The organism is Pedobacter ginsengisoli, assembly GCF_030244015.1.
Classification (GTDB): domain Bacteria; phylum Bacteroidota; class Bacteroidia; order Sphingobacteriales; family Sphingobacteriaceae; genus Pedobacter; species Pedobacter ginsengisoli.
On record NZ_JASSYX010000003.1, the window covers coordinates 1 to 115,343 of the forward strand.

The 115,343-nt window shown below is 43.0% G+C and carries 87 protein-coding genes (1 of these 87 running past the window's edge); 25 read left to right on the forward strand and 62 right to left on the reverse strand.

The annotated features are described in order from the left end of the window. Positions 1 to 844: 844 nt before the first annotated feature. The 8 genes from QEP08_RS12170 to QEP08_RS12205 all read left to right on the forward strand — a co-directional run bounded on the left by QEP08_RS12170 (position 845) and on the right by QEP08_RS12205 (position 9,253). On the forward strand, positions 845 to 1,777 hold the full coding sequence (locus tag QEP08_RS12170; protein WP_285058375.1) for an outer membrane protein assembly factor BamD: 933 nt from the start codon (positions 845 to 847) through the stop codon (positions 1,775 to 1,777). Further along, positions 1,777 to 2,103 (forward strand): DNA-directed RNA polymerase subunit omega, encoded by a 327-nt coding sequence (locus tag QEP08_RS12175; protein WP_285058376.1) that lies wholly within the window; start codon positions 1,777 to 1,779, stop codon positions 2,101 to 2,103. Before QEP08_RS12170 ends, QEP08_RS12175 begins: the two co-directional genes overlap by 1 nt. A 43-nt stretch (positions 2,104 to 2,146) precedes the next feature. After that, entirely contained in the window at positions 2,147 to 3,346 is a 1,200-nt protein-coding gene (gene coaBC / locus QEP08_RS12180) for a bifunctional phosphopantothenoylcysteine decarboxylase/phosphopantothenate--cysteine ligase CoaBC (protein WP_285058377.1), read from the forward strand. Continuing rightward, positions 3,343 to 4,317, forward strand: coding sequence for a type IX secretion system protein PorD (porD, locus tag QEP08_RS12185; protein ID WP_285058378.1), 975 nt, complete (start codon positions 3,343 to 3,345; stop codon positions 4,315 to 4,317). Before coaBC ends, porD begins: the two co-directional genes overlap by 4 nt. An 83-nt stretch (positions 4,318 to 4,400) precedes the next feature. Next, the gene (locus QEP08_RS12190) at positions 4,401 to 4,781 is read left to right on the forward strand and encodes a BlaI/MecI/CopY family transcriptional regulator (RefSeq protein ID WP_349019035.1); all 381 of its coding nucleotides are present in this window, start codon (positions 4,401 to 4,403) and stop codon (positions 4,779 to 4,781) included. A 4-nt stretch (positions 4,782 to 4,785) separates the two neighbouring features. Further along, on the forward strand, positions 4,786 to 6,612 hold the full coding sequence (locus tag QEP08_RS12195) for a M56 family metallopeptidase (protein WP_285058379.1): 1,827 nt from the start codon (positions 4,786 to 4,788) through the stop codon (positions 6,610 to 6,612). 107 nt (positions 6,613 to 6,719) lie between these two features. Continuing rightward, entirely contained in the window at positions 6,720 to 8,378 is a 1,659-nt protein-coding gene (gene recN, locus QEP08_RS12200) for a DNA repair protein RecN (RefSeq protein WP_285058380.1), read from the forward strand. Positions 8,379 to 8,437: 59 nt separating this feature from the next. Further along, entirely contained in the window at positions 8,438 to 9,253 is an 816-nt protein-coding gene (locus tag QEP08_RS12205) for an enoyl-ACP reductase FabI (protein ID WP_285058381.1), read from the forward strand. Positions 9,254 to 9,263: 10 nt separating this feature from the next. Here the strand turns inward: QEP08_RS12205 and QEP08_RS12210 are convergent, their stop codons facing one another. The 5 genes from QEP08_RS12210 to QEP08_RS12230 form a co-directional block, all read right to left on the reverse strand. Continuing rightward, the gene (locus QEP08_RS12210) at positions 9,264 to 10,781 is read right to left on the reverse strand and encodes a fibronectin type III domain-containing protein (protein ID WP_285058383.1); all 1,518 of its coding nucleotides are present in this window, start codon (positions 10,779 to 10,781) and stop codon (positions 9,264 to 9,266) included. 17 nt (positions 10,782 to 10,798) lie between these two features. Beyond that, positions 10,799 to 17,293 carry a hypothetical protein gene (locus QEP08_RS12215; RefSeq protein WP_285058384.1) on the reverse strand — a complete coding sequence of 2,165 codons (6,495 nt, stop codon included), beginning with the start codon at positions 17,291 to 17,293 and terminating at the stop codon, positions 10,799 to 10,801. A gap of 18 nt (positions 17,294 to 17,311) precedes the next feature. Continuing rightward, positions 17,312 to 18,994, reverse strand: coding sequence for a hypothetical protein (locus QEP08_RS12220; protein ID WP_285058385.1), 1,683 nt, complete (start codon positions 18,992 to 18,994; stop codon positions 17,312 to 17,314). Positions 18,995 to 19,000: 6 nt separating this feature from the next. Next, positions 19,001 to 20,758 (reverse strand): collagen-like domain-containing protein, encoded by a 1,758-nt coding sequence (locus tag QEP08_RS12225; protein WP_285058386.1) that lies wholly within the window; start codon positions 20,756 to 20,758, stop codon positions 19,001 to 19,003. A 110-nt stretch (positions 20,759 to 20,868) separates the two neighbouring features. Next, a complete protein-coding gene (locus QEP08_RS12230; protein ID WP_285058388.1) occupies positions 20,869 to 21,681 on the reverse strand; it encodes a helix-turn-helix domain-containing protein in 813 nt (270 codons plus the stop codon). A gap of 167 nt (positions 21,682 to 21,848) precedes the next feature. Between QEP08_RS12230 and QEP08_RS12235 the strand changes: the two genes are divergently transcribed. Beyond that, positions 21,849 to 22,922, forward strand: a complete 1,074-nt coding sequence (locus QEP08_RS12235) for a PA0069 family radical SAM protein (protein WP_285058389.1) — start codon at positions 21,849 to 21,851, stop codon at positions 22,920 to 22,922. A 26-nt stretch (positions 22,923 to 22,948) separates the two neighbouring features. On the opposite strand, the gene QEP08_RS12240 is transcribed toward QEP08_RS12235, so the two are convergent. The 7 genes from QEP08_RS12240 to QEP08_RS12270 all read right to left on the reverse strand — a co-directional run bounded on the left by QEP08_RS12240 (position 22,949) and on the right by QEP08_RS12270 (position 32,481). Continuing rightward, positions 22,949 to 23,878 carry a hydroxypyruvate isomerase family protein gene (locus tag QEP08_RS12240; RefSeq protein ID WP_285058390.1) on the reverse strand — a complete coding sequence of 310 codons (930 nt, stop codon included), beginning with the start codon at positions 23,876 to 23,878 and terminating at the stop codon, positions 22,949 to 22,951. Between the two features lie 42 nt (positions 23,879 to 23,920). After that, positions 23,921 to 24,943 carry an FAD:protein FMN transferase gene (locus QEP08_RS12245; protein WP_285058392.1) on the reverse strand — a complete coding sequence of 341 codons (1,023 nt, stop codon included), beginning with the start codon at positions 24,941 to 24,943 and terminating at the stop codon, positions 23,921 to 23,923. A gap of 3 nt (positions 24,944 to 24,946) precedes the next feature. Next, positions 24,947 to 26,272: a Gfo/Idh/MocA family protein gene (locus QEP08_RS12250; RefSeq protein WP_285058393.1), complete on the reverse strand. Its 1,326-nt coding sequence runs from the start codon at positions 26,270 to 26,272 to the stop codon at positions 24,947 to 24,949. 45 nt (positions 26,273 to 26,317) lie between these two features. Next, positions 26,318 to 27,277, reverse strand: a complete 960-nt coding sequence (locus QEP08_RS12255) for a formylglycine-generating enzyme family protein (protein ID WP_285058395.1) — start codon at positions 27,275 to 27,277, stop codon at positions 26,318 to 26,320. 287 nt (positions 27,278 to 27,564) lie between these two features. Then, positions 27,565 to 28,983: a chloride channel protein gene (locus QEP08_RS12260; RefSeq protein ID WP_285058397.1), complete on the reverse strand. Its 1,419-nt coding sequence runs from the start codon at positions 28,981 to 28,983 to the stop codon at positions 27,565 to 27,567. Positions 28,984 to 29,120: 137 nt separating this feature from the next. Then, entirely contained in the window at positions 29,121 to 29,876 is a 756-nt protein-coding gene (locus QEP08_RS12265; protein ID WP_285058398.1) for a 4-hydroxy-tetrahydrodipicolinate reductase, read from the reverse strand. 382 nt (positions 29,877 to 30,258) lie between these two features. Further along, on the reverse strand, positions 30,259 to 32,481 hold the full coding sequence (locus tag QEP08_RS12270) for a bifunctional alpha,alpha-trehalose-phosphate synthase (UDP-forming)/trehalose-phosphatase (RefSeq protein WP_285058399.1): 2,223 nt from the start codon (positions 32,479 to 32,481) through the stop codon (positions 30,259 to 30,261). A 243-nt stretch (positions 32,482 to 32,724) separates the two neighbouring features. On the opposite strand from QEP08_RS12270, the gene QEP08_RS12275 reads away from it, so the two are divergent. After that, positions 32,725 to 34,044, forward strand: coding sequence for a TIGR00341 family protein (locus tag QEP08_RS12275; protein WP_285058400.1), 1,320 nt, complete (start codon positions 32,725 to 32,727; stop codon positions 34,042 to 34,044). 121 nt (positions 34,045 to 34,165) lie between these two features. Here QEP08_RS12275 and QEP08_RS12280 read toward each other — a convergent pair whose 3' ends face one another. Both QEP08_RS12280 and infC read right to left on the reverse strand, forming a co-directional pair. Beyond that, a complete protein-coding gene (locus QEP08_RS12280; protein ID WP_285058402.1) occupies positions 34,166 to 35,239 on the reverse strand; it encodes a mechanosensitive ion channel family protein in 1,074 nt (357 codons plus the stop codon). A 57-nt stretch (positions 35,240 to 35,296) separates the two neighbouring features. After that, a complete protein-coding gene (infC, locus tag QEP08_RS12285; protein ID WP_285058404.1) occupies positions 35,297 to 35,866 on the reverse strand; it encodes a translation initiation factor IF-3 in 570 nt (189 codons plus the stop codon). A gap of 151 nt (positions 35,867 to 36,017) precedes the next feature. Here infC and nhaA point away from each other — a divergent pair, with 151 nt between their 5' ends. Beyond that, positions 36,018 to 37,331 (forward strand): Na+/H+ antiporter NhaA, encoded by a 1,314-nt coding sequence (nhaA, locus tag QEP08_RS12290; RefSeq protein ID WP_285058405.1) that lies wholly within the window; start codon positions 36,018 to 36,020, stop codon positions 37,329 to 37,331. A gap of 109 nt (positions 37,332 to 37,440) precedes the next feature. On the opposite strand, the gene QEP08_RS12295 is transcribed toward nhaA, so the two are convergent. From QEP08_RS12295 to QEP08_RS12305, 3 genes are all read right to left on the reverse strand, one after another. Next, the gene (locus QEP08_RS12295) at positions 37,441 to 37,611 is read right to left on the reverse strand and encodes a cation:proton antiporter domain-containing protein (protein ID WP_285058406.1); all 171 of its coding nucleotides are present in this window, start codon (positions 37,609 to 37,611) and stop codon (positions 37,441 to 37,443) included. A 105-nt stretch (positions 37,612 to 37,716) separates the two neighbouring features. Then, positions 37,717 to 39,639 carry an SPFH domain-containing protein gene (locus QEP08_RS12300; protein ID WP_285058407.1) on the reverse strand — a complete coding sequence of 641 codons (1,923 nt, stop codon included), beginning with the start codon at positions 39,637 to 39,639 and terminating at the stop codon, positions 37,717 to 37,719. Positions 39,640 to 39,973: 334 nt separating this feature from the next. Beyond that, positions 39,974 to 42,514, reverse strand: a complete 2,541-nt coding sequence (locus tag QEP08_RS12305) for an ATP-dependent Clp protease ATP-binding subunit (protein ID WP_285058408.1) — start codon at positions 42,512 to 42,514, stop codon at positions 39,974 to 39,976. A gap of 430 nt (positions 42,515 to 42,944) precedes the next feature. On the opposite strand from QEP08_RS12305, the gene ettA reads away from it, so the two are divergent. Beyond that, positions 42,945 to 44,621, forward strand: coding sequence for an energy-dependent translational throttle protein EttA (gene ettA, locus QEP08_RS12310; protein WP_285058409.1), 1,677 nt, complete (start codon positions 42,945 to 42,947; stop codon positions 44,619 to 44,621). Positions 44,622 to 44,720: 99 nt separating this feature from the next. Here the strand turns inward: ettA and QEP08_RS12315 are convergent, their stop codons facing one another. From QEP08_RS12315 to QEP08_RS12335, 5 genes are all read right to left on the reverse strand, one after another. Further along, a complete protein-coding gene (locus QEP08_RS12315) occupies positions 44,721 to 45,641 on the reverse strand; it encodes a TIM barrel protein (RefSeq protein WP_285058411.1) in 921 nt (306 codons plus the stop codon). Positions 45,642 to 45,744: 103 nt separating this feature from the next. Then, positions 45,745 to 46,386 carry a DUF6266 family protein gene (locus QEP08_RS12320; RefSeq protein WP_285058413.1) on the reverse strand — a complete coding sequence of 214 codons (642 nt, stop codon included), beginning with the start codon at positions 46,384 to 46,386 and terminating at the stop codon, positions 45,745 to 45,747. Positions 46,387 to 47,107: 721 nt separating this feature from the next. Next, positions 47,108 to 47,494, reverse strand: coding sequence for a hypothetical protein (locus QEP08_RS12325; protein WP_285058415.1), 387 nt, complete (start codon positions 47,492 to 47,494; stop codon positions 47,108 to 47,110). 255 nt (positions 47,495 to 47,749) lie between these two features. Further along, a complete protein-coding gene (locus tag QEP08_RS12330; protein ID WP_285058416.1) occupies positions 47,750 to 48,400 on the reverse strand; it encodes a DUF6266 family protein in 651 nt (216 codons plus the stop codon). 102 nt (positions 48,401 to 48,502) lie between these two features. Then, positions 48,503 to 48,892 carry a hypothetical protein gene (locus QEP08_RS12335; protein ID WP_285058417.1) on the reverse strand — a complete coding sequence of 130 codons (390 nt, stop codon included), beginning with the start codon at positions 48,890 to 48,892 and terminating at the stop codon, positions 48,503 to 48,505. A 401-nt stretch (positions 48,893 to 49,293) separates the two neighbouring features. On the opposite strand from QEP08_RS12335, the gene istA reads away from it, so the two are divergent. From istA to QEP08_RS12350, 3 genes are all read left to right on the forward strand, one after another. Continuing rightward, positions 49,294 to 50,823 (forward strand): IS21 family transposase, encoded by a 1,530-nt coding sequence (istA, locus tag QEP08_RS12340; RefSeq protein WP_285058419.1) that lies wholly within the window; start codon positions 49,294 to 49,296, stop codon positions 50,821 to 50,823. A gap of 5 nt (positions 50,824 to 50,828) precedes the next feature. After that, positions 50,829 to 51,614: an IS21-like element helper ATPase IstB gene (istB, locus tag QEP08_RS12345; protein WP_285058420.1), complete on the forward strand. Its 786-nt coding sequence runs from the start codon at positions 50,829 to 50,831 to the stop codon at positions 51,612 to 51,614. Positions 51,615 to 51,704: 90 nt separating this feature from the next. Continuing rightward, on the forward strand, positions 51,705 to 51,947 hold the full coding sequence (locus tag QEP08_RS12350) for a hypothetical protein (protein WP_285058422.1): 243 nt from the start codon (positions 51,705 to 51,707) through the stop codon (positions 51,945 to 51,947). Between the two features lie 11 nt (positions 51,948 to 51,958). Here the strand turns inward: QEP08_RS12350 and QEP08_RS12355 are convergent, their stop codons facing one another. From QEP08_RS12355 to QEP08_RS12410, 12 genes are all read right to left on the reverse strand, one after another. Then, the gene (locus QEP08_RS12355) at positions 51,959 to 52,573 is read right to left on the reverse strand and encodes a Crp/Fnr family transcriptional regulator (protein ID WP_285058423.1); all 615 of its coding nucleotides are present in this window, start codon (positions 52,571 to 52,573) and stop codon (positions 51,959 to 51,961) included. 149 nt (positions 52,574 to 52,722) lie between these two features. After that, positions 52,723 to 53,118 (reverse strand): hypothetical protein, encoded by a 396-nt coding sequence (locus QEP08_RS12360; protein ID WP_285058424.1) that lies wholly within the window; start codon positions 53,116 to 53,118, stop codon positions 52,723 to 52,725. A gap of 171 nt (positions 53,119 to 53,289) precedes the next feature. Beyond that, positions 53,290 to 53,613 carry an IS66 family insertion sequence element accessory protein TnpB gene (gene tnpB / locus QEP08_RS20880; RefSeq protein ID WP_349019036.1) on the reverse strand — a complete coding sequence of 108 codons (324 nt, stop codon included), beginning with the start codon at positions 53,611 to 53,613 and terminating at the stop codon, positions 53,290 to 53,292. A 12-nt stretch (positions 53,614 to 53,625) separates the two neighbouring features. Beyond that, on the reverse strand, positions 53,626 to 54,594 hold the full coding sequence (locus QEP08_RS12370) for a hypothetical protein (RefSeq protein WP_285058427.1): 969 nt from the start codon (positions 54,592 to 54,594) through the stop codon (positions 53,626 to 53,628). Positions 54,595 to 54,682: 88 nt separating this feature from the next. Further along, positions 54,683 to 55,120: a hypothetical protein gene (locus tag QEP08_RS12375; RefSeq protein WP_285058429.1), complete on the reverse strand. Its 438-nt coding sequence runs from the start codon at positions 55,118 to 55,120 to the stop codon at positions 54,683 to 54,685. A gap of 45 nt (positions 55,121 to 55,165) precedes the next feature. Further along, on the reverse strand, positions 55,166 to 55,615 hold the full coding sequence (locus QEP08_RS12380; protein ID WP_285058431.1) for a MauE/DoxX family redox-associated membrane protein: 450 nt from the start codon (positions 55,613 to 55,615) through the stop codon (positions 55,166 to 55,168). 12 nt (positions 55,616 to 55,627) lie between these two features. Then, positions 55,628 to 56,716, reverse strand: a complete 1,089-nt coding sequence (locus QEP08_RS12385; RefSeq protein ID WP_285058433.1) for a TlpA disulfide reductase family protein — start codon at positions 56,714 to 56,716, stop codon at positions 55,628 to 55,630. Positions 56,717 to 56,727: 11 nt separating this feature from the next. Further along, a complete protein-coding gene (locus QEP08_RS12390) occupies positions 56,728 to 58,017 on the reverse strand; it encodes a TlpA family protein disulfide reductase (protein WP_285058434.1) in 1,290 nt (429 codons plus the stop codon). Between the two features lie 182 nt (positions 58,018 to 58,199). After that, entirely contained in the window at positions 58,200 to 59,597 is a 1,398-nt protein-coding gene (locus QEP08_RS12395) for a RagB/SusD family nutrient uptake outer membrane protein (RefSeq protein WP_285058435.1), read from the reverse strand. A 4-nt stretch (positions 59,598 to 59,601) separates the two neighbouring features. Further along, entirely contained in the window at positions 59,602 to 63,189 is a 3,588-nt protein-coding gene (locus QEP08_RS12400) for a SusC/RagA family TonB-linked outer membrane protein (protein WP_285058437.1), read from the reverse strand. Positions 63,190 to 63,466: 277 nt separating this feature from the next. Beyond that, entirely contained in the window at positions 63,467 to 64,861 is a 1,395-nt protein-coding gene (locus QEP08_RS12405) for a FecR family protein (RefSeq protein ID WP_285058439.1), read from the reverse strand. 194 nt (positions 64,862 to 65,055) lie between these two features. Next, complete coding sequence (locus tag QEP08_RS12410; RefSeq protein WP_285058440.1) at positions 65,056 to 65,352, reverse strand: GIY-YIG nuclease family protein; 297 nt, start codon at positions 65,350 to 65,352, stop codon at positions 65,056 to 65,058. A 286-nt stretch (positions 65,353 to 65,638) separates the two neighbouring features. Here QEP08_RS12410 and QEP08_RS12415 point away from each other — a divergent pair, with 286 nt between their 5' ends. Continuing rightward, positions 65,639 to 66,646, forward strand: coding sequence for a PDDEXK nuclease domain-containing protein (locus QEP08_RS12415; RefSeq protein WP_285058441.1), 1,008 nt, complete (start codon positions 65,639 to 65,641; stop codon positions 66,644 to 66,646). Between the two features lie 325 nt (positions 66,647 to 66,971). Next, the gene (locus tag QEP08_RS12420) at positions 66,972 to 68,381 is read left to right on the forward strand and encodes a carboxylesterase family protein (RefSeq protein ID WP_285058442.1); all 1,410 of its coding nucleotides are present in this window, start codon (positions 66,972 to 66,974) and stop codon (positions 68,379 to 68,381) included. Positions 68,382 to 68,720: 339 nt separating this feature from the next. Here QEP08_RS12420 and QEP08_RS12425 read toward each other — a convergent pair whose 3' ends face one another. The 6 genes from QEP08_RS12425 to QEP08_RS12450 all read right to left on the reverse strand — a co-directional run bounded on the left by QEP08_RS12425 (position 68,721) and on the right by QEP08_RS12450 (position 75,248). Then, a complete protein-coding gene (locus QEP08_RS12425) occupies positions 68,721 to 69,290 on the reverse strand; it encodes an RNA polymerase sigma factor (RefSeq protein WP_285058443.1) in 570 nt (189 codons plus the stop codon). 206 nt (positions 69,291 to 69,496) lie between these two features. After that, positions 69,497 to 71,107 (reverse strand): MFS transporter, encoded by a 1,611-nt coding sequence (locus tag QEP08_RS12430; RefSeq protein ID WP_285058444.1) that lies wholly within the window; start codon positions 71,105 to 71,107, stop codon positions 69,497 to 69,499. A 1-nt stretch (position 71,108) separates the two neighbouring features. Then, positions 71,109 to 72,152, reverse strand: coding sequence for an HlyD family secretion protein (locus QEP08_RS12435; protein WP_285058446.1), 1,044 nt, complete (start codon positions 72,150 to 72,152; stop codon positions 71,109 to 71,111). A gap of 16 nt (positions 72,153 to 72,168) precedes the next feature. Continuing rightward, positions 72,169 to 73,488: a TolC family protein gene (locus tag QEP08_RS12440; protein WP_285058447.1), complete on the reverse strand. Its 1,320-nt coding sequence runs from the start codon at positions 73,486 to 73,488 to the stop codon at positions 72,169 to 72,171. 92 nt (positions 73,489 to 73,580) lie between these two features. After that, a complete protein-coding gene (locus tag QEP08_RS12445) occupies positions 73,581 to 74,261 on the reverse strand; it encodes a pirin family protein (protein WP_285058449.1) in 681 nt (226 codons plus the stop codon). A 114-nt stretch (positions 74,262 to 74,375) separates the two neighbouring features. Next, complete coding sequence (locus QEP08_RS12450) at positions 74,376 to 75,248, reverse strand: helix-turn-helix domain-containing protein (protein ID WP_285058451.1); 873 nt, start codon at positions 75,246 to 75,248, stop codon at positions 74,376 to 74,378. 296 nt (positions 75,249 to 75,544) lie between these two features. Between QEP08_RS12450 and QEP08_RS12455 the strand changes: the two genes are divergently transcribed. Continuing rightward, positions 75,545 to 76,540: a hypothetical protein gene (locus tag QEP08_RS12455; RefSeq protein WP_285058452.1), complete on the forward strand. Its 996-nt coding sequence runs from the start codon at positions 75,545 to 75,547 to the stop codon at positions 76,538 to 76,540. Between the two features lie 53 nt (positions 76,541 to 76,593). Continuing rightward, positions 76,594 to 77,748 carry a serine hydrolase domain-containing protein gene (locus QEP08_RS12460; RefSeq protein WP_285058453.1) on the forward strand — a complete coding sequence of 385 codons (1,155 nt, stop codon included), beginning with the start codon at positions 76,594 to 76,596 and terminating at the stop codon, positions 77,746 to 77,748. Positions 77,749 to 77,812: 64 nt separating this feature from the next. On the opposite strand, the gene QEP08_RS12465 is transcribed toward QEP08_RS12460, so the two are convergent. Then, complete coding sequence (locus tag QEP08_RS12465; protein ID WP_285058455.1) at positions 77,813 to 78,541, reverse strand: alpha/beta hydrolase family protein; 729 nt, start codon at positions 78,539 to 78,541, stop codon at positions 77,813 to 77,815. A gap of 99 nt (positions 78,542 to 78,640) precedes the next feature. Further along, on the reverse strand, positions 78,641 to 79,024 hold the full coding sequence (locus tag QEP08_RS12470; protein ID WP_285058456.1) for a winged helix-turn-helix transcriptional regulator: 384 nt from the start codon (positions 79,022 to 79,024) through the stop codon (positions 78,641 to 78,643). A gap of 128 nt (positions 79,025 to 79,152) precedes the next feature. Here QEP08_RS12470 and QEP08_RS12475 point away from each other — a divergent pair, with 128 nt between their 5' ends. After that, complete coding sequence (locus QEP08_RS12475; protein WP_285058458.1) at positions 79,153 to 79,944, forward strand: SDR family oxidoreductase; 792 nt, start codon at positions 79,153 to 79,155, stop codon at positions 79,942 to 79,944. A 73-nt stretch (positions 79,945 to 80,017) separates the two neighbouring features. Here QEP08_RS12475 and QEP08_RS12480 read toward each other — a convergent pair whose 3' ends face one another. Both QEP08_RS12480 and QEP08_RS12485 read right to left on the reverse strand, forming a co-directional pair. Then, entirely contained in the window at positions 80,018 to 80,194 is a 177-nt protein-coding gene (locus QEP08_RS12480) for a hypothetical protein (RefSeq protein ID WP_285058460.1), read from the reverse strand. Positions 80,195 to 80,224: 30 nt separating this feature from the next. After that, entirely contained in the window at positions 80,225 to 80,554 is a 330-nt protein-coding gene (locus QEP08_RS12485; RefSeq protein ID WP_285058462.1) for an ArsR/SmtB family transcription factor, read from the reverse strand. 66 nt (positions 80,555 to 80,620) lie between these two features. Between QEP08_RS12485 and QEP08_RS20920 the strand changes: the two genes are divergently transcribed. From QEP08_RS20920 to QEP08_RS12495, 3 genes are all read left to right on the forward strand, one after another. After that, positions 80,621 to 80,782, forward strand: coding sequence for a JAB domain-containing protein (locus QEP08_RS20920; RefSeq protein ID WP_431844616.1), 162 nt, complete (start codon positions 80,621 to 80,623; stop codon positions 80,780 to 80,782). Between the two features lie 205 nt (positions 80,783 to 80,987). Next, positions 80,988 to 81,752 carry a helix-turn-helix domain-containing protein gene (locus QEP08_RS12490; protein ID WP_285058464.1) on the forward strand — a complete coding sequence of 255 codons (765 nt, stop codon included), beginning with the start codon at positions 80,988 to 80,990 and terminating at the stop codon, positions 81,750 to 81,752. A gap of 63 nt (positions 81,753 to 81,815) precedes the next feature. Further along, complete coding sequence (locus QEP08_RS12495) at positions 81,816 to 82,214, forward strand: DUF1398 domain-containing protein (protein WP_285058465.1); 399 nt, start codon at positions 81,816 to 81,818, stop codon at positions 82,212 to 82,214. 113 nt (positions 82,215 to 82,327) lie between these two features. Here QEP08_RS12495 and QEP08_RS12500 read toward each other — a convergent pair whose 3' ends face one another. Next, the gene (locus QEP08_RS12500; RefSeq protein WP_285058467.1) at positions 82,328 to 83,548 is read right to left on the reverse strand and encodes a thioredoxin family protein; all 1,221 of its coding nucleotides are present in this window, start codon (positions 83,546 to 83,548) and stop codon (positions 82,328 to 82,330) included. A gap of 259 nt (positions 83,549 to 83,807) precedes the next feature. On the opposite strand from QEP08_RS12500, the gene QEP08_RS12505 reads away from it, so the two are divergent. Next, positions 83,808 to 86,315: an alpha-L-rhamnosidase C-terminal domain-containing protein gene (locus QEP08_RS12505; protein WP_285058468.1), complete on the forward strand. Its 2,508-nt coding sequence runs from the start codon at positions 83,808 to 83,810 to the stop codon at positions 86,313 to 86,315. An 88-nt stretch (positions 86,316 to 86,403) separates the two neighbouring features. On the opposite strand, the gene QEP08_RS12510 is transcribed toward QEP08_RS12505, so the two are convergent. The 16 genes from QEP08_RS12510 to QEP08_RS12585 form a co-directional block, all read right to left on the reverse strand. Then, entirely contained in the window at positions 86,404 to 88,722 is a 2,319-nt protein-coding gene (locus QEP08_RS12510) for an alpha-L-rhamnosidase-related protein (RefSeq protein ID WP_285058470.1), read from the reverse strand. Positions 88,723 to 88,816: 94 nt separating this feature from the next. Further along, positions 88,817 to 91,264, reverse strand: coding sequence for an alpha-L-rhamnosidase-related protein (locus QEP08_RS12515; protein WP_285058472.1), 2,448 nt, complete (start codon positions 91,262 to 91,264; stop codon positions 88,817 to 88,819). Beyond that, a complete protein-coding gene (locus tag QEP08_RS12520) occupies positions 91,257 to 92,096 on the reverse strand; it encodes a phytanoyl-CoA dioxygenase family protein (RefSeq protein ID WP_285058473.1) in 840 nt (279 codons plus the stop codon). The genes QEP08_RS12515 and QEP08_RS12520 overlap by 8 nt, the downstream gene beginning before the upstream one ends. Before the next feature lie 154 nt (positions 92,097 to 92,250). After that, the gene (locus QEP08_RS12525) at positions 92,251 to 93,162 is read right to left on the reverse strand and encodes a helix-turn-helix transcriptional regulator (RefSeq protein WP_285058474.1); all 912 of its coding nucleotides are present in this window, start codon (positions 93,160 to 93,162) and stop codon (positions 92,251 to 92,253) included. An 83-nt stretch (positions 93,163 to 93,245) separates the two neighbouring features. Continuing rightward, on the reverse strand, positions 93,246 to 94,061 hold the full coding sequence (locus QEP08_RS12530; protein ID WP_285058475.1) for a sugar phosphate isomerase/epimerase family protein: 816 nt from the start codon (positions 94,059 to 94,061) through the stop codon (positions 93,246 to 93,248). Between the two features lie 7 nt (positions 94,062 to 94,068). Then, positions 94,069 to 95,613 carry a RagB/SusD family nutrient uptake outer membrane protein gene (locus QEP08_RS12535; RefSeq protein ID WP_285058477.1) on the reverse strand — a complete coding sequence of 515 codons (1,545 nt, stop codon included), beginning with the start codon at positions 95,611 to 95,613 and terminating at the stop codon, positions 94,069 to 94,071. 18 nt (positions 95,614 to 95,631) lie between these two features. Continuing rightward, positions 95,632 to 98,715 carry a SusC/RagA family TonB-linked outer membrane protein gene (locus tag QEP08_RS12540; RefSeq protein WP_285058478.1) on the reverse strand — a complete coding sequence of 1,028 codons (3,084 nt, stop codon included), beginning with the start codon at positions 98,713 to 98,715 and terminating at the stop codon, positions 95,632 to 95,634. A 460-nt stretch (positions 98,716 to 99,175) separates the two neighbouring features. Next, positions 99,176 to 101,866: an alpha-L-rhamnosidase C-terminal domain-containing protein gene (locus tag QEP08_RS12545; protein WP_285058479.1), complete on the reverse strand. Its 2,691-nt coding sequence runs from the start codon at positions 101,864 to 101,866 to the stop codon at positions 99,176 to 99,178. A gap of 291 nt (positions 101,867 to 102,157) precedes the next feature. Continuing rightward, entirely contained in the window at positions 102,158 to 104,536 is a 2,379-nt protein-coding gene (locus tag QEP08_RS12550; RefSeq protein ID WP_285058481.1) for a family 78 glycoside hydrolase catalytic domain, read from the reverse strand. A gap of 194 nt (positions 104,537 to 104,730) precedes the next feature. Beyond that, positions 104,731 to 105,861: a DUF4998 domain-containing protein gene (locus QEP08_RS12555; protein WP_285058483.1), complete on the reverse strand. Its 1,131-nt coding sequence runs from the start codon at positions 105,859 to 105,861 to the stop codon at positions 104,731 to 104,733. A gap of 31 nt (positions 105,862 to 105,892) precedes the next feature. Continuing rightward, entirely contained in the window at positions 105,893 to 107,077 is a 1,185-nt protein-coding gene (locus QEP08_RS12560; protein ID WP_285058485.1) for a DUF5000 domain-containing lipoprotein, read from the reverse strand. Between the two features lie 38 nt (positions 107,078 to 107,115). Next, positions 107,116 to 109,002: a RagB/SusD family nutrient uptake outer membrane protein gene (locus tag QEP08_RS12565; protein ID WP_285058487.1), complete on the reverse strand. Its 1,887-nt coding sequence runs from the start codon at positions 109,000 to 109,002 to the stop codon at positions 107,116 to 107,118. A 48-nt stretch (positions 109,003 to 109,050) separates the two neighbouring features. Then, positions 109,051 to 112,227 (reverse strand): SusC/RagA family TonB-linked outer membrane protein, encoded by a 3,177-nt coding sequence (locus tag QEP08_RS12570; protein ID WP_285058489.1) that lies wholly within the window; start codon positions 112,225 to 112,227, stop codon positions 109,051 to 109,053. A gap of 861 nt (positions 112,228 to 113,088) precedes the next feature. Beyond that, complete coding sequence (locus QEP08_RS12575) at positions 113,089 to 114,138, reverse strand: glycoside hydrolase family 130 protein (protein ID WP_285058490.1); 1,050 nt, start codon at positions 114,136 to 114,138, stop codon at positions 113,089 to 113,091. Between the two features lie 146 nt (positions 114,139 to 114,284). Continuing rightward, positions 114,285 to 114,569 (reverse strand): hypothetical protein, encoded by a 285-nt coding sequence (locus tag QEP08_RS12580; RefSeq protein WP_285058491.1) that lies wholly within the window; start codon positions 114,567 to 114,569, stop codon positions 114,285 to 114,287. 12 nt (positions 114,570 to 114,581) lie between these two features. Then, complete coding sequence (locus tag QEP08_RS12585) at positions 114,582 to 115,046, reverse strand: ferritin-like domain-containing protein (protein WP_285058492.1); 465 nt, start codon at positions 115,044 to 115,046, stop codon at positions 114,582 to 114,584. 128 nt (positions 115,047 to 115,174) lie between these two features. Here QEP08_RS12585 and QEP08_RS12590 point away from each other — a divergent pair, with 128 nt between their 5' ends. After that, complete coding sequence (locus QEP08_RS12590; RefSeq protein WP_285058493.1) at positions 115,175 to 115,318, forward strand: hypothetical protein; 144 nt, start codon at positions 115,175 to 115,177, stop codon at positions 115,316 to 115,318. On the opposite strand, the gene QEP08_RS12595 is transcribed toward QEP08_RS12590, so the two are convergent. Then, on the reverse strand, positions 115,307 to 115,343 hold the 3' end of the coding sequence (locus QEP08_RS12595) for an NADPH-dependent FMN reductase (RefSeq protein WP_285058495.1). 518 nt of this gene lie beyond the right edge of the window; only the last 37 of its 555 coding nucleotides appear in the window; the start codon falls outside the window, past its right edge — the gene reads right to left on this strand; its stop codon occupies positions 115,307 to 115,309. The two genes, QEP08_RS12590 and QEP08_RS12595, sit on opposite strands and share 12 nt — an antisense overlap.

Consider the following 115,343-nt stretch of genomic DNA (forward strand, 5'->3'; position numbering starts at 1 on the left):
CTCTTCTTTATATCTCTTCGCTTCACATCCTCTGTTTTTTCCTGGTCTTATTCGTCCTGGTTTCAGTTTCAGATACTCTGCGTCTCAATCTTTTTTATTCAGCCCCGAACTCCGTTCGTGAACTCCCGTTCTGTTTGGGATTGCAAAGGTAGAAATCTTTTTGTATTTGTCAAGCCTTTTTAAAAACTTTTTTTTTCTTCTCTTTCTCTGCTAACATCATGCGCCCAAAGACACCCTGACACCTAAACCCAAAAGACAAATCAAATCCCTACAACCACTCAATCAACGCCCCTCCTATATCCAAAACCCTTTTCCCTTCCTCCGAACCGGGTTGCAAAAGTAGAAAAAAAATCCCACCATCCAAACAATCCATAACTATTACCCAAACAACCAACCCAAACACACTGATACACAAGTAGAAAATTTTAAAAATAACTATATCCCCTTCAGCAGACAATCCATACTATATATAGATAGATGTACACATATACAATACACAACGGGGATCTGATACGGGTTTTGCTGTACAGTTACAGGCCGACAAGACCCAACATCCAATACGCCAAGGGGATTGTCATACTTATTAAAACATGATTGTGCCACCTGTTAAGTGTTGAATACGATAAGATACTGAGATAAACCTCTACCATATAGATTAACTTATATAGTTACAAGCAGGCTGACAGCACCAGTACAAGATTAGACAAATCAACATCCTTAGTACACAACGGAAGCCACATTTGTTAAAATATGTTAACAGCTTGTCCTTACGATTGCCTTTACATAGCTTAGCGTCCTATTATTTTTAATTGACGGAATCGTATTATTACCTTATCTTTGCAGAATGTTTAAAATTAAACACGCTTTATTATTAAGTTTTACCATTGTTACCCTTACCATTGCAGGTTGCAAAAGCCAGTTTGAAAAGATCAGGTTAAGCAATGACGTTGCTAAAAAGTATCAGGAAGCACTAAGGTTATACAACAAGAAAAACTATTCCAAAGCGTTGATCTTATTTGAAGATCTTTCTCAAAAATACAGAGGCCGCGCCGAAGCAGAGGAACTCAACTACTACTACGCCTTAACTCTTTATAAAATAAGGGATTACACTACGGCCAGGTACCAGTTTAAAACTTTTGCAGACACCTACCCAACCAGCAAATACGCAGAAGAATGCCGATATATGAGCGCTTATTGCTATTATCTGGATTCTCCAAGACCGAGCCTTGACCAGGAAAATACAGTGAAAGCTATAGATGCGTTACAACTTTTCATCAATTTTTACCCTAAAAGTGAACGTGCTGTAGAGGCCAGTAAATACATTGGTATTCTGCGCACCAAGCTAGAGGACAAGGCTTATGCAAATGCAAAACTATATTATGATCTTGGAGGAGTGGGCGCTAACGCTACCAATTATCGTGCAGCAGTTATTGCATTGAAAAATGCACAGATTGACTTTCCGGATATTAAATATGCAGAGGAGATGGATCTCCTGATCATCAAATCTCAATTGGCTTATGCTAAGAACAGTATAGAGGAGCGTCAGGAAGACAGGTTCAATGAAGCGATTACCTATGCTGACGAGTTTGTTGAGGCACATCCTCAAAGTAAATTTCTGGAAGAAGCTAAAGAACTGAGGAAAGAGAGTGAATCAGGAATAGAAAATGCAAAAAGGATATTGGCCATTAAAATGGCTGACTACGAAAAATATAAAGCTCAATTGGAGAAAGATGCCAAAAGAGACAGTTCTGCTACAATTAAAACACCGATCAAATAATGAATACTAATAAACCCGCAATACCGAACACTACGGTTACCAGAAATGTTAATGATCTGGATCAGAAAACTGAAAACATTTATGAGTCTTTAGTAATTATTTCAAAAAGGGCTAATCAGATTTCAAATAATATGAAAGAAGAACTTCATGGCAAATTGGCTGAGTTTGCTTCTTCGAATGACAACCTGGAAGAGATCTTCGAAAACAGGGAACAAATTGAGATCAGCAAGCACTATGAGCGTTTACCAAAACCTTCCCTTATTGCTATTGACGAGTTCCTGAATGACAAAATTTATTACAGAAATCCTGCTAAGGAGCAACAATAATATCAGGCATAGGTATTAAATTGCATCCTTGCATTAATAAACCATGCTAAAAGATAAAAACATTATTCTTGGCGTTTGCGGTAGCATAGCAGCATATAAATCTGCCATCCTGGTCAGGTTACTGATCAAAGCTGGCGCAAACGTAAAGGTAATTCTTACGGCCGATGCGGCAAATTTCATTACTCCGCTCACCCTGGCAACCTTATCAAAAAATCCTGTTTACACGCAATATTTCGAAGAAGAAACCGGTGTCTGGAGCAATCATGTAGAACTGGGTCTTTGGGCAGATTATATGGTCATAGCCCCACTAAGCGCCAACACACTGGCAAAAATGGCGGGCGGGCTTTGCGACAATCTGCTTAGCGCAGTCTATCTGTCGGCTAAATGCCCCGTCTTCGTTGCTCCTGCTATGGATCTTGACATGTGGAGACATGAAAGTACCCAGCAAAATACCGACAAGATAAAATCTTATGGAAATGTAGTAATTGCGCCTAATAACGGCGAATTGGCCAGCGGCTTGTACGGTGCCGGCCGTATGGCCGAGCCTGAAGAAATCGTTGACTTTCTAAATACCGCCATTCAAAAAGATCTGCCATTTCTTGGGAAAAAAGTCCTCGTAACTGCCGGCCCTACTTATGAAGCCATAGACCCTGTTCGTTTTATCGGCAATCACTCGTCCGGAAAAATGGGTTTTGCGATTGCTGATCAATTTGCAAAACTGGGTGCAGAGGTGACTCTAATTACCGGCCCTACCGAGCAAAAAAGCCAGCATAAGCTCAAAAGAATAGATGTGGTAAGTGCAGCGCAAATGCTTGAAGCCTGTGAACAGGAATTTGGCGATGCAGATGTAATGGTAATGAGTGCCGCAGTGGCTGATTATACGCCGGTAACTATCGCCGGTCAAAAGATCAAAAAAACCGACGAATCGCTCAGCATCGAGCTGACGAAGACAAAGGACATCCTTGCTGCACTTGGCAGGTCAAAAACCACTGCGCAGATCCTGGTAGGATTTGCACTGGAGACTGAAAAAGAAGAAGACCATGCCAAAGAAAAACTAATGAAAAAAAACCTGGACCTGATCGTACTTAATTCTTTGAATGATAAAGGTGCAGGCTTCAAAACAGATACTAATAAAATTACTATCTTTAATAAGGCATTTGAAAAAACAGTTTTTGACATCAAATCAAAAACAGAAGTCGCCAAAGACATTTGCCTGGAAATATTAAAACTCATCCCAGCATGAAACGCAGTCTCCTGATTATTCTGGCTTTATTTTCCTTTCAGTATTCCATGCTGGCGCAGGAACTAAATGCAAGAGTGTCCATTCAGGCCCCTTCAGTTCCTAATATTGACAGACGGAATATAGAAGTGCTTCAAAAGGTCGTTACAGAATTCCTGAACAACAACAAGTGGACTACGGAAACTTATGCACCTCAGGAACGCATTGAATGCAATTTTGTGATCACCATAACAGATTGGGACGGAAGCAATGCTTACAAAGCGGAAGCCCAGCTGCAGTCCAGCAGACCGGTATACGGCTCAGCCTACAACAGCACACTACTTAACTTAAGTGACAAGGATTTTGATTTTGGATACACTGAAGGTCAGTCAGTAGACTTTTCCGATCAAAACTTTATTTCCAACCTGAGCTCTTTGCTGAGTTTCTATGCCTATACCATCATTGGTTTGGACAAAGACAGCTTTAGCAGAATGGGTGGCACACCGTTGTTTAAAAAAGCACAGAATATCCTGAATAACGCGCAAAACAGCGGCACAAAGGGTTGGAAAGCATTTGACGGGTTACGAAACCGGTATTGGCTGAACGAAAACCTGCTCAACAAGAGTTTTGAAGACCTGAGAGCCTTTATATATGATTACCATTTTAATGGCCTGGACCGGCTGCAGGACAATTTAGGCAGAGGTGTAAAAAAAATGATTACACTGCTAAGCGGACTGAAGCAAATGGATAAACAAAAGCTCGGCTCTATTTTTCCTAATTTTTACTTTGCAACCAAAGCCGATGAGGTGGTCAATGTGTTCTCGATCCCTACCGGAGACCCTTCAGACCGGATCAAGGCCTACAATCTTTTGGTAGAAATAGACCCGGCAAATATCAATAAATACGAAGTACTCAATCAAGCTGGCAACCCGCTGCAACCAGGAATCAACAACGGACAACCTGTCCCGAATGGCCAACAGGGCATTCGCAATTAAATAGTTAAAAATTGTTAAAATTATTTTTTTTATACGAATACATTCGTACATTTGAATACGAAACAATTCGTATATATAATATTATGATGGCAGCAAACCTTAAACCTACCGAAAGTGAACTGGAGATCTTACAGATATTGTGGGAGAAAGGCAATTGCACAGTAAGAGATGTGCACGAGATCTTGGAGAAGAACAAAGATGCAGGATATACCACTACCCTCAAATTGATGCAGATCATGCATGAGAAGGGCCTGGTGACAAGAGACACTTCAGCAAAGACGCACATCTACCACGCATTGGTCAATCAGGAAAAGACCCAGCAGCACCTGGTCGATAAAATGATTGACAATGTGTTCAACGGATCAGCAGCGAGATTGGTCATGCAGGCACTGGGCAACCATACTGCGAGTAAGGATGAGATTGATTCAATAAAAAAATATTTGGATGAATTAAGCAACAAATAAAACTATGGAAGCAATTGTAAACAACCTGATCAAGGCTACCGGCTGGAGCATATTCCACTCTTTGTGGCAGGGAGCTATTATCTATGCCATCTTAATGCTCGTCGTAGCAGCGGTACCGAAAATGAATGCGAAGGTTAAACACAACCTGGCTTACTCAGCTATGTGCTTGATGTTTATGGGCTTTTGTATTACCTTTTTTTCCATTTTTAACATTCCAGACCAGGCAGAACTCATTCAGCCGGGCCAGGTTACCTCGACTGAACCTGTCAATTACCTGCTCAGTCTGCCACAGGAGATCAACAGCCAGACTGAACATATATTTCCTTACCTGGTAAGTGTATATGCACTTGGTCTCCTATTTCAATTACTAATCCTCGGGGTGGGCTATAAAAGAATGCTTAAATTAAAACAGGCTGAACGAACCATGGTGCCTCAGGAATGGCAAGCGGCCTTTATTGCGCTTACTTCAAAACTAAACCTGCACAGAAAGATCAGTTTTTACCTTTCTGCCAATGTGAATGTGCCATTGGTAATCGGTTATTTTAAGCCTGTAGTCCTGTTTCCTATTGCATTGACCACTCAGCTTGATATGAACCAGGTTGAAGCCATCCTGATCCACGAGCTGTCCCACATTCGTAGAAACGATTATTTGCTCAACCTCATCAAGACAGGAATAGAAACCGTATTGTTCTTCAATCCCTTTATCTGGCTTAGCGGCAGGTACATCAATATTGAACGTGAACATGCCTGCGATGATCTCGTACTGAAATTTACAGGAACACCGGTTACCTATGCCCATGCACTTTTAAAGCTTGAAATCCTTAAAGACAAAACCACTCCAGCCCTTTCCATGGCCGCAACCGGAAGCAACCAGCATTTGTACCAGCGTATAAAAAGAATCACAGATATGAAAACTAATTACATGAATGCAAAGCAGCAGCTCTTTGCGATTACATTAACCGTTGCCACCGTAATTTCTCTGGCATGGGTTAGTCCTGCTAAAACCGCTTCTGACAGCAAAAGCAGTGCCCCGCTTAAAAAAGGAATAGATGCCGGAACACAAAGCATTAAATTCAAAGTACTCGATTTGGCTAAAGAAAAAGCAGTATCAGCAGCCAATTGTAAATTGAATGAGGATACCACCAAAAAGAAAAAAAAGTTTAAGATTGTTACTGTCGATGCCAAGGGAGAAAAAAAAGAATACAACTCTGTAAAGGAAATGCCGGACAGTTTGAGACAGGAAGTGATGAACGACACTTTTCTGAACAGCGACGATTTTCATTTCGACTTCAGGATAGATTCATCGATAAATGCAAGTATGGCTTACCTGAAATCAGATGATTTCAAAAGACACATGAAGGACGCACAAATAATGGCAATGACAATGTCCAAGAAATTCCAGTCACCGGAATGGAAAAAGCAGCAGATGGAAATCAGAAAACAAGCGATGGAAATGCGCAAAAAATTTAATTCTCCTGAATTTAAAAAACAGATGAAGGATGTACAGCTGCAATCTGCGACAATGATGAAAAAATTTAATTCGCCGGAATGGAAGAAACAACAGAACGACATCAAAAAACAAGCCGAAGAAATACGTAAGAAATTTGATTCACCCGAGTTCAGAAAACAAATTGAAGAGATGAAGAAGCTTCAGGATTCTCCGGAATACAAAGAACTGAAAGAGAAATTCGAAAAAGATATCCAAAAGCTGAAAAATGAGAAAGGGATAAAGTCTGATATAAAATCGTTTAATATTATGCCTTCCGATCATATTATTGTGGAGCCGGGCGAGGTAGCGGAAGACGATATAAAAGTGATCAAAGCCGATTAGTACAAACACACATATATTTAGATGGGGGCAGAAGTTAAACTTCTGCCCTTTTTTGTTAATAAGTATAAACATCCAATGGCTAAGTTTTCATAATTTAGCAAAGTAATATGCTACAGAAACTTTCTATTCGTAACTATGCTTTGATAGACAGTGTTGAGCTTGAACTTGATAAAGGTTTAAACATCATCACTGGTGAAACCGGCGCAGGCAAGTCCATTATGCTGGGTGCCCTTTCTCTGATCCTTGGGCAAAGGGCAGAAACAAAATATTTCTTTAACCAGGAAAAGAAATGCATTATTGAAGGACAGTTCCTGCTTGAAGGTCAGTCGCTTCAACCTTTGTTTGAAGAAAATGACATTGACTTTTATACGGAATGCATCCTGCGAAGAGAAATCTCTACAGATGGCAAATCAAGGGCATTTATAAACGATACGCCCGTTTCACTAGGTATAATGAAACAAATCGGCGAACAGCTGATCGATATTCACTCCCAGCATGCGACACTGGAAGTCAATGATCCTGCTTTTCAGCTATTGGTTGTAGACACACTTTCCAATCATCAGCCGCTGCTTGAAGAGTACAGGAGGCAATACAAAGCATGTAGAAAAATCCAGCAGCAGCTAAAGACATTAAAGGATACAGCAGCCGATGCCCGCAGCAGACAGGATTACGAACAGTTTTTATTTAATGAACTGGAAACAGCAGACCTGAAAGCTGACGAACAGGAAAAACTGGAAACAGAACTCCAGGTGCTGAACAATGCGGAAGCAATTAAACGCAGCCTGGTCAATTCTTACAACTTACTGAGTGAACAGGAAACCGCAGTTTTACCGGTTTTAAAGGAAGCAATTTTACAGATTCAGGGTATAGAAAAGTTCAATGGTGATTACCTGGTTCTGAATGAGCGCCTGCGTTCTTCACTGATAGAGCTTAAAGACATTGCGCAGGAAGTTGCCTCGCTAGATGAAGCGGTGGTTTTTAATCCTTCAAAAATAGAAGAGATCAGTGCAAGACTGGATATTATCTACAGTTTACAACAAAAACACAAAGTAAGTACAGTCGGTGACCTGCTGGCAATCCAAGAGCAATTGTCTGCCAATTTAAGTAAACTGCTGAGCGGAGACGAAGAAATAGACCGGTTGGAAAAAGAAATAACCGCTATGCTTAGTGATCTTGAACAAAAAGCAGAAAGCCTGTCTGTCAACCGCAGCAAGTCGATACACCTTATCGAAGGCCTTGTTGCCAAAGTGTTGGTTAAAGTCGGGATGCCGCATGCAAAAATCAAGATAGAACAAAGTCGGCTGCCGGAACTCAATAGAGACGGCCGGGACAGTATTGCATTGCTATTTTCTGCAAATAGCGGTCAGCCTCCTGCCCCGGTTGGAAAAATTGCATCAGGCGGAGAGTTGTCCAGGCTGATGCTCGCCATCAAATCAATCATGGCCAGGCATACTGCATTGCCAACACTGATCTTTGACGAGATCGATACCGGCATCTCTGGAGAAACCGCCGTTCAGGTAGGAAACGTCATCGGTGAACTGGAAGAAAATATGCAGGTGATCTGCATTACACATCTTCCTCAAATCGCAGCCAAGGGTGATGCACATTATTTCGTTTATAAAAATGAAGCAACAGAACGTACTACAACCGGCATTAAAAAACTAATGCCTGCCGAGCGTGTAAAGGTTATCGCCGAAATGCTCAGTGGTAAAGACCCAGGGGCGTCAGCCTTAAAAAATGCTCAGGAACTATTGGGCACCAGGTAAATGTCTTTCATATTTTTCTTACTTTCGGTTATTAAAAACGAGAATAAAAAATAACCGATATGTACAACTTGTTAAAAGGTAAGCGCGGCATCATCACCGGTGCACTAGATCAAAATTCCATTGCCTGGAAAGTAGCGGAGAAAGCACATGAAGAGGGTGCAACATTTGTTCTGACAAATGCCCCTATTGCAATGAGGATGGGCGAGATCAATGCTTTAGCAGAGAAAACAAATTCTAAGATCGTACCTGCCGATGCAACTAATGTCGAGGAACTGACCAACCTGTTCACTCAATCGCAGGAAATACTGGGTGGCAAAATAGACTTCGTACTGCATTCTATAGGCATGAGCGTGAACATCCGGAAAAAAATCCCTTATGCCGAGTCAAACTACGACTACTTTATGAAAGGGATCGATGTATCTGCAATGTCTTTTCATAAGATGCTGGCCGTAGCTAAAAAACTGGATGCCATAAGTGAAGGCGGAAGTGTAGTGGCCTTGACCTATATGGCTGCCCAGCGCACTTATCCGTTCTATACAGATATGGCTGATATCAAGGCTATGCTCGAGTCTATCGCCCGCAGCTTCGGTTATCATTACGGCCTGGAAAAAAAGGTACGTATCAATACAGTATCACAATCACCGACAAAGACAACCGCAGGAACCGGAATCAAAGGCTTTGGCGATTTCTTTGATTATGCAAATGCTATTGCGCCTTTGGGCAACGCCGATGCAGAGTCATGTGCGGATTACTGCATCACCCTATTTTCTGACCTCACCCGCATGGTGACCATGCAGAACCTTTTCCACGATGGCGGTTACTCTTCTACCGGCGTGAGTGATGTGGTGATGCAAAAAATGGGACTGGAAGGATAACCAAGCAGACTCAGTTGACCTGCAGTACCTCTGTCCCCCTGCTTTCCTCATTGTTCATATTGATCGCCGTCAGCTTATATAAATTAAGCTGACCGGCGACATATTTTTTGGTAAGCACATGGTCCTGAGAAGAAAGAATCGTCTCGATCAGTGCGAAGGATTTACCCGTCCATTTATACAGGCGGTAAGCTTTCAACTTTAAATCCTCGTCTTTCAGCCATTTTACATAGAGCGACTTTTCGATAGCCGCTGCTTTCAGATACCTAGGACCAAATTCTTTGTCGAAAGCATTGCGATAGGTAAACGATTCGCTAAATCGGCTCAACAGGGAACCATTTATTGCCTGAACTTTAAAGGTGTCTCCGTCTTTCGGTTTCAGGATTTCGACATAGTTCATCCCATTACCAGGCAGCACATTACTCATGGGAACAAATTCGGCATCGGATTTTCGCTTCCTTAGTATTTTAAATCCAGCTACTTCGCCCTGTCTTAAACTATCAATTGTCCACACCAAACGGTAGGTGGTGTCATTGGCAGTCAGTACCCTCAAATCCTGTGGTGCAGGCAAGACGGCCTCTTTATTAACATAAGCGATCGTTACCGTATCTGAAGGCACACTTTGATCAAAGGAATTGCTTTCGGCCACCACATAATACTGATACATCTCCCCCGGCACCAGTGAACTGACTGTATCTGTCCATTCATATTTATTTAGCCTGCTTTTTGTGAGCGCTGAAGAAGCTGTCACAAATGCACCGGTATTGTGCGTTCTTTTCTTCACATAAAATGCCCTGGCATATTTGTCCGCATTTTCCCAGCTTAAGATGACAGCATTTTTCCTCTGTTCGGCATGAATGCTTACAGGACTCAGTGGCTGGATTTTAAACTGGGGAATGACATAAATAGAAGCAGAAGAAAGTACTGGTCCATTCCCATAGGTCGACAAGTCAAGACGGTAGAAAAAAGGCTCATTGGCATCGTTCACCCTGTCCACATATAAACTATCAGTGCCGCTTAGTGTAGTTACCGGTACAAAATCCATATCTTTCTTCCTGCTTCGCAGAAGAGTAATGCTCCTGAGCAAGAAACTGTTCTCCATTTTCCAGCTCAGAGCTACGGCATTGGAACCCTCGAGTCCAATACCCGAAAACTTACCCACGACCGGCCTCGCATCCTCCGGATAGGCCAGCGCCCAAACGCGATCACGTAATAACAACGCAGTATCCCTGCGCAGCTCTACCTGGTATTCATAGATTCCGGGCTTTTGGCGAATGGTCGTATCGGCAAACTGCGTCACCTTGAAAGCAGCGATCTTTTTATGCTTTCTGATAAGCCGTCTTCCATCCAGGCCATTCCGGTATACATCAATAAAGACACTATCCGTACCAGTCAAACCGGTTGGCATATAACTCAGGACGATATCGCCACCATCATACTTTGCTGTTAAATTGGCTGTTGTTGTTACTTTTTGCTGTCCGGAACCGCGAATCGCCAGGACAGACAGGCACAATAAGATTAAATATTTCATAACTTTTGTTCTGCTTATTATCTAAGTGAAGGTTTAAATTTGAAGCTGTCACTAGTTCTTTCTAATAAAAGGTCCAATCCAACCCCGGTACTGCCTACACAATAAATGATGTTGGCGTTTACCCCAAATTTCAGGAAACCAGTCAAACTGCCACCAGTATAGTGCAGATCAAACTGTCCGTCTGCACCACCTGAAAGACCTATACTGCACATCTCCAGATCGTATAAACAAGAAGCGTGAGCGAAGGCCTTTCCGCCAATATTGGTTTCTGCACCGTCGGCGACGTTCAACAATACATATAAATCAATTCCTGCTGAAAAATCAAATACCGGCACAAAAGATCCAACAATCGGAATACTTTTTAAATTGGGCCCGGGTAATTGAGGAAGATCATTTTTCCCCAGCGATTTCATTACATTAACATAGAAACCTTTCAAACCTGTATTGAAGGAAGATGGCAGCTGGCTATATAGTGTGACACCCAGCAATTTATTCCGCATGTATGCTGGCAGCGCAGTACCGTAATAACCAATCGCTATCCCGCTTTTGAAGTTCCCGAGCAATGCTGATGGCAAAGGTGCGGTGATCTGGGCATTGGTAATTGCCCCTACCAAAACAAATCCGTTTTCGTCCATTTGCACATCAATGGTACCATCCTGGACGGTAACAGGCCCCATGACGATATTAGCATTCGATAGCGTTAATGCACCCTGGAAAATTTTCCGGTCAAAATCAAAAGTTAATCCAAGATTTCCGAAAGGACTACTGATGTCACTAAGTCTAATGGCTTTTCCAGATGACCCGTCGGTAGACAGCGCACCATTGACTACAAAATCAATCAGGTTGCCACCCGGCAGTAACATATCCTTTGTGGTATTCGTCGCCTTATCATAAGAAGTATAATTTTGCGGCTGACCCGTGAAACGCAGCAGATCCCACTGGTAATTATTCACTTTATTACCACCTACCGTCAGCAACAGGGACTTTGACCCCATTACGATCTTCTGATCCGGCTTAAGATCCATTTTGATGTCCCCCGGAACCTTAGTAAGTGTACCTCTGATCCCTTTTATGGCGTCATCAGGAGTATTTTTGTAGATCAGCACGTTTCCATCCACAGTCAGTTTATTAGGCGAAAGCTCATAGCTGTATCCTTCAAATTTCACCTTACCGGCCATTTCCACGTCAATTTGCAACTTTTCAACGCCCAACACCACGTTATTGTTATCCCGTTTTGGATCGGTGGGATCTTTATAAAATTTAAACCGGCCTGTCACACTTCCATTCGATCCCGGTATCTGCAGATCAGTATTGCCTACCAGGGTGAAAAAGTTATCGGCCACTTCAATCCCGCTGATATGCTGCCCGATCACATTGTAGTAACTTACATCGGTTTCCTTTATCATGATCGTTTTATGCTTTCCGTCGCTATAAGTGCTGAGCATGTCGATGTCAATTCTCGAACCCATCATACCCGGCAGATTGCCGATATAAGCAACAGGCTGCTGCCCGTTGGCCAGGTTTAGCCGGTAATGAGGCTTTTGGTCAAAAGGTGCCGCTTCATCATAATTCAGGGTGAGTTTTGCACCACTGAATAAATTCAGCGGTGTCACATTAGCCAGTGAAAGTGATTCATTGCCTGTCATTTTACTCGCACCCAGGTCTATGGACTTAGGCATGATCATCAGGTCATTCAGCGCAACCGAAGGTAAATTAGTTTTTAAGCTCCCTCCCACTACCTTGAAACCACCCTGGTTCACATCATACATCAGACCCTTGCCCCTGATGGACCAGCTCTCCAGTGGAAGGTTGATATCACCCACATATTGGTTCCAGGCAATCTCCTTTGGAGCCACTTTCAACTGCCCTGCCGGTAAGGTACTTGCACCCACCAGTGGGATCTGTACATTAACATCGGCATTGAGATAAAATGCACTCTGGTTAAAATACCCGGAACTGAATTTCGCACTGAAATTGTGAATATTAAAATTGTTCCTGCCATATAATGCAGACAATGCATAAGTCGATCCAGGCTGGAAGCTAGTATTCGCTGAGAAAACCGTAATGAAAGATTTCGATATCTCAAACGGAATAGCCACACTGTTCAACAGGAACTTGCCTGAATAGTCATAGCTAAAATTAAAGGAAGCCAGTTCAGAAGTCACATATCCGCTCAGTTTACCCAGACCGTTGTTCTTCTCGACAAACAATTTTCTTGAAAATGCACCATTGTCAGAAGCCAGCACTTCACAGGCATACTGGTTAAAGGCAGTAACTTTTAGCGCATTGGTCTCTAAGGTGATCCTGTCCGCTTCCGGCACCATCGTCCCCAGAGCTACTGCACCTGGTTTCACCTTCCCACCCAATCCGCCAAAGGCATCATCGGGTTTCTTGAAACTAACCGTCACATTATTAAATGGCAAGGCAGCACTTCCAATCCCGGTAAAGGTGGTGTTGAGCGGCATGCCTTTAAACACCCCTGAAATTTTTGTCACATTGTGTACTGAGGTCACCGTATTGATCTCCACCGGAATACCCCAGATCTCACTTTTCGCCCCAAAAGAGGTCAGCCCAAAGTTGGCAATACTTAACCCCGGCACATTAGGAATGCCAATAGCATTAAGTTCCTGCCGGATATACGGCGTCCCCGTCGACTTCACGGCATAGATCTTCACCGGCAATTGCGGAAATATTGGGGGAAGATTGAACTTGGCGTTTAAATTTTCTGCACCATACAGGGTATATCTGCCCTGAGCGTCCGTAGTGGTCTCGTTTTGTAGTTCCCCATCTGCGTTGACACCGCTAACGGTATAGACCCGTGCCCCCTCAATCGGGCTACCCGTTTTTGCATCTACTACCACACCGATTATTTTTTGCGCAGGAACCAGCCGTATCGTTACCACCTTTGGCTCTTTGAGCAGCGGAATCAGTAGATAATCATCATAAGTTACATAACCTGGGGCCGTTACCCGAACCTTAAATTCGTTTGCCGGACTGGCAATAGCCACGATGTCGGAAGAATTATAGGCAAAATAATCTGTAATGCCGTTCCTGATGCGGGTTTCACTGCCACCGATCAGATTGTTGTTCTGGTCAACAATCTGAAAGCGGGCACGGTGCAATTTCTCTTTCAGCACGATCCTCCCGTTTGCCTGACCCGCGGCATTGGTAACCACCGTCCAGTCTCCGTTTGCCTGAATGATCGGCGCCAGCGATTCTGAAAAATAGTTGTCCACCGTAGGGACAATCTCCACAGTTTTCCAGCCCGCAGGTACATTTTCAATCTGGAAATATCCATTGGTATTTTTAATGAAAGGACCGCTTGCTACACGGATGTTGCAGGAAACCGGCTGACCCGCTTCATTAACAATATATCCTGCGATTTTCCCGGCAGCCTGCATAGGTTGCTCCACCTGTGCAGGATAACGTTCACCCAGGACAATGTCATGCCTGATCGGCAAACCGTTTTTTACGGTAACTATCTTATCTGCAAAACCTGTTCTGCGGATCACAATCGTACGGAACAAATTCTCTTTCAGACCGGACAACTGAAGATATCCGTTCTCATCCGTATAATGGTTCACACTCTCTAGAGGCGTATAAGCATTCAGGCTTGCATACGTCGTTACGGTAACGATAGCACCCTGAATACCCTTTGGAACGTTATTTTGAATGGTCACCGCCCTCAGGTATATTTCAGGTTGTTTAGGTCGGACGGTGACCTCTGCACGAAAGGTTTCCGGCTTAAAGTCGCTGTTGAAAATCCCCTCTGTCGAATTGTTTACCATACCAGCCTTAATCAGAGGGCCGTACTGTGGCTTATAATTGAAATTTCCTTCAAAAGGATTCACTGCGACAAAGGGTATATGGGTATGAATTGCAAGTAGGTTTTTGAAATGCGCGACTCCAAACTCATCAGTTTTGACGATGTCTACAATTGGCAGATTCTCCTTGTTGGCGGATTCGGCGTTAACCATATTTTGCCCGGTATAACTTTCCGCATTTGCTTCGGCAGGTATGGTCAGTGGATTATCTTCCGGATCTTTGTCAATATTGACTTTGTTATCACCGTCATTCTGTTTGCCAAAATAGACATGTTGATCCAGCAGCTGTACCGGATAATTGGCTAGTACCTTTCCCGCGTCAACCGCCTGCTTCTTAATCGTCTTATCGGTCACAATGGCCACATCCGTGTTATAAGATTTCACGAAGACCAGCTCATCCGGCAGGATGGTTGTTTTGCCCGGTTTTGGTACCAGGCAGATGTCCGAACTCGTAAAATAACGGCTGTCGTCTTCGATCATCGGACGGATAAAGCCAAAATAGCTCAAACCTTTATCCGTACCAATATATCCCAGTTTATAATCATTGATAAAAGAAACACTGAATGAGCCGTCCGTTGCCAGCGTCGCTGCTGCCACCTTCAGGTTATATTTAATTTTTTCGCCATTATAGTTCAGGTAAGCACCGGAAATGTAATCTGAGGTAATGAAGGAGATTGGCTTTAGCTCAGTAAAGCTCTTAGGGTTCTTATTGCTGCTCTGCAGGATTACATATTTGAAACTGAGCTTCACATTTTTCAACGGCTTCGCATTGTCTTTTGCAGGAAAACGGCCATTGCCAATAAAATCGGGGAACTTGTCATTATCAAACATTTCCACATTCTTCATAGTCGGACCACCCATGGCATTTTTGCCGGCGTCTTTATCTACTACCAGTTGATTGCTGACAGGTGGCAAACTGATCGCATATGCTAGTGGCTGCTCATTTGCATCTTTAAAGCGGTACAAAAAGCGCCCCGCTATCCTGCTGCTTACCGGAGGAGGAGGAGTCTGTGCAGCCAGTTTGGACTGATCATAATAGATAAACTGCACCACCTGGCTTTTACCAAAGTTTGCCAGCCTTAAGGTATCCCCGGCCGGGCTTTTGCTAATGGCACGCACCTGAATGGCATAGCTGGCGCTATCCTCCAAAACAGCCGAAGACTGTGATTTCATCCCATTGACATTGGCGTTTCCATCCAGATAAACCTGAGTGCTGCTCTGTTTGCGGCTAAAAATAACGGGACCGGCACCTTCGATTGCAACAGCCGGATCAATACCTGGTGGAACTTTAACCATTTTAATTTCATAAACAGGAGGATAAGCCAGATTTCCCGTCTTCCATTCAATTTTTACTATGGGCTGCGGCGCGTTTTCCAGACGGGTAAAAACCGCATACTGTTTCGGTGCAGTAATCTCAGGCGCCAATGGCAAGACTTCGGCATCCTTCAGCTCCCCAAACTCAAATGTTCCGTTTTCACTCATGCCATTGTTTTTAAACACGGCTTTACCCAAAATATCATAAGCCCTGACCCTCCAGACGTAGCGCTTGCCCATCACAAAAGCAGGATCGGCAGCAGATTTCAGATAAAAGGTATCGACCAGTGTCCTGTTGATCAAAAAAGTTCCGGCATTAAAATTCTGATTGGGATTTTTGCTATTCACAGGTATTTCCGCTACCTGGAAACTATACCGTATTCCCGCGGCAGCAGATTTTTTCCAGTTAAAAAATAAGCTCTGGGCAGCGACGACCGGGAGCTTAGCAGCCGCGGCCGGACTGATCAGTAGCGGAGCATCCAATGGTTTGGAATAAATGAATACATTAGCCGCACTCACCCCATTATTTTTAAAGGTGACTTTTCCTGAGGGATCAAATGCCCTCACGCGCCAGGCATACCGCGCATTCTCGTGCAACGGAGGATCTGAAGGAGAAAGAACATAACTTAAGCCATTTATGTTCTTATTAACCAGCGGAAAAGAAACGGAGTTTAACAACTGGTTGGGATCAACCCGAACGCCGGCAGGCATTTCAGCAATTTGCAGAACGTACTGGGTACCCAACGGTACAAACCCCGCATTCATCCAATTGAAAATCAGGCTTTGAGGAACGGTGCTCGGCATACTGCTATTGTTACCCGGATATACCAGTACAGGCGCCTCCGGGTAAGCAATTGTGATATTGGTGCAACCTAAAGGAGCATTGGCAGAAAGCATTTGATTACTGGCATAATCCAGCGCCTGAACACAAAAATTATAGTTCCCTTCCGGAAGCCGTGATGTCTGCAGGAGCCTGGCCTTATCGACACCGTAAACATTGAGTGTATTCAGGTCAAAAATATCTTTTAGTGCCGGGCCGCTCAATTTTTTCACTTCGTTTGGACCCAAAATGATCGGTTGTAAAGGTACATAATTGGATTTGGTGGTCAGCCGGATACCGTTGTCACCAGTTAGCTGACCCGCCAGTTTAATGCTCCTTTGAGTATTGGACAGATTTTGAACGATCAGCAGGACTTTCCCTGCATTTATTCCGGCATAATCTGAATAATAGGGAGAGTAAGGCGGCGTAATGCTCACGGTGATGTTGACACTGTTCACAGCCTGTCCCATGGCCTTGTTGCCGGCCAGACCGCAAAACAGCGTCAAAAATAGCGCTATTGCTTTACCGCAAGTCATCAGGTATAACTTTTTCATGGGCGATGTTTTTATAGATTAGAAGGAATGAGTTAAATTCAGGCTGCTCCGCAGTTCATTAAAACCCGGAAGCGTGATGTCCCTGGAATTACTTTTGAGGTAGCTAAAGGAAATCGAAACAGCATTTCTTTTGGACATTAGGTAAGAACCGTTGACATTCCCATTCCACAGATTTCCCGCATCTTTCTTATTGTTCTGCTGCTGCTGATAACTGACCGAAGCATTCAAACCATACTTTCCCTTCGCAAACTGCTTGTCCAATCCCAGAGAAGGCCCATAAAAAACAGTTCTTCCAAAGGAAATATCTGCTACCGTATAGTTGACATTAGCATTCAAGCCTAGTGAACGGGGTACAAAACTGAGCTGATAAGAAAAGTTGACCGTCTTACTGTTTGATGTATTCTGACCAGAGGTAAAATTATTGAGGTCAACCAGCGACTGTATATTGCCGACCAGCACAAACCCCTGTGCCAGCAAATCTCCGTTAATATTATACCGCAGCATCGCATTGATATTGTGATTGGTGCGTGCCACTCGCAAAGTATCCACAATCGGGTTCAAGCCCCTGTCCTGGGTGATTCCATAATTTGAATACCTGAGGTCAATACCATAATCCTGGGTATTATAGGAAGCGCTCAAAGCCCCGATCTTGCGGTTAGACCTGTAGGCTTTATCATGCAGGATGTTGTCATTTTGCAAACCAAGGCTCCCATTTAGCTGCATCTGACCTTTAAGTAATCTCCAACCACCTTCAACGGTATAATTCTGCACATCTGTTTCAAAATAATATGCGCCCATAGACTTATAATCTGGATCCACACGCCTGTACCTGACCAGCACATTATAATTATTACCCTGATACCCCAGGCTACCTTGTCCCGCAGCCAGCAATTGCGTAGAGGTATTGAGTGTCACCAGCTTTCTGATCAGTGCCACTTTCCGCAGTTGGTTACTACCAATCGTATCGGACAACTTGTTGTTCGTATAAATACTGCCCGAGAGGTCGAAATCGAAAAGCACATGCTTAAAAAAAGTAAACCGTGCCGAGGTACCCAGCACCAGGTTCTCCGCAGGGTTGATACCACTAAACGTCACCGGATTTTTGAGTGACCCGGGTTCATCCCTCGCATTCAATACGACAATGTCAAAATGATTCTGTTCGGTGCCGTAGCCAAGCTTTACACTGTACCCCATTCTCCGGTAAGCCGGAGTCTGGGCAAAAGCAGAAACCTGGTTTGGGTCCTCCTCAATGGCTTTGTTAAAACGGCCATATACGAAACCCAGCCTCAGTTTACCAGGGTTCAGTTCTAAACCGCCTCCCAAAAAGGTATGGCCCGCCAGGGTAAAAGGAGAAAACTCCAGGCTTTGCCAGCCCGCATGAACGGTGACCCATTTGTACCTTGGGCTAATCCCATACTGGTTAAAAGGCTGACGGAAGCCGCGCTGCTGATCGCCTACCACCACACTGAAAGGAAAAGACACGCCATAAACAGACACTGTCGGTGCACCGCTCAGGAGATAAGAAAAAGCCCTTTGCCGTGCGGGAATACCATTTGAATTGTAAGTCCCGACACCCAGGCCCAGAGTACCATTGATGACAAGTGGTTTTTGGTTTGTCATTTGTTCAATATCCTGGCCCTTGCTTTGAATGCTCAGCACCATTATGGTAATGTAAAACCACAACCTTAAAGTACATTTCATTTCTGCCTACTTTAAGCTGATGAAATCTTTTTCCGATAAACCAAGTTTCTGCATCGTGCCGGTCATCGGCTGGTCCTTGCTCCTGATAGCACTCAACACGCCGGTAGTGCTGGCTGGAGTAATAATTATCCGGACTTTATCAACAGTCAATGGAGTATAGTCAGGAAGTACGTTATGTAAGATTCTAACCTTGGCGTCTGTGGGGTTGATCCTCAAAAAGTACCTGTAGAAAGCGTTGGCCCCCATATTTACATCGGTAAAATTCAATTGCTTCCAACTATAGCTTCCTGAACCAGCATCTGCACGGATATACACCAGCACTACTCCATTTTTTGCAGCGTTAAAATTAGCTGCCGGTATGTTAAATACGGAACTGGTATCATTGAATGATACGCCCTGCTTTTTCAGGACACGGTTATTAAATTCATATGACCAGCTGAAAGTTACATTATCCGGTGTTTCCAGGGCAATCACATTTGCATTGCCGTCGGCACCATTTTGTCCTTTTAAAGATGTTCCATAGGGGCTCCATATGCCGGCAGCCTTCGGCCCATATATGACGTAGGCTGAAATGTCAATGTAAAAATCTCCATTATTGCCCAGCGTATTGGCAGGTAGTCCTACCCCGTTTAAAACAGAACTGCCGTTGGCACCATTAGTCCCATTGGTTCCATTTGTGCCATTTGTCCCTTTCAGACTGACCCCAGGTCCCCAGCCTAAATTTGACTTTGGGCCATACATAATCATGGTAACTCTGGCAAAATAAAAGTCTCCCAGCTTACCCAAAGCATCATCCGGCTCGGTTTCGCCGCTATAAATTACAGTGCCATCCTTACCCGCCGGGCCAACAGGACCTTGTGCGCCATTGGCGCCACGCAGTAATAGCGCCACTCCCCATCCGGCTGCTGACTTCGGACCGTATAACAGGTAATTGGTTTTATCCAGATAGTAATCCCCGATCGCTCCTAAAGCCACTGCCGGTGTGCCATTACCACTGAGTGTTCTACTGCCGTTAGTACCATTTGTACCGTTCGTCCCATTCACTCCGTCAGTACCGTCCTCACCATTCGTGCCATTAGTCCCATTAGTTCCCCGGAGGATTATGGGGGTACCCCATCCCGTTGCCGTTCTCGGACCATATAAATTTCCTGTATTTTTATCCAGATAATAGTCGCCATCTGTTCCAATTATAGCAGCCGGAATCCCCGAACCACTATAAATAATGCTACCATCCTGTCCCGCCGCCCCTGCAGGTCCCTGCGGACCAGCAGCTCCTCGTAGCAAAATAGCGATCCCCCAGCCCGAAGCCCTCTTCGGACCGTATAGCAGGTAGTTTGTTTTATCCAGATAATAATCGCCAATTACACCTAAATCCGCCGGCGGCGCACCAGATCCGCTCAAGGTAGTGCTGCCATTAACTCCGTTAGTACCGTTGGCTCCATTAGTGCCATTTGTTCCATTTGTCCCATTGGCGCCCATCAGTGTAAGTGGTATACCCCAGCCCCCTGCAACTTTAGGCCCATAAAGGTTACCTGTCGAGCGATCCAGATAATAGTCTCCGGCATTACCTGCAGTTGGTTCTGGTATTCCGTTCCCACTGTACATGATACTGCCATCTTTTCCCGAAGCGCCAACAGCACCTGCATTTCCGGTAGCCCCTTGGGGGCCGGCAGGTCCCTCTGGCCCAATTAAACCTTGTTCTGAGCAGGAACTAAACAGAAACGGAACGACCATTAGCAGGATTATTAAGTAATTGTTTTTCATAGGTAGGTAGTTTGACTTTAAACACGAAGCCAGGAAGAAAATAGCTACACAAAACTTCGCAATGAAGGTAGCGGTCTCCATTACTCACGCATAGTAAAAATCGACGGATTTTAAATTTGTTGGTTCTGGCGGGAATGCCACTGGGAAGGAGTACAACCGTAAAAGTGTTTGAATTCCTTAATGAAATGATTCTGATCAAAGAAGCCAAAAGTATAAACCAGCTCCTGCCAGTTAACCGAATGGTTCTCGCTAATGAAATTATTAATGTTGTTAAAACGAACAATACGACTGAAAGTCTTGGGAGAAAAACCAACCTTTTCCCTGAATTGCTCACCCAGGGTAGTGGTAGACATGCCTACTTTTCGGCAAAGTTCCTCAATCCTAACCAATCCACCTTCTCTTTGAATTTCTGCACAGGCAAGAGCTATCGCATTCACATCTATCTTTGCCGAAGCAATAAGCCGCTTCAAAAGCCAGTTCTCAAGTAAAGAAATAACTTCAGCAGGTGAATCCGACACATCCCGCAATTGTTCTTTTAAACTTACTGTTTCCGGAAACAAGAGCTGCACATCTGTCCCCTGATTGCTAAGATACCTTTGTGGAATGCCCAAAAGCTTAAAAGCACCGTAGGGCTTAAACAATATCTGAACAACTCTTTTAGGAAAAAGATCAAAACTTCTGCCCTGATCGAGCAAGCCAACAAAGCAAAGCGGGTAGCTATCAACCTTGTTCGTCCCGGATTCACGAAACTCATGGTATTCATCCAAAACAAACGACAGCTGTGCATATTCCACAGGATACATATCCAGAGCCGACATTTGGTCTGCACCTTCACCAAGGCAAAAATAACAGTAATTCTGTACATATTCCTGCAACGCCTGATGCGGCGCAAATACATGAATAGAGGCATTACTTTTAATCATTCACACTAGCGTTTGAGTCTTTAGACAATATGAAAATAGGTAAAAAGAATTACATAAAAATTATTCTTTTCATTCAAAGATTTAAGGACTATGCAGCACTCATAAAAAGGATTTATATTTTTTAAAAATCAAACTTAAATTACTAATAATATTAGTAATTTTAGCTAATGAATTTAGGCGACAACAAATCTGAAAACTATTTCAAAGGAAGAGGAGCCCAGTTCAATCCGCATAACCGGTTTGAAAAAAAAGACTATGTAAAAGAGCACGATGAAGGAATAGACGAATGGGAAGAAGAAGACCATAAAACCTCCTTCATATTCGGAAAATCAAAGTCTATTGTCAATAAAGTCGACAGTCCCGATGTCGGTATGGCCTACTCCCTAAATCCATATCAGGGATGCGAACACGGCTGCACCTATTGTTATGCGCGAAATGCACATGAGTACTGGGGCTTCAGCGCCGGCCTCGACTTCGAGCGCAAGATCATTGTAAAAACAGACGCGCCTGCGCTTTTTAAAAAATTCCTGGAAAAAAAATCCTGGGACGCTTCTACCATATCCCTGTCAGGAAATACAGATTGCTACCAGCCTGCCGAAAGGAAATTCAGAATTACCCGGCAACTGCTGGAGATTGCCCTTGAGTACAGACAACCGATTGGTATGATTACCAAAAATGCACTGATCCTCAGAGACAGTGACATCCTTACCGAAATGGCAAAATTAAATCTGTGTATGGTTTACGTATCTATCAACAGCCTCAATGAAAAGTTGCGCCAGAAAATGGAACCGAGAACTACTACCGCAAAACAGCGTCTGAAAATCGTAGAGGACCTTAGCAAGGCAGGCATCCCCATGGGGGTAATGGTCGCTCCCCTGGTACCCGGTCTAAGCGATCATGAAATTCCGGCAATCTTAAAAACAATCGCCAGTTGCGGGGCAACCGCTGCAGGATATACCATCGTAAGACTCAATGGAGCTATTGGCGGGATATTCGAAGATTGGCTGCGTAAAAATTATCCCGACCGCTTTGAAAAAGTATGGCATATGATTCAATCCTGCCATGGCGGTAACGTTAACGACAGCAGATTCGGCGAAAGGATGCGCGGAGATGGCAATATTGCCCAAATGATCAGAGATAACTTTAAACTGCATTGCCGTCTGAACCATTTGAATGAAAAAAGAACAGAGCTGGACTCAAGTCTGTTTAAGGTCCCTCAAGCCCAGCTCCGCCTGTTTTAAATCCATGAAGACAAACTTTTGCCTACTTATGAAAGAAAATTATCCGTTTCACGGTAAGCCTGGATCACACGCAACTCGCCTTCTTTACCCTTTAAAGAATTGCCGTGCTCCATTCCCATCACTCCTTTATAACCTTTTCCGTGAATGTGTTTAAAAAGGTTCTTATAATTAATCTCCCCTGTTGTAGGTTCTTTTCTTCCCGGGTTATCTCCTATTTGGATATAGGCAATTTCATCCCAGCACCTGTCCATATTTACGATCAGCTGGCCCTCCGTTTTCTGCATATGATAAATGTCATAAAGAATTTTGCACGAAGGACTCTGAACCGCCTTACAAACAGCATAAGTTTCATGAGTTTGCTGTAAAAACAATTCGGGTGTATCGCTCAATGTCTCAAGCACCATAACCAATCCATGAGGCTCAAAAATCTCAGCTCCCGCTCTCATGGCATCAATTACATTAGCAAACTGATTCCCGTAAGGCAAATGGCGCTCATAAAAACCAGGAACCACAGTAAGCCATTTCGCATTACACCTTTTTGCTGCCTCCACAGAGCGTTTGCAGGTATCTACAAACTTGTCTTTAAACTCTTTTTTTCCCGTAGTCAACGACACTTTCCAGTTGTCCCCGCCATCGACCACAAACACCCCCATTCTCATGCCAAGCTTTGCCAGCAAATCGCCGATCTTGGTCTGCTCTTCCGTTGACCGGCCTAGATAACCGTTGTCTTCTATAGAGCGGAAACCCTGATCATACATATACCGGATCTGGTCAAGAAAACTTTTTCCTGCACTGTTTTCAAACATCCCCTGATGCGGGGCATAATCCAGATTAAAGGTCTTTCCCGCATAGGAAGATTTTGCCGGTTCTGTAGCTGCCATCGAACCCATTGAAGATCCGGCAACCAATGCACCGGTAGCAACAAAACTATTCTTTAAAAATTCTATTCTGTTCATATCGTTATTCTGTTATTGGTTCTTTCCTTAAATATAAGTTATTTAGTTGACGATCAATTGCTTAAACCCTTTAGTAAGCGTATCTGCAATGCTTCCGTCCTTGCGGTGGTAAATAATATAAGCTTCCATATTCTTTTTTGCAGAAACAAAGGCCATTGCCTCATCAATGTTCATAGCCATGATTGCATTGTCATAACCATCAGCCGTTATAGCATCCCGGGAATAAACTGTCACGCTGATCAGGGAATTCGATAAAGGATAACCAGATTTCGGATCTATAAGATGACTTATCCTCTTTTTCCCCATTTGCAAAAATCTTCTGTAATTACCGGACGTAGTGATCGCGCCGTTATTAATTGCCAGGGTGTGCCTGATCGCCGGTTCAGCATCAGGGCTCTCCGAAGGTCCCTCAATTCCAATTCTTAAAGAAGTCCCATCCGGTTTTGGCCCTTTCATACGCAGCTCACCGCCGATCTCCACGACATAGGCCTTTATCCCTTTTAGATTCAAATGCTCTGCTACCACATCAACACTATAGCCCTGGGCAATTCCGTTCAGATCAATCTGCACACAAGGCCTTTCTTTCTTCAGAACATTACCTTTCAAACTTAAAAAGCGCATTCCTACACATTTCAGCACAGCGCTCACCATCATACTGTCCGGAAATCTTTCAACAGGCTTAACACCAAAACCCCATAGCTGAACCAGCGGTTTAACGGTTACGTCAAAGCGGCCCTGCGTGCTCCTGTAAATCTCAAACGACTTAGTCATCACATTCGCAAAATGCCTGTCTATCCTCATTCCTTTTGCCGAGGCATTAAACTGATTGATAGAAGAATATGGTTTATAAAGAGACATTGAAGAATCTATTACCATAAGAATACTATCTACCTCTCCTTTGGTAACTATGCTGTCTGTGGCAAAATACTTCACGGTATAATCAGTTCCCTGGGCATATCCATGAATGGTATACTGCCGCTGGTCTTTTTTTTCAAAAAAAACAAAGGCCAACAGCGGTACAAAAAAAGCAAATATTTTATTGACACCCGGCATTACCTGCAGCAATGCCTAGATCACTTTAGTCTTCCCGGGCGTAGGTATTGGATAGAATCCATCAGCGTCCGGCAACAATTTAGGCTTAGCATCCCATGCCAGTTTATCCGGAAACAAACTGTTATCTGCTTTTAGCGCCTCATCCCATTTGATAGTCTCTCCCGAATAAGTAGCATAGCGGCCAATAATAGAAGTAAAAGTACTCTTTGCTACGCGCTCCGCATCCCAGAACTTAAATTCGCCTTTTGCAATTGCAGCAAACAGTTCATCATGTTCTGTCTGATAAGGGTTGGCATTGCCCTTTTTATCATGGCTATAGATCTTTTGTCCTTTGTAGTCTGTCAGTTCACCACTATTGTCTGCCGACAAATAAACTTTTCCTTTTGTGCCACTAAAGGATTCGTCAACCCGGTTAGAAATCCCTTCAAAATGTCGGCACTGGCTATGGATGATACTGCCATCCGGGTAGGTAAGTTCAATGGAATGGTTGTCATAGATTTCACCATATTCTTTTCCTCTTCTCCATGCACGACTTCCCGTACCCTGAACTGACACCGGATAGGAATTTTTCACCCAGTTTGCAATATCAATATTGTGAACATGTTGCTCAGTGATATGGTCCCCGCAAAGCCAGTTGAAATAATACCAGTTTCTCATCTGATATTCCATTTCAGTCTGACCGGCCTGACGCGGCCTCACCCAAACGCCCCCACTATTCCAATAAACCTGTCCACCGGTAATATCGCCAATTGCACCGTCTTCGATACGTTTTATGGTTTCCCGGTAATTTTTCTGATATCTTCGCTGTAAGCCAACTACAACATTTAATTTCTTCTGTTTTGCCAGTGCAGCAGCCTCCAAAACCCTGCGTACTCCCGGAGAATCAACAGCTACAGGCTTCTCCATAAAAATATGTTTCCCCTGATTTACTGCCTCTTCAAAATGCATCGGCCGGAAACCCGGAGGCGTCACCAACAAAACAACATCAGCCAATGCAATCGCTTTCTTGTACGCATCAAAACCTATAAATCTACGGTCCTGCGGCACATCAACCTTATCCTTAAATTTATCTGAAAGTATTTTATAACTGGCATCCAGTCTATCCTGAAAAGCATCTGCCATAGCCACCAGCTTAAGGTTTTGCTTAGTACTCAAGGCCTGGACAGCAGCACCCGTTCCACGGTCACCGCAACCGATCAACGCGATCTTTATAGTATCATCAACAGACGAATGAGCTCCGCCACCGGCAAAAGCAACACCATTTAACATCACACCTCCCGCAACAAGGGCGGAAGCTTTCAAAAATTCGCGGCGTTTATCACGCAATTCTTCATTGTTCATTGTAATTTAGGTTTATAGTGGTTCTTATTTTGTGAGACTACAGAGTTAATAATCAGGAATTGGTTTTTTATTGTAGTATGCTTCAATATCTTCTTTCGATGGTGTCTTAACAGGCCTGACGAGTCGCAACCCAACAAAAGGCGCTTCAGGAAACCACCAGTTGCTTTTAGGCATTTGCGGATCCAGCTGTTTCCACACAGGATCAGACGCCAGCCTCGCAGCAGATCTCGAATCTTTGGCCAGATCATCATATGACCCGCCGCGTACAACCTGTGGATACAGCTTATCGGGAACCGCGACCGGGTTATCCGATACATTCCCCGCATAAAAATCAGGAATATATTGATCATAAGTCCATTCCGCAACATTTCCATAAATATCAAACAAGCCCCATGGGTTAGGCTTCTTTAAACCAACAGGATGTGTTTTTCCGCCACTGTTGTCCTTAAACCATCCATATTCGGATAGTTTGGACTCATCATCCCCGAAAAAATATTCAGTAGATGTTCCGGCCCTGCTTGCATATTCCCATTCCGCTTCCGTCGGCAAACGATAAAATACGCCGGTCCGGGCATATAACCATTTACAGTACTGAATAGCATTATAATGTGTCATGGCAAGGGCCGGCTGACCAGCCTTGCCCATCCCAAAAGTCATATCCAGATACGGCTTTGTCGGGCGGGTCACCGCATCAACATTTTCCGGAACCGGACTCACACTATGTGTTTTTTCATAATCCCTGTACAAAAAAGGTTCATAAATATCCCAGGTCACTTCATGTTTGCCCATCCAAAAAGCAGCTAACTTTACCTTATGCAATGGAAGTTCATCCTTTTTACCTTTTTTACTGCCCATAGTAAATTCCCCGGCAGGAATAGCCTGCATTTCGAAAGACAGCGTCGTTCCGTCGATCTGTTGCTTGTAGGATTCTGCCTTCGTCTGGGCATTCGCTGTTTGAGTATAAAATAATACGAGGGGAACGAACAAAGAAAATGATAGCTTCATCTATTAATATTTGGCACAAAGTATTTTAACCTAACCGATTGAATCCCTAAAATAGACGCAATAATTGACAAACCAAAATCTGCTAACAAAAAAGTCTGTATCATAAATCATAGCAACAGGCTTTTTTTATCGCTTACTCACCGCCAACTTGGCCAAGATGCAAACCCGTGCTTACTTGGCCTGACTACTATCCTCTGCTCCGTCTTGAAGAAACTGATGTAAACGACTGTGCAAATAAAAACAAGCGGTGAAAAATGATCAGCGTTTTGATAATGGATATTGACTTCTTAGTCTTTTCCATAAAGATTTGAACTTTTATGCTTTTCATCTGAACTCCGGCCTTCATTTTCTCTGGACTCTTCAGCCTCCAGATCCTTTATATACTGCACTTTAAGATGATCATAAAGCGAATGTTTGTCGATCAGCAGCGAGACCACACTAGAGATCATTCCCGCAAGGATAAGGTGAAAGATCACACTATGCCTGTTTGTCATTTCCAGCACCAGAATGGCCGAGGTAAAAGGGGATCTGGTCACTCCGGTCAAAAAACCGACCATACCAGACAGAATTAATAAATTGGTATTGGCTTCAGACAGCTGGAACCATCCGGAGACCATAGAACCGATACTGGCTCCGGAGGCCAATGCAGGAGCAAAAATTCCCCCCGATGCGCCGGTTGTAAATGACAATATGGGCCCTACAATTCTCAATATTGGGGTGTACCAATTAACGTATCTATTCTCGGAAAATAATGTAGTTTGCATGATCTCTTTGCCTGAGCCCAGAACATCGGAACTAATGAAAATGGCTATAGCGCTTAAGATTAAGGCGCAACCGCCTATATATAGAATATGATGACGAGTAAACTTAAAGCTGGACTTCCATTTTAATATCACAAGGATAATTTTGGACATTGCACTACCCAATAGCCCTGAAATAACTGCGACCAGGATCACACCAAAAAAAATATACCCTGAAAGGTTAAAAATCTTCGGATAACCCAGATACAAGTAAGGCCCAAGAATGCCCTGTGCCGCGAGTCCGGCAATAATCACTGAAGAAAAGATTGCCGTCTTAAAATAACTAAAATGTGTTTTGGTCAACTCTTCGATAGCAAACACGATTCCTCCTAGCGGTGTATTAAATGCCGCCGCAAGCCCTGCTGCCGCACCAGTGATGATCATATTCTTTTTTGCTACCTTGGGCCACCAGACAGGTAAAAGATCGTTGACTTTCTTGAAAACCGATGCTGCGATCTGTATCGTAGGACCTTCCCTGCCTATCGCAGCACCCCCGGCCGCCATAATCAAACTTGACGAAATCTTCACTAGCATCACCCTAATGCTTAACAAACGGCTCACCTGACTGTCCTTATTGGGGCCAGTAATTTGTATAGCTGCCACCACCTGAGGGATGCCGCTGCCCCTGGCATAAGGTGCATAACGAACGACAGTCCACCAGGCCAGGAGAAAGAACATCGGAGTCAATATAAATAAACCCCAGGCATGCTCATGATAAACATATCTGGTGACCGATTCCGCGAGTAAAAACAGTTTAGTATAAATAACCGCTATCAGACCAGTGATAATTGAGGCTCCCCAAAACGGTATAGCCTGTAAAATGCTATTTTTATAACCCTGATTGTTTAATCTGTCAAAGGCATTTTTAAAATAATAACGAATGCGCTGAAGAAAGTTATTTAACATAAATTAGTTTTTGGAGATTGAAACATATCGTGCCGGTATCGAATGACAGTCGTGTCCTGCATAGCAAAATTTCAGGTTCAACCGTCCCCCCTCCACAATATACATTTGAGAGCCTGGAATTCGAATAGCCATATAAATTAAAATTTGAAATAGGGTCTTAAGAGATCCTCGAAGTTATACAGTCCGAAGGGAAGTGCCGATAAGTTCGTGGCAACAAAAATTGCACCATTGCCGAATGCTTCCCTGGAAATAGATTCATGAATTAGCCGCACAGTCTGATAAGGAAACCCGAATATAAGTTCGTGCTTACCTACGATACCACCCGCCCTTACAGAATTGATCTGAGAAACCTTCAAATCAAGAGCATGGGCAATTTTTATTGCCGTCCCTGAAACACCTTCCTTTTGTTTAAAATGTTCTTCAATAATTTCAATATCAACGCCCGGTGCAATTTTTTGAAGGAATTTCGCTGCAAACAAAAGATAATTCACGCCTAAAGTAATATTAGGAGACCAGAACACGGCCGTCTGCTTTGCCAATTCATCAAGCAATTCCAATTCAACATGTCCATAATGTGAAATCGCAGATATAATCTTTATTTGTCTTTCAGCCGCAAATCTTCCGTAATTATGAATTCCCAAAGGAGAAGAAAAATCTATGATGATATCAACTGGATTCTTCTCCAGCAAATCCTGAATTTGAATATGCTCGCTCGAAAAAATCAGACCAGGCTCATCGCTCTGTATGCCTAAAAATTCCGGGACAGACCGATGTTCCAGTACAGTGGTCTTTCGAAATACCCATTCCAGCGAGAAATCTTTATTCTGCAATATCACTGAGGCAACAGCCTTTCCGGTTCTGCCAAACCCTATCAATCCTATCTTAACCTTCATCGGATATAAATTTTACTATTAGCATCAAGTTTAATGTTTAGTATGTTGAACCAGTCATATCTGAGCCAGTCAGGCGCAGATCAACAAAATAATTTTTTTCAGCTATCCATTGCAGGTTAGGCGCGATAAGGCGTCTATACTTAGGCCAGCTGAACAAAGTATGCTATATGCGGAAAGTCATGCTATGCAAATAGGTGTCCTCACTCCCCGGAAGCTGAAACCGAACCCGGCGCAGGACGGCTTTTGTTAGCCTGTCACTTGCTACCTTCCAAATTTGTGGTTTTTTAACATTAAGCCCCCGATAAGTAACAAGAACGTTGCAATCTCTCCCAGGTTCTTATAGGCAATAGACCTGCCTTAAAATTAAGAATCGATTATGGAATTAAATGTTTTCAAAGGCTTGTGAGGACGTGATAGAATCGAGCAAAGAAAACACAAGGAAAGGCGTATACAAGTTGTATTCTGCAAAAGATGCCTGATGCCCCACTTTTACCGTGTAAGCTGCTGGATTCTTTGCTAATATTTTGAACATATCTTCGTCCGTCTGGTCATCACCAATACACAAGATAAAATCATAACTGGCTGAGTCCAGTATACGCATCGCTGCCAGCCCTTTATTGACGCCCTTATTCCGTACTTCTATCACCTTGTGACCATTGAGCACATCCAGAGGCATTTGCACCGTATACTCCACCAACTCGTCATGCAAATCCTTGGCACGTCTGTTTGCCAGAAATGGATCCGCATTCCTGTAATGCCAGGCCAGGGAGAAATCCTTTTTTTCAATAAAAGAATCCGGACTCCTGAATACATAATGCTGCATGATTCTTTCTATTTTTTCTTTCCAGGTGGTTGATTCGACGAGCGCTTCGTTTGACCAATTGCACCCCGCAGGTCTATTTTTGGCGCCATGTTCAGCAATCAGACCAATGGGTAAATGACCCAGCCATTTGTCGAGCGTAACGCTGTCCCTGCCGCTAATCACATATACATCATTTCCTGGTAATGAACAGAGCGTCTCTAACAGCTGCAGCAGATCATGATCAGGAGAAGCCCTGGACGGATCTTTAGAAAAACTCACCAGCGTTCCGTCATAATCGAGCAGAAACAGCCGTTTCTGGCTTGACTTGTAATCTTCAATTAGTGCCGCCCTGGCAAAATTATCCAGAAACTTAATCTCAAATTTTAACTGCAAAGCTTTGATCTGGTCTAGCTCTCCAAAAAAATCTATAGCCCATGCATTCACATCATACTGCTGGACCAGCTGACGCATGTCGCGCATACGACAGCGCTGTTCCTCTTCCGACATTCCAAGAGCAACTGCAATTGTCTCAGCAAGCTCATCAGCATCATTCGGATTAATGAGCAGAGCTTCTTTGAGTTCTGCCGCAGCGCCGGCCATTTCACTCAACACCAGTACACCCTTCTCGTCCTTTCGGCTTGCAACGAATTCTTTAGCTACCAGATTCATACCATCACGGAGCGGCGTGATCAGAGCCAGGTCACATGTGGTATACAGTGCAGTTAACTCATTAAAGTCGAGATGGTCATACTGATAAATAACAGGCTGCCAGGAGATGTTTCCAATCGTGCTGTTCAGGTTACCAATAAACTCGTCGATCATTTTCTTTTTTTCATTGTACTTGACAATCGTATCCCGCGACGGAACCATTACCAGCACAAAAACGATGTTTCCTTTATACTCAGGATATCTCTGTAAGAACCGCTCGAAGGCGATGAGTCGGTTGTAAATCCCTTTGGTATAGTCCAGCCTGTCGACAGAAAAAATCATTTTCTTTTTACCTTTCATCTGCTGATACTTTTGCCGGAGAGAATCCACACCCGGATGATCAAACGCCCCGTTGAAAAGATCAAAATCAATACTTACTGGAAAAGCATCTACCTGCACCTGCCGGGTTCCCCATTGGATATACTGGTCATCGTGAGTCGTTTTCAGTGACATATCCACCGTTTTAAGGAAATGCGCGACATATTCTGCAGTATGAAAACCGATCAGATCCGCACCCAGCATTCCTTCAAGCAAAGCCTTTTGCCAGCGCTTTGGAATGACCCGAAACAATTCATAAGACGGAAAGGGAATATGGAGGAATAAACCTATCGTAAGGTCTGGAAATTTCTCCCTAAGCATGCCTGCCAGCGGAAGCAAATGATAATCATGGATCCATATGACATCGCCCGGCCGGATTTCTGCACATAGCGTCCTGCAGAAGGCTTTGTTAACCATCATATACGACTCGAAGAAAGACGGATCATAATCCGCAAACGAAGGAAAATAGTGAAAAAGTGGCCATAGCAATGAATTGCTAAAGCCATTGTAATACTGTTCATATTCTTGTTCACCTGGAAACACAGGAAGAAAATGGTATTCAGACTGCCCGCTATCAACCATATCCCAATCTTCGGTGCTTACGCCGGGCACCCCGGCCCAGATTCGTTCGAAAAACACTTCTTTTCCTTCACCGTTCAGGTAGGCATTGACTGCTGAGATCAGTCCGCCGGAAGATTGCCGGCTTTCAAATCCATAGTCCTTTTTCTCTATGGTCAGGGGTAATCGGTTGGAAACTATGAGTAATCTTTTCTGCATAATCAATTGGTTTTAAGATGTAATTCCGCCAAGTGAAATAATAAAATAAATCCCTATGCTGCCGGACTGCCTGATAGAATCCCTTAAAAGGAAAAGGCAAAATAATAATCGCTGGATCAGCGAATGAGTTGCAAAGGTACAAATTTTATTTTTAGTTCATCAGATGGTCTGCCCGCCCCTTCTATGTCATTAACAACTGCTTTAGCCTGAACTGGATTTACATTCAAATTCCTATCTTGCAAAATGAACGAGATTTATTTAGCGATCAGGCGCTTTTTACATTACCGCTTCAGTCTTCACGAAGACAATGCTGAAGAAAGCGATACGATTGAATCCATCAGAAAAAATGTGGAGTTTAAGGGCGCAAATCTCTGGACGCTGATCTTTGCCATTTTTATCGCATCAATCGGCCTGAATGTAAATTCCACAGCGGTAATCATCGGCGCCATGCTCATATCTCCACTGATGGGACCAATTATGGGCGTAGGTCTGGGTATTGGTATCAATGACATTGAACTGGTCAAAAAAGCAGTACGGAATCTGGCCATCGCAACTGTCATCAGTGTAATCACTTCTACAATATATTTCTGGATTACGCCGCTACATGACGCATCTTCTGAGCTCCTGGCCCGAACCTCTCCATCCATCTGGGATGTATTTATTGCCGGGTTTGGCGGACTTGCCGGAATTATCGCTGTCACCAGGAAAGAAAAAAGCAATGCTATTCCGGGTGTGGCTATCGCAACTGCCTTAATGCCTCCGTTGTGCACGGCAGGTTATGGCCTGGCATCAGGAAATATCTATTTTTTTATAGGCGCCATTTATCTGTATTTTATCAACAGTATTTTTATTTGCGTGGCTACTTACTTAATTGTCCGCTATCTCAAATTCCATAAAAAAGAATTTGAAGATAAAGCCTATGAAAAGAGGGTGCGCCGATATATATTAATTATTGTGCTCATCACAGCAGCGCCAAGCGTATATCTGGCCTACAGAATAGTAGACCGCAGTATCTTTGAAAATAATGCACGTGCATTCATCGATAAAGAATTGATCTATACCAATACCCAGGTCATTACCAGAAATTATAGATACAGCAGAAAGGGCAACCAGATAGACCTTTTGCTGTTGGGCAAAGAACTCACCGCCCTGCAAATCGACAGCCTCAGAAAAAAACTCCCGGCCTATAAGCTTGAAAAAACCAAGCTCAATATCCGGCAGGGGTTGAATGCAAAAAATGAACTGGATTTTTCACAGATCAAGGCCAGCATCCTGGAAGCGGTATATAAAAAAGATTCGACAGCTAAGGGTGATGCCTACCAGGATATCAATATGCCAATACCTGATCTGAGCAATGAACTAAAATCCTTGTATCCAGATCTTGCAAATTACAGCATCAATAACATTGAAATAAAGCACCTCGACACCAACAAGCGGGATACCGTTACGCTTGCATTTCTAAACTTTAGCAAACCGATGTCTGACGCAGAGAAAGTAAAGCTACAGCGGTGGCTAAAAAGTCGTTTGAAACCGGATTCCTTAAAGCTAATATTTGACAATTAACAACTTACCGGTTAAAATCACTGTATTTAATGTCAGGGGAACTTGCTCCCGAAACCTGACTATTAGCCAAGTGTATGAATGAGATTTTAAATAGCTCGCTTCAGTGCTGAATACAGCTAATTCATCTGGTGTTTTCAACCGCTACCGGCTGCTGCCCAATGAGAAGTGTCTGCGTTGGATAAGCAAAATCTATCCCGCGTTTCTCAAAAGCTGTAAATATCTCCAGATATACCGCCTGCTGATTGTCCATATATACTGTATAGTCCGGATCCAATACAAAATACACAAATTCAAAATTCAGACTAAAGTCACCGTAGCCTGAGAAGTGGCCCCGGTCAAACTGAAGTTGTGGCCTGGAACTGATGATGTGCTTTACCAACCCGGGAATTTCGGCAAGCTGATCACCACTGGTCTGATAGGTTACTCCCAAAGAAAACACGATTCTCCGCCGCTCCATCCTTTTGAAATTATGAAGCCTGGAGTTGGTCAGATCGGTATTAGAGCAAACCAACTGTTCTCCGCTTAGTGTCCGAATCCGTGTGGTTTTAATGCCAATGTATTCGATCGTCCCATTTTTGTCTCCTATAACCACGAAATCGCCGATTTCAAAAGGTCGGTCAAAAAAGATTACGAAATAACTGAAAAGATCCCCTAACACAGCTTGCGCAGCCAGAGCAATGGCAATACCACCGACGCCCAAGCCGGCAATCAGCGTGGTGACATTATACCCAAGATTATCGATCAAAAAAATTATTCCCAGAATCCATATCAGTACATTGGTAATAACTATTAACCCGCCCGCCTGTTTCTCCTTGTCCTGACTGTTCTCCTCACGCCGGATAAATGAGTAAACGAACTTCCGAAATGCAGAGCTGATCATTTTTAGCACAAAAAAAGTAATTCCAATCAGGTAAGCAACATGCAAAATGTTTTCTAATTTCTCAGCCAGTATAAGCGTTTTCATGCCGAAATAAAACGAACTGATATAAAGCAAAGGCACCAAAGAATTTTCCGCCAACCCTACTACAAAATCATCCCAATTGGTGTGTGTACGTTGTGTCCATAATCTTAGACGCCGGATCACTACAGATTTAAAAAGCTTAACGGTCAGGCTAAGCCCCAGCACAATTGCCAGGAATATCAGCCACTGATAGACTGTATTGGACCAAAGTGTTTGATCTAAAATATGTTTCATATATTAATTTATGTAATGAAAAGAAGCGGGCGAAAACCCGCCTATGATTGGATAGAATTACTTCTTCGCCGTTTTCGGCGCCAAGGTTAAAAACATGCGCTTACCCTCCAGTTTAGGAAGGAGCTCCACTTTACCCTGCTCTTCGAGAGCCTGGGCAAATTTGAGCAAAAGAATTTCACCCCTGTCCTTATACAAAATAGACCGGCCTTTAAAATGTACAAAAGCCCTTACTTTTTCCCCGTTTTCCAGGAAAGAAGAAGCATGTTTAAGCTTAAAATCGAAGTCATGATCATCGGTGTTGGACCCAAACCGGATATCCTTAATTACCGTTTGCTTGGCGTTTGCCTTGATCTCTTTCTGCTTTTTTTTCTGTTCATAAAGAAATTTGCTGTAGTCGATGATCCGACATACTGGCGGGATAGCTTTGGGAGCAATTTCCACCAGATCAAGCGACTGTGCGTCGGCCAGCTCCAGGGCCTTTGTTAGCGGGTAGATTCCCGGCTCAATGTCGTCTCCGGTCAAACGCACTTCGCTGGAGGTAATGAAGTGGTTTATTTTGTGTTCCGGTTCTTTCTTTTTGAAGGGCAAGCGTGGCCCTCTGTTAAATCCTGCTTTTTTTAATGCCAAATTTTAAAATTTTAAGTTAAACAATGTGTGCCTTTATTTGGCACTTGCCTTAAGATAGTTTTTTAGCGGCAGTAAGACGGAATAAAATTAGTTTGATGACATTATACTTAGATTACCTTATTTTTACGGCCTCACCACTCGCACGTACTTTATGAACTACAAATCTCCCATTGAAAAGATTATAGCCCCGGTAAGTAGGTTCATCCATCTGGAATATACCAGTGGAATCGTATTGCTGATCAGTGTAGTTGTCGCCATTATCTGGGCCAACTCTGCCTGGCATGAAACCTATCACCATATTTGGGAAATCAATTTTTCCGTTGGTTTTGATACTCATAAACTCAGTCAGCCACTCCATATCTGGATCAATGACGGGCTCATGGCCATTTTCTTTTTCGTAATCGGACTGGAACTGAAAAGGGAATTTATGGATGGCGAGCTTTCCTCCTTCAGGAAAGCACTGCTGCCCATGAGCGCGGCTCTTGGGGGAATGCTGGTCCCTGCACTGATTTATTTCTCCATTAACCATGGGACGGAGGCCGATCATGGCTGGGGGATTCCCATGGCAACTGACATCGCCTTTGCGCTGGCACTGCTGTCCATGGCCGGGAAACACATTCCATCCTCGGTCAAAGTATTCCTTTCCGCGCTTGCTGTGGCAGATGATCTGGGTGCAGTACTGGTGATCGCATTTTTCTATACTTCCGGTGTCAATTTCACCGCCCTTGGGATCGGGGGAATTTTCCTCGCAGTATTAATAATCGGCAATAGAATGGGCATCAGAGGCAGTCTATTTTACCTGTTCATCGGCATTGCCGTGTGGATGGGGTTTCTACTTTCAGGCGTACATGCCACCATCGCAGGCGTACTTGTCGCCTTTACCATTCCTGCCGTCACTAAAATTGATGAGGTGGTCTATTCCGATAACCTGAAAAAGTTAACCCACGAATTTGAACGAGAAATCCCGGGCAATAGCACCCTGACGACCCCTGAGCAACATAAAACAATTCAACATGTTAAAAACCTGAGCCTGGCCGCTGAAACTCCACTACAAAAAATTGAACATGCACTCCATCCCTGGGTTGCATTTGGCATTATGCCACTTTTTGCCCTGGCCAATTCAGGCATTGTCATCGGTGCCGATTTTTTGACATCGGTAATTAATCCAGTTTCAATCGGTGTAACATTGGGTCTTGTGGCAGGTAAACTTATAGGAATCTTGTTTTTTACCTGGCTGATGGTGAAAACAGGCATGGGTATGTTGCCTCAAGGGGCAAACTGGCGGCACATTACGGGGGTTGCCCTGCTTGGGGGAATTGGTTTTACCATGTCGCTTTTCATTAGTGGCCTGGCATTCAAAAACCCCGAATTTGTGGATCAGGCCAAATATGGCATTCTAATCGCATCGGTAATCGCGGGAATACTGGGCAGCATTGTGCTAAGATCAGTGCCTAAGTCTAGCTGATTATTTCCCTGATCTTCACGCATCCTTATTGTATTCATTACTGCGGTAAAATTAAGGTTCCAAATTGAAACCCAGCTATAAATAAAGTTGCGGCATGTGGCAAGAACATCTAGACTTTCAATTTTTTGGCTAATTTCCCAATGGTCATTCCCTGTACTAAAATCGAAAAGATCACCACGATATAAGTGATCAGGACAAACTCATCCCGGTACATCGCGGGGCTTAACGACAAAGCTAGCGCAACAGATATACCGCCTCTGAGTCCTCCCCAGGTCAGCATTGTGACCGCATGCCGCTCTAATTTTTATGTTAACAAGCTTTAAAGAACATGGTCAGTGAATCCCGGTTCCGATTCGTGATCCACTGACCAATATCTTATTTATATCTATTTTTCTACATTAACAGTAGTCACTTCTTTAACCTCCCTTCGCTCAGGATCCATTAATTCCATCAGCCTGATACCCAGCAAACCGTCCATGGCTGAACCTCCACTACCACCCACAAGCACATCAGGAATTAACTTAACATTTCCTTTAGACAACTCTTCGGTAATTTTATACCGGGTAAAGTTCTCTCCGCCCATGGCCTTAACGGCAAGCTCATAGGCCTCAGCAGTTGATTTACCCACCGCTAAAATCTTACCCGCCTCAGCGCTGCCCGTTAGCGAAATCATTTCTGCCTCCGCAGATGCCCTTAGCTTAATGGCTTCTGAATCTGCATGCGCCCTTGCCTTTGTGGCTTCCGCCTCTGCGTGAGCTCTCATTTTAGTTGCTTCAGCTTCCGCTCCTACCGCAAGTTTAACACCAGCAGCATCACCCTCAGACTTTTTAACCGTAGCACTCGCCGTACGTTCCGCAATCTCCACACTTTGCTGCGCTTTAACCATGTCCTTTTGCATATCGGCGATGGCCGTTTCCTTCTCCATTCCCTGGCGTGTCTCCTGCGCCTGTTTCTGCGTATTGTAAGTAACTTTCTGCTCCTCGGCAATTTTACGGTCCGTCAACGTTTTCATCAGCGATTCAGGCGGGACAATATCTCCAATCAAAGTATCCACCGCATTCACGTTGTACTCATCAAGTACCTTGCGGATGTGTTCTTTTGCAGATTCCTGACGCTCCTTGCGTGTGCTCAGGAAAGCAATTACATCACTATCCTGTGCCGAGTTACGGAAGTAATTACCAATAGTGGGTTCCAGTACCTGCGACACCAGGTTTACCATATTGCCAAAACGCGCAATTACCTTTGGCGCTTCAGTTGTCGGAACGTGAATGATCTGTGAGACATCCAGATTGAAGGGAAAACCATCTTTAGACCTTACCGTGATCGTGCATAAGTTCTTATCCAGATTATGTGCCTCACTGCGGGCAGATGCCCAGTTCAAAACCAGATTCGTAGTCGGCACCGGTTCCACTTTCATCACATACTTGTTGATGGGATACTTTCCCGGGCCCAGCGGCTCAAGCCAAACCCCTTTTGAACCTTTTGCTACAATGTTGCCATGTTTAAAATCAGCCCCGGTTAGGTCATTCCCTTCATTTCCAATATAAGAAATCACAACACCTACATATCCAATGGCAATTTCTGTCATGGGAATCTGTTCCAGCTGGATCGCCCACGGATTAAGATTGTAAGAACCAGCCAATACCACCTGCGGCTGCAAGCCACGGTTGCCGCCCTTATTGATAAACTCATCAAAATCCTGAAAGTTATTATGCCCTTCAATCAGTTTACCCGCAATCTGGTCCCTCTCTATCGGTAAGCCGTCCAAAGTCGTTACAATTCCGACCATGCTTTCCTGAATCCTGACCATGTCGGTTACAGAGACCTGAAACAGCAACGTGTTGATCCGGTACGAACCGGACGTAATGTAGCACGTTTGCCTGCCCCGCTGACCGCCGCTTTCCAGAAATTTCACCGCATCCTGAAAGTTATCACATTCTACTTTATGTCCCAGGATGTTACCCGTTGGAATTTCAGCACCGTCTTTTGCCATGATCAAACCGATCTTACCCTCAGGGATTATGGTAAATTCCTCCATGGTCACAGTATACTGCCAAAACCACATCCCAAAATACAGCCCTGGTGCCAGTGTCTTTCCCTGAAAGCCCGGTTCCCCTTTAATGGCAATGATCCTCCCGTCGGGCAACTCTTTGCCCGGCCCGTACAAGACAAATTTTTTGGTCACCAGTCCGATCCTGTCCTCAGGAACGACAACCATCCCAAAGAAAAACCGTAAAATATATCTGTTTAAAACTGCACACATCAGTGCCACCACCACCCACCAGTAATTTAAAATGAGCGCTTCCATAGTCATATATTTATACCTTTTATCGCCTGAAAAACCATTTGTCAGGCGCGATATCGAGGTCAAATTAAATGCTTAGTTTGATCATTTTCTAGTAATTTTCAATATATATTTTTATCGATTTTAAGGCCTCAAAGGCAATTCAGGGGCGATTATCGTAAAAATTCCACCTGCACTTGACCATTCCGGAAATCGCTGATTAGAACGCCTAAAACAACTAAAATTTGCATTTTCCAGGTATCAATAACTAAAAGAGAATTTTAAACTGGCTGCACCAAAAAAAAAGCTCCCGCGATGTGATATCGCGGGAGCCTCTATTTAATTTAGGAAACCTATATTATTCTATGCTTCCTTCTTCTTTCTTCTTTTTCTTGCCGGGACTTCTGTTATCCACTACGATCTTATCACCTTCCTTATCGTAATCGATTTCCAGGATATCGCCATCATGGATTTCCCCTTTCAGGATCTCCTCTGCAATCGGATCCTCCAGATATTTCTGGATCGCACGTTTTAGCGGTCTCGCACCAAAGTTTGAATCAAAACCTTTTTCAGCAATAAAATCTTTCGCATTGTCAGTCAGTTTCACCTCATAACCCAGGTTATGAACACGGCCAAACAGAGATTTCAACTCGATGTCAATGATTTTGAAGATATCCTCTTTACCCAAAGAATTAAATACAACCACATCATCCACACGGTTCAGGAACTCAGGAGCAAAAGCACGTTTTAAAGCACTTTCTATAACACCTCTCGAATGCGTATCCACCTGGTTTACTTTCGCAGTAGTAGAAAAGCCCACACCCTGACCAAAGTCCTTCAACTGGCGTGCACCAATGTTAGAAGTCATGATGATGATGGTATTTCTAAAGTCTACCTTACGGCCCAAACTATCTGTCAGCTGTCCTTCGTCCAATACCTGGAGCAAAATATTAAAAACATCCGGATGGGCTTTCTCAATCTCATCCAGCAGGATTACAGCATAAGGCTTACGGCGGACTTTCTCGGTAAGCTGACCGCCTTCCTCGTAACCCACATATCCCGGAGGCGCACCTACCAGACGTGATACCGCAAATTTCTCCATGTATTCACTCATGTCAATCTGGATCAGCGAATCATCACTGTCAAACATAAAGCGTGCAAGTTCTTTCGCAAGCTCTGTCTTACCTACACCTGTCGGGCCTAAGAAAATAAATGACCCGATTGGCTTTTTAGGATCTTTCAATCCGGCCCTGGTACGCTGAATGGCTTTTGTCAGCTTTTTAATCGCATCGTCCTGACCAATAATCTTTTTACCAACCGTTTCGTACATATTCAGCAGCTTCACGCTATCCGTTTGTCCAACACGCTGTAACGGGATGCCAGTCATCATAGACACCACCTCTGCCACGTTATCTTCAGTTACCGTATAACGTTTTGTTTTAGTATCACTTTCCCATTCCGATTTCGCACGGTCAAGTTCCTCCAGCAGATTCTTTTCAGTATCCCTCAGTTTAGCAGCCTCTTCATATTTCTGGCTTTTTACCACCTTATTTTTTTCGAGCTTGATCTCTTCGATCTTACTCTCGATATCAATGATATTCTGAGGAACATGAATATTGGTCAGATGGACCCTCGAGCCCGCCTCATCCAAAGCATCTATCGCCTTATCAGGCAAAAACCTATCGGTAATGTACCTTGCTGTCAATGCAACACACGCATTGATCGCTTCATCCGTATAAGTTACACCATGATGGTCCTCATACTTCTCTTTGATGCGATTTAGTATTTCAATTGTCTCGTCAGGAGTAGCCGGCTCAATCATTACTTTCTGGAAACGACGGTCCAAAGCGCCATCCTTTTCAATATACTGACGGTACTCATCCAAAGTAGTCGCACCGATACATTGTATCTCACCTCTCGCTAAGGCCGGTTTAAACATATTTGAAGCATCCAGAGAACCTGAGGCACCACCGGCACCAACAATAGTATGGATCTCATCAATGAACAGGATCACATCAGTTGATTTTTCCAGCTCGTTCATCACCGCTTTCATACGTTCCTCAAACTGTCCGCGATATTTTGTTCCAGCTACCAATGAAGCAAGATCCAAAGTAACCACGCGTTTATTAAACAACACCCTGGAAACCTGACGCTTCACAATACGCAGTGCCAGACCTTCCGCAATAGCAGACTTACCAACACCCGGCTCACCAATTAAGATCGGATTGTTTTTCTTACGGCGCGACAAGATCTGGGACACACGTTCAATTTCTTTCTCACGGCCTACGATCGGATCAAGTCTTCCTTCCTCGGCAGCCTTAGTGAGGTCCCTTCCAAAATTATCCAGAACCGGAGTCTTGGATTTAATGTCAGAAACTTTTTTAGGACTACTGAAGCTTTCCTCCTCACGGTAATCGTCGTCACCGCCGGTAGAAGCACTATTTTGAACATCATCTCTGAATCCGTTCTTGTTCACCTCAACTTCCTGTTTGAAAATCTCATAATTTACACTGTACTGCAACAAAATCTGCGACGCAATATTATCGTCATCACGCAAGATAGAAAGCAGCAGATGCTCCGTTCCTATCAGATCGCTTTTGAAGATTTTAGCTTCCAGGTAAGTTATCTTTAATACTTTTTCGGCTTGTTTAGTCAACGGAATATTACCCAGATTTACTGTAACACTTGAGGTTCCCCTAACAGAATCCTCTATCGAGCGTCTAAGTTTTGAAGTATCAACCCCTAATGATTTTAATATCTTGATAGCCATGCCATCGCCTTCGCGAATGAGGCCCAGCAATAGATGTTCCGCGCCTATGTAATCGTGACCTAGTCTCAGGGCTTCTTCCCTGCTGAATGAGATCACATCTTTGACCTGTGGAGAAAATTTAGCTTCCATATATAACCTTTCTAAATCCGGAATGCTCTAAACTAAAAAATTTGTTTAACAAAAGCATTCCCGGCTTTTTTTATTTTATCAACAATTACGCCAGTGGGCATTAAATGGATGTTGCTACTGCCGTTATTTCACAAATGTTACTAATCTTTGACCTATAATTTATCACTTAATTATCAACAGTTCAACATTGCTCAATACTCCGGAAAGGCTTTTTTAATGGTTTTAAGCATAATTAGATCCCTTTGTCGTATAAATGTAATGATTTTTATGCAATTATATTACTGTCAAAACCGGAAGTTATTAACCAAAAAACTATCAAAATGGCAGACTTTTGCCACGCGATGAGTGCAACTGCTATACCTTTATTATCTTTGCATCCAGATAAGCGACAGCATTGCAATAATACCCTATCGGTAACATATATATAAACATGGACGAAAAAATAATATTTTCAATGGCGGGCGTAAATAAGATTTACCCACCTCAGAAGCAAGTTTTAAAGAACATATACCTATCCTTTTTCTACGGCGCAAAAATTGGCGTTATCGGTCTCAACGGCTCCGGAAAATCATCCGTCTTAAAAATCATCGCCGGAATCGACAAAGCCTTCCAGGGTGAAGTGGTATTCTCCCCCGGCTATACAGTAGGCTATCTTGCCCAGGAACCAGAACTGGACAATGAAAAAACCGTTAGGGAAGTCGTAGAAGAAGGAGTCGCAGAAATTACTGCGATCCTTAAAGAATACGAAGAAGTCAATGAAGCATTCGGTCTGGAAGAAAACTATTCCGATGCAGATAAAATGGATAAACTCATGGCCCGACAGGGCGAGCTGCAGGACAAAATTGATGCAGTTAACGCCTGGGAATTAGACGCCAAACTGGAGCGTGCAATGGATGCCCTGCGCTGCCCTGATCCCGATACCAAAATCGGTGTATTGTCAGGTGGCGAACGCCGCAGAGTTGCTATGTGCCGTTTACTGTTGCAGGAGCCAGATGTATTGCTGTTGGATGAACCTACCAATCACCTTGACGCAGAGAGCATCGACTGGCTGGAACAATTCCTGAAAGAATATAAAGGTACAGTGATCGCGGTTACCCACGACAGGTACTTCCTCGATAACGTAGCCGGATGGATCCTTGAACTGGACAGAGGCGAAGGCATTCCATGGAAAGGAAACTATTCTTCCTGGTTAGACCAGAAAGCCAAACGCCTCGCACAGGAAGAAAAAACAGAAAGCAAGCGCCAGAAAACGCTAGAACGTGAGCTTGAATGGGTACGTATGGCCCCAAAAGCACGACATGCCAAATCCAAAGCGCGATTATCCAACTATGACAAACTGGCCTCAGAAGACGGCAAAGAAAGAGAAGACAAACTGGAGTTGTTCATTCCTGCCGGGCCAAGACTGGGGAATGTAGTTATCGAAGCCAGCAATGTCACCAAGGCATACGGCGACAAAATCCTGTTCGAAAACCTGAGCTTCTCACTGCCACCCGCAGGGATAGTAGGGATTATCGGGCCAAACGGTGCCGGCAAGACTACTCTCTTCAGGCTGATCACAGAACAGGAAACTCCCGATGCCGGCACCTTCCGTGTGGGCGAGACTGTTGCATTGGGCTATGTTGACCAGATGCACAATGACCTTGACCCCGCAAAAACGGTATACGAAAATATCACCGATGGTTTAGACAATATCCAGCTCGGCAATAAAGCCGTAAACGGGCGGGCCTATGTCTCCAAATTCAACTTCAATGGCGGCGACCAGCAAAAAAAGGTAGGTGTCTTATCAGGCGGAGAACGCAACCGCGTACACCTGGCCATTACCCTGAAAAAAGGAGCCAATGTACTGCTGCTCGATGAGCCGACAAATGACATCGACGTAAACACACTCAGGGCACTGGAAGAAGCACTGGAAAACTTTGGTGGCTGTGCCGTGGTCATCAGTCACGACCGCTGGTTCCTGGACCGGATCTGTACACACATCCTGGCTTTCGAAGGCAATTCCCAGGTCTACTTCTTCGAAGGAAATTACAGCGATTACGAAGAAAACCGCAAAAAACGCCTTGGCGATGTAACGCCGCACAGGATCAAATACAAAAAGCTGGTTTAAACACCAGATTTAATATACCCGCTTATGCAATTTGCCAAGGCGGTGCAAAAAAGGCCCGTGTTGTCTCGCAACACTGGCCTTTTCAATATCAATTTCGCATTACTTGTATTGCGCCAATACCCGCTCCAGCAAGACTTTTGTTTTCCTGATCCCCTCTTCTTCAGACAAGCTGTCACCTTCCCACTCAATCCCTACAATACCCCTAAAGCCACTGTCATGAATGATTTTGAACATTCTGGTATAATCAATATCCGGTTCCTCACCCTTCTCATTAAACTTAAACGTCTTGGCACTGATGCCCTTAGCAAACGGAACAAGATCCTGAACCCCCTGGTACATATCATACTGCCGCTCCGCACTGATCCGGAAATTCCCAAAATCAGGCAAAGTTCCGCAATAAGGACTATTCACCCCCTTCATCACGTCCGACAGCCACTTACCATCAGAAGAATAGCCGCCGTGGTTCTCCACAATTATATTGATCTTATTCTTCTTTCCATACTCAGTAAGCCTGCCCAGCCCATCTATAACCGCGGTCTTTACATCAGCTTCAGAACCCTTCCCTGCAGCATTCACGCGGATGGTCAAACAGCCCAGCGTCTTAGCCGCATCAACCCACTTATAATGATTTTCAACCGCCTTAGTTCTGGCTTTCTCATCCAGATCACCAAGATCCCCTTCACCATCTATCATGATCAAATGATTTTGGATACCCTCATTTTTTGTAATCGTCAGGAGTTCTTTTAAATAAGATGCGTCCTTCTCCTTCTTATTGAAAAAAGGGCTCACATACTCAACGATATTTATTCCAAAATCATTCTTAGCCTTCAGCGGAAATTCCAGATTGGTCATCTTTCCACCAAAAAGCGCCTTATGAAACGACCATTCTGCCAGGGAGATCCTGAAAAATTCTTTCTTCCCCATTGCGATCGCATCAAACGGAATTACTGATCCCAAACCAGCCGCAGCAGCCAGCATTCCCATATCTTTAATAAAATTTCTTCGGTCTTGTGTTTTCATTTGTTGTTTAAAATAACATTTAGGTTTATCGGCACCCTGGTTACAGATGCCAATACCAAGATAGGAACTTAAAATAAAAAACACGTTGTATCATTTATAAAAACTACTGCACCTCAAACATTCCCAGATACACACTCGTACTTACCCGGTCACCTGCAGCACACACAAAATACATATACGCATGCACCTCATCTCCCGCAAACGTAGCCGGCAATTGCAAAAGCGTCTCCATATCCCCGCGACCGGCCTCACCCTTAAAAGTAACAAATGCCCGCTTTGAAGGATTGTAAACAATAACCGTTGCCCGGTCTGTCGCAGCGCTATAAATCGACTCCGCAACATTTTGCCAGCTCATGTAAAGCAGCTGGTCGGAGAGGCAAACCATCTCCCTGACAAAAGAACCCAGCAACTCACCTATACTGAATATCGCCTTCACGAAATCAATCGCAAAATCAGGAGCCGCACCCACTACCGCCTCCTTCAAATGATACGAAACTGCCGCATTTAAAGGCGTCTTTTTTGTCTTGACCAGCTGATACCCAATATTGATCAGCCCCAGCAGGGGACTCAGCCAGTTCATCACCAAAGCAAACCGCAACCGTTGATTCACCTGTGCATCCGACCAGTTTACTTTAGAAGTATCCCCGGCACTCCTTACATAATCAATACCCCGCCAGCTCGCACCAACCACCGTCCCTACCTTTCCACTAAAAGGCCCGTTTATTCCATTCTTATATCTTGCCATTTTATTTAAAATTTAATATGTCAATGAACTTTTGCAGCAGCTCTCACAGCCGCCTGCGGATGACCGTCCCTTTAGTACCTCAACCAATCCGAGTACCTGCTAATCGTCCGCTTATGCCTTAACCTCCTGAACACACCAACACCTTCCCTGCCACCATCCGACGATGTATTGCCCTCAATCGTCTGAACCCATTCGCCTCTAACCATCTCAACAAACCCACAATGACCTATCCTTTTCAACTCCGGGAAATAAATCCCAAACACCAATCCCTTCCCCTCATTGCAACTTCCCATACCCTCATTGCGGGCCTTCCTCACGTCATTGCGGGCCTTCCTCACGTCATCTCGAGGGAAGTGCAGCGACGAGAGATCTCTTGAACCATGCCTAAACAAAAGAACCTGTCCCGACCTTGCGTCGGGAACCCGTACCACTCTCGCCTCCGGAAACAAAGCCGGAGACCATGCCGTCCGCGGCTCCCTGTACCCCGCCTGCCCAAAACACCAGGACACAAAACTCGCGCACCACGGTGCCGGGACCTTAATCCCAGTATAAGCCAGATATTCCAGCACCCGCTTCCCGCCGTTCTGCCCCACTTCACGAACCCCAATCTCCCCCTGCGCTGCGCGGATGACAGCTCCTGCCCCATCGCTAATCTTTTTATCCTCGTCATTGCGAGAAGCCCTTCGCGACGCGGCAATCTCCCGGCTTCCTACCCCATCCCCTACAACACCGCCGCCAGGCAACCCACTGCCGAAAGCAACAACAGCGCAAACGATGCAAAATAAAAACCCAGTTTTTGCCATAAAACCAACCTGTTAAAATGTAAAACCATATCACCGAAAGCCGGCAAACCCATACTTACCCAAAACCTGCCCAGCAACCACCAGCACAAACCAACCGCCAGTAAAAAACTGATCAGCGCCAGCAGCACCAGCAACCAAATACTCTGGTCAATAAAACCTGAGGTCTCATCCAGTAGCCTCATCAGCTCCGGGCTCACACCCCACAACAGCAACAACCCACCCAGCAGCGTATGCTCCTTTTTTACTCCCGCACGAACTCTTCTCATCCGTCCCGGTATACCTAAACCCATATTTAAACTTTTCATAACAGTCTCTTTTTATACACCATACTTTCCCACTCGTCCTATTAAAACGATCGTCCTATTAAAGCGACCGCAAGCTAAAGCGATCGTATTATGAACCCGCTCGTCATATTAAAGCGATCGTCATTGCGAGGAGCCTTTTCGGCGACGAAGCAACCTCCTCCTTGAATGAGATTGCTTCGTATCCCGATGTGAAATCGGGACAGGCTCTCGCAATGACGAAACATTTAAAACGAACCGCTCAACACTGCAACTTACCTACTGCACTACCGTCGCGTCCAGATAAACCGAGTCAGAAACAACCTTCCCGCTCGCACTCACAAAAAACGCCCAGATATGAACATTATCACCCGACCACGTCGCCGGAACCACCATGTCATAACTCTGTGCCGACCTCAATGCCGCACCCACCTTCTTTGCAAAACTCTGCTTAGCCGGATTGTACACCACAAAAGCAACCTTATCTGTACTGTTCGTATTCAGCGGATCAGCAACATCCGCATTATTCAGCCAGCTAAAATCCAGCTGCGCATCCACAGTCGTCGCCACAACGATCTCCGGCGCATCCAGCAAATTACCCTTGCTCAATACAAACTCCGGATAATCAATCGAAATCGAAGGATAAACCCCCGTCACCGCATTCGCGATGTTCAATCCAAAAGCCGCACTGTCCGGCGTCTGCCCAACACGATAAGCCTGAAAACCAATCCTGATGATATCAGAAACCTCACGCGAAAACTCCCTCATCAAAGCAAAAGTATCCCTTTGCTTCATCTGCGCCAGCGTCGGCGGCTTACTTGACTTCTTCGGCCTGCTCCGCATCACATCAATCCCATTCCATGTCGCACCAACAACACTACCAACCAATCCCGAAAACGAACCCAGGATCCCTTTTAAATACTTACCCATTCTTTATAAAATTTTATTGTTCTTTTTAACAGTCCTCACATGAGACCATTATACATTCCATGACACTCAACACTCTTTACCTCATATTCACCCCCTTTCCATTTACTCACCCTTCCCTCTTGTTTGACCACAGCATTCAAAAGACACCAACCTTCTGATAGCCCGGTCAAACTCCGCCATGCCTCCGTCCCAGCTAAACGCCGTAAACGTCCCATCCCCCTCATACTTTGCCCATACATTAATCGCCACAACCCCGTTCAGACACCATATCTCCAGCAGCCATACATCACCCTGCAAGTCCTCCAGCTCAAACCAGCTCTCCTTACCACCATCCGCATTGATCGCCAGCCTCAGCTGCTCCAGACAGGCAACCAACCTCATCCCTTCCAGCATCCGCTCAATCCTGAACTCCATACCATCACTCTTAAAAACAACATTCGCAGTACCCTTAGCCCTGACAAAAACACTTATCTGTAATTTCTTCTGTATCATATTTATCGTTTTGATAATACAAAAATAGCCCTCTTTGCAGAGAGCTATTGCCCGGTACCGGAATGTTTAAATACTAATTTCGGGATGCCGGAAGTCCAATAAAAGGCACCCGCCTGTCAAAATTGGAGGCCGCAAATTGCGACCTCCAATTTTCCAGCTCTGCTTTATCCATTAAACACTAATTTCGAAATGCATCATTTTCAACTTTCAACAATAACCTGTAATGCGTCCATGTCAATTCGCCATGCAGTGCGTGACGAATTGGTGTAAGCAGCAACTTTGTCTCACCAGTTTTTAGCAATTAAAAAACATCAGTTTGATGGTGACGAATTGAAAAAAAAGCCACAGTTTAATTGGTGCGAATCAAAAATCCTGTGGCCATACATAAAAACAAGGTTTATATGTGGTATAAAGTTAAAGAATTATTTGATACAGGTCTGAATATAAGTCAGATCAGAAAAGAGACAGGCCTTGACCGGGGTACTATTCGCCGGTACCTGCATATGGACGAGCAGTGCTTCCATGAATGGATTAAGCGCCCGCGCCGTTTGCCAAAGAAATTGTCAGAGTACCATACCTTCATCCGTAAACGACTGGAGGATCAGCCTTATCTTTCTTCAGCTCAGATCGAAGACCGGCTCAAAGAGCATTTTCCGGACTTGCCGGTTTTACACAGCAAGACGATCTATAACTTCGTGAAGTGTATCCGTGAGCAGTACAAGCTGCCTAAGGATACCGAGAAAGCCCCGCGGGACTGCCAGAAGCTGCCAGAGACTCCTTATGGCGAACAGGCACAGGCGGACTTCGGCCAGGGCTTTGTACAGACGGCTGCAGGGACAAGGGTAAAGGTGTACTTCTTTGCCATTGTACTGAGCCGAAGCCGCCACAAGTATATTTACTTTCAGGACTTTCCCTTTACGACCGCCACGGCAATATATGCCCATGAGCTGGCTTTTGATTACTTCAAGGGCATTCCCAAACAGATCCTTTACGACCAGGACCGGGTATTTATGAAGTCTGAGAACCTGGGCGACCTGCTGCTTACAGAGGGCTTCAGGGCCTTTTGTGCCAGCAATCCTTTCAAGGAGGTCTTTTGTCGTAAGGCAGATCCCCAGAGCAAAGGGAAAGTGGAGAACGTGGTCAAATATGTGAAGCACAACTTCATGCGTGGCCGGGAGTTCAAGTCCATCGGTCTGCTCCAGCAGGAATGTGAAGCCTGGCTGAAGCGTACAGGCAACGGTAAAGTCCACAGCGGGACGGCCAAAGTCCCTGCTAAGGAATGGGCCATAGAGCGTAAACACCTGTTACCATTAACTACTGCACCGGCAAAGCCCAGCCAGACATGGCCGGAATATGCGGTACGTAGGGACAATTGTGTAGTCTATAAAGGCAGCTTTTACAGCCTTCCCCCGGGAACCTATCAAGGCCAGGGCACTAAAGTGCTGATGGAAGTAAAAGGCAACAGCCTTTGCCTGTACAACACGGCTAAGGAACGGCTGGTCCAGCATGTGATCTCCACTGAAAGGGGAACGCTTGTACAATACGAGGGACACAAACGCAAAGTCTCTGCCCGGCTCCTGGAGACAGAGAGACAGCTTCTGGAGGTGCTCAAACACCCCAGAGCTGAAGACTACCTGTTGATGATCAAACAGGACAAGCCCCGGTACTACCAGGACAACCTGAAAGTCATGCTCAGGGCTGTTACAGGTTGCCACCAACAGTTCATTCACCAGGCGGTAGATATGTGCCTGGACAAGAACATCCGCAATGGAAACGAGTTCGCCAGCATCCTTGAGATCCACAGGAAGCAGGATCCTATGTTTTACAGTTATGATCCTGCCGGCATTGCCATACGCTCTGCTGCATATATGGATCAGGACATGACCCCAGAGATTAGCAACATCAATTTTTATGACTCATTATTCAACTAACTTTCATGAAAAACATCCAACAGATCAAAGACTACGCAGATCTATTAAAGCTGACACAGCTTAAGAAAGCACCGGAGGACATCCTCTGTACGGCCCAGGCAGATAAACCCGGTTACGGGGAGTTCGTCCTGCAATTGCTGCGCACAGAGGTCAATTACCGCAAGAAGACAGACATGGACAAGAGGCTCAAACTGGCCAAACTGCCCAAAACATGCGACCTGTCACAGTACGATTACAGTGTGACCAATGGTATCCTGAAAATGGAGCTTGAAGGTCTCAGGGAACTCTTATGGATCGAGCAGAACTTCAATGTGATGCTGATGGGCCCTTCGGGGACAGGGAAGACCTTCATCGCGGCCGGACTGGTCAACGACGCCATCAGAAATGGCTATACAGCCTACTTCATCACTATGGCCGAACTCAGTACAGTGCTAACGGTTATGGATGTCAGCAAAAATGCTGAAAGTACCTACAACCGTTTGCTCAAGGCCGATTTGATTGCCATTGACGATGTAATGATGTTCCCGATCAACAAACAGGCAGCAATTGCTTTCTTCAACATGATCAACAAACTACATGAACACACATCGTTTATTATTACCTCCAATAAATCCCCAACGCAGTGGGCAGAAGTACTGGAAGACCCGGCCCTGACCGGTGCCCTTATGGACAGGCTACTGTTCAAAAGTCAGACTTTCCTGCTTCATGGTTCCAGCTACCGCATGGACCACAGGCAAAGTATATTCCCTGACCAAAGACAGGCATCAGCAACCGGGAGGGAGACAAATTGACTACTTACAAAATGTTAAAGAACGTATCCAGGTTAAAACCTATTCAACCTGAGGGCATTGACAACTATTTTTTTGCTAAAAAGTGGTGAAATGAGATTGCTAAAAATTGATGAAAATAAATTTGCTATTTACATTGGAAATGGCTATAAAATCTCTTTTACATTCTTACTGACTCATTTCACAAATTCTATGATACAAAAAATAGCCCTTTCGCTAAAGGCGCATGGCGCAGACCCCGCCTGTCAAAATTGGAGGTCACAAATTGTGACCTCCAATTTCCCAGCTCTGCTTTATCCATTAAATACTAATTTCGGGATGCCGGAAGTCCAATAAAAGGCACCCGCTTAGCTATTTCCAAGAGTCGACTTCTTGACCCCCAAAAAAGCACATTTTTGCTCCCAGGTCAGCCTGCCCTTCAAGTTTGGGAACTTCTGTTCAAAGGCCTTCAGCCTTGCAGTCTTACTCTCCATCAGTAAAATATCTGTCTGCATCATCCTTCTGCTGATTTGCTCATTTATTATTTTCTGCGTTAGCAGATAAGCAATAGTATGCTTTTCATAGATTCCGTCCATACAGAAATTGGTGATGCTCACCAGTTCCGAATCCCCGATCAGCATGATGTAATAATCATCATTTGGCAGTCTATCCTTAAACTCCTCATAAAGCACAATAATGCTTCTGTCTTCCCAGATGTAAAAGATCTTCATCAGGCCACTTTTAGCGTCTATGGTGTACAGTATCGCTAAGCCAGTATGCAGGTAATGGGCCTCGCTGACCAGACAATCCGGTTCCAGCAGAATACTGCCCGACATCCTGGATCTTGGAGTCAAGGCCCCCGGGGCCATCAGCGCATCCTCCAGTTCGTCAATTTGACTGTGCAAACCTCTGAGGTAAGTTACAGTCGCTACTTTCAGTTCATGTTTTCTTTGATCCGTCAATTTAAAGTGTTTTTTCTTCATCAATAGTATTTATTAAAGATTATATACTGGGATTTTACCAAGCCATCCCGGGCTTCAATATTTTGCTAAAACGGTTTTAGTCCATAAAAAAAGACCGCCGGTGAGCGGTCTTTCAGGTTATCAGCTGTAAAATAGATGCTTTCATTTTTTTATATGTCCAGCATCTCCCTCATTCGGTCTTTAGACAATTCCGTGTAAAACACGAACAGGTCTTCCAGGTGGCCCTGCAATGAGGCAATACCCACATCCAGCATGAAACCCTTCATTCCCTGTTTCAATTTCTCCTCTTCCTTCTCTATCAGGCCCAGTTCCAGCATGTACAGGCGCTGCAGCATGTTGCCGCATTCAGCTTTCAGGAACAGCAGGTAAGAATGAACAGTAGTATCATCGGCCAGCAGGTGCACTTCCAGGATACCCTTTATCATGTCTTTCTGCTCCAGGATATATTTTTCCTCCCGCTTGATGTCGTAGGGCTTACCCAGTTCCAATGCTGTTATGTACCTGTTAAAGTAACCCAGGTCTTTTAAGTATATTTTAAGATTCATCTTATTTATTTACATCATTTATCAAAATCCTGGTCTGCGCCAGCCAAAAAAATTACCACACCCTTTCCTTCTCCACATTCAGTTCGGCCAATTCTTCTGTTGTTACTCTGTTTTTGTTCATATTTTGTTTTTAAGTGCCTCTGTTTATTTAAGTTCAGCAGTTTACACAATTCATATGATTGCTGTTTTAACTGATCGCACCACCCCCATTTCCGCCAGTTCGGCTTTCATCGCTTTGGCCTGTGTTCCGTAAAACTCCATAATACTCTGGCCTATTTGATCGGTACTCAATACTTTAACTACATTCTTAGTGCCCAGGTAAAACAGATACGCTTCATCTCGTCTAGGCATATGCCCGGTTGTTTTAACCACTAGCTTGCTTAGACCCAGCATTCCCAATCTACCGTCAACAGGGTTACGGAATGCCTTTAATTTGCGATCACCGATGATAGATCGGAATAGTGGGTTAGTCGTTAATTTTAAAGTTGTATTCATAATTTTTGTTTTTTACTTCTGCAACTTGTACAACACCATCTTGGCGTTATACAACACATAAAGCGTATCGTTACTGGCCAGTACAGATTTGTAAGGTTTCTCCTTGTACTTATCCAGGTAAAAGCTATCCTTATATTTACCATCACTTAACCTGTACCTGTCTATTACGCTATGCCTGTTAAAATCACTTCTGCTTTCGTTATCGGCGCGAAGCGCTGACACCACATACAAGTATTGACCATTGATAAAACTTTCCTTGTTCACTTTTACTCTGGCTTTGCCAGGAATAATCTTACCTTTCCCTTCTCCTTCATCCAGTACTTGCTTCTTGACGTTTATAAAAGAAATTGTATCAATGGTCTTTCCGGCAAGCTTCACACTCAGGTTCGTATCAATCAGGTAAAAACGGTTCCGAAAATATTCTACATAGCTTAACAATCCAGCTTTCTTGTCATAGTGCAATACCCCATCACTGGCCATTCCCAAATCATCATGCTGTCCCTCTATAATATCCGCTTCCTTTATCACTTCGCCTCTCACTGTACTTATCTTTCTGAAAACCTGCTTTTTGCCCGAAGCATCAAAAACCCGGATGATTAATGACGCCGGTGACACCTGCACAGACTTGGTAAACACGCTGCCTTTAATTTCTGTGCGGCTCAAAGCTTGGTCTGGGAATCTGCCATGAATAACTGCTTTCAGATTGTTCATATGCAGGTACAGGTTTGGTGTATCAATGGTAATTGCAAAAGGAACAAGTTTATCTTCCGGTGCTGTTAAATTAATGCCTATCGTATCTTTCTTTAACAGGTCTTTGCTTACCATCAGGATGGATTTTGGCGTTTCACCTGTAAGGTAAATCTGGTTACCGGAGATACTCCAAATCTTGCTCAATGGCTCAACAAAATCTTTTTCTTTTAACAGCTTAAGTTCAGAAGCAATGATATGGCGTGTAAAGCCATTATTATGCTTATTGGGCATATCGGTACTAACATATAGACCCATTAGGATAAAAAAGACCAAAAGACTAATCAACAGCAACCGGAAGATAACTTTATTTTTCATCTATCTAATTATATTTACAATGCACTTGCCATACCTCATATTGTGCGTAAGTTCCTTCCAAATTATAATAAGGTTGTCCGGGACAAGGGCCTTCAAAGTTTCCGCCTGTCCAGTACTCGTCTGGAAATATCTGAGCACAGCAAAAAACATCTCCACCGCTACATTCAGCGACTATGAGATCGTCAGTTATATAGTCATCAGGATTCATATCCCATACATGGGCTTTGTAAAATTCAAACGCTTCTGCATAGTCACAGCTAGTAGTGGAACTGATAGTTTCAGGAGAGCTTGAGCAAAAAAGTTTAAATGTAACGGGACCTTTAAAACATCTCAAGGATTCCAGGTTATTCTTTTTTCCTGTAATAGCTTTGTTTGACATTAAGGTTACCCCTATAGTCGCCAGTGCAACTATTAGCGTAATTGAGTTTTTGATTTTCTTCATAATTTTAGTTTTTTAAATAGTTAATTCTGTTAAATAAGCACGCTTTCAGATCAAAACCTCCTTTCTTCTAGGGATGGATAATGTATTTGTTATTAAAAGAATAGCAATTGCAGCCAGGAGTGTAAACCCTGCATTAAACCATAAATGTTCTGACCATGAAAACTGGCTCACAATACCCCCACAGCTGCAGGGTAAATCGTAGGCATAGTTTAACATCATCCATACATAACCTGTGAACAGTGCCATCAGGCCAAAAGAGAGGCATAAGCCAATCAACTTGGTTCTTTTGTATACCAACATCGCTCCAATAAGCATTTCCCCTGCGGGTAATATCGAACTGATTAAGCTAGAAAGGTGTTCTACGAAAGGAGACTTGTCTAATTGAGATTTGAAGGTACTGTAATCAAACATCTTGTTTAGTCCCGTATAAAACCAAAGTATCACAAAGAGTATTGTTATGGCCTCAATCAATATTTGCTTTGTTACGATTTTCATGTGTAAATGTTACTACTTTTCTTTCTTTAAAAGCTCCTCAATGATTTCATACAAATCCGTACGAAGACGCTTATCTCCTGATCTTACGAATTGATGTGCACCCGTTTCCCTAGTGAAAATATCCGTTTTGAGAATTTTACCTTTTTGATCTATCAGTATATAACCTGGTATTCCTGCTATTTCAAAAATGCTTTCGCTGGCATTATCGATGTTATCTAGACCATGATCCCAGGGAGTTTTATCTTCTTTAAGAGCGTTTTTCCATTTTTTAGCATCTTTATCAGTTGATACACCAATGATATTAAACCCCCTTGCATGAAATGCTTCATAAGCTTTATTAAGTTTTGGGATAGCGGCTCTACACGGGCCACACCAGCTCGCCCAAAAGTCGATTAAAGTATATTTTGATTTAGACGCCAGATCGTGAATTGATTTTTTATCGCCATTAACTGTAGTTATGGAAAAATCAGCAATTATACCTGGAGCAGTCTTTAAACCTTTTTTAATTCCATTAACACGTTCACCTAATTTCAACCCCCAATAACTTTTTTTTGCTCTATCTGTTAAAGCATTGTATACTAATCGCAACTCATCATTACTATAGTTAGCTGAAATCCTCAAAATCAAATCTGAAACATACAAGGAGTTGGGATGCTCATTAACAAATCGCTTTAATACACCTATTACATCTCCTTTTTGTTTATTTACGGAATCTTGCAGAGCTCTTAGCTTAACATATTCCTCATGTGGCTCCGATCCTGTTAGAATAAGATTCTGCCAATTCTGTACACTACCTTGTATCTGTAGCGTAGAATTTATTAACCAGAATACATTGCTGGCAGCATTCCTTCCTATTTTACTTACTTTATTTACAGCTGTATCCAGTTTCAGAAAATAGAAATTTGTACCACTATCAACATAACCTTTACACATAAATGAAGTTCCTTTACTAACTGCTTTAATAGTGTCTCTAGATGATGAGAGCAAGTAAATTGTAGACCCATCTTTTAAGCCCTCAATATTTCCATTTAGTACAAACCCTCTTTTATTTTGCGCATAAGCTCCTGTAATTATGCAAAGCATAATCAGTGCTATTTTCATAAATTTCTCCATTATTTACTTTTTTGAATGTTATTCCTTTTTGCCAGATGTTCTTTTACTAATTTTTCAAGGCCACCTTTGTTCTCCAAATCACCATTGTAATGCAAAAGTTTTCCCTTCTCATCAAGCAAAAGCAATTGCGGTACGCCAAAAAAATCATAGGTATCAAAAATCTGTCTGCCTTGTTGGCCCTTGTCTCCGCCCAATAAAACTAGCGGCCAGTCAGCACCAATTTTACCATATATCGCCTTTATTTTACCTAATTCGTTCTTCTGAAACTTTCCATTATCATAAAGGCAAGCAGATATAACCCTGAATCCTTGATCTTTATATTTTTCATATACTGTCTTAATTTCTGGCATTTTTAATATGCAGGCAGCGCAGTATATATTCCAAAAATCAATAAGAACTAAATTATCTCTAAATTGGTTTAAATCAACTTCATCGCCTTTTATTGATTTTGCATTAAGGCTTAAAGGTTCTTCTTCCAGTCGAACAATTTTTTCAAGATAGTCGGCTTCCTTTTGAAAGCTTTCAAAGCTTGTAGCTTTTAATAAATCAATCAAATGTTTAATATCTTTGCTATTTAAACCTAAATCTGCTTTAAATCTGAGTATTTCTTTAAAACTCTGACTAGTTCCACTGTCACCATATCTCGTAACAAAGGCAATGATTCTTTCAAAAAATTCGTCAATATTAAATTTCTCATTTTCAGAATCTCTCCAGCGTTGATTGCGGATTTGATTGAATTGGAATCTTAGTGTATTCTTTTTAGCAGGTTCCTGGAGTTCTGTTGAAAGTGATACTTCCTGAAAATATTTTTGTGATAGTTCCTTCCATTGTTTTTTCGCGATCGTATCCAAGGCTATGAGATATCTTTCCTCTATTGTCGCCAGTGCGCCATTACGGAGATTTACAAAATAGGCCGGTTCCATTAGGCAAGTATTTACTAACCATTGAAACCTTCTTGGATCATCCGGAAAACGTCTCCAAAATTCAATTCCCCAATCTCTGAGCATCCTTCTAAAGATCTCATCATAAATATTTTTACAAATTAAAGATTCCCGTCTTTTAGCTAATAATCCCTGTTTATCGCCATTTATCTGTAAATCTACTTGTATTGAATCTGGAATCTGGATTTCTTCCGGACCTGCCGCTAGCGAGATAGAACCCGCTATGAATGTTTTCTTTGGCATTGTATCCCAATACAAATCTGCCTCGCTTTTTACAGGCGAATTTTGGGCGTTTGTACCCATCAACGCAGAGAGTAAAAATGTCATTATCAGTGTTAATGTTTTCATTGTTTATTTGTGCTCAAATGTCTGTTGATTCGAAATTTTTGGCATGCCAATGGCTTGATATTCTCATAACTATGTATGAGTACCTCTTTCGTCATTCCAAGGGATGAAAAGGAACTAAGATCTCTTGAAAAATATCTAAACAAGAGATCTCTGAATTATCCTTATGGTGGTTGTATGTAAACTTATGGCCAGCCAGGATTTTGTTGCATCCCTGTCATTGCGATAATATCCTGTGGAATTGGAAAGGCATATCTATAACTACCAGGCTCCAAGGTATATGTCGTTCCGCCTATCGTACGGCTAAGTGTTACTTTAAACCTGTCATCTAGATTTAACCTCTTTAAATCGCTCCAACGCAAATTCCTTAGAATAAACTCCTTCTTCCTTTCTTCCAGAATAATTCGAAGCGCATCGGTTTCACTTGTAGCATTTCTGTCAACATACTTTGTACTGCCATCAGGGTTTTTGGCCCACCTTGTACGTATTAGATCATTAAGATCTTTCATAGCCAAAGTCAGATTCCCTGTTCTTGCATAACATTCTGCTCTAATTAAATAAATCTCATCAGTTGCAATGCCACAAAAGAGATCAGATGCAGTACTTCCATAAGTACCCTTAAATTGTATTCCTGCACTACTTGTACGGAAATATCTTGTTTTTCTAAGATCATTCTCATTGTACAAATCAAGCAGATTTTGCTCAATCAAATAATTACCTCTTATGTCGGCCAGGAACTGCGGTAAAAGATTTACGAACTCAATTTCCGTATTATTCCCGATAAAATTTGCGCTAGCAGAAATGATGTTGAAATCTAACAATCTATTTTTAACCTGTAAGTATTCATTGCTATATTTTAACGCATTAGTATAATCTCCCATGATCAGATAAGTCCGGGCCAAGAGTCCTTTTACTGCATTTTTTGATGCTCTTGATAAAAAGAGAGCATTATCAGGTAAAAGATCTTTTGCCATCAATAAATCTAAAATGATCCGGTCATAAGTCGCCTTAAGAGAAGATCTTGTAGAAGGAATACTAATATCGGAGGACAACCTAAGTGGAATCCCCAGCAATTCTGCTGCTTTTTCCTTTTCATATGCAGGAGCGTATACTTGCGCAAAAAAGAAAAAAAACATAGAGCGAATGAATAAGGCCTGCCCTTTAATATTCGCTAATTCCTGCGGACTCTCATTATTAACTTTTGCCAATTCATCGAGAACTACGTTTGTAATAGCGATTTTTTTATAGTCCGAAGACCAATAAGAATTTGATAAGTTACCCAAATAAGGGTTGTTATTTGACCAGGTATAGATATTTTCATTTTCCCTTCCCTTATAAGTATTCCATACTGCATCTGTATAATAATGTCCATCTGCAGCAATCTCTTGAAAGGAACCTCCAGTAATGTTAATATTATTAACATTATCTAACATTGCTTGAAAGTCTTTTACAGTTGAAGGCACAGCCTGGCTTTGGTCTACTTTAGCTTCCAGCCACGCCTTTTTGCATCCATACAAGCTACAGAAAAAAATAAAAGCAATTGGGAACAGTAAGTAAGTCCGTTTTAAAAATATACTTTTCATATTTTTATAATTTAAAATTTAATCCAATAGCCCAGTTACGAGGATTGGGAATATTATTGTTACTAATAGCATCAGGATCGATCCCTAACTTATTAGCCCTCCATAGTAAGCCGATGTTATTTGCATATAAAAATATATTTGCCGACTTAAATGGGAGTTTTTTAAAGTTTATGTTGTTGATATCAAATGCTAATTTTAAATCTTGTAATCGTATCTGATCACCCCGCTCAACTAGTATCTCTGAATATCTAGTAAATGATTCATAGCGGCTGTCCTGAATAACCGGCATAGAAGGAACGTTTGTAATTAATTCGTCGCCCGGTTTCTTCCATCTTTTTGCATAATCTTCGTGACCACCCCACTGTCCTAAGAGTCTAGCATAATCTATAGAAGGTCGACGGAAATAATAACCAAATTTATATACCAAATTAAATGTTAAGGAAAGTCCTTTATAAGACAAGGTATTGATCAGATTTCCGAAATATGGTGCCATTGCTCGTCCATGATAAACCAAATCTTTAATTTTCATATTTTGTTCAGATCCAGTATTACCTATTGCATATAAATAAGGAACTTTTTCGCCATTCACAACCCCCATAGGATTTCCATTCACGGGATCCAACCCACCCCATTTGTAGCTATAAATGGTATATCTTGGATCTCCTACAATTGGATTTAAATTCGTCACCCTATTGGATACACTAGTTGTAAGAATGTTTTGTATTTGATAGTCAGTCACTCTGTCAATGTTCCAACTAAATGATAAGTTTGTATTTAATTTTATGGCGCTATTTATTACCAAGGCATTTACGCTGAGATCAATCCCTTTTACTTTAACACTTGCGTAATTTGTATTGTATTGAAGAAATCCAGTGGTTTGATCTAACAATATAGCACCAATAAGATCATCCGATTTTTTTTCGTAAAGATCTATTGCACCAGCAATTCGGTTACCAATTAGACCAAAGTCTAATCCTGCATTTATTACACTTACTTTTTCCCATGTTAAACCCGGGTTTGGTGGATTGGTTAAGCCTGCAGATTGTTGTGAATTATTATATATGCTAGAACCACTGCTATAGATGATAGTAGGTAGAGATGTAGCTCTATTATCTAGATTACCATTATATCCATAGGTCAATCGTAAATTTAAAGTTGATAAGCTTTTCAGATTTAAGAATTTTTCTTTAAGTAGGTCCCACTTCACACCAGCTGACCATAAAGGAACGTACCGTAAATTTGCTTTTATACCAAAGAAATTACTGGCATCGATACGTGCACTTGCTGATATTGTATATTTATTGAATAGACTATATGCAGCATTACCGTAATAACTTAAAAATCGATTTAATCTGCCACTGAAACCTCCTCCATCAGAGATGGTACTACCAAAATTACCCGGCCGAATTGTGTATGCACTTTTATAATCCATATTAGTGACATAGGTTAGTTTATCTATGTCATAACCGTATTTTTTATTTTGATTGTAACTATTTAATGATTCTTTAGCGTCAAATCCAATTATTGCGTTAATTCCGTGAATCCCCCATTGTCTATTTACAGTAACTACACTTCGTATATCCCAACTTGTGCTATTTAATTGACTATAATCAAGAATCCCACCATTAGGAACAGGATACTGTGGCATCCCTGTTGAATTTAAAAACATAAAAGTGTTGATAAGACTCCTTGTCGAATACATTTTAGTACTATTATAATTATTAATACTAGTTATGCCTTTTTCATATTGCCCTTTGAACCTGACACTTATTCCTTGGATTATTGTATATCTTAATTCTCCTCCAAAACGAGCATTGAACGAATTAGTAATATTATTCCCATTTTTAATTTCGTCAATTGGTCGATAATGCCAGTCTAGTAGTCCTTTGGTAGTAATTGTATCTATATAAGCAGTTCTTAACCGCGTTGGAACATGAAGAGGATTACCTGCATTATCAGCAAGCATAGTATAAGGTGCCATTGCGTTATTTCCATTAGCTAAAAAACTACTATAGCCGACTCCGTTATTTTCATTGCGGATTTGCGTATATGAAATGTATGTATTCAGTTCCAAATTTTTAATTGGACGATAGGTATTGTCCAATCGAAGTGTAAAGCGATTCCCGGCATCTCCTATGCTTGAAGAAAGATTCCTATCATATCCCATTGAGCCATAATAAGCCATTTTATCGCTACCACCGCTTACATTTAGATTGTATTGTTGATTAGACGCCGTTCTTATCAAGTATTTATTAATGTCATTACGAACATCATGTTTGGCTAATTGTGCCAATTGACTTTCAGCATCAGCCTGGGAAAGAGCACCCCTTTTTTGAGCAAGTAATATTTCGATTGCTTGCGGCACCATAGGGTATGTGTAAGTTGAAGTAAAAGGACCATTATACGAATCATAATAACCTGTAGCAAATAGATTTCTTTGGTAATCGATTACATCAGCCGAGGACATAATATTTGCTTTGAACAATTCTGGTTTCGAGATGATATTTAAACTACTTACAATATCAACTTGGGTATGTTCATTATATTTTCCCTTTTTTGTTGTAATAACAATCACTCCATTAGCAGCTCTGGCACCCCATATAGATGCAGCGGCAGCATCTCGTAAAATTGTAATGGACTCTACATCATTAGGATTGATGTTTTTCACTGATACAATAGGTCCGAGATCCAATATAGATTCATCATAAGGAAACCCATCAATCACTATCAATGGTTTTGCATTTGCATTTAAAGTACTTAAGCCTCTAATAGATATGGAACTAGCACCAAGGGTTTCATTTCTGAGACTATTAGTTTGATTTATTATTCTATCTAAAATATTAGTTGAAACTCCACGGTTAATATCTTTGTTGCTTAGTTGAACAAAACTTCCAGTAGCCCTTTCCTTATTCAATTCCTGGTAGCCCGTATTATACACCACCTTAACCTCCTCCAACTCACCCGTCGCCACATTTAACTTAATCTCCAACGGCATCACCGCATCCTTCAAAGGCAGTTCCAAAGTCCTAAAACCCACATAAGAAATCAAAAGAACAGCATCATCAGCCACCCCTTTAATCTCGAATTCCCCGTTCTGGTTAGTATTGATGACAGTATTTTTCCCTTTTACCCGGATACTTGCGTTTGGGAGCGGTTTTCCGTCCTGGTCTACCACACGCCCCCGCACCTCAATCTGTTGAAATCGGGCAATAATCTTTTCCAGGTAAGATTTCTCCTTCGGTTTAAAGCTGATGTTCCTTTCATCAAGGCTGTATTCCAGGTTCTGGCTGTTACTGATCACATCCAGAACATTTTTCAGTTCGGTATTTTTGAAGTTGACATCAAGTTTGGTTTGCTTGTCTATCTTGTTTTCGGCATATACTACGTAATAGCCGGTTTGTTTCCTGATCTCCGTAAAGATCCGTTCCAGTGTTGCACCCTTTTTGCTGAAGGTGATCTTCTGTGCAAAACTGGCAGCGCTTACCTGCATCAGGCAGGTGGTCATTATGATAACAATCAATTTCACAATGAGTAATATTTTGGGCGGCAGCCAGGGTTGTGACAGCCGCAAGTTAAAAGCAGATTTTTTCATTACTTTTACTTTGGGTTTAAGTTAATCGGGAAATAGTTCCAACAATTGTTTTAGGGTTACTTAGGCCCGCCTGCCGGATGGTGTTGGTAGCACCATTCGGCTTTGTTCCTTGCCCTTTTTCTGTTTCTGCTAACTTCGCTGTCGTAAATGTCTTGTCATTTCGTTCGTTTTTTGGTTTATGGTTTAGTTGACTATCACTAAGGGATGATCAGTATCCTTTAGCCAGGCTGGTAAGGCCCTTGTCGTTTGCTGTTATTTTCGGTTATCATTCTCTATCCTATTCGCTTACAGTTATTTTTCTTCCGTTCAGTCTAAATTTCACCGCTCCTGTATTCTCAAGGGTATTCAGTATCCGGCTCACATGGTCATACCGCGATACCGTTCCCCCAAGCGGCACTTTTCTCAGGCTTTCCTTTTCATAGGCAATTTCCACATTATACCATCGGGCAACCTGCCGCATCACATCTTCCAGCGGTGTGGCATTGTATATAAACAAGCCATCCTTCCATGCCACGGCCTGCTCCGGATCCACCTGGGAAATGATCAGCCTTCTCCCCGTCAGCTCCGCCTCCTGTCCCGGCTTCAATACCTTGTCATTGATCGCTACACTCCCTTCCAGCAATGTGGTCTTATTGGTTCCTCCATCGGCATAGGCGTTAATGTTAAAATGCGTGCCCAGCACCTCTACTGTTTGGCTCCCTCTACCCGGCAATGCCGCAGTCTGAACTATAAAAGATTGCTTCGCCCTTCGTTCCCGAAATGAATTCGCGACAGGCTCTCGCAATGACTTCGCGACAGGCGCTCGCAATGATTTCGCGACAGGCTCTTGCAATGACGTGTAGGAAGTAGCCACTTCAAAATAACCTTCGCCGGTCAGTTTCACATTTCTTGTTTTGCTATTTACAAAATTGGATGGAAACTCAAGTTTTGAGTCGGCATTCAGCCAGACTTTTGTACCGTCAGGAAGAGTAAATTGATACGTCTGCCCCTTAGCAGTACTCGCCGTCAACATCTGCGCTGTCGCGCCGGCTTCGCCGCCTTTTCCGTTAACACCCTGCCCGTCATTGCGAGGTATCGAAGCAATCTCATCATGGGGTTGCGCAGCCTGTCCTGAGCGAAGCGAAGGATCCCCTCCTCGCAATGACGATGGGTTTAGTTGGTCGTCATTGCGAGGAGCATTTCGCGACGAAGCAACCTCCGTTCCATCATCGTATACCAAGCCTTTTTCACCGCCCACTACAACCCCGCTCTTCGCATCACTCAATTCTATAACCTTACCATTGGCCAACGTTATCGTCGCACCGTTCTTACCCGGCGCAATGTCATTCTGTGCTACGTCATTGCGAGGAGCTTTTCGCGACGAAGCAACCTCATTCATATACATCCACGTTCCCAGGGTAATCGCTGCTACCGCAGCCGCAGCGATAAGACCTGTCATTCCTGGCTTGATCCGGAACCCAGGCCACAGCTTCACTTGCTTAGCTGACTTTTGCTCACGCTCAGCAAGCACATTCAGCCACACCTCTCTGCTAATCTGTTCAAAATCTTCAGCACTGAGCTCACTTCGCTCACCCATATGGGTTTCCAGCAACCACTTATCAATCAAGCGCATCTCCTCCGGCGTACATGTGCCGGCTTTATATTTTTCGATAAGTGCTTTCGCCTCTTTCATATTCTTTGTTGTACTTTTTATCTGCGCTTACAAATACAGGACGATCTGAAATAACCGAGTGGGTACTCCACATGAAAAAAATAATTAGGCTTGTGAACTTTCTCTTTTAATGGCACACTTTGAGCATGTTTGATGGCACAATCTATTTATCGGTCGTCATCCTGAATTTATTTCAGGATCTCGGACAAGCTAGTTTAGGGCTCAATACTATCAAATAAATCCTCCCATTCTGGATTTGTGGAATTGATTAAGTTGACTTTCCAAGACCTTCGCCAATTCTTTATTTGCTTTTCTTTAACAATAGCTTCCTCGATTGAGCTGAATTGTTCAAAATACATTAATCTATCACAATTGTATTTTGCAGTAAAAGAATCTGGATTGTGCTTTTCCTTATGCTCTTTAATCCTGAAATACAAATCAGAAGTTACACCGGTATATAATACCGTATTAACTTTATTGGCTAAAATGTATATACAACCACCTCTGTCCATAGATGTTATTTTAGGTCCAAATATAATAATTGGTTTTACTCTTCCGAGATCCTGAAATAAATTCAGGATGACGTGTGCCGCTAAAAGAGGATATAGTGTGCCATTAAAAAAGAAAATTCACAAGGCTTGTGATTTATGTCACTTTATAGAGTTTGACTGGGCACTTTTTATAGAGTTTGATTGGACATTTCAGATAAGACATTTCAATGATGTGCGTTGAATACCAAACAGCACTAATCAATCTGGACTATTCTGCTTAATTTTGTTTAACAAGATTCAACATAACATGCTAGAACGTCAATTTGCAGAAGTTACAGACATCATCAAACAATCAAGACTTAAGGCCGTCAAATCTGTCAATACTGAATTAATTAACTTATACTGGAAAATTGGCGAATATATAAGTGATAGAATTGATTCGGCTGGATGGGGGCAGTCGGTGGTAGATCGGCTTGCGGAATATTTAAAGAAAAGGGAACCGGAATTAAAAGGATTTTCAAATAAAAACCTTTGGAGGATGAGGCAATTTTATGAGACTTATAAGAGTTCCCCAAAACTCTCAGCGCTGTTGAGAGAAATTAGTTGGTCACATAATTTATTGATTTTTTCAAGATGTAAAACCATTGAGGAACGAGAGTTTTACTTAAAACTAACCAAAAAGGAAAATTATAGTTTCAGAGAACTTGATCGACAAATTACGGCAGGTATATTTGAAAGAACAATGATTGGAAATCTAAAACTCTCAACGGCGTTGAGAGAAACTTATCCGGAGATAAATAACCTGAAGGATAGTTATGTCTTTGAATTCCTGAACCTAATTGAGCCACATAGTGAAAAGGAATTACAAAAAGGATTAATTCAACAGATGAAGTCTTTCATCCTGGAATTGGGTAGGGATTTTATCTTTATAGGCCAAGAATATAAAATCATGGTAGGCAATAGTGACTTCTACATTGATTTGTTGTTCTTTCATAGAGGATTGCAATGTCTGGTAGCATTTGAATTAAAAGCTGATAAGTTCAAGCCAGAACATTTAGGACAGTTGAACTTTTACTTAGAAGCGCTTGATAGAGATGTTAAAAACAAAAACGAAAATCCCAGCATCGGTATATTATTATGCAAAGACAAAGACAATGAAGTGGTAGAATATGCGCTAAGCCGCAGTCTTTCGTCTACAATGGTTGCAGAATATAAGACACAACTGCCCGATAAAAGCTTACTTCAGCAAAAATTACACGAATTGTTTGACACTAATAATCTAGAAGGTTCAAATGTTGTTACTGATGCTGACTAAGCGGCATGTTATAGTATACGCCCGACCAAACTCTATAAAACGCGCTCAATCAAACTGTATAAAGTGACAATTTACATCTTTTGATGGCCCATTTTTACATTGCTTAAAGGCCTTATTATAAATTTGGAGATTTCGGCAACATTTATCGAAATATACAGTACAGGAAGGGAAACCCCAAGAAACTCCATCAATGTATTAAAGTGTAAAGTGTTACTTAAGTATTTTCCCTAAATTAGTTAACAAATCTTACCAAATACAATATATGTTTAGGAAACCCAATCCTTACATGGTGTAGAGACAATTAAACCAGGTAAAAAAAATAGCTATGAATAAGAATCTCTATACCCTCGGAATATTTTTTTTATGGTTGACCGTTGCTTGCGGGCTATTGCAAAGTTTCCTTGCCTTTGAACTTGGCCCAGGAATATACCGGCTGGACTCAATTGTAATATGGGTTATCGGGGTAAGTATCATTTCAACTATTGGATCTGTATGCTTACTAAAGTATTTTCATTACCGTAAATATTGGTTTGTATTTTATGCAGCAATTGTTGCATTAATAACACATGTCTGTCATATCGCCATCCTCAGTAGTATTTTATTGTCGAGGCAAGGGGCAAACTACTACAGGGCTATGGCTATTGTTTATTTGTGCGCTACAATCTTATATGCTATAAGTCTTATATTTTCAGGCGGCAGAAAAACAATCTGGTTAAAAATTGCAGGAATATATGGGCTTTTTATCGCTCTTATTTTACTGTCAACAATTATTTGGGGGGCATCAATACAGCCGGGGTTGTCAGAAAAAATTACGCTATGGGTCTCACTGTTTTCAAACCTGGTCCCTGTTCTGTTTATAATGCAGCTCAAAACAGAGATTGAATTATTAAAAACAGAAAATGTGGATATCCCAATGAAGGAATCTGTTGCAACTACCTTAAGCGAGGTAAAAATCGCAGCTGGTATAATTACAGCTCTATTATTAATGCTGATAACCTATCAATGGCATTCGCAGGCATACTGGGGAAAAAGGAATTTCGAAAGTACTAAAGCGCTGGCCCGACTCTTTGAAGCCCGCACCTATGTGAACAGTAAAGGAGATACGTTACGATATCGATTATTGAAACCCTTGAATTATGACTCTAAAAAGCGCTACCCTTTGGTGGTATCGCTGCCTTACGGTGGCCAACCGGGGACTGATACTATAAGGCAAATTGAAGGGGCCGCGGCAGCCGAGATACTATCAACCGAATCAAATAGAATAAAATACCCCGCGTTTATTTTTGTGCCGAATTGCCCGGCAGGATCAGGTTGGGGAGGGATCCCCAATTATCCTTCGGTAGACACATTGGTTTATAAAGCCATTAACGCGCTGGATACCGCTTTTTCAATAGATGCTAAAAGGCGTTATGTTACGGGTATTTCAAGAGGTGGCTATGGCTCGTGGCATTTTATCTGCACACGCCCGGATATGTTTGCTGCCGCTATACCGGTTTGTGGGGGAGATGATCCAAAACTTTCTTCAAGAATTGTAAATGTTTCTGTATGGGCATTTCATGGTGCCAAAGATCAGAACGTTCCGGTTAGCGGTTCGCGCGGCATGATTGAAGGGATGAGAAAAGCCGGCCAAAATCCCAAATATACAGAATATCCAAATGAAGGGCACAACATCTGGTACCAGGTTAGCATTACACCAGGCTTATGGGACTGGCTTTTTGCTCAAAAGCGCGATTAACCCCATTAACTATTTTAATGCGGGCACTAACCATATAAAGTGGGTAGTCTACCGTTCCTGATATAGGCCATTAAACAATAGAAAAATGGGCCATTAAAAGATATAAATCATAAGGCTGTAGTTTATTGTCACTTTATAGACACAGCCGCCTCTATCCATTACTTTGCCTCTCTAATCCGGGATGCTGAGATGAACTCAGCATGACGAATGCACAACAACTCGTCATAATGCGACCGGCCCAATTGGTCAGACGGCGTCTGACTTTTTTGGATAACAGATAAAAGCCCTGGATATATAATCCCGCCATTAAACATTGCAAACCCCATCAAAAGATGCAAATCACAAGGAGATTAAGCCAAATGCAACCGGCCCCAGCCGTCCCCTTAATGTCTTGAGCGCACGCTTCATATGTGTTTCAACAGTCTGTTCAGATATGCCCAGTTTATCAGCAATTTCCTTATTACTCATAAAGGCATCTTTACGAAGCAGGAAAACTTCACGCATTTTTTCCGGCAAAGCCGCAATCTCCTGATCAATCAACCTGGCAATATCTTTCTCCCGGACCAGATGGTCAGCACCATCACCCCGCTCTTCTATCATCTGTTGAAGCCTGGCAATATGCCCCTCATGCATCACCTGGTGTTTATAGCTATCCCTGATCTTATTGAGCACAATAGTAAAAAGATAGCTGCCCAAACTCACCACCTCAAGCCCAGCCCGGCAATACCACAACTGGACAAAGACATCCTGCAAAATATCCTTAGCACCCTCCCGGTCATTGATCTTCTTATAAATGAAATTCAGCAGCAAAGGCTCATACCGCACAAAGACCTCCTCAAACGCCGCATCATCCCCCTGCTTCAGCAAAGCAACCAGTTCCTGATCGGTATAAGAGCTATAGCCTTTCATCGTTTTTTATGAATTCCCCTATATAAAGATAACAATAAGTTAATGTAAACTTATACTAAATCAGCGACATAACGGTAATTGCACTTCTAATTATTTGAGACTTTAGTCGCTAAAAGCGTTTAGAAATACTATAGCCCTTGTATCATCCGCAGTGAAACCGAGCTCAAACAGAGGCCCCAAGTCAAATGATTTCGTTGTTGTTGAATTTACGTGGCCACTGCTTCAAGTGAGCCTGCCGTCTGTCTTTTCTCCCTTAGCAACCGGATAACAGCAATGCAGACCGAAACGATCAGCACGGCAAGTATAACAGCAACGGCAATGCTCATGGATAGAAATATCGCTTTATTGCTCAGCAACTGGCTTTGTATGGCCACCGATCTGCTCAGGTTCAGGTTTGCCAGGCTTTCCGCTTGTGCAGGGCTCATCCCTTTGCTAATGAATAATTGCCGCAGCATTGCCAATCTTTCACCGGCCATCTGCCCGGTACTTGTAATGTGAACCAGGAAACGCTCCTTAAAAAGCTGATTGTAGTAAAGCTGCAGATTATAGAATCCGGCACCGACATTCAGGACGGTAACGAAACGCACATAAGCAGCAACGATCAGCCCGGTCATTCCGGTATATGGTGGCAGAGAAGTCAGCGTGAAAATCATGATCGGTACAAAGATCAGCCCTGAGGCCGCTCCCTGCAAAAAAACAGGTAGCATTAGATCCCCAAACGACAGATCATGAGTAAAAATATGGTACATCCAGAGGTGATAAAACAGCAATATCGCAAAACCGACGATCAGCACCGCCGGGACAATCTTTTTGTTTTTCAGGATCAGTTTACCGGAGATAAACATAAAAGTAAAAACACCAGCTACATTGACAAGGCCCAGTGCCATAATCTGAGACGGACTCCATTGCAGCACCCCCGCGGTATAACCAAAGACCAGGTTCAAGCTGTCTTTGATGCCATAGTATAGCGCAAGCAAGATCAGACCGGCCCAGAATTTTTTGTACTTAAAGGCTGTGATGTTGATCAAGGGCCGCTTTACTGTAGCTGCCCGGAACAGGAACAGCAGCAGCATGAGCATAAATAAACAGGAAGAAAAGCGGATGTGCGGATCACTAAACCAGTAATATTTGGAGCCGTAGATCAGCGTGTAGGCGAGTGAAAGCCCTGCGGTAAGAAAAAATATGGATCCCGCCCAGTCGATCTGGTACAGGGGATAAGGTCTGATCCCTGACCTGGGGTTGAAGATCAGCAGGATCAGTACCAGGGACAAAACCTGGAAAGCAATTAGGTACCAGTAAATCTCTTTCCAGTTCTGATTGAGCGCCACCTGGGAGAAGACCAGCCCGATAAATACCCCACTGCTCAAAATAGTCCCGTAGAATATTGATGGCGCAGCAATTTGCCTGTACTCGGGTTTCAGGTAAAGAGAAAGCATCATCAGCATAGTGCCACAGATCATGCAGACCACAATCCCCTGCAAAAAGCGAAATATAAAAAACAGGATCAGGTCGGTGGTATAGACACAGGCAATACTAAGAACAATTCCTAAGGTGATCGCAAAGATCAGATAGCTTCGGGCCTCGAAATACCGGATCAGCCGAAAATGTACCGGTAAGGTGACCAGTATCCCCACATAGGTCATCTGAAGTGCAAAGGTGATGTCCTCGGGCTGCGCACCCATGGAAGAGATGACATACTGCTGGCTCATGGCAAAGGCTGCGAACTGCACAATACCTGACAGCATGATCAAAAAGAGCAGGAATGGCAGCCCTGTTTTGCCGGCCAGCCAGGGATAAACGTAATTTGGAGTTTTCATGTTAGTTATAGTATACGGAGACTGTTGCGTTCATTCCGGATTTGACCTCTTCAATATTTTGGTCATCAAAGCTGATCCTGACCGGTATACGCTGCACGATCTTTACAAAATTCCCGGTTGAATTGTCCGGTGGCAACAATGAGAACTTGGCACCGGTAGATGCTGAAATTGCCTGGATCCTGCCCTTATAGGTCTTTTTAGAAATGGCATCAATCTCAATATCGACGGTCTGCCCTATACGCATTCCTTCTATCTGGGTTTCTTTAAAGTTTGCAGTGATCCATTTTTTGTGTTCATTGACAATAGAAACCAGGGGCTGTCCGGGCTGAATCTGCTGGCCTTCCAAAATTGTCTTTCTACCCATTCTGCCTGCGTAAGGTGCCTTGATGATGGTATAAGCCAGATTTATTTTGGCCAGGGTCAACTGAGCCTCTTTCTTCTTCAGGTCTGCGTTCAGCAAGGCCTTTCGTGATCTAAGCTCCTCAACTTTTGCCAGCCCGGTTTTCAGGCCGCTTTGTGCTGCATGAAAATCGCTGAGTGCCACATCATACCTGGCCTGGACAGATTCCAGATCTGCACCGGTGACGGCTTCTTCTTTAATCAGGTTGCGATAACGTTCGATCTCAGACTGCTGCTGCACAAGGCGCGCCCTGGCCGCCTGGATCTGGTCACGATTGACCAGCGTTCCGCTTTCAGCAGCGTGGATACCAGCGTCAAGTACATCAAGCTGTGCTTTGGCATCGTCCATGAAAGCATTAGCCTCATTGAGTTTTTGTTGATATTCCTGGTCTTCCATGATGACCAGTGTATCTCCGCTTTTCACCCGCTGGTGTTCTTCAAAACAAACTTTTTTGATGAATCCACCCGCCCGTGCCGATACCGGGTTGATGTAAGCATCAACCTGCGCATCGTTGGTTTGGATAGAATCCAAATTTGCTGCAATATGGATACCGAAATAAATTAGGGCAGTTGCAATAATAGCAATTGCGATGAGTAAATATGCCCGGTTTGCCGAGCTTACATTAGAAGTAGTTGTCGTTTTCATGTCGATTTAAATAAGTTTATAGTTTACCTGAAGTGTATTTTAGGCGATAGACCAACAGCTGGCGTATGGCCTTGGCCTGAACCAGGTTGTATATGGATTCCTGGTAAAGATTATCGGCATCCAGTAGATCGGTCAATAGCGCCAGCTGGTTGAAGTACTTAGAGCTGACAATCTTGTAGTTTACCGCTGCCTGCTCAATTTGTTTTTGGATGACCTGGATCCTGTTTGAAGCTTCCTGATATTTAATGCCGAGGCTTTGCGCTTCCTGCAGGGTATTGTCTGCGACAACCTCCTTCTGCATCTGAAGCTGCTGCAACCGCTTTTGGGCAGCACCTACTTTGTGTTTGTTGTGGTAGATAGCAGACAGGTTGTACTGCACCTTCAACCCAACAAAACCAATAGAATAGGCCTGATCAACCGGTGGAAAGAAGATGGTATTTGGATAAGACAGGCCATATGCTGAATATACCGAGACTGAAGGGTAATAGCCGCTCCGTATCCCTTTAATTCTGGCTTGCTGAACTTTCTGAGTTTCTCCGAATTTCAGAACAGAAAATGAGGTACTTGGCGCATCAAGGACCAAGTCCCCGATTTGCGCAACAGAAAGGCTGTCAGTACCCAGGCTGTCGACGGCCTGTATGCGTGTTTTCCCGGACAGATCAAGCAGCACGCTGAGTTTATCGCCTGCAATCCTCAGGTCATTACGGATCTGCTCCAGCCCAAGCTGTACATTGGAAAGCATCACTTCAGCGCGGAGTACATCACTTCTCGTAACCTTTTGGTGTTTGTACAGTGCATTGATGTTCTTTAACCTGGTTTCTGCCCTTCTTACCTGGTCAAGGGTAAGTTTTTCCTGTGCTGAAAGCCGGATCAGGTCCAGATACCGGGCTGCTACCTGAAGGCTTACACCTCCGCTTGTTTCCCTGGTACTGAGCTCTGCCAATGAAGACCTGTATTGTTGTTCCTGGAGCAGGGACCTGGTCCTGCCGCCTGAATATAAGTTCAAACTGGCGCTCAATCCAAGGTCGGCCCCGTCAGGCCCAGGCCTTTTAGGTACAGACTTACTTTCGAAAAGGCCGTCAGTGTACATGGTAAGCTTGGTAAATCTTTGATAGGAACCGCTTGCGCCGACACTTGGCAGTACAGATGCTTTCGAATCGCTGAGATCCTCGGTTGCAGCTTCTTCCTCAGCCTTGCCCACCAGTATTGCTTTATTGCATATCCTGGATCTTGAGATCGCATCCTGCAATGAAAGTCTCAGCAAAGAATCCTGCCTGACCTGGGCGAAAGTACCGCTGGATATCAGCAGCAGAACCGCTATTTTTATGATTTTCATATTGAATTGTTTTATTAAAATTTTCATAACTAATTACTTGTGCCGGTCTTTCTGAATTTTAGCCCCGGCGCTTGCTCATGTGAATACTGAGCTTACTGATCTGACGCATTCGCTGGAAGTTTAAACAGCATCACAGCGCTGTCCTTTGTGAATTCCAGGCTGAGCCCGGGTTTGCATTCGATCAGGACTGTGTCCTTAGCAGTCATGCTCAGTCCATTTACCCACAATTCGCCCCAGACAACAAAAATGACCATGTGATCCAAAAATTCCGGGATGGGATGCACGAATCCCTTATCAAACTGACCGGCAAGTATTTTTATAGGAGACGGGCTAATAATCCGGTATAGTATATTTTTATCAGGCAGGCCCCCTTCCTGCAGAAAACTGGTGCCATCGTAGTTTGCACCCTTACCCATTTCTATTTCTATGAATTCCGCATCGGTATGGTTGAGGGAGTTTTTCACCTGGTATTCATAGCGACCTGATTGGTTGGTCATGACCAGTAAGGTTCCTTTTACCAGCTTTCTTTTGAAGCCAAAGGAATCAGCATAGTTGAGTTTCCCTGCCAGCATAGCAATAACTATAACTGTCCCGGGCGTGGTAAATTCTCGCCGCACTTTTTCTTTTACAGGCAGTATGATCCTTTGGTCAAGCGACATCCAGGGCCAGGTGCGACCATCCTGCCATTTGAAATCCGATCGGGCCAGGGAACGGTAAGTTTTGACCGCGATTTCATCTGTAAACTTTCTTTCTGGTTCAGGAATATATTTCATCTTAGGGGCTTCCGGCAATTGGTACCGGTTGCCGGTACAAATCTCTGCACGGCATCAGCCTCAAAAAAGGTTGGATTTTCCCTTCTTTTGGTCTAAATGTCCCCTGAATATGAATTAAGTATGGGACTTCCTGTAATCGAGCGGGGAAACACCTTCAAGATTCTTGAAATATTTACCGAAAAAAGACTGGTCAGAAAAATTCAGATGGTCACTGATCTCAGAAATATTGAGGTGTTTATTTTGCAGGAGCACCTTGGCTTCCAGCAGCACTGCCTTATCTATCCATTCCCCGGCAGTTTGCCCGGTGACATCTTTAACCACCCTGGAAAGATATTTTGGAGTAACATTCAGCGCAGCCGCATAATAATTTACCGACCGGTGCCTTACAAATTCCTTGATGAGCATATTTCTGAAACGCTGAAACAGCGGGTTTACCTTTTCAGACTTAGCCGCTTGCTTCTGTTGCCGGTGACAACCATCAATATAATAAATAAGCACATAAATCAGATTGCGCATGATGGAGTGTTCATGTTCAAGGTTGTCCGATACGCAATTCGCGATCTGCGAATAGAGAGCCTGAAGGCGAACGAGCGTCTGCTCATCCGGCGAGATCACATGATGATCGTTGTCTTCAAAAAATGGGAATTTATTCAGGAAGAACACATCTGATTGCTGTTCCACTAAAAATGCTTCCTTAAAAAAGATCAGCTCCATTCCCGGTTTTTGATCAGAACGTTTAAAACTCCGGGTGACGCTTGGCCCAATGGTGATTAAAGCAGGTGCCTGTACAAAATGTGAAGTAAGCCCGGCCTGAAAATTAAGTTCCCCTTCCCGTAGGAATGCGATGCTGAAGTTCTCGGCCCGAAATGGCTCTGCTGCATAGATTGGTTCCTTGCCCATCGGAACAAAAAGATAGTCTTTCTGATCTGCACTGGATGCAAAAGCACTTTGAAGTTTGGAAATCGTATAGGTGGTGATTTCTTCCATAAATTTCTGAGCCGACCGTTGGACGACCCTTCAAAAATAGCACTTTTAGCTGCAATCCGACAAGCTGGTTCAAGCAGTAAACCTCATTCAGGCAAATCGGGCGCAGCTTCGAAAAAACCTTTCTTCACCATTTAAAGTGGGCAGGCTCTCTTTTGTGCCCTGCCCCCAGGCTTTGTATGGCAATAAAGCGCAAAGGGATTTGAAGGATTTGCCCAACTATTTGGAAAAAAGGCCTCTGGTCATTCAACCCAAAATTTTCTGATGCTATCCAATCTGATTTTTCTTTAATTTGCATCATGTTCAAACAAGCCTGCATCATTTTAATTTTGACCCTAATCGCCTGCCAGGGCGAGCATGGGCAAAAGCAGGACGATTATAGAAATTATCACCGGCAAATGATCATAGCGGATCAGGATATCGTCAACGGTCGTTATCAGGAAGCCTTGACCGTAATGGATCAGGTTTTCAGGCATTATGACTTTGTATTTCTGCGGGATTACCAGATCGCCGCACAGATCGCGGTTTACATTGGTAAAAGGCCAAAGGCTTTTGAATATCTGCGGGCAGCGATTGCCAATGGCTTGACTTTACCATCAATTCGGAAAAATAAGCTTCTCCGCCAGCTACAGACTGATCCGGCTTGGCAGCCACTTGTAAAGGAATATCCTGCGTTGCACCGCCGCTATCTCCAAAGGCTTGACATGCCAATGCGAAATATCTTAAAGCAATTGTTTAAGGACGATCAGAAACTGGCTGCAGAAAACCTGAAGATCACCGGGGAAAAAGCACAGGATGACTTTCTTATGCGCCGTTTTGTCCCCCAGAGTGAAAGGCAGGTCAAACAGATTTATGAGCTGATCTTACAAAAAGGTTACCCGGGAGAAAAACGGATCGGTAACACATTATGGGCCTGGACCATTCTCAGTCATCATAATTCCATATCCCCGGCTTATGTAAGGCAGGACAAATTATACGCCGCACTACGCCCCTTGTTATTCAAGGCTATAGCCACCGGCGACCTGTCACCTGGCGATCTCGCTGTTATCGAGGACTGGCGCATCACCGTCGGCTCTGACCATAAAGAAAGATCTTATGGTTATTTAAATACACTGACTATACATGACCTGCCTAAAGCGGACCAATTGCGCCAAGCTATCGGATTACCTTCTATAAAACTAAGGAATCAATTGGTCGATGTGCAAAAACGGACCGGCATCGATTTTTATCTGGAAGGGACGATGTGGGTAGAGGGAAAGATTCCCGTCTTGAAAAAAATCTATGCAACACAATAAAAATAATTGTGTCTGTTTAAAGAAAAGTGCATACCTAAACCATCCTTTTAATCGTGAAAACATGGAAACTATTCACCCTGGCCCTGACTTTTATTATTACCAAAGTGGCGGCACAGGACGCATCTCATCAAATTGATAGCCTGCTCAAAGCAAGAACAGAGACTGCGGGTATCGTGGGGTTATCCGCAGCGATAATATCTGACAAAGGCGTACTCTGGTCTAAGGGATACGGTTATGCAGATAAAGAAAAACAAATTCCCTATACCCCTGAAACCATTATGAACATCGGCTCGGTCAGCAAGTCCATTACCGGGATCTGCGTCATGCGGGCTGTTCAGGAAAACAAGTTATCCCTGGATGAGGACATCAACAAATATTTACCCTTTAAAGTGCAGAACCCTTATTTTCCAGGAGACAAGATCACCATGCGGCAGCTGGTGGTGCATACCTCGGGAATCCAGGACCGTGAGCCTGTCTACAGCGACACCAGCTATTATTATGGAGGTGACGCGAAAATTCCACTTGGAGAATTTTTGAAAGATTACCTGGTGCCGAAAGGCCGGTTTTATCAGGACAGCAACTTTGTGAAAGCAAAACCCGGTACTGAATCCTATTACTCCAACATAGGAGCTGCCCTTGCAGGCTACATTGTTGAAAGGGTCACCGGCATGAAGCTAAACGAATACAGCAAAAAGTTCCTTTTCGACCCATTGAACCTAAAAAACACCGGGTGGTTACTAAGCGATATAGATACCGGTAAACATAGCAGGCTATATGAGAGGAAAGGCGACACCTTATCTTTAGTTCGCTGGTATGGGCTGGTCACTTACCCTGATGGCGGTGTACGGACTTCAGTTTCTGATCTGTCGAAAATCCTTCTGAGTATTATTGGTAGCGGGAAACAGATATTGTCGGCAAAAAGCAGAGCAGAACTGTGGCGGCCTAACTTTACCGCCACAGATAAGCCCATTAACTATAACTATGATGCCATCAACTATAACGAAGGGGTCTTTTGGTCGATGAATGATCTGATGCGCAAAATCGGCCATATAGGTCGTGACCCTGGAATAAATACCTATATGTATTATGACAAGAGTCTGAAAAGAGGGCTCATTATTTTTTACAACACCAGCATTCCATATAAAGACAGGCAACAGTTTGAAACCGTCTATGATCAGTTGTGGCATCTGGCTTCCTTGCTGAAATAGATGAACTTTCTATCATGAACTTTTAGCCTCTACATTGTTGTCCTTGATAACTATGTCCATGTAACTAATCATTCAGAAAGGATAGCACATATTCCCTGATCTCGTTACGCTGCCGGTTATTGGCATGATCGTCCATATCATTGTGAATAGTATTGGGAAGCTTGATGATCTTAATTCCGTATTTCTGCTGCTCGGCCTCGTTCGGCAGTACCCCTTCATCAGCCGGCTGGTCACTTGAACGCAATGAATAAACTTTTGGACTAGCGGTCCTCGGCAACGGCATCCTTCTGTTATCAAGGGTTATGATCTTATCTATGATCCCAGGATACGTTTGTGGAAATAAGGCAGTCATATCAGCCCCGTTGGAATGACCAATCAGGGTAATATGCTTGAAATCCAGTTCCGGATTTGTTCTTTTTAATTCGTTAATAACAAACAGAATGTTCTCAGCCCCGCGTTCCCAAAATGGCCGTCTTACGACCTGCGGTATTCCGGAAGAAGGTATCAGGCTATCGGTTGACAACTCATGCTGGATGCTGATTACAAAATAGCCTTTTGATGCTAAATATTCATTAAGATATGAATAAGCCAGATAAGTACCGGGCCTATTTTGCCCGTATCCATGACTGAAAATGACAATTTTTGCCTTACCTGACCTGGGCTTGTAGATTGCCACAGGAATTTGCCTGTTTCTGATCTTGTCAAACAAGGTCAAACTATCAGGAGAGGAAACAACTGTTTGTCTGGCTATTGCGCCAGGAGGTATTAAGCCGGTCAATACCCATATTAACATTAATAATATATATATAGACTTCTTCATAACTTACTCATAAACTTATCGACGAATAGAATTCATCTCCTCAATCACCAGGTTTCCCAAAATCAGCAAAGGTTATTGGTGGCTTTCCAGATAGGGAGTTGCGTTAACTTGTTTCAAAATCACATCCCGCAAACGGTCTTCGTGTTCATCGCCCCATTGACCTAATGCGGCAATCACAGGGATTAACGTCTTTCCAAATTCCGTAAGGCTGTATTCTACTTTTGGCGGTACAACGGGGTAAATTTTTCTCACAACCAGTTCGTGTCCTTCCAGTTCTTTCAGCTGGATATTCAATACTCTGCGGGATGCATCCGGTATTTTCCGCTGCAATTCACTGGGGCGCTGATGCCCTTCGTTGATGAACCACAGGAGGCGGATCTTCCATTTGCCATAAAGCACTTCTCCGATCAAATCCAGTCCGCAATTTAAGTTCGGCTGTATCTTTCTTTCGTACATTTTATAAAGTTACACCTATGTTCCAAATTGCGCAATAGGGGAATAATTTATCCCTATGCAATTCGTATTTCCGTACTTGTGCAAACTGTTTTTAGACACCAATTTTGCCCTATAAACAATTCTTAAAAATGGAACAATTTAATTTCAATAATGAGTTATCCGGTAAGATCGCATTGGTTACCGGAGGTACAAAAGGAGCCGGAAGAGCAATCGCAGAAAGGCTTTTACAAGCTGGTGCAACGGTTATTATTATCGCAAGAAACACACCGGAAAGGGATAACAAGAGTTTGCATTTCATTCCTGCCGATCTGAGTAAGGCAGATGGAGTACAAAAAGTAGTAAGTGAAGTCCTGTCTACTTATGGAAGGCTGGATATTTTGGTGAACAATCTTGGCTCTTCAGAAACACCTGCTGGTGGTTTTGCGGTATTAACCGATGAACAATGGGAATCAACCCTTCAGGCTAATTTGCTTGCTCCGGTCCGGTTGGATAGAGGATTTTTACCACAGATGATCGCTCAAAAAAGCGGAGTTATTATTCACATCGCTTCTATTCAGGGCAAATTGCCCCTATATGATTCAACTTTACCTTATGCAGCTGCTAAAGCCGGATTGATCAATTATAGCAAGGGTTTATCCAAAGAGGTGTCTTCTAAGGGTGTGCGGGTGTTGACTGTTTCGCCGGGATGGATCAGGACTGAGGCTGTCGGACGCTTTTTGGAGCGGATCGCCCGGGCTTCGAATATTTCCGTTGAGGATGCTCAACAAAGTGTGATGGATGCTTTGGGTGGAATACCGTTTGGAAGACCGGCCGAGCCTGAAGAAGTTGCAGACCTGGTCGGTTTCTTAGTGTCACCAGGGGCCAGGTATTTAACAGGAACTGAATTCATAATTGACGGCGGAACCATACCCACTATTTAACGAAAGACCCCGATTTGCTTACAAGCTTCAGGGATTTGCTTACATGCGTGCGATTTAGCTTACCGACCTTTGATCACCTCTGTTCCACAAATGAAACCAGGCTTTCGTTGACAAAATAATTCCAGCCCCCGGTAAAGCTTTCAACTCTGAAGTTCGGATTTTCCTGAGGGAAGCTGTCTAGTTCCTCATGACTGAGTTTCAGCCGGGTTCTTTTGTAAACACGTTCTACAATCATTGGTTTTGTTTCCATAGCTTTATGTTTTTGGTTGATTTTTATTGACTAAGGCCGGTCTTCCGCATCATCACGTTCCAGAAACGTCCCAAGGGCATCCAGCTTGCGGGACCAGAATTTTCTATAATGGCTCAGCCATTGGTCTACTTCCTTGAGCTTATCCATATCTGCGCTACAAAAACGCTCCCGCCCTTTCTGCAACACCATTACCAACCCACACTCAGTTAGTATCTTGATGTGCTTGGAAATCGCAGGCCTGCTCACCTCAAAATGACCCGCCACCTCATTAAGGTTCAGGGACTGCTCACTGAGCAAACCAATAATTGCCCGGCGTGTCGGATCCGCAATTGCCTGAAAAACATCTCTTCTCATTTCCATAATATGACACCATTTGGTTACAAATGTAACAGAAACCAAATGGTTACGCAAAATTTATTTTAAATTATTGTCAGTACAAAATATAGCCATCCAACTGAACAAGACTTATCCTATACCTTCAAACTCGTAGAATCCGCCAGTACGCTCAGCATCGTAACATTAGACCACATCGTCACCTATCCGGAAGGATACTACAGCTTTCGAGACCATGATTTGCTCATCTTATAAACATACAAAAGCCCTTTTCCTACTTGAACACTCCTGTTACATATCATTCTACCTCTCTCCCTTTGGGAGAGGTGATGCTGGTGAGAAATGTGTGAAAATCTTGTATAAAGATCCAGACAGCAACAAGCCTCGCCGTTATAGGTAGCCTAAAAATCCGGCTATTCACATCTCATCTTAAAGTTCAAATTAAAAGCTAACTTTAAAGATGCGGTTTCAAGTTTATTTACCTTCAGCTGGTTTAGTACCCTATGTTAAACAGCTGGTCATTTCTGAAAATGAAGAGGCCGCTGCTTACACCGTGTTGCCTGGTACCGCTCTGGTCATTGGCTTTCAGTACCGCGGGAGGCTGGCCTACCTGGAAGAAGGCAGGGAAATACCGCTGGCAGCGACGGGTATTACCGGCCTGCGTGATACTTACCGTATTTTTCAGAACACTGCGGGCATTGGTTCTGTCCTGGTCATATTTCGGGAGACTGCCGTGGGCAGATTCTTAAAAACGCCGCTTCATGAACTGTTCGGAGAAAGCCTTTCGCTAGAACATTTTTTTGACCGCGGAAAATTGGATGACCTGGAAGAGAAGCTGGCGTTTGCGGGTCATGACGCGGCTCGTATCGCTTTAGTCGAACAATTCCTGCTGAACCATTTACAACAGCGGCCGCCCGATCTGCTGGTCAGCCGGGCGCTCGAATATATCCATGGCTCCGCAGGGAGTATCCGCATTCAGGAGCTGGCCGCGATGCTGCATACTAGCGCCAGTCCCTTGGAAAAGCGTTTCCGGGCTGAAGTCGGCGCTTCACCCAAAAAATATGCGACCATCGTCCGGTCACAGCATGTCCTCGCCGCTATGGAAAATGGCCAAATGGGTTATGCCGAATATCTTGCGTCCTTTTATGATCAGTCCCATTTTATCAAAAGTTTTAAAAAATTCGCTGCCGTTACACCCGAGAAATACCTCAGCCGGCTGAAATAAACGGTTTTTTACAATCGGGGCTCGGTGGGTCCGTCTACTTTTGAGTATCAAAATTAAAAAGCAATGTTTACATTACAACAAATGAGGGCGGCACACGCCAAGGTAAAAAGCGGCGCGGATTTCCCCGCTTATGTACAGGAAATCAAACAGCTCGGCTTATTGCACTATGAGTTTATGGTCAGCAATGGCCAGACCATTTATCATGGTGCCGATGACTTGCAGTTTAGCTCGGATCCGAGCTACACGAACAAAACGATCTCCGGGACTGTTTCACCGCAATTGCTGCAGCAGATCATTGTCGAACACCAGCAGGGAAAAAGCGATTTTTTGACGCTTTGCCAGCAGGTAGCAAACGCAGGCGTCGCGAAATGGATTGTGGATACCCAGGCGATGGTTTGCCGATATTATGATCTGTCCGGCAACGAGATAATCAATGAACCGATACCAGACAACGGCTATTGATCAATTCCCTAAAGCCATCGCAATTGGCTGCTTAGGCCGGAACTACTAGCAAAAACCTTTGGGGAATGATGCTAAGTGAGATTCAGTATGAGCAGCAGTTTTGCTGGCTTTTGTTACTGTGTAGCAAATGAAGCTTCTAACTTTTTAAAAACTTCAGAGGCGGGCATTAGTTCCCGGCAGCGTCTGATCCATTTCTTGGCATCATTGCGTGCCTGACTTTCCGTGGCAGGCAGCTCACCGAAAGCCTTTGCGGCAGTGAATAATATTTCCGAAACTTCGTTGCTGTAAATCGTGGCTAATAGCTTCCGCTCCTCTGCAAAACCTGGAAAAGACACACTGTCTTTTTCTCCGGTTAAGTATGGCCTTAGCAGCTCATTTTTACGTCGGACATCTTCGGCCCGGATGCTGCCCAGGCTGAGCTTTTCTACTGGCGCTGCCAAAGCATAGCCTGCGGCCTTGATCTGGTCAGTGTTCCGGATCAACCCTCCATAGATCAGGTTCATCCGGTTGATAAGTTCAATTTGCTTCGGCTGTAATCCGGGCATTTTTGTTCCAAAATCCAAGAGGACACGACATTCCGACAGGTGCAAATCTTTGAGTGCCCGCCCCGCTCCCTGACGCACAATGACCTCATATAGTCGGTTTGTCAAATCCGATTTCTGTTCCGCATCTAATATATCGTAGTTCATTAGAAGGAACATGCCTGATGCGGAATTGATGTTCGTCAAATTCGAGGCCAGATACCGGACAAATTCTGCCGGCCGAAGATTTGTCTCGGCAACCTCCTTAAAATAGGCATCCAGCACCTTTGAATTATCGAGACCATCTTTGGGCATGCGCTGCAAATAATCTTTTAGAAAGCCTGGATTTCTTTCCCCGTTTTCAAAAGCAGCCTCCAGGTTTCCGAGGTTCTTCGGGTCGGCACCCATTACAAGAGCATTCTTTCCTGTATTGATAAATTCCCCGAGCCTGCGTTCTCCAACAACTTTATCAACCAGGTAGCCTTCACTGTTCAGGAAGAGAAATGTCGGGTAAGCAGTAACACCATATTTTTTTGCCAGTTCGATGCCTTCACCCTTTTCCGCATCCATTCGATAGTTGACAAAATTGTTGTTGTAGAATTTTGCTGCCCCAGCGGCATTGAACACAGTCTTGTCCATCACCTTGCAAGGCACACACCAGTCCGTATGGACGTCGACAAAGATCATCTTTTTAGCCATCTGCGCTTTGGACAAAAGTGTTCGCCAGGAACCGGAATGAAAATTTATGCCCGTCTGGGCATTGCAGATTGTCACATAAATCAACGCAAAACTTAGCAGAACAATTCTTTTCATAGGGACAATAGAAATAAATCTCAAAATTAGTCGAAGTAATAATACTTAATAAACTTTAAACTGTCCAACACGCGCAATAGCCAAACATAACGACAAGTAATTTCAGGACTCGGCAAAGCAAGCAGATTATCAAAAAGCACAAAAATCAAATGCGTTTATCTCTATTCAAAATTTGAACATCCGCTATCTTAGCAAAAAATAGCTTTACTTACAAAACCAACCAAAATACACAACGATTTTATCATTTAACCCACTGCAATTGAATATAGAAACAGTAACACGCTTATTACTCAAAACAGGCATGATGGTAACGTTTATTTGTTCAATGTCGATGTATTCAATAGGCCAGACTGATACATATCCTCCTATTACGGGTGTCCCGGGCAAGAAGTTAAATCTGCTTTCACCGGACCCAATATTCAACTATCGTTGGAGCAACCCCAAAGCAACTGACGGTCCCGAAAGCTACCGATTAAGTCCGAAGAGTTGGATGACAAAAGAAACCGGAAGTTTCGACATGAAAAATTTTAAAAAAGACGCGACTATAAAGGTCCTCGGGGAAGGTGACATCCGCTTTGATTTCGGTTGCGTCAATGCAGGCTGGCTTGAATTTGAAAGTCCGGACTTACAAGATACCATAGAAATGAGCATTAGCGAGTACAATCAACCTCCTGTCTACGCTCCTAATTATCCCCCAAAAACATTAACTCCCAAAAAACACGGAAACACCTATCGGCTTGAGCTAAATCCTGAACTGTATGAAGGTGTCCGGTTTGGCTGGATCCATGTCCGGTCTCACACAGGCACATGGCATATCAAAAACCTAAGACTGGTTTGCCAAATCAGGCCCACCAATTACAACGGCAGCTTTTCCTGCAGCGACCCAATGTTAACAAAAATTTGGTATACAGGAGCTTACACAGTAAAGTTAAACCTGCTCAAAGATTACTATGGTGCTATCCTGATGAACCGTGGGGACAGAATCTCCTGGACAGGCGACGCCTATCCCGCTCAAGCTGCGTCAATGGTCGCGTTTGGTAATTTTGATCTGGTTAAAAAAAACATTACTCACACCGCAAACCAAAGCAATGGGATCAGAAGTTACGCCCTTTATTGGGTATTAAGCCTTATCGATTATTATAACTATACCGGCGATACTACAACGCTTAATACTTACATTGAAAATGCGTGTGCGAAGCTCGACGACGCCTACAAGATTTACGGCACGAATCCTTCCCTGGTTTTCTTTGGATGGGATGAAAGACTGGGAGCTGGGTTTGAGCATCCCAATATTCCAGAGCCACAAAACGCTTACAAAATGGTATGCATTAGGGCATGGAAAGAATTTGCAACGGCAATGAGCACAATTGGCCGTCAGGACTTAAGTGAGAAATATATGGGTTATGCAGATAAGAAAATAATTGAACTGAAAGAGGACGGCAATTTTCATAATAAATTTGGTCTTCATGCGGCCGCTGATGCTGTAAATACCGGCTATCTTTCTGAAAAGGAAAAATCCATACTATATAGCGCTAGTTTTGCTGATCGAAATAACCGCATCTCATATTCCCCTTTCAATCAATACTTTGTCATTCAAGCCTTATCTCGAATGGATAAATATGCCGAGGCTTTGGAGTCGGTATATGACTTATGGGGAGGGCAGATCGCATACGGTGGAACCACATTTTTCGAGAATTACCGGCCCTCCTGGAATGCCTTATCGGGTAAAAACGGACCCGTACCAAGCAACCAATGTGGCTTCACAAGTTTGTGTCATCCATGGGGTGCTGGGGTAACAAAATGGCTAAGCGAGGAAATACTGGGGGTTAAGCCAACCTCACCAGGCTTCAGCACTTTTGAAATTCTACCGCATCTGGCCAATTCCTTGACTTATGTTTCCGGCACAACTCCCAGTCCAAAAGGAAATATCAGTGCTAGTTTTAATACTGTTACAGGCAGGTGCAAGATTTCAATACCACCTGCTGTCACTGGAAGAATTGGCCTGCCAAAGGCTGAAAAGGAAATAAAAAGCGTAACAGTAAATGGAAAATTAATATGGAATGGCGTATACCATCCAGCCAGCTGGCTCAAAGTTGTTACTGATGACGATCAATTTGTATACCTGGATGGAATCGCACCGGGCAACTACAACATCAAAATAACTTATCAGGGACAGCCAACCCAATACAGCACTGGTACCGCCGATGAATTTAAAGCTAAATACTTGTCAACTGATACCACAACAAGCGGAAACTGGGGAGGTGTCTACGGATCGGATGGTTATCAACTGTGCAATTATGATGGTAACGGCAAACACAGGGAAAAGCTCCCTGATTACGTAACCTCAATTGACTTCTATAAAATCTTTGGAAACAACAAGCCATTGAATATGGTGTGGGCGGACAAAAGTTACGACAAGCGAACCCTTGCGCCAGATTCAAAAAATGGCTTTCCACGTGTTGCCTCTTGCATTTACTCTCAAGACAATGATCAGATAGGTTATACCTTCACTTCAACCATCAACGTTAAAGGCACAAGGGACTACAAGGTTTCTCTTTATTTTCTTGATTGGGACGACAAAGGAAGAAAGTTAGCTATTGAAATGTTCGATGCAGAGACCTCTGAATTAATTACCCCGGTTCAGGAAGTTGAACAATGCAAAAACGGGACCTACCTCAGGTTTTCCTATAACAAGTCAGTTAAATTCCGAATTAACCCTATCCGGGGCTTAACCCCTGTCCTTAGTGGGATATTTTTTGATCATTGATTGATTGAAAGAACAAGTACAGAAGTTGATTATTCGTGACCCATTTTTGCAACAATCGAAAAGACATTTGAAAAATCAATACAAAAGGCTATTCTGCAATAAATGTCCACTCACCAGATAAAACCTCGAATCCTATCCTACCTTCCGCCACTTCATTATGATTGGTATATTTGTTCTGGTATTTTCCATTCTCCCAAACTATTTCTCCATTTAACTTTATTCGCTTTACCTCTTTGAACGGCATTTTTACTAAAGCACTGCTTAGTGCAGGTACGGTGACGCTCACTTCAATACCTTTACTGTTTTTTTCAAATGAAGATTTTACAGTCCCTTTTACACTTTCAAATGATGCACTTGCGTTCTCTAAATATCCCGGCTGTGGCATCACCTGAAATTTGCTGAATCCCGGTTCCAAGGGAGAAATGCCACATACATATTCCATCAATAACGTAAGTGGACCCCCTGACCATCCATGATTATAGCTTCCACCTCCATAACCCTCTTTTCCTATTCCCCATCCTTCCCAAAGTGTAGAAAGAGGACTTTCAACCATTTTTTGATAACGATGCTTCATTCTATTTAAAGCCCCGTCTGAGTCATTCATCTTGAACAAAGATTCCATGACATATTTTTCCATATACGGACTAGAATTGAATGATGTTGTAAGGACCTTTTTTATAGATGGATATTGTTGCTGTTTCGCCAGACCGGAAAGAACAGCCCATGCATGACCCCGGTCATCTGTAATGCCTTTATATTCTGGAGATCTATATGATGTACCTGTCCAAAACACGCGATTATAGTTATCATCAATACTTTTCATCATATTTTGATAATGAATGATTTCCTGTTGATCACCGACTATTTTGGCCATATCAATGGCTGCTTCTAGTGCCTGATAAAGCAAAGCATTATCGAGCACTGGTCTATCTATATTATCTCCCCAATCTCCCCAGTCCCAACCTCCTGCTCTGTGTACCAACAAACCATTTGCACCTAACTTCCAAAGAGCTAAATAACGTTTAACTGCCGGATAGGCATGTTGAATGGTAGCTACATCACCAGTATGCATGTAGTAATACCAAAACCCATATTTCCCAATACTTGCAAGCATTTGTCCTGGCAATTCTCCATCCCACTTCCCTGCAGGAACTGGAGAAAATAACACACCATCGGCTTTTTGCCAATCAACTAGATTGTAAATGGCTTTTTTAATCAATGCATGTGCTTTCAAATCACAGGCGTGAAAAATTTCTCCCTGTACAATTACCGCATCACCCCACCATTGAGCTCTTTCTCTATCCGGGTCTTGTATAGCGTCACGCATGTTGATATTCATGGTATTTCGGCACTTCATCCAAAGTTGATTTAAAAAGGAATCAGAACTATCGAAACTGCCAACGAATTCTGTATTATACCTTGTTTCACGGTAAGATAATTCCAGAATTTCAACACCTTTTGGAATAGAGTAAATCATATCATGCCCATTTAGATATGCCAAACTTTCAAATTCCTGTACTCCTTCTTTAGTTACATATTCTGACCGAAAATTATATTCACTTCCTCCATTGTAATTATCTGTTCGCATATCAATAAGAAGTCCCGCAGGAGCTTTTATTTTCAAATAAGGAGATACAGTTATATTAAGGGGAAGTTTTGCGATAATGGGTTCCCCCTGACTTACCTTAGGTATTTCATTGTCATTTTCATATCTCTTAAGCGATTCTACTTTCCACAGTGGAATTGGGCGTTCTACCAGCTGATTCCACGGAGCTACTGGCGGTTTTCCGAAGACCATAGCTTTAGACCATTTTGAATCATCATAACCTAAAGACATCCATTGGCCTATATCTTTTTGCGCATCAAAGTGAATATTATCGTCAGGTAATCTATAATTTGGATGTGGCGCTCCTGTATTTCCATAAGCCGGATGACGCATGGATTTCCAAGTACTATCTGTACCAATTTTTTTTCCGTCGATAGTAAAATCCGCAACCAAGCCTGCTTTACCACTGTTATTATGGGAATAGCCCTGTTTACCCCAAAACCAAGTTAACACTGCTATCGTATTTTTTCCTTTTTTCAAGTAACCAGATAAATCAACAATATCGAAATAAGTGTCCGTAGGGTTAGGACCTCTTTTTAAACCTCCTTCATAAACAACCATCTTGCTATTAATCCAAAGCCAATACTTAGAATCAACAGCTATTTTTGCTGTCACTTTTTTGGGCTGCTTGGTAAAATCCAGCTCTTTTCGAAATACCTGCCAAACATTAGTGTCATTTTTTGACGTTGGCGCAGCTATCCATTGTGCATGCCAAGTATATTGAACATCCGCTTTTTTTGATTGTGCTAATATCTGCTGGGTAAAAAGACTGATAATAAAAAATGAAACATACTTTTCCATAATTATTGCGTGAATTCTGTAATGCTACTACCTTGGGTTAAAGTCCATCCTATTTAATGTTAGAACAACCAAGCGTTAACAATCATTAATACTTTTACAAAGCGTTGTTTACTAAGATCTTTTCTCCGGGATTCAAACTCGCTTTTTTAAAACTGACATCCTTCTTTGATTTGCCTTTAGTTTCGATTCTATACTTACCTTTACCTCCTACTTCGATCTCCACATCGTCGTTGGCTAACTTCTTCATCTTAACCTCATTCTTTTTGCCTGAAAGATTTTTTACAGATACCACCTTCTTATCATCATTACCCAAAAAAATCAATAACTCATTAGCCTTTTGACAAGCCCCGAAAGCAACATCACTAGAAACCGAAAAGTCCTTCGTAGATAATACATAACGATTTGTACTCAATTCCACGTTATAAACTGTATCACGCAGATTGTAGGTAAACTTAGTTCCGTCTAAGTCGGCCGTCATATTAGGTTCTAGGCCCATTCTGTTCCATTTTGGCCGAATACCATAGATATCACGGTATAAAGCTGTAACAGTAGTCGAAATTCCAGCAAGAATATCATCACCCAGGCCATTTTGAGTTTGTCGACTATATCGTTGTGAAGACAAACCATCTTTGTTATACTGTTCCAAAATATTCCGAATGTATTTCAAAGCAATCGCTCTGTCGTAACCCGCATACGCCCGAACCCCCATGTATCCCCAGGTTGGAAAAATATCTCCGTTCTCGTATTTGGGAAACGGCCAGTTCCCTGCACTAACCTCCTCGCGTTTAAATGAATCAAAACATAACGGCCAATGGAAAAGTTTTTCCGCAGTAGTACGCTTTTCTATCTGATCTAAAAGCTGTGCTTTCCGACCAGGGTCATCGCAAAGGCCGAAGGCAACCGCAGCAAAATTCACAGGCGTTACTAAATTATCACCATGAACTGAACCGTCTTTGTCACGCCAATAAACATATTGCTTCTTTGAATCCGACCAAAAACCACCTTGCTCAACAGGAAGATTGAAAGATGTTTTCAATTTTTCCGCTACCTGCTTGTAGTAGTCAGCTTTTGAACTATCTCCTAAGACCCTCTCCAAATCCGCCCAAAGGTTAAGCGCTTCGTACATCTGTGCGTTGACAAACGCATTTTCGTAACTGGCCCAAACGATATCCAACCAGTCGCTCGCGGTTTTGTCAGATATATTGGCATTCTTCATTTCAAAGATACCGTTTTTGTTGTCATCCCGCTTTATCAACCAGTCCAGTGCTCGTTCACAACTTTCCTTATGCCCTTTTAGCCAATTGATATCGCCATTCAGGTCAAACTGTTCAGATACATTGATCACGTATCCAGTCTGGGAATCGATGGTATATCCCCACATCGCTTCATAGTAGCCTGTTTTTGCATTATAGGTTCCTGGTATTTCATCTCCAGGCACATTGTGCCATCGGGACAAGACTCTTCCATCAGGCAAGGTTGCGAGATCGCGTTCCTGATCCAGGGTTGCAGAAAAATTTCGGATATAATTCGGATCATTCAACGCCATTCCTGTCTGGGCAAAAAACGGCTCATGTAAGCACTTCCAGTTTGTAAGCCAGCCATTTCCACCCACTATGTTGTTATCCACCACACCATACCTTCCTGTAGTATTCATCAGTTCCCGCACCGCAACCGCATCTATTCCATTTAACTGTCCTCTTGAATATACATCATTGTAATCAATGTAGGTTAGACTAAGGTCTATAGTTTGTGTTTTTTTTGAAACACGATGAGCAGCAAATACATCGGGCTTTCCTGATACGAAACGGCTTAGGTTATAACGTTGCTGAAGAGGTGAATCGGAAACCATTTGTGTAAAGGCAAATTCGCTTTTGCCTCTGTTTGAAAACGTAGCTGCCAAATGCAGATCTTTATCACCAACGCTTTCTATTTGAAGCGCATCTCCGGAGGAAGGTTCCCAAAAAGTTACCCCCCCGGTATGGACACCGTAAGTATCGTTTGTAGAAGACAAATATTTACACCAAACCATTCCACCATTGTCAATGATCCCGCCTTTCCACAGGTTCATTCCATTAAAATTCCACTTTGGAAAGAACGTCTCTTCAGCTTTAAACGATTTATTATATTTTCTTGTGATTTGCCAGCCTATACTTCCATTCCTTAGCGTAAATCTCCAGGTTTCATTGATACGAACTGTGTCAAGGGAGTAAACAATGTTGGAAAGCGTTATTGACTTGTCTCCCTGCGTTACAGCTATCTGACTACCGCCCTCCAGCGAAGTAACCGTTTTATCTGCACGAATACCAGTAAATGCTCCGCCAGGGGATAATAATTGCTTCCCTTTTAAACTCATCCCGGCGATCTTGCAACCTTTAGCATAAGTTAAATCAATAGAGAGTATCCCTTTTGAATCGGTAATTTTGATTGTCTTTTTCTTTGAGTCATGCTGGATACCTCCTAATGTTAGGGGGCGCTCAGCTGAAGCCGATGCTTCGAGAACGAATATAAAGGAAGTCAGCAATAAGAGAATAGTTCTACGCATCTCCACCCTCCAGATCAAATTTTTTAAAAATCAACGGATTTACCGAATCGTTATTTAACAAGTCGCCAACTTTCAGGTGGGCGAGTACTTCTTCAGGTAAAACGTTGCTAATACCATTAAACGTGCTCCCATCCGGCATAAAAGCGCAGGTCATTGCTCTTCTTGGACCAGGTGTCATATTGGCATGAGCGCCGTGAATGAGCAATCCATTATGAAACGAGCAACTTCCGGCTTTCATAGGAGCCGCTACGGTCTTAGCGGAATGAAATTGAGGATAAATGGAAAAAATGGAATCCATATTCCTCCCAATTCCTGGGTTTTCCAATCCAGTTGACCGTTGAGATCCCGGGATAAAAAACAAACAGCCATTTTCGAGCGTCGAGTCATCCAGCGCCACCCATATGGACAAGGCCCTGCGGTCAGAAAATGACCAGAATGGCGTGTCTAAGTGCCATGAAGTGGGATTTCCCCAAGGCCTTTTAAATAAAGCTTGATCATGCCAAATCCTAATCCCATCTACCTGCGCAAGGCGGGCAGCCATTTCGCCGATCTTGGGGTTTAACATCAGGCGCTTAACTTTTTCGCTTGTCTGCCAAAGATTGATCAGTTGATCAAATACTTTACTCTGGTATTCTGTATCAGCATTAATTCCGTCATCTTCGCCAATTTTAACAGCTCTTCCCGGGATCTTTTGGTCCTTCCTTTCGGCAACTGCCTCCGTTACCGCGGAACGCCATTCTTCCAGCTCTGCTTGAGTTAAAAAATCTTCTATGATGATATATCCGTTCTCCTGGTAGAAGTCAACTTGGGATTGGGTGATTTCCGTGTTCATTCTTTTGTATTTAAATGGGTTTTATTACGCAAAAGTATCGTCAGAAGATAAATGCCTGTTTAACGATAAACACTAAATTTTGTGCTTTTTGATATTTCAGCAAACATTGCAAGAGAAATCCATCTGGTATGCGATAAGGCAGGAAACTAACCACTTAAACTGCGAAGTCCTCTAATCCATTGTTAAGATTTCTGCCTCTTTCCATTCTAAAGTTCATGGGAGATATGCCGTGCTTCTTTTTAAATAATTTTGAAAAGTAAGCAACCGACTCAAAGCCAAGCTGATCCGATATTTCATTGATATTCAGCAAAGTCATGAGCAATAAATTCCGTGCCCTTTCCATACGTATTTCCATGTGGTATTGATTCGGGGACTGCCCGGTGACTTGTTTGAATGCTTTTCGAAAAGAAGAGTAGCCCATTGGGAGATCGCTTGCCAATCGCTCCATATCCAATGAATTTTCAAATGATTCGCGGATCAGGTACCTGGCCTTGGCAATAAGTTTACCGACCGGATCGTCTGCACGCTCATCATTCCTGACAGCGTTGTTCACCAGGCCGAGAATTTGCAGCGTAATACCGGCAATCTGCTGTGGATATCCCACGTTCGACAATCGGATTTCATCGATCAGACGTGTAAACAATATGAGCATATCAGTATTGAACCCTAAGTTAACAACAGGTCTGTTGCGCGCAAATGTATTTTGCAAAAGTTGAGAGATATAAGAGCCATTAAATCCAACCCAATATTCTTCCCAGCCATGTTTAGGATCCGGCTTGTAACGGTGCCAAACTCCCGGATACAGCAGGAAACAATTGCCCGCGGTAACTGGTGTCGGAGAAGTCAAGGCCGAAGCATAGGTGCCCCGTCCCTTTGAAATAAAAACAACATAATAGTCATTTAATATTCTTCCCCTGTTCCAGGTCAAATGATGGCTCTCGGGATGTGTTCCGTTGGGGTACTCCTCGAAGGGGGCAACCTTAGAATATCCTGAGGTGGTTACATATATGCCCCAATTCTGATCGAAGACCGTAGGACTTAAATATCTGAAATAGTTACTAAGCATTTATGTAAAATAAGTACTAAAATACAAACTAGAAAATTTATCAGTTTTTAATCAGTACAATTCAAATCAACATTTCCGATTAATCAACAAGTATTTGCATTTGTTATTCGGTTCTTAATGTAATTATTTAAAGCGAACTGATCTGAAACGGGTTCACCGGTTCCGGGAAGAGTTGGCATATAGGGTGGTGGCCCAAACTCCGGCGTAATCGTCAGTCGGGACGCACCCTGCTTTCGTTTAAGTCGGATAATTTTTAACCACCACTCCATAAATATATTGTTTGCATATTTCCATTCTTCTACCCGGGGATCAGCAACTTGAGGACCTTGAGAAAATCCAACACGTGCATGGATATGACGCGTTCTGTCCATCGCTTCAGATAACACTGTGCTGCAGTTTTCTAAAAAGCTCTCGGTAACGCATACCCAATGTGAAAAGTCAGCAGTGATACACATATCCTTACGCAATGCAAACAGCTGTGCAGCATTGTATGGGCTAAATCCAATCCTTCCCCGGTGCGTTTCATGGGCAACAGTAATATTGTTTCTTACTGCAAATTCACTAGCGACATCCAATACCTTCAGCTGTTCATCCAGACTGAAAAAATCCCTGCCGCTATGCGAATTGATCAGTATCGGCTCCCACTCCATACAGAGATTCAAGTTGTATTCAAAAGACTTGCAGAACGCTCCTATCGAATTGCCGGTTGCCTGGTGTTGATGACAAACAACCGGCAGGTTATATTGATTGAGCAACTGATGGTACTGCTTTCGGTCTAAAGCGCCTTCCGGCACCCAGGTATCTATGCCGTCATATCCTGCACTAATCGTACGATCAATAAAATCTTCAAAATGAAGTTCTTCAGCACCCCATTGCGTTGCTAAAAATAATATTTGCATTTTGCTTTTAGTATCCGGGATTTGGTGTCAACTTGGAATTAATCTGTAATTCTCTGAACGGTATCGCATAAATAAGACGGTTTTGCGTAACGTTAAAACTCGAAGGCAACAACCATTCATACAATGCTTTCATCCTCACACCTTTTGCATTGAGCACCTCGATTGCTTCCCCGTTTCTAATAAGGTCTGTCCAGCGATGATTTTCAAAAGCAAGCTCATGACGCATCTCGTCAGCGACGTTTTTCTTTGTTACTGACGACAACGGCTCCAGACCAGCCCGTTTTCGAACTTTGTTTAAGTGTGGTAAGGCTTCTGCATTCTTTCCTTCGGCCACCAGACATTCTGCTAATAGCAGCAATGCCCCTGAATAACGGAATACAGGCCAGTTATCATCGGTATTATATTCTACCTGGTAAGGAGGATGAAGATATTTCTTTATGAAATAATAATAACCTTTTCCTGGCTCAGGTACGTAATTAACCGGACTTTTAACCGCGGTAGTTGTCATCACCCCATTATCAATAGTTCCTTCAGCAACTGCAATTGATGCTGGTAAGCGAAGGTCATTATCCTCGTAGGAATCCACTAATTCCTGGGTAGGAACATTCCATCCACCACTTGCAAGCCCACCCCTGGCATTGGTACCGCGTAGGCCCAGGATAAACTCTGAATTGGTTGTTTTCGGAATAAAACGCCAAATGAAGTCGCTTTGCTGTCCATCATTTCCCATTTGATATTGCACTTCGAAAATTGACTCCTTATTATTTTTATTTTTCACGTCAAAAACAGCAGCGTAGTCATTAAGAAGTTCGTAGTTCATCTTAGTTACATCCAACAATTCAGTTTCGGCTTTCGCATATTCCCTGGTCGGTTTAGATAGGTATGCATACGCAAGTAATACTTTAGCGGCACCTTTGCTGGCACGCCCTGATTGCGGAAATTTTGTCGCTACTGGCAGCAAAGGGGTGGCCTTTGTAAGGTCAGCTATGATTTGAGCATATACTTCTTCTACAGAACTGCGAGCTATAAACGCGCCTTCCACACTTGTAATTTCTTCCAGCTGTAGCGGCACACCGCCGTAATGTTGCACAAGATCAAAATAATAGAACGCCCTTAAAAAAAGCGCCTCGCCGGAAATTTGATCCTTAACGGACTGTTCAAGGGTTGAGGTCTCCAGGCGCGAAAGAATGGTGTTAAGTTTGGCAATTGCTGAATAATCGTTTCCGTAACGATTCCCTGGGTTATTGGATTGCTGACTGGTAAGGTTATCATCGATAAATTCAGCAAACGCTTCCACACTCGTTCCGGTACCCCGGTCTGCTGAGTAGAACGTAAAAAAAGTATTATCAGATCGCATCTCATCCATGTAAATACCCGTAAAGGCCACTGTACGCAGATTAGCATACGCACCGGTAAGTGCTTGATTAAACTGGGCGGCGTCCTTGAAAAAAGAACCGGAGCTTAAAGAGGTCTGTGGAATCAGTTCCAGCGATTCCTTTTTACAGGAAATCAGGCCAGCCAATATGATTGTTGTATATATTAATTTTTTCATGTAAATCTATTTTAATGATTAGAAGCCGGCGTTTAATCCAATTGAGAAAACACGGGGGATAGGATAGCCCGTAAAATCACGTCCCTGATTTAATCCGTTGAGACCAGACATACCGGCCTCCGGATTCATACCAGGATATTTTGTCAGGATCACCGCATTTTGAGCGCTGGCATAAGCTCTTAGGCTTTTGAAAAACTGTTTGTCTTTCACCGGCAACGTATATCCCAGTGTTATGTTCTTGACGGCCAAATAGTCGGCTCTAAAAACCTGTCTGCTGGTAAAAAGCCTGAATGGCTCTGTAGTTCCTGTTCTGGTTCTGGGATATTCACCATTGCCTGGGTTTTCTTCGGACCTCCAGCGACCCGCTACACCTTTACGTACATTGAAAACACCATCCAGGTTTTCTGTAGACTGAAAAGCATCATCCGCAATGTCATTTCCAACAGAACCTGCAAATACCATAGATAAATCGAACTTCTTATAACTAAAGCTATTGGTAATTCCATAGGTAAATTTAGGGTTCGGATTGCCGATGAACGTCCGGTCATAAGTGTCAATTTTACCATCGGGTGCTCCATTCGGTCCGCTGACATCTTTGAAGCGGACAGTGCCCACCATTGAGTCCGAACGGTGAGGCTGGGTATCATACTCCTGCTGCGTCATGTAAACCCCGTCATTTATATACCCATAGAACATCCCTATGGGCTGTCCAACGGCAGTTCTGTTATCATCCCAATACTCGTTGTAACCGCCAATTGGCGCGTTATTTGTTCCGAGTTTTATTACTTTGTTTCGGTCAAATGAAATATTAAAGCTAGTATTCCATGTAAAACCTCCCGTCAAATTGCGTGTCGAAATACTCAGTTCATTTCCCCAGAAGTTAAACTCACCGATATTGGACGTTATGTTTGAAAAACCGGCCTGCATTGGAATATCAATGGCATATAATAAGCCATCTGTTTTCTTATTATAGTAATCATAAGTGATAGCGATCCGGCTATTAAACAATTCCAGATCAAATCCAAAATTGTAACCCGCCGTTGTTTCCCAGGTCAGGCCATTGTTGGCAATACCACTTAAGGACTTACCCGGAACCACTTTGCCATCAAATACATAATTAGTGGTGGCAAGAGATGCCAGGTAGCTGTAATTACCAATATTGTTGTTACCAACCCGTCCGTAACCTCCTCTAAACTTCAGGAAGTTTACAGCTTTAAGGTCTTGAATAAATGATTCATCCGAAGCAACCCAGCCTATTGAAACAGACGGGAAATTGCCGTACTTATTATTAGGACCGAACTTTGAAGAACCATCTCTTCCCAATGCAAATTCGGCCAGGTATTTACCATCATAATTGTATTTTAACCTCCCGATATAACGGATCAGCGACCATTCATCCGCTCCTACATTTCCCAGCCGGGTGGTAGCAGCACTTATCCATTGTATATGATCATCCGGGAACTGCGTTCCGTTGATACCGCTGTTTTCAGCAGAATATTTTTGATAAGTATAACCTGCTAATGCCTCAAAATTATGCTTCCCAAGAGATTTCTCGTAGTTCAGTGTATTTTCCGAAAGCCATGTGATAAAATTGCTCGTACTGTAGCTGCCGGTTGCAGGTTGTGGCGGTGCACTACCGAGACCACCTTGAGCAGTTGATGGCGTGAACCTACGGTTGACCGTGTTGTCGGTATTCACGTTGATCGTTGATTTGAACTTTAAACCATCTATTAACTTGTATTCAGCAAAGCCATTGGCAATCACTCTTGCTGCTCGCGACTTATTGACCCGTTGAGTAACCAGCAGGTAATAATTTGGGTTAGGAAACATTCCCGGCTGAGAAAAGGAGATAGGATAACTTCCATCGGGATTCTTATACTTCAAAGTAGGATCCATCAAATAGGCATTCTCTATGATGTTACGACCATTATCCAGCCCTGGCACAACCTGATTACTGCCGTAGGATAATTCCAGGTTGGCGTTTAATGTTAGCCGTTCAGAAGGATTGTAGGTATTGTTGCTGCGCGCCGTGAAACGCTCATCTGACGAATTCAAAATAACGCCCTCCTGCTTGTTATAATTTAGGTTCATAAATGATTTAAGATCTTTCATCCCATTGCTGTAGGAGAGATTATAGTTTTGGCTCACCGCGTTACGCAATAAGACGTCAAACCAGTTGGTACCCGGATCGCTGGCATATTGTGAAGGGTTTTGATAAACAGCCGGGACCCCATCTGTACGACCTTCATACCTGGCTGCGTCTTCGTACCATTCCTTTTTATATTGGGCGAACTCCTGGGCATTCATCAAATCCGGTTTACCCCGATCAGGTACTGACTGCGCACCGTAATAAGCGCTAAAGTCCAAAGATTTCTGACCCGCTTTGGCTTGCTTTGTGGTGACCAGAATCACACCGTTGGCAGCGCGGGAACCATACAGCGCAGCTGAAGACGCGTCTTTCAATACAGTGATTGTCTCAATTTCGTCAGGGCTGAGGGACTGCAGGCCACTTTGAGACGGAAAACCATCAATGACGATTAGAGGATTATTACCAGCATTTATCGATGCGGCGCCGCGTATTCTGAAAGTCATCTCCGATCCTGGCGTACCGGAATTGTGATTGATCTGTACACCAGCAAGCTTTCCCTGCAGTTTCTGGCCAATATTTGGGACAGGCATGTCTTTCACTTCAGAAGCTTTGATCTGGCTTATGGCCCCTGTAACTTCCCTCCTGTTTTGGGTACCATAGCTGACAACGACTACTTCCTTTAAATTCTGTAAAGAAGCACCGAGCCTAATGGTTAGTGCACCCGCTTGCTGAACTGTGACCTTCTTGTTGGAATATCCAACATAACTTACTGACAGAATGCCCCCAGAAGGGACATTAATCGAAAATTTACCGTTTGCATCCGTTTGGACGCGAACGGTTGTCCCTTCCAGAGATATCGTAGCACCGGGTATGGGCGACGCATCCACTGAATCAATCAGTGTACCTGTAACAGCAAGCTGAGTTTGCGCAGCTGATGGAAGGTAAAAGGCCAACAACAAGAACAAGGCAGAATAGTACCTTAATGATCTAAAAAGTAATAGTTTTTTTTTCATAATATTTGGTTAAAGGTTGCATTCTGGCATTGATGTACAATTCACGTTACGATTATAATCGAAAGTGAATTCATGAACTTTTTGGTTCATGGCCTCTGGATAATTTGGTTAGTTTGGTATTGAGGCAGAAACAAAATTAGATAGTGTTCATCCGAAAGAAAATGTTTAAACCGGTGAATATTTTATACTTTTTGATAAATATTCCAGGAACCTGCTGATCAACACAATTTTAAAACAAATCGTTCGCTACCTCTGCGTAAAATGATACTGCTTCGAAAATGCAGCAATATTTAATGAGTCAAGGGCCTATGCCAATTGCCAATGGCTGCTTGCTTCAGCTAGGTATTGAATAAGCGGTAGCAAGACGGCACTTACGAGATAATCAATTTGAATGTCGGTATGCTCAATACCTAAAATTTTATTAATTCCCCACTATTCGGTTGGAAATCGACATCCGGCGCTATTTGATTTTATCAAAAAACAGACCACTCAAAGTAACATTGGTGCCTCTGACTTGATTAATCCTTATTCTGATCGGGCCTTCAAACTCAAAGCTGACATATTTTCCCTCTTTATAATTCCTTACATAAATCATTGGAGAAATCAGATCTAGTGAATTCATGTTAAAAATTTCGATTGCAGATCGACGGCCCTCGTTTTCATGATCTAAAAAGTATAAAGATATCCTATGCCGGTTCTTGTCGTTTGTTGGTAAGTCAATGGTCATTGACTGCTCACAAATATTATAATCTTTTGTCGCGACAGCGCCTAAGATGTTTTTGTTACTACCGTTATAAACGAGGAGCCCCTTAGATGTTGGGACATGGGTATGTACGTCTTTATAACGTGATAATTTAAAGTCATTGAGGTACGGTGGTAATTTTTGAATATGCTGGCCATTTTTCAGTGCATTGAATAAAACCACACCCTCGCTACCGTACTTATCTTTCCAGTTTCCACCTGTAACACTATCCTGACGAATACCATTAACTTGATAAATCCATGGGCGTTCCTGCAGTGTTGGTTGCTTAATCCTTCTTTTATACTTGATTTCAAATGCATACACTCCTGCCTTTAAATTTTTTAATACCAGAAAATCTTCATATCCGGTTGCCTGAAATAAAATATCACGATTTCCTGTTCCATCTGATTTCCATTCCAATTTCCCGTTGATTTTTAGCGACATCGGTGAATTTTTACCGAGTGGAATAAGGAGACGCTCAGCCAACGTTCCAGCCGGTATTTTTACACGACCAACTCCTGTCTGGGTATCAAAGCTAGCTGATATATTTCCATATTCGGTGGGAACCTCACCAGATACCGAAGTGAGTGATCGTGCTAAATGGGGCATAACAGAAAATTTCTTAAATCCTGGTACTAAAGGTCTAATGCCAAGTACTTCTTCGGAGAGCCATTTCACAACTCCAGCACTCCATGGATGCGTTAAGCTTGTATAACCCGCCTGGTTATTTGGGGGAGCGTCGTTGTTTTTTAAAACTTCATTCCATTGTGGTCTAAAAACCTCAAAAAAAGTAGTTCCTCCGTATTTAATCTGGCCGCCCCAACTGTCTTTAATTGCACTGATCGCCTCATCATAACGCCCTATTTTGGCCATTGCAGAAATGACGAACCACTCATTAAAGGAGGAGTATGAAATTCGATTCACCCTATCAGTAAAATTTCTTTCGAATAAGAAGTTGTATTCATCTTCCTTGATTAAACCGGTGTTGATCGCATCAGCCGCTGCATGTAACCCAAAAGTATTTAGCCAATTATTCTCTTGCCTAACTAAGTTCATTTTCTCTATGGCATACTGTTGATATTTTTTTGCCTCATTAAACTTTCCCATACCAAGCATTAACTCGCTAAACTCTTTCCATGCCCTAATAGATAGCATAGAATACGCATTTTGTGCCTCCCTATTCGGATTTTCGAATCCTGCCCCTAGGCGCTCGTCCCAGCCATAGAAGTTTAAACGAGGCGACTTACCGAAATGCAGGTAGGCAAGGTCTAATTTTTTAATGGCATTTTCAATGTATTGATTTGCAAGCGTGGTATCCCCTGTATAATTTACATAATCTACCAGACTCAATACCCAGTAAAGTGCATAACTGGCAATGTCATTGCTGAGGTTTGCAGTATTGTGAAGATTCAACTTTACGAAGTCAAAGTTGCCGAAGGCCACCATGGACGCTGCCTGGGCGGGATATGCATCTCCTGTCCAGGAATGGCGATCACTCCTGTCCATTAGAATAGCCCCAAAATAATCTTTTAGCAAGTTAAGTTTAACTGTATAGGCCCCGGTATACCAGATCTTTGTTAGTTCCGGATCACTACAGCTAAAGCTTCCACGATAATTTGTGGGCTTAACTTGGCACACCAGCCTCACATTCCTGATGTGCCATTTTTTCTTATATGAAACGACATGTATCCAGCCAAACCTAACCCCCTCATATAAAAGGGGGTTTAATTCTAAGCGATAAGTTTTCCCATATTTAATGGCTACAGCAGTTTTGAATTGATGAGCAGTGCCGATATTTAGTTTAGCCGGTTCATTGTATTCACTGATACTCATTAAAACCGAATCTCCAAGATCATCAGAGTCAAATTCCAGCCAGCCTGCACTTACCCTTCCAAAGTCAAACCTAATACTACCCTTGCCATTGACAATGATCACGTTACTTTTTTGAAAACTCTCCATATTAAAGCTATTGCTCGGACTCAAACTAAATGACACGGGGCGTAACTGATAGGTTTCCAGATCATCCGTCGCTTTTGGTAAAGACCATTCCATATTCACCAGAGGATCGGGAGACAACGGCACGGGTTTTCCGGTAAACAAACCAGTTACCGGTTTATATATTTGATATTGAGCTATGGCAGAAAAAGAATGAAGTAAACCTGCACAAAAAACAGTTATCAGCAAGCATAGAAATTGCTTGTGTTTCTTAAGAATGAATGTATGGAAAGCAGCAATTGCATTAAAAGGTGGGTACATAATATTTATATTTATCGTACAGCATATTAAAGCATTCAAAAATATGCTTATGATCCGGGGATAGTTTGTCACAAACAGGCCTTTTTTTACCCTTTTTGGGATTACAAAAGTGGTGAAGCCATAATTGATGGTCAGGTAGTCTCCTGCAACCATTATTATAGTGGAGCCAGCAGGTTTATTAATCACTAAATCAGGAATATTATTTTAACACACTAATATAAAGATCGTTACTAATCAAAAATGTATCAAAATAGACAAACAATAAAACAGTTAGTGTAAGTAGTAAAATCCTGCTTACAACTACATTTGTTTTATGTATGAGTTTTAGCATTGGCTTGCGAAGATTCAATAAGTAGATTTGGTTGCCAGCGGGGTGGTTCCCACTGGCATTTTTTAATTGAACAAGCAGGGAGAACCGCCAGTCAAAGTTTTTTAATAAATTAGTTAGTGCGATGGCCGACTGGAAAAAAAATCTAATTGAGAAATTCGTCTCCCAACTTGAAAATGATACTCGCCTTCCTCTACCGTCAATACGCACCATCTGCCGTCTTCCAGGTATAACTCATATTTTTCATCCGATACCGATTTACCGTTAACGGTGACTGATTGTTGATTAATTGTGGGCAAATATACTTTGGCTAAGGTTCCAGGAGGTATGCTTATCTTTAAGCTAAACTGTTGTCCTGAAAGTTTCCTCCAGCTCGCACTAATATCGCCAGCAACTGTTGCAACCTTCCCCTTGGCCCATGCCAAATCGCCTAAATGCGGTTTTACCGAAAAGGTTTTCCAGCCATATCCCGTAGGTTCTATTCCAAGTACTTTTTCCATAAGCAGAGCAGTCGGACCAGATGACCAGGCATGAGAGGTCGCCCCCCAGGAAAGATCCCAACCTTCATGCCAGGCGCCGTTAAACGAAGAAAGTTTGGTTTGCGCACCCCAGTTTTTCCGGATATAATCTAAAGCCCACTGATCCTTGCCTTTCAGGAACATAGTTGACAACATCCGGTAAGCAAAGGATTGCTCGCTTGCCTTTCCGCTTTTCTCGATCAATTCGACCATCGTGTCATGGCGACTTAGGTCAGCAAGCCCATACTCTAAGGCATAGACCTGAGATTGCTGGGCAACTCTGGTCCCAGCATAACTGTCAAGATATGCCTGATCTTTTTCTGACCATAATTGCCTGTTGATGTCCGCTCTCAGTTGAGCTGCTTGCTTGATCCATGACCGGGCCTGCAGAGTATCTTTGCCAAAATCTATAGCCATAACGGCTGCTGCCTTCAGCGCTCCGTAATATAAGCAGTTTGTTCCTGTGATGATCTTCTTTTGTTCTATGGGATAAGTACTTGGCCAATCGAGCACTATCCATCCTGGCAAGTTCGCAAGTAAGCCTGTTTTCGAATCCTGGAAGGTTTGATAATAATTCATCGCCCTTTTCATGTTCGGATAAAGATTCTCTATCAATTCATCACGCCCGTAATACCGAAAATATTCATACATCATTAGTATCCACTCGAGCTGATAATCAGCTAGGTAAGCAGAACTACCCGGTTGCATGAAATAATCAGTTGGATACCGGCTTCTGACCGCTCCATCCGTACGCCAGCGCTGTGATTGCGCTCCGGATAAAATGTTGTATGCCGAAAGCAGTCTGGAACTTTTACCAAAGGCATAATTACCATAAATCATCATGTATCGCGAATCACCGGCGATGTATTGAGTATGTTCGCGCCATGGGTCCTGATAAGTATCAATCGAGTTAATCCGCATAGTATGCCTTCCAATTTCCCAAAATTGATTTAGCTGTGGATCGGAACAAGAAAAAGAACTTTCCATTTCATAATCGTAACATGCGAATTCGGCACTCACATCCTGGATATCAACATCCGGATTCGTTTCAATTGAAAAATAGCGAAAACCACTCCAGGTATACGGCCGCCAGCTTTGTGCCCCCTTTCTTGTAATATATTTTTCAGAATGATCAACACTAACACGCAGCAGAGGTGTTCGATTGCTGTCCAGCCGTTCACCAGTCCCAATTTCAAATTGGACACCTTCTTTACGGGCATTGATCGTAAATTGGGGGTAACCCACCAGTTCAACCCCGAAATCAAACACCATTTTACCGGCACTTTTCCAATGCTTTACAGGCTTCACGATTTTTCGGGTTAAACGGGGCCGCTCAATCACTGTCAAGTTTTTCCACGGATCAACAGGAGGAACGCCGATCATCTTTGCCAGCTCCCAGCTAGCGTCATTGAAATCAACGTCCAAACAGTTCTCAGGCCACAATCGGGCGTCGAATTCTTCTTTAAAACCAATTAGGTGGGCATTTGTATCCCGTAAGGCAGCTTTGGAATTCCATGCTTTGGCCTGGGTCACCCGCCATGTGCTATCGCTCAAAAGATCAATAGTCGCACCTGGAAAATTAAGCTTTGCCTGTAAAAAGAATCCACCCCTGGCATTCATTTGTGAGTGAAGACCAACACCAAAATTGTGGATTACTGCAGCTATACAATTTTTGCCCTTTTTTAAATAGCCCGTAATGTCAAACTTGTCGTAATTCTGATACTCAGGATCACCGTTCACCGGGCAACGCTCGAATAATTTACCGTTGATATACACATCGGCATAAGCAAAGGCCGAAATGTAAGTAATCGCATCAAGTGGAATCTTATCAATATTGAAGGTCTTTCTAACCAGTAAATAATAGTTTCGGGGATTTTCAGATCCCGAGTCCCATATCCACTTGGCGATTGGCTTTACTCCATCCAAAGTTGATGTAGTTTTGGAAATATATGCGTTTTTACCCCACCGACTATGCAATGAACTATTTTGAGCGCTCGTATTCAACGGCGCCACAAATCCTGCAATCAGGATAAATATAGATGTAGTATTAAGAAGATTTTTACAATGATTCATTCTGATTTTCCTGGTGATTCAAACTTGGGATGGATATTAACTGCCAACAGCGATAACACTGTCGGCAGTATGAATAAATCTGAAAACGTACGTTTAACCTAAAGACCGTAGGCACTAAGTTCACCAAGTACCATGTAACTTTCCGGTCCCTGAGTACCTACGAATTTAAAATATCTCGCTTTTGGGCTATTTGGCAGCAAATACCGTTGCTCGCCGTTTAGATTCCTATCAAAATCAAAAGCGCCTTGGCTAACCCAACTTACATTATCTACACTGGTAAAGAACTCGAATTTATTCGGTCCCCGGTTGTCCCCTTCGGGCATAGCATAATCAGTTCTCCATACCCCAAATTGGGTAAGTATTCTTGGCGCCCCCATGTCTATCACGACCCAATGGGGATAACTTGAGCAGCCGGCGCAAGCATGCCAACGGGTGTGTTCTGTACCGTCAATTACATTTACTGCGGCATTTTCACCACCAGGATGCTCTGAGGAGAATGAAACAACCTTCCAATCCCGCTTGTCTATCGAGAATAACCCTCCATCACTGAACGTAGTGTAAAACTTGTCTATGCTGAGGGAATCTGGGCGAAAAATCGTCCTGAACTGGTAGTTTGTATTTGCCAACATATCTGTTATTTCTGTTGTCTTTACTTCTTTGGTATCTATGATTACCGGAAAAACTTCGGTTTTAACCGTACCAGAAACATCGGTGTATTTAACTTCAGATGCATAAGCACCGTTAGCAACATCTGCTCCGCCCCAATTAATCGTTAATTTGCCTGCTGCATTTATTAAGGTTGAATTAACCGGTCTGGTCAACAATTGCGACTGATACCTGTCCCCGAAAGAACCGCCATTGACCTCCACTGGCACAGACATATTTCCCTGGGCATCAAAGGTACGAATCACGAATGTGTAGTTTTTTTCGTCAAGATCTTCCACCATTACTTTAATGGTATCGCCCTGGATAGCAGCCACGTCAACTATAATCGAATCAGCAAAACTATTCCAATAAAGTTTGGCTTTTACCACAGACTTGTCTACCCCCTTTGGCCAGACAATTTGTACTCTATTTTTTCCAGACTTTGCGACAGCAATTGCTTTTCCTGGATATACCAGTCCACCGGTTACAACATATTGCTTATAAGGAGCTTCCATTTTTCTGCAGGCAGTAACCATAGAGATCACTGCTAACCAGATCAATGTGATATAAATTATTTTTTTCATAATACTATATTTTGCATTGAATTATATAATGTTAAGGAACTATTTGGCCGAAAAATTTTAACTCCATAATAACCACCTGGCCAGGACTACTATAAGTTTCTATCGCCTTTAGTCGAATGTACCTTACAGCTTCCGGCTGCTTTTCAAAATAAAAATCAGCACCCAAATTCGTTGCATAATTTATATCCTCATTCGTTTTTTGACCTAACGGTAGATTTGAGGGCTTTAATGTTGTAAATTTGCCTAAAAGTGTCCAACTCCCCCAGCTGCCGTCAGGGTTTGGTGAATTTGAACCATACAATTCAAAATCTTTGAGCCCTGAAGCTGTGTAACAATGATCATTTGGTTCCATATATTGCTTGAATCTGCTCATCAATACCTTTTTGCCAAAATCAATTGTGATCCATTGCGGAAGGGAAGAAGCATTTGATGAAGCATAGATCCGTCTATCAGGTAACCCATTCCATAGATTTTCGATATTAAACCCAGGATCCGCTAATGCAACTTGATCCGTTGGTAATACTAATTTCTTATAGGTGTCGCTTGGTATTTCAATCTCTGGTTTAGGTGTGAGTTCTTTAATGATCGTATCCGACTTATTATTCCAACGGTCACGTATGTACATTGCAAACTTCTGAGGTGTCGCATCAAAACCACGCGCAGCAAAATCACCAGTAGTAGCTGCAGTATAAAAAGTTCTTACCGTGACCCAATTGCCATTTCCGGTGGAGTCTTTCAGAATAACAATCGCAAGATCAGCTTTTACCGGGTTTGCTATTTGTACATTTACTCCACCAAAGGTCTCTTTGAAAACAGAAGATTCGAAAACCGACTTTACCGGAGGCGTTTTTGGCTGGACTTCTACCAGGATCGGCTCTGATTCTTTCTCATTGGCAGCCACGCTATAAACCTTCACAGTATGGACCATCTCATCACCAAAACCCACCAGGCGCAATGTATCGGTGTATTTTGATGACTTCGCTTCCCTAAATACGCCTTTTTGGATTTCGTATACGGCCTTTACATAGGCCAGGTTTACGTCGGATGGTAGCTTGTAGGTCAATATACCACCGCCAGGTGTGGCCTCTACTTTTACATCACTTACCTGCATTGGGGCCGGAGAATTTTCATCTACAAAATCCAGCCTCCCTTCTTTAGCACATCCGTACCCCAAAAACGCGATCAATATTGCGCTGATAACATATATGTTCTTCATTTTATACTTTATTAAATGATTAGTATTTAAGCCGACGATTACCACCCGAGATTTTGCACCAGGTTTCTATTATTGATAATGTAATTTTCATCTATCGGCCAGAAATAATCCTTTGATCCAAATGATTGGTTGTAAACTACTGTAGTTCTGTAATAAGAAATTGGTTCTGTTTGTGAAAGATCCCAGCCTAAGATTTGCTTATTCAACTCAGTCGCAGATTCTTTCCACCTTCGGAGATCCCAAAGCCGGTGCGACTCAAATGCCAATTCAATTAACCTTTCCTGGTGGATAATTGTACGCATACCATCCTTATTCTGAAATTTAACAGGATTGGTTGAAAAATTTCCCCAAGATACCGCCACCTTCGGCAGACCTGCACGTACCCGAACTAAATCAACATATTTATTTACCTCTTCACTAGGTCCTTCAGACTCATTCAAAGCCTCTGCATACAATAAATACAAGTCAGACAAACGCATAATGGGATAAGGATAGCTGACTACAGAATAATCATTTTGTGAGTTAATCACATTTTGAAAATGTATAAGCTTTTTTAGGTTATATCCCGTTACGGTATTGTAACCATATTTTCCCTTGCCATTGCGCTGTTTAAATTTACTCTCCAAATAAAAAAGCCCCATGTGGTCATTGTCATCATATCTTCCATGGCCATAATACACAGCACCATCAAATCCCAAATCAGCATAAAATCGTGGTTCCCGATCAAAATGCAGTCCTACCGTTGTATATCCTTTATGTATGTACAACTTGTCGGCATCTCCTGAAACACGGAGGTTATAGCGACCGGTATAATCGTAGGTCTTATCCTCATTGATAGGCACACCGTTGGAGGAATAAAAAAGCTCTGCCATTTTCAATGGAGGCGACAGCTCACCTCTGGTAATTACGCCATCCAGATACCTTGGATCCCACCAATTGGATATTAATTGCTGCAAACCATCTGTGTTTGATTGTGTATTCGCCCAAATTATTTCGGAATTCCATTTTTCGGTAACTGCTCCACTGATGCTCAATTGCGTTTTGATGGTGTCACTAACGTCAAATTGCTGAAAGGACGGATTGTATACATATAGTTTCATACCGACATCACTGCAGGCATCTATGGCCTGCTTACAAGCAACTGCAGCCCGATTCCATTTTTCCTGGGAATAAGTAGTATTGAACAACTGAGCTCCATCCGGGTTTTTTAATGCAGACTGATCAGTATTGCCGTTGAATAATGGACTTGCAGCAGTAACCAGTACTTTCGCTTTTAACGACAACGCTATTGGTTGGGTTATACGACCTGCCTCGGTCGCCGGGCTGCTAATAGTTTGCGGAAGCCCAGCCGCAGCCTCCTCAAGTAAAGTGGAAATGTAATTAAAGCAGGAATCTACTGGGTCACGAAAGACTTTAACTTCATTAACGTCTGCTGAAATAGGTAGATTCGTTTTAATCAGCGGTATTGGTCCGTACATCCTGACCAGGTTGAAGTGGTAATACGCTTTAAGAAATTTTACTTCTGAAATCCATCGGGTCTTTTCCTCAGGCTGCATATCAGGAACTTTTCCAATATTTTCAAGAAAAATATTACAATCTCTAATCCCTTGATACATCGGCTGCCATCTATCGCCCAATGGGCCTACTTTACTTTGAAAACCCTTTGCCATATCCAAATAGGCACCTCTTTCAGGTATCTGCCAAAGCTCATCTCCTCCGACCATTGCCGGATCATCTCCCAATTGTCCCTGCCTAGGCATAAATGAATAGCAAGTATAGAGGAATTTCATGGCCTGCGTACGCATCGTAAAAGCGTTATCAATAGTTGCGACATTGTCAGGTACTACATCCAAAAATTTCTTACAGGAGTTTAAAATGATCAAAATGAACGGTGCAAAAACTCCGATTATTATATATTTTCTCATAAATTGTCAATTATTGATTTTAGAAACACCATTGTTCCAAAATCCATCTTATTTAAATGATAGGTTGATGCCAAAATTAAACACCCTTTGAATCGGATAACCCAGACCTTCCCCGCCCATCTCTACATCCCATAAGTCGAACTTGCTAATGTTGAACAGATTAGTTGCGTTAGCATATATTCTGAAATTTCTAGTATGAAGTCTTCTCTGGATGCTTTCGGGAAGTTTGTAACCTATTTCAACCTGCTTCAGCCGCAGAAAACCTCCATCGCGCATAAACCAGGTACTTCTTTGGTTATTATTTTCATTTATAGTCGGGCTTAGTCGCGGCCATAACGCATATACATCCCTAGAATCTTCAGACCAGTGACTGTCAGCGTAAGCCTTTATTAATTGCGTCTCGTTATCGAATGGTGAGGTCTTGCGCGAATCAATCCAAAACGATTCATTTGACAATCCCTGGAAGAAGGCAGAAAAGTCGAAACTTTTAAATCCAGAAGAGAAACCAAAACCATAAACTATTTCTGGTAAGGTTGGGTTACCGATGGGAACCATGTCTGCACCTGTGATCTGGCCATCGCGATTTACGTCCGTGTATTTTATATCTCCGCCGCCGTAAGGACCAAAGTTCTGTCTGGGAGAGTTTCGTGCTTCAACATCATCAACAAACAAACGCTCGGCAATAAATCCATATTCCTGAAAAATGGGGTGTCCAATCCGGCTGCGATATTTCTCGTTATATACAGGTTCCTCATAAACGGTAAACTTACTTCGTGCATAGGTAAAGTTCCCGGTTCCGGTAATCCAAAAATCCTGACCAACGTTTTGAGTATATTCAAAAGAGAGATCTGTTCCCTTTCCCGAAGCCTCACCAACATTTGCCCTGACCTCGGCAGTTAAGCCCATCGTTACAGGAATGGCTGCACGAGTCATTAATATGTTTTTACGTTGTTCTGAATAAACTTCGGCAGTTATTTTTAATTTATCAAAAAACCCTACTTCCAGGGCTAAGTTGGTTTTAGTAGATTTTTCCCAGCTTATGTCCTCATTGGCATATCTGGAAATGTTTACTCCAGGCAGAGAATGGCCCGCTCCCAGCCCATTACCGAAGTAAGCAGCTCTTTCAAATGCGTTCATATTAACGTTAGAAAGGTAAAAGAAACGGTCACGGTCAGTACCTATAGCATCATTACCGATCAAGCCATATGTTGCTCGCAGTCTAAGACTATTTACGACTGATTTCATCTTACTGAAGAACTTCTCGTTTGAGACCGTCCAGGCCACACCGGCAGATGGGAAATAACCAAATCTGCGTTTCTCTGCAAATCTTTCTGATCCATTATAGCCAAAGTTGTATTCTAAATAATACCGGCTGTCATAGTTATAAGTTGCCCTGCCAGAAAGGCCCATGTTTCTCGAGGGCAGCGATTCCTGCAGGTCACGTCCGTTTGCGCTAAGATTGTTCTGCAGCATGGTAACTAGTAGCGCACTCACTCCGTGTTTATTAAAAGTACGACTGTAATTTAATTGTGATTGCGCATAAAAGACAGAATTCAGCACCCTTTCCCCTGGACGATAATCTAAATATTCCGTCCCAGTATCTTCATTCATTCCATCAATAGAATAGGTATTGTCCTCAGGGTTGTAACCGATTAGATTATAGTAGTAGGGATTGTAGGCCCGGCTAACATCAAAAAAGGCTGCACGGTTGGTGTTTGCCATCATTTGAAAATTAAGGCCTTGGGTCACGAAAGACAGGTCTTGCTTAAGTTCCAATTGTGCAAGCATTAGTGATCTTGATGAGTCCTTGTAACCACTTACCAAATCCGCATATGGATTTAAGTAGTTCTTACCGCCTACGTCCGAATTTCCAAACATAATGTGTTTGACGAACTGGTGTTGTTCATCAAGAGGGTAATACTGTGGAAAAAGCACAGGGTTAGATCGTACTACCTTTTTATACATATCTGCGCCACCGTCTCTGGGCCCAGTATATTCGTCAAAACTACCGCTTAAGCGAACCACCATCTCGGTAGTTTTCGTCAGATTAATGTTAACGTTAGAGCGGAGTGAATAACTAGTTAAGTCAATATTGTTATTAAAGTTATTTCGTGGATCTACCTTTAGCAATCCATTGTCTTTGTTTAAGGCTCCGGAAACAAAATATCTCGCAACCTGGCCGCCTCCACTTACGTTTAAGTTATAGCGCTGATTTGCGGTGTAGTCTTTGAATACCAGTTCTCTCCAATCATTTGCAGGATAGATATAGGGGTTCACGCCAGCAGCCGTATTTGCAATTTTTTCGTCGCTGTACAAAACCTGTCCTAAAGGATTGCGAGTCAATACTGCTTCGTTGGCCTGTTTCATAAAAGTGACCGGGTCAGCCAATTCGATATCCCTCACTGAAGATGACAGGGAATTTTCTACCCGGAGGGAGATCTGCGCCTTGCCGACTGCGCCTTGTTTTGTAGTTATTAATATTACCCCATTAGCACCACGCGCACCATATAGAGCTGTCGAAGTAGCGTCCTTCATTACAGAAAAACTAGCGATGTCATCTGGCTGCAGCCGTGCGAGTTCTGTCGTGCCAACTTCCATGTTATCGATTAATATCAACGGGTCATTTTTATACCCAAAAGTAGTGACCCCCCGAATGAAGAAATTGGCATTGTCATTTCCCGGTTCAGCACCACGCTGAAACGCAATCATGCCAGGAATCCGCCCGGCCAGTGCAGTCGTCAGATTACTGGACGGAATTTTAAGGTCCGACACTTTAACAGAAACTACCGAGCCAACCAGATCTGTTTTTTTTTGCGTACCGAAAGCCACGACAGCGACTTCTTCAAGCGAATTGTCTGAAATCAACTTGATATCGAGAGTTTTATTACTGCCGACAGTTACCTTTTGTGTCTTATATCCCACATAGGAAAACGCCAGCACTTCTGAGTCACTACTAACCTGTATACTGTATTTCCCTTCCTGATTAGTTGTTGCAGCTCTAACAGGAACTGATGATTCAACTTTGACGGTTACATTTGGAATGGGAAGTCCAGACTCGTCGTTCACTGTTCCTGTCAGCACCCGCTGAAAAAGACTAGAATTATTGTTAATTTTATAGAGATTGTTTTCTCCGTTAAATACCCCCGTCTTTCCCGCATTTGCAGCAGATACATAATAAGCACTGCCCAAAATGGAGTATACGAGGAGAATAAGTATTTTTTTCATACTTTTACACCTGTTTAAATGTTAATTGTTTGCGGTTACGGAACCTGGTTCTAGCCTATTTTCCGGTCTGCGTTAAGAAAAACTACATGCATTTGAATATGTCTTTTGAGTGCTTTTTGCAATGAAGGCACTTAAAAGACTGTTTTTGATAGCGGTTATATCATAAAATCCTTTCTTTAAAAAATATACGGTCTAAATTTTGGGGATTGGTTAGTTTGGTTTGGGCGATCTTCTACTTATAGGTATAAAATTTTGATATTAAACAATAAGCGCCAACCTAATGCAGCGTCTCTGTTATATTTGGTTATTTACACTATCATCGGCATCCTAACCATACCGAATCAAATGTTAACCCAAAGATAAACTGTAGCGAATTTCCGCAAACGCCCATTATGACAATAAATTTGTACTTTTTGATTAAACTTTGTTGTCGATATGGATTACTCCAACGCATTTAATTGCTATATTTAAAAGTACTTTAGATTTATTTATGAATAATAAACAAAAAAAGGACTGGAAAAACCATCCATGGACAACATATAGAAACTATTATGATTGGAAAATTCAGGTGATAGCTTTCTTTATAATGTTGATAGTAATTATATTTTTCTCATAAAAGGGATCTTTTAACCAGCTATGGCATCTTAGATGATCTTTGAGTACCGCTTGCATACAAAACTGCCTGGCGCACCAGTATACCGATACCACGCCTAAGACAACATAGTCCAGCTTTTTCAAACCCTGTCTCATCGCCATTCAGCGAAATGAAACCCGGCAATTCCTTCCAATCGGAAATAAGATTTAATCTTTTGCTGAAATACTCGACAATTGATTGTCGCCATTCTGTCATCATAAAGCAGATTAAATTTCCAGGCTTTGCAGGATCTCGCTGATGGAGAACCTGGCACCACAGACAAATTCATCAGCTGCCCCGTAATAAATAGTCAGCTCATCCCCATTTACAAGATGGCCGTTGGTAAAAACCACAAAGCCAAAAAAACCGCTGAGTTCGTAATTTTCAGTGGGAACCATGATGGGTTCAATGCTTCTTGAAATAACTTTAGAGGGATCCTGAAGGTCCAGTAAAAAAGCGCCAAGGCAATAGCGGTGTTCTGCTGTTGCGCCATGATAAATTTCCAGCCAGCCTTTTTTAGTTTTTATAGGCGCAGCACCAGCCCCAACCCTGGCGCTGTCCCACATGCCCGGGCGTGATTTAACGATGCATTTGTGGTTGCCCCAGTGTAATCCGTCAGGCGACTCGGCCAGCCAGATATAGTTTCCTCCGATGTCTTTGCTGCTGGGGCGGTGCAAAGCGTAGTACTTTCCGGCGATCCGTTCTTCGAATATTGCGACATCCTTATTATGGGGAGGCAGGATCATGCCTTTGCGGTCAAAATGCTTCCAGTCCCGGGTCGTCTGCAGTCCCACGCCGACTCCGCTGTCCGAGACAGCTGTGTAAGTCAGGTAATATTGATCTTCTAAAAAGGAAACTCTGCAGTCCTCAATTCCATAACGTTCCAGTTTTCCTTTACCAAATAACCCTGGATAGTCCTCCTGTTCAGCAAAATGGATCCCGTCCGTGCTGCTGAGCAGCCTCAGGTGAGATACGGTGGTCAGGTAATCCAGGCCCTGATAATTAAACACCCTGGGATCGCTTGCGATCAGGTCCGGATCATTCAAAGGCACTTCAATAATTTCCAATTTCCCTTCCTCACTCAGCACCGGGATAAATGCCCAGCCCTCCACCTGTTTGATACTTTCGGCGACCCTGACCAGCAGCCAGATCTTGCCTTCAAAGGTAAACACACCGGGGTTGAGCAGGCAGATGACCTGCAGCTCCTCAGCACTGGGGCGTACATCTTTAGGCAACAGCAAAGGATTCTGCGGAAAACGTTTGGCCAGGTCTTTCATGTTTCTAGTTTAGGTAGTTATGATTGCTACAAACAATACAGAAGTACTTCAAAAGATACGCGGGCTTAACCGGTTAACAAGAGAAGCCATAGCACGAGCAATTCTAATTAGAATTGTTGTCAGCAGTCCCTAATAAATCCCCGATATCAGGAATCCGGAGCCCTTAATTCATCATCTGCTAACGAATTCTTCCAGGAATCATTTTGATCTTTCTCCTGGACTGGTCCTGTCAGATTTGCTTCCGGATCGCTGCCGATGTTCAGGTCGTCACCGGGCTCTCTGTATGTATCATCTTCCGGCGCAAGATCGCCTGAACTGCCGATAGTTTCCCAGTCGGCCTTTGCATTCTGCTGCATCTGATCAAGGTGCTCAGTTTGCCTGGCACTTTTTTTTACCTTAACCGCATTCGGCCCTTGAATTTTACCGTCCATGTTTTCATAGTATTAATCATTTAAGTTATCAATCCGGTGGTGATAAGTTTCTATTTCGCTAAGAGCCTCCCGGATCGCGGTGCGTTGACGCTGCAGCAGCTCAATGTGGTCTGTATGAGTCGCAGGATCATCTAATACAGCATCAAACTTTTCAATAGCGGCTTTCTCGCCGGTTTCAATAGCGCCAAGTATTGCTGAGTCTTCCTTACTGCTGAAGGCTTGTTTAATGTCAATCCAGGTACGGTGCAAAGCTCCCAGGACCCCGCCGCTTTCATTTTCAGATTCTCCCCCATGGGCCGCCAGATGCGTCTTCAGTTCTTCGGCAAATGCTGATCGCTGGGCGGCGTAATTCAGGAAAAGCCCTTTCAGTTCAGTACTGTCAGTGGTTTCACTTGCAGAGGCATAACCCTCTTTACCATCATTTAGAATGTTTATCAGTCCCTTTAAATCGCTGATTATTTCATCATTATGTCCCATAGTATATTCATAGTTAGTTATTTGGATAACCCCGAGAGCACTAGAATGTTTTAAAATCCGAAAATATCGCTTTTGGGAACACTGAAACTTCCCTTTAAAACGGTTGTTACATAATAAACATCCTAATTATGAAATTACAGACGCACGAACATCCAGAAGTGTCCGGGGAAGATGCTGCGTACACAGAAGGCGAAAAGGAATTTGCAGATGGTCAGGGCACCCACCTTGACGAAGAAATAGATACTGCTGCCAGGGATTCCTCAATTCAATAAATTGGTCAAGCCCTTGCTAAATGCT

Excerpts from the sequence above, each read along its gene's own strand:
- QEP08_RS12370 (WP_285058427.1), bottom strand. The coding sequence starts at position 54,594 with ATGCCCAATAAGCATAATAATGGCTTTACACGCCATATCATTGCTTCT.
- QEP08_RS12485 (WP_285058462.1), bottom strand. The coding sequence starts at position 80,554 with ATGGAAATGAGAAGAGATGTTTTTCAGGCAATTGCGGATCCGACACGC.
- QEP08_RS12465 (WP_285058455.1), bottom strand. The coding sequence starts at position 78,541 with ATGTTAATATGGGTATTGACCGGCTTAATACCTCCTGGCGCAATAGCC.
- QEP08_RS12215 (WP_285058384.1), bottom strand. The coding sequence starts at position 17,293 with ATGAAAAAGTTATACCTGATGACTTGCGGTAAAGCAATAGCGCTATTT.
- QEP08_RS12555 (WP_285058483.1), bottom strand. The coding sequence starts at position 105,861 with ATGAAAAAAATAATTTATATCACATTGATCTGGTTAGCAGTGATCTCT.
- QEP08_RS12425 (WP_285058443.1), bottom strand. The coding sequence starts at position 69,290 with ATGAAAGGCTATAGCTCTTATACCGATCAGGAACTGGTTGCTTTGCTG.
- QEP08_RS12400 (WP_285058437.1), bottom strand. The coding sequence starts at position 63,189 with ATGAAAAAATCTGCTTTTAACTTGCGGCTGTCACAACCCTGGCTGCCG.
- QEP08_RS12445 (WP_285058449.1), bottom strand. The coding sequence starts at position 74,261 with ATGAAATATATTCCTGAACCAGAAAGAAAGTTTACAGATGAAATCGCG.
- QEP08_RS12170 (WP_285058375.1), top strand. The coding sequence starts at position 845 with ATGTTTAAAATTAAACACGCTTTATTATTAAGTTTTACCATTGTTACC.
- QEP08_RS12540 (WP_285058478.1), bottom strand. The coding sequence starts at position 98,715 with ATGAAAAAAAAACTATTACTTTTTAGATCATTAAGGTACTATTCTGCC.
- QEP08_RS12275 (WP_285058400.1), top strand. The coding sequence starts at position 32,725 with ATGAACGAGATTTATTTAGCGATCAGGCGCTTTTTACATTACCGCTTC.
- QEP08_RS12565 (WP_285058487.1), bottom strand. The coding sequence starts at position 109,002 with ATGAGAAAATATATAATAATCGGAGTTTTTGCACCGTTCATTTTGATC.
- QEP08_RS12545 (WP_285058479.1), bottom strand. The coding sequence starts at position 101,866 with ATGGTTGCAGGAGACTACCTGACCATCAATTATGGCTTCACCACTTTT.
- QEP08_RS12360 (WP_285058424.1), bottom strand. The coding sequence starts at position 53,118 with ATGAATCTTAAAATATACTTAAAAGACCTGGGTTACTTTAACAGGTAC.
- QEP08_RS12220 (WP_285058385.1), bottom strand. The coding sequence starts at position 18,994 with ATGAAATGTACTTTAAGGTTGTGGTTTTACATTACCATAATGGTGCTG.
- QEP08_RS12240 (WP_285058390.1), bottom strand. The coding sequence starts at position 23,878 with ATGAACAGAATAGAATTTTTAAAGAATAGTTTTGTTGCTACCGGTGCA.
- nhaA (WP_285058405.1), top strand. The coding sequence starts at position 36,018 with ATGAACTACAAATCTCCCATTGAAAAGATTATAGCCCCGGTAAGTAGG.
- QEP08_RS12530 (WP_285058475.1), bottom strand. The coding sequence starts at position 94,061 with ATGCAAATATTATTTTTAGCAACGCAATGGGGTGCTGAAGAACTTCAT.
- QEP08_RS12280 (WP_285058402.1), bottom strand. The coding sequence starts at position 35,239 with ATGAAACATATTTTAGATCAAACACTTTGGTCCAATACAGTCTATCAG.
- QEP08_RS12255 (WP_285058395.1), bottom strand. The coding sequence starts at position 27,277 with ATGAAGCTATCATTTTCTTTGTTCGTTCCCCTCGTATTATTTTATACT.
- QEP08_RS12295 (WP_285058406.1), bottom strand. The coding sequence starts at position 37,611 with ATGCTGACCTGGGGAGGACTCAGAGGCGGTATATCTGTTGCGCTAGCT.
- QEP08_RS12585 (WP_285058492.1), bottom strand. The coding sequence starts at position 115,046 with ATGGGACATAATGATGAAATAATCAGCGATTTAAAGGGACTGATAAAC.
- QEP08_RS12315 (WP_285058411.1), bottom strand. The coding sequence starts at position 45,641 with ATGAAAACACAAGACCGAAGAAATTTTATTAAAGATATGGGAATGCTG.
- QEP08_RS12435 (WP_285058446.1), bottom strand. The coding sequence starts at position 72,152 with ATGAAAACGACAACTACTTCTAATGTAAGCTCGGCAAACCGGGCATAT.
- QEP08_RS12390 (WP_285058434.1), bottom strand. The coding sequence starts at position 58,017 with ATGAAAACATTAACACTGATAATGACATTTTTACTCTCTGCGTTGATG.
- QEP08_RS12480 (WP_285058460.1), bottom strand. The coding sequence starts at position 80,194 with ATGGAAACAAAACCAATGATTGTAGAACGTGTTTACAAAAGAACCCGG.
- QEP08_RS12225 (WP_285058386.1), bottom strand. The coding sequence starts at position 20,758 with ATGAAAAACAATTACTTAATAATCCTGCTAATGGTCGTTCCGTTTCTG.
- QEP08_RS12570 (WP_285058489.1), bottom strand. The coding sequence starts at position 112,227 with ATGAAAAAAATACTTATTCTCCTCGTATACTCCATTTTGGGCAGTGCT.
- QEP08_RS12535 (WP_285058477.1), bottom strand. The coding sequence starts at position 95,613 with ATGAAAAAATTAATATATACAACAATCATATTGGCTGGCCTGATTTCC.
- QEP08_RS12440 (WP_285058447.1), bottom strand. The coding sequence starts at position 73,488 with ATGAAAATCATAAAAATAGCGGTTCTGCTGCTGATATCCAGCGGTACT.
- recN (WP_285058380.1), top strand. The coding sequence starts at position 6,720 with ATGCTACAGAAACTTTCTATTCGTAACTATGCTTTGATAGACAGTGTT.
- istA (WP_285058419.1), top strand. The coding sequence starts at position 49,294 with ATGTGGTATAAAGTTAAAGAATTATTTGATACAGGTCTGAATATAAGT.
- QEP08_RS12260 (WP_285058397.1), bottom strand. The coding sequence starts at position 28,983 with ATGTTAAATAACTTTCTTCAGCGCATTCGTTATTATTTTAAAAATGCC.
- QEP08_RS12410 (WP_285058440.1), bottom strand. The coding sequence starts at position 65,352 with ATGGACAGAGGTGGTTGTATATACATTTTAGCCAATAAAGTTAATACG.
- QEP08_RS12580 (WP_285058491.1), bottom strand. The coding sequence starts at position 114,569 with ATGGACGGTAAAATTCAAGGGCCGAATGCGGTTAAGGTAAAAAAAAGT.
- QEP08_RS12470 (WP_285058456.1), bottom strand. The coding sequence starts at position 79,024 with ATGTACGAAAGAAAGATACAGCCGAACTTAAATTGCGGACTGGATTTG.
- QEP08_RS12375 (WP_285058429.1), bottom strand. The coding sequence starts at position 55,120 with ATGAAGAAAATCAAAAACTCAATTACGCTAATAGTTGCACTGGCGACT.
- QEP08_RS12520 (WP_285058473.1), bottom strand. The coding sequence starts at position 92,096 with ATGAACACGGAAATCACCCAATCCCAAGTTGACTTCTACCAGGAGAAC.
- QEP08_RS12395 (WP_285058435.1), bottom strand. The coding sequence starts at position 59,597 with ATGAAAAGTATATTTTTAAAACGGACTTACTTACTGTTCCCAATTGCT.
- QEP08_RS12450 (WP_285058451.1), bottom strand. The coding sequence starts at position 75,248 with ATGGAAGAAATCACCACCTATACGATTTCCAAACTTCAAAGTGCTTTT.
- QEP08_RS12300 (WP_285058407.1), bottom strand. The coding sequence starts at position 39,639 with ATGGAAGCGCTCATTTTAAATTACTGGTGGGTGGTGGTGGCACTGATG.
- QEP08_RS12495 (WP_285058465.1), top strand. The coding sequence starts at position 81,816 with ATGTTTACATTACAACAAATGAGGGCGGCACACGCCAAGGTAAAAAGC.
- QEP08_RS12230 (WP_285058388.1), bottom strand. The coding sequence starts at position 21,681 with ATGATTAAAAGTAATGCCTCTATTCATGTATTTGCGCCGCATCAGGCG.
- QEP08_RS12195 (WP_285058379.1), top strand. The coding sequence starts at position 4,786 with ATGGAAGCAATTGTAAACAACCTGATCAAGGCTACCGGCTGGAGCATA.
- QEP08_RS12490 (WP_285058464.1), top strand. The coding sequence starts at position 80,988 with ATGCGGTTTCAAGTTTATTTACCTTCAGCTGGTTTAGTACCCTATGTT.
- QEP08_RS12590 (WP_285058493.1), top strand. The coding sequence starts at position 115,175 with ATGAAATTACAGACGCACGAACATCCAGAAGTGTCCGGGGAAGATGCT.
- QEP08_RS12190 (WP_349019035.1), top strand. The coding sequence starts at position 4,401 with ATGATGGCAGCAAACCTTAAACCTACCGAAAGTGAACTGGAGATCTTA.
- QEP08_RS12330 (WP_285058416.1), bottom strand. The coding sequence starts at position 48,400 with ATGGGTAAGTATTTAAAAGGGATCCTGGGTTCGTTTTCGGGATTGGTT.
- QEP08_RS12515 (WP_285058472.1), bottom strand. The coding sequence starts at position 91,264 with ATGCGTAGAACTATTCTCTTATTGCTGACTTCCTTTATATTCGTTCTC.
- QEP08_RS12175 (WP_285058376.1), top strand. The coding sequence starts at position 1,777 with ATGAATACTAATAAACCCGCAATACCGAACACTACGGTTACCAGAAAT.
- QEP08_RS12350 (WP_285058422.1), top strand. The coding sequence starts at position 51,705 with ATGAGATTGCTAAAAATTGATGAAAATAAATTTGCTATTTACATTGGA.
- QEP08_RS12265 (WP_285058398.1), bottom strand. The coding sequence starts at position 29,876 with ATGAAGGTTAAGATAGGATTGATAGGGTTTGGCAGAACCGGAAAGGCT.
- QEP08_RS12405 (WP_285058439.1), bottom strand. The coding sequence starts at position 64,861 with ATGAAAGAGGCGAAAGCACTTATCGAAAAATATAAAGCCGGCACATGT.
- coaBC (WP_285058377.1), top strand. The coding sequence starts at position 2,147 with ATGCTAAAAGATAAAAACATTATTCTTGGCGTTTGCGGTAGCATAGCA.
- QEP08_RS12575 (WP_285058490.1), bottom strand. The coding sequence starts at position 114,138 with ATGAAAGACCTGGCCAAACGTTTTCCGCAGAATCCTTTGCTGTTGCCT.
- QEP08_RS12510 (WP_285058470.1), bottom strand. The coding sequence starts at position 88,722 with ATGGAAAAGTATGTTTCATTTTTTATTATCAGTCTTTTTACCCAGCAG.
- QEP08_RS12270 (WP_285058399.1), bottom strand. The coding sequence starts at position 32,481 with ATGCAGAAAAGATTACTCATAGTTTCCAACCGATTACCCCTGACCATA.
- QEP08_RS12210 (WP_285058383.1), bottom strand. The coding sequence starts at position 10,781 with ATGAAATATTTAATCTTATTGTGCCTGTCTGTCCTGGCGATTCGCGGT.
- QEP08_RS12320 (WP_285058413.1), bottom strand. The coding sequence starts at position 46,386 with ATGGCAAGATATAAGAATGGAATAAACGGGCCTTTTAGTGGAAAGGTA.
- porD (WP_285058378.1), top strand. The coding sequence starts at position 3,343 with ATGAAACGCAGTCTCCTGATTATTCTGGCTTTATTTTCCTTTCAGTAT.
- QEP08_RS12355 (WP_285058423.1), bottom strand. The coding sequence starts at position 52,573 with ATGAAGAAAAAACACTTTAAATTGACGGATCAAAGAAAACATGAACTG.
- QEP08_RS12385 (WP_285058433.1), bottom strand. The coding sequence starts at position 56,716 with ATGAAAATAGCACTGATTATGCTTTGCATAATTACAGGAGCTTATGCG.
- QEP08_RS12430 (WP_285058444.1), bottom strand. The coding sequence starts at position 71,107 with ATGAAAACTCCAAATTACGTTTATCCCTGGCTGGCCGGCAAAACAGGG.
- QEP08_RS12455 (WP_285058452.1), top strand. The coding sequence starts at position 75,545 with ATGTTCAAACAAGCCTGCATCATTTTAATTTTGACCCTAATCGCCTGC.
- tnpB (WP_349019036.1), bottom strand. The coding sequence starts at position 53,613 with ATGAATACAACTTTAAAATTAACGACTAACCCACTATTCCGATCTATC.
- ettA (WP_285058409.1), top strand. The coding sequence starts at position 42,945 with ATGGACGAAAAAATAATATTTTCAATGGCGGGCGTAAATAAGATTTAC.
- QEP08_RS12250 (WP_285058393.1), bottom strand. The coding sequence starts at position 26,272 with ATGAACAATGAAGAATTGCGTGATAAACGCCGCGAATTTTTGAAAGCT.
- QEP08_RS12475 (WP_285058458.1), top strand. The coding sequence starts at position 79,153 with ATGGAACAATTTAATTTCAATAATGAGTTATCCGGTAAGATCGCATTG.
- QEP08_RS12500 (WP_285058467.1), bottom strand. The coding sequence starts at position 83,548 with ATGAAAAGAATTGTTCTGCTAAGTTTTGCGTTGATTTATGTGACAATC.
- QEP08_RS12235 (WP_285058389.1), top strand. The coding sequence starts at position 21,849 with ATGAATTTAGGCGACAACAAATCTGAAAACTATTTCAAAGGAAGAGGA.
- QEP08_RS12525 (WP_285058474.1), bottom strand. The coding sequence starts at position 93,162 with ATGCTTAGTAACTATTTCAGATATTTAAGTCCTACGGTCTTCGATCAG.
- QEP08_RS12560 (WP_285058485.1), bottom strand. The coding sequence starts at position 107,077 with ATGAAGAACATATATGTTATCAGCGCAATATTGATCGCGTTTTTGGGG.
- istB (WP_285058420.1), top strand. The coding sequence starts at position 50,829 with ATGAAAAACATCCAACAGATCAAAGACTACGCAGATCTATTAAAGCTG.
- QEP08_RS12305 (WP_285058408.1), bottom strand. The coding sequence starts at position 42,514 with ATGGAAGCTAAATTTTCTCCACAGGTCAAAGATGTGATCTCATTCAGC.
- QEP08_RS12335 (WP_285058417.1), bottom strand. The coding sequence starts at position 48,892 with ATGATACAGAAGAAATTACAGATAAGTGTTTTTGTCAGGGCTAAGGGT.
- QEP08_RS12420 (WP_285058442.1), top strand. The coding sequence starts at position 66,972 with ATGAATAAGAATCTCTATACCCTCGGAATATTTTTTTTATGGTTGACC.
- QEP08_RS12205 (WP_285058381.1), top strand. The coding sequence starts at position 8,438 with ATGTACAACTTGTTAAAAGGTAAGCGCGGCATCATCACCGGTGCACTA.
- QEP08_RS12415 (WP_285058441.1), top strand. The coding sequence starts at position 65,639 with ATGCTAGAACGTCAATTTGCAGAAGTTACAGACATCATCAAACAATCA.
- QEP08_RS12380 (WP_285058431.1), bottom strand. The coding sequence starts at position 55,615 with ATGAAAATCGTAACAAAGCAAATATTGATTGAGGCCATAACAATACTC.
- QEP08_RS12325 (WP_285058415.1), bottom strand. The coding sequence starts at position 47,494 with ATGAAAAGTTTAAATATGGGTTTAGGTATACCGGGACGGATGAGAAGA.